The organism is Cronobacter sp. 153480017-3, from assembly GCF_053627815.1.
In genome coordinates this window covers 226,523-333,876 of sequence record NZ_JBSEYN010000006.1, presented here as the reverse complement: position 1 = coordinate 333,876, position 107,354 = coordinate 226,523, and the positions used below count along the sequence as shown (strand labels likewise).

90 protein-coding genes, 1 rRNA gene and 2 pseudogenes (1 of these 93 cut by a window edge) are annotated in these 107,354 nt (G+C 58.0%); 62 read left to right on the top strand and 31 right to left on the bottom strand.

What is annotated here, in order from left to right:
* Window positions 1-85, top strand: a 5S ribosomal RNA gene (gene rrf, locus ACUW6V_RS15515); the annotation flags it as partial.
* A 125-nt stretch (window positions 86-210) separates the two neighbouring features.
* Here the strand turns inward: rrf and ACUW6V_RS15510 are convergent.
* Window positions 211-432, bottom strand: a pseudogene (locus tag ACUW6V_RS15510) (molybdopterin-guanine dinucleotide biosynthesis protein MobB); the annotation flags it as partial.
* A 247-nt stretch (window positions 433-679) separates the two neighbouring features.
* Between ACUW6V_RS15510 and ACUW6V_RS15505 the strand changes: the two are divergent.
* Window positions 680-1,147 (top strand): helix-turn-helix domain-containing protein, encoded by a 468-nt coding sequence (locus ACUW6V_RS15505; protein WP_041460403.1) that lies wholly within the window; start codon window positions 680-682, stop codon window positions 1,145-1,147.
* Between the two features lie 41 nt (window positions 1,148-1,188).
* Here ACUW6V_RS15505 and ACUW6V_RS15500 read toward each other — a convergent pair whose 3' ends face one another.
* Window positions 1,189-2,982: a thiamine pyrophosphate-requiring protein gene (locus tag ACUW6V_RS15500; RefSeq protein WP_454038570.1), complete on the bottom strand. Its 1,794-nt coding sequence runs from the start codon at window positions 2,980-2,982 to the stop codon at window positions 1,189-1,191.
* A gap of 158 nt (window positions 2,983-3,140) precedes the next feature.
* On the opposite strand from ACUW6V_RS15500, the gene ACUW6V_RS15495 reads away from it, so the two are divergent.
* On the top strand, window positions 3,141-3,596 hold the full coding sequence (locus tag ACUW6V_RS15495; RefSeq protein ID WP_012124012.1) for a DUF4385 domain-containing protein: 456 nt from the start codon (window positions 3,141-3,143) through the stop codon (window positions 3,594-3,596).
* Window positions 3,597-3,713: 117 nt separating this feature from the next.
* Window positions 3,714-5,015: an MFS transporter gene (locus ACUW6V_RS15490; protein ID WP_007851789.1), complete on the top strand. Its 1,302-nt coding sequence runs from the start codon at window positions 3,714-3,716 to the stop codon at window positions 5,013-5,015.
* Here ACUW6V_RS15490 and ACUW6V_RS15485 read toward each other — a convergent pair.
* From ACUW6V_RS15485 to trxC, 5 genes are all read right to left on the bottom strand, one after another.
* A complete protein-coding gene (locus tag ACUW6V_RS15485; protein WP_014728264.1) occupies window positions 5,012-5,335 on the bottom strand; it encodes a YfiM family lipoprotein in 324 nt (107 codons plus the stop codon). The two genes, ACUW6V_RS15490 and ACUW6V_RS15485, sit on opposite strands and share 4 nt — an antisense overlap.
* A gap of 53 nt (window positions 5,336-5,388) precedes the next feature.
* Window positions 5,389-6,744: a CDP-diacylglycerol--serine O-phosphatidyltransferase gene (gene pssA, locus ACUW6V_RS15480; protein WP_004386364.1), complete on the bottom strand. Its 1,356-nt coding sequence runs from the start codon at window positions 6,742-6,744 to the stop codon at window positions 5,389-5,391.
* A 112-nt stretch (window positions 6,745-6,856) separates the two neighbouring features.
* Window positions 6,857-9,517 (bottom strand): bifunctional acetate--CoA ligase family protein/GNAT family N-acetyltransferase, encoded by a 2,661-nt coding sequence (locus ACUW6V_RS15475; RefSeq protein ID WP_063264182.1) that lies wholly within the window; start codon window positions 9,515-9,517, stop codon window positions 6,857-6,859.
* Window positions 9,518-9,550: 33 nt separating this feature from the next.
* Entirely contained in the window at window positions 9,551-10,252 is a 702-nt protein-coding gene (locus ACUW6V_RS15470) for a tRNA-uridine aminocarboxypropyltransferase (RefSeq protein ID WP_054625240.1), read from the bottom strand.
* 69 nt (window positions 10,253-10,321) lie between these two features.
* Entirely contained in the window at window positions 10,322-10,753 is a 432-nt protein-coding gene (gene trxC, locus ACUW6V_RS15465) for a thioredoxin TrxC (protein ID WP_007851786.1), read from the bottom strand.
* Between the two features lie 209 nt (window positions 10,754-10,962).
* Here trxC and ACUW6V_RS15460 point away from each other — a divergent pair, with 209 nt between their 5' ends.
* Window positions 10,963-12,018: a tRNA/rRNA methyltransferase gene (locus ACUW6V_RS15460; RefSeq protein ID WP_454038569.1), complete on the top strand. Its 1,056-nt coding sequence runs from the start codon at window positions 10,963-10,965 to the stop codon at window positions 12,016-12,018.
* A 57-nt stretch (window positions 12,019-12,075) separates the two neighbouring features.
* Here ACUW6V_RS15460 and ung read toward each other — a convergent pair whose 3' ends face one another.
* Window positions 12,076-12,765, bottom strand: coding sequence for a uracil-DNA glycosylase (ung, locus tag ACUW6V_RS15455; RefSeq protein WP_014728269.1), 690 nt, complete (start codon window positions 12,763-12,765; stop codon window positions 12,076-12,078).
* Window positions 12,766-13,071: 306 nt separating this feature from the next.
* Here ung and grcA point away from each other — a divergent pair, with 306 nt between their 5' ends.
* Window positions 13,072-13,455, top strand: coding sequence for an autonomous glycyl radical cofactor GrcA (gene grcA, locus ACUW6V_RS15450; protein ID WP_004387369.1), 384 nt, complete (start codon window positions 13,072-13,074; stop codon window positions 13,453-13,455).
* Window positions 13,456-13,530: 75 nt separating this feature from the next.
* Here grcA and srmB read toward each other — a convergent pair whose 3' ends face one another.
* A complete protein-coding gene (gene srmB / locus ACUW6V_RS15445; RefSeq protein ID WP_007870105.1) occupies window positions 13,531-14,865 on the bottom strand; it encodes an ATP-dependent RNA helicase SrmB in 1,335 nt (444 codons plus the stop codon).
* Window positions 14,866-14,993: 128 nt separating this feature from the next.
* On the opposite strand from srmB, the gene trmN reads away from it, so the two are divergent.
* A complete protein-coding gene (gene trmN / locus ACUW6V_RS15440; protein WP_097641684.1) occupies window positions 14,994-15,731 on the top strand; it encodes a tRNA(1)(Val) (adenine(37)-N(6))-methyltransferase TrmN in 738 nt (245 codons plus the stop codon).
* On the opposite strand, the gene nadB is transcribed toward trmN, so the two are convergent.
* On the bottom strand, window positions 15,716-17,335 hold the full coding sequence (gene nadB, locus ACUW6V_RS15435) for an L-aspartate oxidase (protein WP_454038568.1): 1,620 nt from the start codon (window positions 17,333-17,335) through the stop codon (window positions 15,716-15,718). The two genes, trmN and nadB, sit on opposite strands and share 16 nt — an antisense overlap.
* A gap of 422 nt (window positions 17,336-17,757) precedes the next feature.
* Between nadB and rpoE the strand changes: the two genes are divergently transcribed.
* The 11 genes from rpoE (at window position 17,758) to acpS (ending at window position 27,110) form a co-directional block, all read left to right on the top strand.
* The gene (rpoE, locus tag ACUW6V_RS15430; RefSeq protein ID WP_004387373.1) at window positions 17,758-18,333 is read left to right on the top strand and encodes an RNA polymerase sigma factor RpoE; all 576 of its coding nucleotides are present in this window, start codon (window positions 17,758-17,760) and stop codon (window positions 18,331-18,333) included.
* A 31-nt stretch (window positions 18,334-18,364) separates the two neighbouring features.
* Window positions 18,365-19,015 (top strand): anti-sigma-E factor RseA, encoded by a 651-nt coding sequence (gene rseA, locus ACUW6V_RS15425; protein WP_032974188.1) that lies wholly within the window; start codon window positions 18,365-18,367, stop codon window positions 19,013-19,015.
* The gene (gene rseB, locus ACUW6V_RS15420; protein WP_032968359.1) at window positions 19,015-19,968 is read left to right on the top strand and encodes a sigma-E factor regulatory protein RseB; all 954 of its coding nucleotides are present in this window, start codon (window positions 19,015-19,017) and stop codon (window positions 19,966-19,968) included. Before rseA ends, rseB begins: the two co-directional genes overlap by 1 nt.
* Window positions 19,965-20,444 (top strand): SoxR-reducing system protein RseC, encoded by a 480-nt coding sequence (rseC, locus tag ACUW6V_RS15415; protein WP_032974187.1) that lies wholly within the window; start codon window positions 19,965-19,967, stop codon window positions 20,442-20,444. The genes rseB and rseC overlap by 4 nt, the downstream gene beginning before the upstream one ends.
* 199 nt (window positions 20,445-20,643) lie before the next feature.
* Window positions 20,644-22,443 (top strand): translation elongation factor 4, encoded by a 1,800-nt coding sequence (lepA, locus tag ACUW6V_RS15410; RefSeq protein ID WP_004387377.1) that lies wholly within the window; start codon window positions 20,644-20,646, stop codon window positions 22,441-22,443.
* Window positions 22,444-22,457: 14 nt separating this feature from the next.
* Window positions 22,458-23,423 (top strand): signal peptidase I, encoded by a 966-nt coding sequence (gene lepB / locus ACUW6V_RS15405; RefSeq protein WP_032992448.1) that lies wholly within the window; start codon window positions 22,458-22,460, stop codon window positions 23,421-23,423.
* A gap of 171 nt (window positions 23,424-23,594) precedes the next feature.
* On the top strand, window positions 23,595-24,275 hold the full coding sequence (rnc, locus tag ACUW6V_RS15400) for a ribonuclease III (RefSeq protein ID WP_004387379.1): 681 nt from the start codon (window positions 23,595-23,597) through the stop codon (window positions 24,273-24,275).
* Window positions 24,272-25,177, top strand: coding sequence for a GTPase Era (era, locus tag ACUW6V_RS15395; protein ID WP_007777363.1), 906 nt, complete (start codon window positions 24,272-24,274; stop codon window positions 25,175-25,177). Before rnc ends, era begins: the two co-directional genes overlap by 4 nt.
* A 9-nt stretch (window positions 25,178-25,186) precedes the next feature.
* Window positions 25,187-25,924, top strand: coding sequence for a DNA repair protein RecO (gene recO, locus ACUW6V_RS15390; protein WP_004387382.1), 738 nt, complete (start codon window positions 25,187-25,189; stop codon window positions 25,922-25,924).
* A 74-nt stretch (window positions 25,925-25,998) separates the two neighbouring features.
* Complete coding sequence (pdxJ, locus tag ACUW6V_RS15385; protein WP_007700675.1) at window positions 25,999-26,730, top strand: pyridoxine 5'-phosphate synthase; 732 nt, start codon at window positions 25,999-26,001, stop codon at window positions 26,728-26,730.
* Complete coding sequence (gene acpS, locus ACUW6V_RS15380; RefSeq protein WP_004387384.1) at window positions 26,730-27,110, top strand: holo-ACP synthase; 381 nt, start codon at window positions 26,730-26,732, stop codon at window positions 27,108-27,110. Before pdxJ ends, acpS begins: the two co-directional genes overlap by 1 nt.
* On the opposite strand, the gene ACUW6V_RS15375 is transcribed toward acpS, so the two are convergent.
* Both ACUW6V_RS15375 and ACUW6V_RS15370 read right to left on the bottom strand, forming a co-directional pair.
* Window positions 27,107-27,367 carry a YfhL family 4Fe-4S dicluster ferredoxin gene (locus ACUW6V_RS15375; protein WP_097649176.1) on the bottom strand — a complete coding sequence of 87 codons (261 nt, stop codon included), beginning with the start codon at window positions 27,365-27,367 and terminating at the stop codon, window positions 27,107-27,109. The two genes, acpS and ACUW6V_RS15375, sit on opposite strands and share 4 nt — an antisense overlap.
* Before the next feature lie 56 nt (window positions 27,368-27,423).
* Window positions 27,424-28,272, bottom strand: a complete 849-nt coding sequence (locus ACUW6V_RS15370) for a MurR/RpiR family transcriptional regulator (RefSeq protein ID WP_097649177.1) — start codon at window positions 28,270-28,272, stop codon at window positions 27,424-27,426.
* A gap of 121 nt (window positions 28,273-28,393) precedes the next feature.
* Between ACUW6V_RS15370 and murQ the strand changes: the two genes are divergently transcribed.
* The 4 genes and pseudogenes from murQ to tadA form a co-directional block, all read left to right on the top strand.
* The gene (gene murQ / locus ACUW6V_RS15365; RefSeq protein ID WP_004387387.1) at window positions 28,394-29,287 is read left to right on the top strand and encodes an N-acetylmuramic acid 6-phosphate etherase; all 894 of its coding nucleotides are present in this window, start codon (window positions 28,394-28,396) and stop codon (window positions 29,285-29,287) included.
* A gap of 13 nt (window positions 29,288-29,300) precedes the next feature.
* On the top strand, window positions 29,301-30,668 hold the full coding sequence (locus ACUW6V_RS15360) for a PTS transporter subunit EIIC (protein ID WP_454038567.1): 1,368 nt from the start codon (window positions 29,301-29,303) through the stop codon (window positions 30,666-30,668).
* A 3-nt stretch (window positions 30,669-30,671) separates the two neighbouring features.
* Window positions 30,672-31,307 carry a phosphatidylglycerophosphatase C gene (gene yfhb, locus ACUW6V_RS15355; protein ID WP_004387389.1) on the top strand — a complete coding sequence of 212 codons (636 nt, stop codon included), beginning with the start codon at window positions 30,672-30,674 and terminating at the stop codon, window positions 31,305-31,307.
* A gap of 26 nt (window positions 31,308-31,333) precedes the next feature.
* Window positions 31,334-31,807: pseudogene (gene tadA / locus ACUW6V_RS15350) on the top strand (tRNA adenosine(34) deaminase TadA); the annotation flags it as partial.
* On the opposite strand, the gene mltF reads toward tadA, so the two are convergent.
* Complete coding sequence (gene mltF, locus ACUW6V_RS15345; RefSeq protein WP_032988769.1) at window positions 31,767-33,326, bottom strand: membrane-bound lytic murein transglycosylase MltF; 1,560 nt, start codon at window positions 33,324-33,326, stop codon at window positions 31,767-31,769. The pseudogene tadA and the gene mltF overlap by 41 nt on opposite strands.
* A 267-nt stretch (window positions 33,327-33,593) precedes the next feature.
* On the opposite strand from mltF, the gene purL reads away from it, so the two are divergent.
* The 5 genes from purL to glnB all read left to right on the top strand — a co-directional run bounded on the left by purL (window position 33,594) and on the right by glnB (window position 42,037).
* The gene (gene purL / locus ACUW6V_RS15340) at window positions 33,594-37,484 is read left to right on the top strand and encodes a phosphoribosylformylglycinamidine synthase (RefSeq protein ID WP_454038566.1); all 3,891 of its coding nucleotides are present in this window, start codon (window positions 33,594-33,596) and stop codon (window positions 37,482-37,484) included.
* Between the two features lie 575 nt (window positions 37,485-38,059).
* Entirely contained in the window at window positions 38,060-39,496 is a 1,437-nt protein-coding gene (locus ACUW6V_RS15335) for a sensor histidine kinase (RefSeq protein WP_007870066.1), read from the top strand.
* A complete protein-coding gene (gene qseG, locus ACUW6V_RS15330) occupies window positions 39,493-40,266 on the top strand; it encodes a two-component system QseEF-associated lipoprotein QseG (RefSeq protein WP_041460409.1) in 774 nt (257 codons plus the stop codon). Before ACUW6V_RS15335 ends, qseG begins: the two co-directional genes overlap by 4 nt.
* Window positions 40,263-41,600, top strand: coding sequence for a two-component system response regulator GlrR (gene glrR / locus ACUW6V_RS15325; protein ID WP_007851747.1), 1,338 nt, complete (start codon window positions 40,263-40,265; stop codon window positions 41,598-41,600). Before qseG ends, glrR begins: the two co-directional genes overlap by 4 nt.
* Before the next feature lie 98 nt (window positions 41,601-41,698).
* Window positions 41,699-42,037 carry a nitrogen regulatory protein P-II gene (glnB, locus tag ACUW6V_RS15320; RefSeq protein ID WP_002438074.1) on the top strand — a complete coding sequence of 113 codons (339 nt, stop codon included), beginning with the start codon at window positions 41,699-41,701 and terminating at the stop codon, window positions 42,035-42,037.
* A 285-nt stretch (window positions 42,038-42,322) separates the two neighbouring features.
* On the opposite strand, the gene hmpA is transcribed toward glnB, so the two are convergent.
* Window positions 42,323-43,513, bottom strand: coding sequence for an NO-inducible flavohemoprotein (hmpA, locus tag ACUW6V_RS15315; protein ID WP_454038565.1), 1,191 nt, complete (start codon window positions 43,511-43,513; stop codon window positions 42,323-42,325).
* Between the two features lie 322 nt (window positions 43,514-43,835).
* Between hmpA and glyA the strand changes: the two genes are divergently transcribed.
* The 4 genes from glyA (at window position 43,836) to ACUW6V_RS15295 (ending at window position 47,219) form a co-directional block, all read left to right on the top strand.
* Complete coding sequence (gene glyA / locus ACUW6V_RS15310; protein ID WP_007897240.1) at window positions 43,836-45,089, top strand: serine hydroxymethyltransferase; 1,254 nt, start codon at window positions 43,836-43,838, stop codon at window positions 45,087-45,089.
* A gap of 71 nt (window positions 45,090-45,160) precedes the next feature.
* The gene (locus ACUW6V_RS15305) at window positions 45,161-45,523 is read left to right on the top strand and encodes a MerR family transcriptional regulator (RefSeq protein WP_097641691.1); all 363 of its coding nucleotides are present in this window, start codon (window positions 45,161-45,163) and stop codon (window positions 45,521-45,523) included.
* 55 nt (window positions 45,524-45,578) lie between these two features.
* Complete coding sequence (locus ACUW6V_RS15300) at window positions 45,579-45,956, top strand: carboxymuconolactone decarboxylase family protein (protein ID WP_454038564.1); 378 nt, start codon at window positions 45,579-45,581, stop codon at window positions 45,954-45,956.
* 123 nt (window positions 45,957-46,079) lie between these two features.
* Window positions 46,080-47,219: a 3-phenylpropionate MFS transporter gene (locus ACUW6V_RS15295; protein ID WP_004385918.1), complete on the top strand. Its 1,140-nt coding sequence runs from the start codon at window positions 46,080-46,082 to the stop codon at window positions 47,217-47,219.
* Here the strand turns inward: ACUW6V_RS15295 and csiE are convergent.
* A complete protein-coding gene (csiE, locus tag ACUW6V_RS15290) occupies window positions 47,216-48,496 on the bottom strand; it encodes a stationary phase inducible protein CsiE (protein ID WP_454038563.1) in 1,281 nt (426 codons plus the stop codon). The two genes, ACUW6V_RS15295 and csiE, sit on opposite strands and share 4 nt — an antisense overlap.
* Window positions 48,497-48,621: 125 nt before the next feature.
* Between csiE and ACUW6V_RS15285 the strand changes: the two genes are divergently transcribed.
* Window positions 48,622-49,269 (top strand): DUF1007 family protein, encoded by a 648-nt coding sequence (locus ACUW6V_RS15285; RefSeq protein WP_105623066.1) that lies wholly within the window; start codon window positions 48,622-48,624, stop codon window positions 49,267-49,269.
* The gene (locus ACUW6V_RS15280; RefSeq protein ID WP_454038562.1) at window positions 49,260-50,237 is read left to right on the top strand and encodes a nickel/cobalt transporter; all 978 of its coding nucleotides are present in this window, start codon (window positions 49,260-49,262) and stop codon (window positions 50,235-50,237) included. Before ACUW6V_RS15285 ends, ACUW6V_RS15280 begins: the two co-directional genes overlap by 10 nt.
* A gap of 267 nt (window positions 50,238-50,504) precedes the next feature.
* On the opposite strand, the gene suhB is transcribed toward ACUW6V_RS15280, so the two are convergent.
* Window positions 50,505-51,308, bottom strand: a complete 804-nt coding sequence (gene suhB / locus ACUW6V_RS15275) for an inositol-1-monophosphatase (protein ID WP_004385922.1) — start codon at window positions 51,306-51,308, stop codon at window positions 50,505-50,507.
* 121 nt (window positions 51,309-51,429) lie between these two features.
* On the opposite strand from suhB, the gene trmJ reads away from it, so the two are divergent.
* From trmJ to ACUW6V_RS15210, 13 genes are all read left to right on the top strand, one after another.
* Window positions 51,430-52,167 (top strand): tRNA (cytosine(32)/uridine(32)-2'-O)-methyltransferase TrmJ, encoded by a 738-nt coding sequence (trmJ, locus tag ACUW6V_RS15270; RefSeq protein ID WP_004385923.1) that lies wholly within the window; start codon window positions 51,430-51,432, stop codon window positions 52,165-52,167.
* A 131-nt stretch (window positions 52,168-52,298) separates the two neighbouring features.
* Window positions 52,299-52,787, top strand: coding sequence for a Fe-S cluster assembly transcriptional regulator IscR (gene iscR / locus ACUW6V_RS15265; protein ID WP_004385924.1), 489 nt, complete (start codon window positions 52,299-52,301; stop codon window positions 52,785-52,787).
* A 116-nt stretch (window positions 52,788-52,903) separates the two neighbouring features.
* Entirely contained in the window at window positions 52,904-54,118 is a 1,215-nt protein-coding gene (gene iscS / locus ACUW6V_RS15260; RefSeq protein WP_007777299.1) for a cysteine desulfurase, read from the top strand.
* Window positions 54,119-54,146: 28 nt separating this feature from the next.
* Entirely contained in the window at window positions 54,147-54,533 is a 387-nt protein-coding gene (gene iscU, locus ACUW6V_RS15255) for a Fe-S cluster assembly scaffold IscU (protein ID WP_004385925.1), read from the top strand.
* Between the two features lie 24 nt (window positions 54,534-54,557).
* Complete coding sequence (gene iscA / locus ACUW6V_RS15250; RefSeq protein WP_004385926.1) at window positions 54,558-54,881, top strand: iron-sulfur cluster assembly protein IscA; 324 nt, start codon at window positions 54,558-54,560, stop codon at window positions 54,879-54,881.
* Window positions 54,882-54,962: 81 nt separating this feature from the next.
* Window positions 54,963-55,478, top strand: coding sequence for a co-chaperone HscB (hscB, locus tag ACUW6V_RS15245; RefSeq protein ID WP_076726078.1), 516 nt, complete (start codon window positions 54,963-54,965; stop codon window positions 55,476-55,478).
* Between the two features lie 15 nt (window positions 55,479-55,493).
* On the top strand, window positions 55,494-57,344 hold the full coding sequence (gene hscA / locus ACUW6V_RS15240; protein ID WP_454038561.1) for a Fe-S protein assembly chaperone HscA: 1,851 nt from the start codon (window positions 55,494-55,496) through the stop codon (window positions 57,342-57,344).
* Between the two features lie 2 nt (window positions 57,345-57,346).
* A complete protein-coding gene (fdx, locus tag ACUW6V_RS15235) occupies window positions 57,347-57,682 on the top strand; it encodes an ISC system 2Fe-2S type ferredoxin (RefSeq protein WP_004385928.1) in 336 nt (111 codons plus the stop codon).
* A 1-nt stretch (window position 57,683) separates the two neighbouring features.
* A complete protein-coding gene (iscX, locus tag ACUW6V_RS15230; RefSeq protein WP_004385929.1) occupies window positions 57,684-57,884 on the top strand; it encodes a Fe-S cluster assembly protein IscX in 201 nt (66 codons plus the stop codon).
* Window positions 57,885-57,947: 63 nt separating this feature from the next.
* A complete protein-coding gene (gene pepB / locus ACUW6V_RS15225; RefSeq protein WP_080321840.1) occupies window positions 57,948-59,234 on the top strand; it encodes an aminopeptidase PepB in 1,287 nt (428 codons plus the stop codon).
* Window positions 59,235-59,478: 244 nt separating this feature from the next.
* Window positions 59,479-60,276 carry an enhanced serine sensitivity protein SseB gene (sseB, locus tag ACUW6V_RS15220; RefSeq protein ID WP_012124041.1) on the top strand — a complete coding sequence of 266 codons (798 nt, stop codon included), beginning with the start codon at window positions 59,479-59,481 and terminating at the stop codon, window positions 60,274-60,276.
* A gap of 209 nt (window positions 60,277-60,485) precedes the next feature.
* Window positions 60,486-62,594: a M48 family metallopeptidase gene (locus ACUW6V_RS15215; protein WP_014728294.1), complete on the top strand. Its 2,109-nt coding sequence runs from the start codon at window positions 60,486-60,488 to the stop codon at window positions 62,592-62,594.
* A gap of 112 nt (window positions 62,595-62,706) precedes the next feature.
* Window positions 62,707-64,833, top strand: coding sequence for a M48 family metallopeptidase (locus ACUW6V_RS15210; RefSeq protein ID WP_454038560.1), 2,127 nt, complete (start codon window positions 62,707-62,709; stop codon window positions 64,831-64,833).
* A 29-nt stretch (window positions 64,834-64,862) separates the two neighbouring features.
* Here ACUW6V_RS15210 and ACUW6V_RS15205 read toward each other — a convergent pair whose 3' ends face one another.
* The 4 genes from ACUW6V_RS15205 to ACUW6V_RS15190 form a co-directional block, all read right to left on the bottom strand.
* Entirely contained in the window at window positions 64,863-65,636 is a 774-nt protein-coding gene (locus ACUW6V_RS15205; protein ID WP_104672300.1) for a MurR/RpiR family transcriptional regulator, read from the bottom strand.
* Entirely contained in the window at window positions 65,636-66,484 is an 849-nt protein-coding gene (gene sseA / locus ACUW6V_RS15200) for a 3-mercaptopyruvate sulfurtransferase (RefSeq protein ID WP_076726067.1), read from the bottom strand. Before sseA ends, ACUW6V_RS15205 begins: the two co-directional genes overlap by 1 nt.
* Before the next feature lie 92 nt (window positions 66,485-66,576).
* Entirely contained in the window at window positions 66,577-67,941 is a 1,365-nt protein-coding gene (locus ACUW6V_RS15195; protein WP_069683329.1) for a 6-phospho-alpha-glucosidase, read from the bottom strand.
* Between the two features lie 12 nt (window positions 67,942-67,953).
* Entirely contained in the window at window positions 67,954-69,498 is a 1,545-nt protein-coding gene (locus ACUW6V_RS15190) for a PTS transporter subunit EIIC (protein ID WP_454038559.1), read from the bottom strand.
* Between the two features lie 323 nt (window positions 69,499-69,821).
* On the opposite strand from ACUW6V_RS15190, the gene ACUW6V_RS15185 reads away from it, so the two are divergent.
* The 11 genes from ACUW6V_RS15185 to ACUW6V_RS15135 all read left to right on the top strand — a co-directional run bounded on the left by ACUW6V_RS15185 (window position 69,822) and on the right by ACUW6V_RS15135 (window position 86,749).
* The gene (locus tag ACUW6V_RS15185) at window positions 69,822-74,771 is read left to right on the top strand and encodes an alpha-2-macroglobulin family protein (RefSeq protein ID WP_454038558.1); all 4,950 of its coding nucleotides are present in this window, start codon (window positions 69,822-69,824) and stop codon (window positions 74,769-74,771) included.
* Window positions 74,772-74,781: 10 nt separating this feature from the next.
* A complete protein-coding gene (gene pbpC / locus ACUW6V_RS15180; RefSeq protein WP_454038557.1) occupies window positions 74,782-77,115 on the top strand; it encodes a peptidoglycan glycosyltransferase PbpC in 2,334 nt (777 codons plus the stop codon).
* 167 nt (window positions 77,116-77,282) lie between these two features.
* Window positions 77,283-77,714, top strand: a complete 432-nt coding sequence (ndk, locus tag ACUW6V_RS15175) for a nucleoside-diphosphate kinase (protein WP_004386973.1) — start codon at window positions 77,283-77,285, stop codon at window positions 77,712-77,714.
* 180 nt (window positions 77,715-77,894) lie between these two features.
* Complete coding sequence (locus ACUW6V_RS15170) at window positions 77,895-79,061, top strand: bifunctional tRNA (adenosine(37)-C2)-methyltransferase TrmG/ribosomal RNA large subunit methyltransferase RlmN (protein WP_004386974.1); 1,167 nt, start codon at window positions 77,895-77,897, stop codon at window positions 79,059-79,061.
* 418 nt (window positions 79,062-79,479) lie between these two features.
* Window positions 79,480-80,496, top strand: a complete 1,017-nt coding sequence (rodZ, locus tag ACUW6V_RS15165) for a cytoskeleton protein RodZ (protein ID WP_080321847.1) — start codon at window positions 79,480-79,482, stop codon at window positions 80,494-80,496.
* Window positions 80,497-80,522: 26 nt separating this feature from the next.
* Entirely contained in the window at window positions 80,523-81,641 is a 1,119-nt protein-coding gene (gene ispG, locus ACUW6V_RS15160) for a flavodoxin-dependent (E)-4-hydroxy-3-methylbut-2-enyl-diphosphate synthase (RefSeq protein ID WP_104676602.1), read from the top strand.
* A gap of 114 nt (window positions 81,642-81,755) precedes the next feature.
* Window positions 81,756-83,030 carry a histidine--tRNA ligase gene (gene hisS, locus ACUW6V_RS15155; RefSeq protein WP_007869985.1) on the top strand — a complete coding sequence of 425 codons (1,275 nt, stop codon included), beginning with the start codon at window positions 81,756-81,758 and terminating at the stop codon, window positions 83,028-83,030.
* Window positions 83,031-83,065: 35 nt separating this feature from the next.
* On the top strand, window positions 83,066-83,686 hold the full coding sequence (locus ACUW6V_RS15150; RefSeq protein ID WP_004386978.1) for a YfgM family protein: 621 nt from the start codon (window positions 83,066-83,068) through the stop codon (window positions 83,684-83,686).
* Window positions 83,687-83,696: 10 nt separating this feature from the next.
* Window positions 83,697-84,878 carry an outer membrane protein assembly factor BamB gene (gene bamB, locus ACUW6V_RS15145; protein WP_007869979.1) on the top strand — a complete coding sequence of 394 codons (1,182 nt, stop codon included), beginning with the start codon at window positions 83,697-83,699 and terminating at the stop codon, window positions 84,876-84,878.
* A gap of 120 nt (window positions 84,879-84,998) precedes the next feature.
* Complete coding sequence (gene der / locus ACUW6V_RS15140; RefSeq protein ID WP_004386980.1) at window positions 84,999-86,477, top strand: ribosome biogenesis GTPase Der; 1,479 nt, start codon at window positions 84,999-85,001, stop codon at window positions 86,475-86,477.
* A 17-nt stretch (window positions 86,478-86,494) separates the two neighbouring features.
* Window positions 86,495-86,749, top strand: coding sequence for a zinc ribbon domain-containing protein (locus tag ACUW6V_RS15135; RefSeq protein WP_012124053.1), 255 nt, complete (start codon window positions 86,495-86,497; stop codon window positions 86,747-86,749).
* On the opposite strand, the gene ACUW6V_RS15130 is transcribed toward ACUW6V_RS15135, so the two are convergent.
* The 3 genes from ACUW6V_RS15130 to xseA all read right to left on the bottom strand — a co-directional run bounded on the left by ACUW6V_RS15130 (window position 86,746) and on the right by xseA (window position 89,577).
* Window positions 86,746-87,096, bottom strand: a complete 351-nt coding sequence (locus ACUW6V_RS15130) for a protealysin inhibitor emfourin (protein ID WP_004386982.1) — start codon at window positions 87,094-87,096, stop codon at window positions 86,746-86,748. The two genes, ACUW6V_RS15135 and ACUW6V_RS15130, sit on opposite strands and share 4 nt — an antisense overlap.
* On the bottom strand, window positions 87,096-88,121 hold the full coding sequence (locus tag ACUW6V_RS15125) for a M4 family metallopeptidase (RefSeq protein ID WP_069683059.1): 1,026 nt from the start codon (window positions 88,119-88,121) through the stop codon (window positions 87,096-87,098). Before ACUW6V_RS15125 ends, ACUW6V_RS15130 begins: the two co-directional genes overlap by 1 nt.
* Window positions 88,122-88,203: 82 nt before the next feature.
* A complete protein-coding gene (gene xseA / locus ACUW6V_RS15120) occupies window positions 88,204-89,577 on the bottom strand; it encodes an exodeoxyribonuclease VII large subunit (RefSeq protein ID WP_454038556.1) in 1,374 nt (457 codons plus the stop codon).
* Between the two features lie 170 nt (window positions 89,578-89,747).
* On the opposite strand from xseA, the gene guaB reads away from it, so the two are divergent.
* The gene (guaB, locus tag ACUW6V_RS15115) at window positions 89,748-91,214 is read left to right on the top strand and encodes an IMP dehydrogenase (RefSeq protein WP_004386985.1); all 1,467 of its coding nucleotides are present in this window, start codon (window positions 89,748-89,750) and stop codon (window positions 91,212-91,214) included.
* Between the two features lie 66 nt (window positions 91,215-91,280).
* Window positions 91,281-92,858 (top strand): glutamine-hydrolyzing GMP synthase, encoded by a 1,578-nt coding sequence (guaA, locus tag ACUW6V_RS15110; RefSeq protein ID WP_007897290.1) that lies wholly within the window; start codon window positions 91,281-91,283, stop codon window positions 92,856-92,858.
* A 220-nt stretch (window positions 92,859-93,078) separates the two neighbouring features.
* Here the strand turns inward: guaA and ACUW6V_RS15105 are convergent, their stop codons facing one another.
* The 4 genes from ACUW6V_RS15105 to ACUW6V_RS15090 form a co-directional block, all read right to left on the bottom strand.
* Complete coding sequence (locus ACUW6V_RS15105; protein ID WP_063264207.1) at window positions 93,079-94,233, bottom strand: epoxide hydrolase family protein; 1,155 nt, start codon at window positions 94,231-94,233, stop codon at window positions 93,079-93,081.
* A gap of 751 nt (window positions 94,234-94,984) precedes the next feature.
* Entirely contained in the window at window positions 94,985-96,241 is a 1,257-nt protein-coding gene (locus tag ACUW6V_RS15100; RefSeq protein ID WP_069683061.1) for a hypothetical protein, read from the bottom strand.
* Between the two features lie 3 nt (window positions 96,242-96,244).
* Entirely contained in the window at window positions 96,245-96,544 is a 300-nt protein-coding gene (locus ACUW6V_RS15095) for a hypothetical protein (protein ID WP_014728310.1), read from the bottom strand.
* 752 nt (window positions 96,545-97,296) lie between these two features.
* Window positions 97,297-97,500: a YfgG family protein gene (locus ACUW6V_RS15090; protein ID WP_004386987.1), complete on the bottom strand. Its 204-nt coding sequence runs from the start codon at window positions 97,498-97,500 to the stop codon at window positions 97,297-97,299.
* A gap of 355 nt (window positions 97,501-97,855) precedes the next feature.
* Between ACUW6V_RS15090 and ACUW6V_RS15085 the strand changes: the two genes are divergently transcribed.
* On the top strand, window positions 97,856-100,093 hold the full coding sequence (locus ACUW6V_RS15085; RefSeq protein ID WP_454038555.1) for an EAL domain-containing protein: 2,238 nt from the start codon (window positions 97,856-97,858) through the stop codon (window positions 100,091-100,093).
* A gap of 34 nt (window positions 100,094-100,127) precedes the next feature.
* Here ACUW6V_RS15085 and ppx read toward each other — a convergent pair whose 3' ends face one another.
* The 4 genes from ppx to purM form a co-directional block, all read right to left on the bottom strand.
* Complete coding sequence (gene ppx / locus ACUW6V_RS15080; protein ID WP_007900051.1) at window positions 100,128-101,669, bottom strand: exopolyphosphatase; 1,542 nt, start codon at window positions 101,667-101,669, stop codon at window positions 100,128-100,130.
* Window positions 101,670-101,672: 3 nt separating this feature from the next.
* The gene (ppk1, locus tag ACUW6V_RS15075) at window positions 101,673-103,733 is read right to left on the bottom strand and encodes a polyphosphate kinase 1 (protein WP_007900053.1); all 2,061 of its coding nucleotides are present in this window, start codon (window positions 103,731-103,733) and stop codon (window positions 101,673-101,675) included.
* Window positions 103,734-103,971: 238 nt separating this feature from the next.
* Complete coding sequence (gene purN, locus ACUW6V_RS15070) at window positions 103,972-104,613, bottom strand: phosphoribosylglycinamide formyltransferase (RefSeq protein ID WP_454038554.1); 642 nt, start codon at window positions 104,611-104,613, stop codon at window positions 103,972-103,974.
* The gene (gene purM / locus ACUW6V_RS15065; RefSeq protein ID WP_007869947.1) at window positions 104,613-105,650 is read right to left on the bottom strand and encodes a phosphoribosylformylglycinamidine cyclo-ligase; all 1,038 of its coding nucleotides are present in this window, start codon (window positions 105,648-105,650) and stop codon (window positions 104,613-104,615) included. The genes purN and purM overlap by 1 nt, the downstream gene beginning before the upstream one ends.
* A 231-nt stretch (window positions 105,651-105,881) precedes the next feature.
* Here purM and upp point away from each other — a divergent pair, with 231 nt between their 5' ends.
* Both upp and uraA read left to right on the top strand, forming a co-directional pair.
* On the top strand, window positions 105,882-106,508 hold the full coding sequence (gene upp, locus ACUW6V_RS15060) for a uracil phosphoribosyltransferase (protein ID WP_007763150.1): 627 nt from the start codon (window positions 105,882-105,884) through the stop codon (window positions 106,506-106,508).
* Between the two features lie 81 nt (window positions 106,509-106,589).
* Window positions 106,590-107,354, top strand: partial view of a uracil permease gene (uraA, locus tag ACUW6V_RS15055; RefSeq protein WP_004386993.1) — the 5' portion only. It continues 525 nt past the right edge of the window; the window shows 765 of its 1,290 coding nt (coding positions 1-765); its start codon is at window positions 106,590-106,592; its stop codon lies beyond the right edge, outside the window.

Below are 107,354 nucleotides of genomic sequence, written 5' to 3'. Positions count from 1 at the left end.
ACCCCATGCCGAACTCAGAAGTGAAACGCCGTAGCGCCGATGGTAGTGTGGGGCCTCCCCATGCGAGAGTAGGGAACTGCCAGGCATCAAATAAAGAACCCCTCAGCACCGCTGAGGGGTTTTTGCTTTTGCGCGTGACAGAAAAACAGCGCCACCGGAAAAGTGTCCCCTCTTTTTTATACGCCTCATCCTCTGTCCGTACTGAATCCCTTACGAGCGCTGCGCCGCCAGCCAGTCAGCGATAAACGCCGCCACCTGCGCGGGCTCGTTGATATCCAGCACAGGTAATTCCGCCTCAGATAACGGTCTGTCACTGGCAATGGCGATAACATGATCATCCGGCGTCAGTTCTTCAACGTCCCGCCCGGCCCCCTCCCGGAACAGCATGATTTTCGCTACCGCCTCGTGTTTAAACCCTTTCACCAGAATCAAGCTTCGCAACAGAACACCGACGCTACGCACATCAGGGTTGCTACATTAAATTCATCCATACCCCGCTTACAAAAAGCCCCGATCTTGCTCAACCTGCGGTCACGTCATATTCTGATTTTCAGCCTATGAAGCTATGTCAGCAGCGTGTCGCCTTACTGTCGTGTCTCTGTCAGGCCCGTGTCGTGGCGGTTTTTACCAGCAGAGCGAAATACTGTCTGCCACATTTCTCATAAAGAAGGTCACAGTTATGCAAACCGAAAACCGCATCCGCGCGCTTCGCCTCGCTCGCGCCTGGTCTCAGGAACAACTGGCAGAACTCTCCTCGGTCAGCGTTCGCACTATTCAGCGCATAGAAAAAGGGGAGCCGCCCTCGCTCGAAACGTTAAGCGCGCTGGCCGCTGTTTTTGAAACGCGCGTAGAAGAATTAACGGGCGCGCCGCTACAGGCTGCGGGCCCGCTGGATGAAGCGGTGTCCACTGCCCGCAGACGTCTGGATGAGGAGCGGCACTTTTATCGCAGCCTATCCACTGCGGTGGTGGTTTGCGTTGGGCTTTTCCTGATTAACCGTTTTACATCGCCGGAAAGTCACTGGTCATTATGGGTGATGCTCATTTGGGGTGGATTACTGGTAGTGAAAGGCCTGCGTTTATTCTTACTACGGGGCTGGATTGAACAATGGCAGCAGCAGCGGCTGCAAAAATTACTGCGCAAGTAAGAGAAAAGGCTCCTCAGCTTGCCTGAGGAGCCGACGCGTTACTATTTTTTACCCGGCAGGACGGTATTCATCACCTGATGCGCGGTATCCGCAATCACCTTACCCGCCGATTTATCGCCTTTCGCCATGGATGATATAAACCCTTTCGCCTGGGCGAAGCTAATATGCGGTGGCAGCGGTGCCACTTCCGGATCGGTTTTCACTTCCAGTACGACCGGACGATCGGCCGCCAGCGCCTGCTGCCAGGCGGCCTGAAGTTCTTCCGGCGAATCTACATAAATCCCTTTCAGCCCGATTGATTCCGCAAACTGCGCATAGGGCACGTCCGGAACATCCTGCGTCGCGGTAAAGCGCGGGTTGCCTTCCATAATGCGCTGCTCCCACGTTACCTGATTCAGATCCTGGTTATTAAATACGCAGACGATCAACCGCGGATCGGACCAACGCTGCCAGTATTTCTGGATGGTAATCAGCTCCGCGAGGTTATTCATCTGCATCGCGCCATCGCCCACCAGCGCCACGACGGGTTTTTCCGGGAAAGCAAATTTCGCGGCAATGGCATATGGCACCGCCGCGCCCATACACGCCAGACCGCCCGAGAGAGACGCCCGCTGGCCCTGCTTCACTCTGTAATCCCGCGCAAACCAGTTGGCGCACGAGCCGGAATCTGAGGTGACAATCGCGTTATCCGGCAGCAATGGCGACATCTCCCACACCACGCGCTGCGGGTTGACCGGCGTCGCTTTCGCCATTGCACGTTCTTCGATTTTCTCCCACCACGCTTTGACGGAAACCGCGATTTTCTCCTGCCAGCTGCGGTCCTCTTTACGCTTGAGCAGAGGAAGCAGCGCCTGTAACGTGCTCACGGCATCGCCATGCAGATTCACTTCTGTCGGGTAACGCAGGCCGAGCATAGATGCGTCCAGATCTATTTGAACCGCCCGCGCCTGGCCTTCTTTCGGCAGGAATTTCGTCCACGGGAAGCCGGTGCCAATCATCAGGAGCGTATCGCAGCCCTGCATCAGATCCCACGACGGCTCGGTGCCAAGCAGGCCAATACAGCCCGTCACAAACGGCGCATCATCCGGCAATACATCTTTGCCAAGCAACGCTTTAGCAACACCCGCACCGAGCAGGTTTGCCGCCTGTACCACTTCCACCGCCGCTTCGCGCGCACCCGCGCCTATCAGGATCGCGACTTTTTTGCCGTCGTTAAGAATATCCGCGGCGCGCTGAAGATCGTACTGATGCGGGATCACGTGCGGGCGCTGATAGCCGGGCCCGGAATGCGTGAAGCCATGCGCGTGCTGCGGCTCCTGCCAGGGCTCATCCTGAAGATCTTTGGGCAGGATCAGCACCGTCACGCCATTATTCGCTTTCGCGATTCGCACGCCGCGATCCACCAGATGACGCAACTGCGCAGGCGTTGCCGCCTCCTGAACAAAGCTCGCCACATCGCTGAATACGCGATCGAGATTCAGTTCCTGCTGATAGGTCGCGCCCCGGGCGGTGGTTTCCGCCTGGCCTGCAATCGCGATAACCGGCATATGATCCATCTGCGCGTCATACAGGCCAGTCAGCAGATGCGTGGCACCCGGCCCGCCAGTTGAGAGGCAAACACCCGGCTCGCCCGTAAATTTCGCATGGCCACAGGCCATAAATGCCGCCATCTCTTCATGGCGCACCTGGATAAACTCAATGCCGTCGCCGGCTTTATCGGCGCGCTGCAACGCGCCCAGAACGCCGTTAATGCCGTCGCCGGGGTAGCCGTAAATCCGGGTTACGCCCCACGCTTTGAGTCGTTCTACAAAAAAATCGCTCGTTTTTTTGGTCATTATCGTGCCTCGCATCAGGTGAGTGTGCGCATAGATCCTGAGCTGCGCTCGAAAAGCTAACCTGTTGAAGGGTAGTCCACTTCATAGAGGTAAGCGAAAAGCGGGAGTTCTCTGAAGCCTGCTATGGTTATACGAAACGCATTACAGGAGGCATTATCGTGGCCACAAAGCCTTTTGATTATCAGCAGGACTTCGACAGCATCGACTTTCGCGCGCACCCGGAACGGTATCAGGTCGGGCGTGGCGAACAGGGCGTCTTATTGGTTGAGCCGTATAAAAGCGAAATCCTCCCGTACTGGCGCTATAAAGACGAAGAGAGCGCCAACGCCTCGGCGGAAAAGATTTATGAGTTATTCGAGGCATACCGTGAAAAGGACGATTTTGTCGGTATGGATATGGCGCGCAAGTTTATTCAGATGGGGTATACCCGCGCGCGTCGTTACGCCAACTATAAAGGCGGCAAAAAGTATGATGCCGATCGTAACCTGAATCCGCGCGGCAACGATCCGACTAAAGCGGCGGCGGCAAAAGTCTTTAAAGGGTGGTGGGATCGCATCCGGGCAGATGAAGATTATCTGCGGCGTAAAAAAGCCCATCAGGAAAAGTGGGGCTAACGACGCGTAAATTCCCCGCCTCCTCACGGAAATGCTATTAACATATAATTAACATGATATTTTATAGCCTGCTAATTGCCCCGGAGTACAAGCCGCGGATTTAAAAAGGAGAGAGACATGACCGAAGTTACCGCCCGGACAGATAAACCGTCACTGACTTCCAGCGATACCCGCCGACGTGTCTGGGCGATTGTCGGTGCCTCGTCTGGCAACCTCGTCGAGTGGTTTGATTTCTACGTCTACTCCTTTTGTTCGCTCTACTTCGCGCATATCTTTTTCCCCTCTGACAATAGCACCACACAGCTTCTGCAAACGGCAGGCATCTTCGCCGCAGGCTTTCTGATGCGCCCTATCGGCGGCTGGCTCTTTGGTTACATCGCCGATAAACATGGCCGTAAAACCTCCATGCTGATTTCTGTCTGTATGATGTGTTTCGGCTCGCTGGTCATTGCCTGTCTGCCGGGTTACGCAGTGATTGGCACCTGGGCACCGCTGCTGTTACTTGTGGCGCGCCTGTTCCAGGGGCTGTCGGTCGGGGGAGAATATGGCACCAGCGCGACTTACATGAGCGAAGTGGCTATCGAAGGGCGCAAAGGATTTTATGCGTCATTCCAGTACGTGACGCTTATCGGCGGGCAGTTAATGGCGCTGCTGGTTGTCGTCGTGCTGCAACAGATTTTGTCAGATGACGCTCTGCGCGCCTGGGGCTGGCGCATTCCCTTCGCGCTGGGCGCGGTGCTGGCGGTGGTGGCGCTGTGGCTGCGTCGCTCGCTTGATGAAACCTCGCAGCAGGAGACGCGCGCGCTGAAAGAGGCGGGCTCGCTGAAAGGTCTCTGGCGCAACCGTCGGGCGTTCATCATGGTCCTCGGGTTTACCGCCGCCGGTTCGCTGAGTTTTTATACGTTTACGACCTATATGCAGAAATATCTCGTCAACACGGCGGGAATGCATGCGAATACCGCGAGTATGGTGATGACCGCCGCGCTCTTCGCATTTATGGTGCTGCAGCCGTTCTTCGGGGCGCTGTCGGATAAAATTGGCCGTCGCAGTTCGATGCTCTGCTTCAGCGCGCTTGCCACGCTCTGTACCGTGCCGATCCTGATGGCGCTGCAAAATGTCAGTTCGCCGCTCGCGGCGTTCGGGCTGGTGATGCTGGCGCTGCTGATTGTCAGTTTCTATACCTCAATCAGCGGCATCGTGAAGGCGGAGATGTTTCCCGCGCAGGTGCGCGCGCTGGGCGTCGGGCTTTCTTACGCAGTTGCCAACGCGCTTTTTGGCGGCTCGGCGGAATATGTGGCGCTGTCGCTGAAATCGCTGGGCTCAGAAACGGCGTTTTTCTGGTATGTCTCGGCGATGGGTGCCGTCGCGTTTCTGGTTTCGCTGAAGCTCCACCGCAAAGGAAAAGGCATGCGGCTTTAGTGTTCTGCCATCTGCCAGACCGCGTAACCAGCGCTGGCGCCCGCCACGTCCCACGCCAGATCTTTCCAGCTCCAGCCGCTCCCCGCCGGGCGGCTGTCCCATAGCTCTTTCGTTGCGCCAAGAGAAACCGAAAACATCAACCCAAACGCGGCGGAACGATCCGGGGAATGCCCTTGCCGCTGGGCATATTCATTCCCGGCGGCGGCGAGCAGCGCTGAGCCTAAAAAGTGCTGGGCTTTATCCTGGCCTGCCCAGCTATCCTGCGCCATATGGCTACAGCCGGTAAGTGTGACAACTAACGAAAGCAGAAAGGCGCGCATAGCGTTCTCCATAAAAAAGCCCTGCGGTGCAGGGCTTCGTTAAGCGACAGGCGTCAGAGAATGCGGCTAATCAGCCGGTCGATACGGATACGGCGCAGGCGGCGGATAAGCTTGCGCACTTTTACCGGGTAATCGGCGATGCTTTGCAGGTCGCGATAGTGTTTTACCACCGTGGTATGGGTGCGGATTTCGGCAAGTTCACGCTGGCGCAGGGAAGCCAGTTGCTGCTTCGGATCGTGGATAAGAATCGCGTTTTCCAGATCGAGACGCCAGGCGCGCGGGTTAAGGTTGTTGCCGGTCAGCAGCATCCATTCATTGTCGACCCACATGCCTTTCAGGTGATAGCTGTTATCACCATCTTTCCACAGACGCACCACCAGTTGATCGGTGTTGACGTAATACTGCAGACGGCTTAAGAAACGGCGCAGGTTGATCTCATAGAGATAAGGCAGCGCGCCGATGATCTTAAACGGCTGATCTTCCGGAATATAAAAGTCATTGGCCGTTTTATCGCCGACGATGATTTCCACTTTTTTGCCGTCGCGCAGAAGCTGGATGATATTACGCACCAGCACCGCGGGCAGGTTAAAGTACGGCGTACAGATGACCAGCTTCTCTTCCGCGCAGGGCATCAGGTGAAAAATGGCTTTATTCAGCGGGCTCGATTTGCCAAGCCCCACCAGCGGCGTCACGGCCAGCTGATCGTTATCGGCATCGCCCTGAAAATGGTACGCGGCGTCGCGCAGCAGATGGCGGAACTGGCGGATGTCGTTTTTGATTTCCGGGCTTTTTGGACGGTTCGGATCGTCGAGACGATTCACCGCGTGGCCATTCATTAACTGCGTGCGCACCCAGTCAAACATCACGTCGGCAAGCTTCGCGTTACGGATGCAATGGTAGCGGTCATAGCGATATTTATCGTGCTGGTGCAGATACACGTCGTTCAGGCTCGCGCCGCTGTAGAGCACGCAATCATCGATGATAAAGCCTTTGAAATGCAGCACGCCCAGCGCCTCGCGGGTATTCACCGGCACGCCGTACACCGGCACGCTGACGTCCGGGTTTTCCTGCGCCATGCGGCAATACCAGTCGGCGTTAGTGTTCGAGGCTTCCACGCCGATGCGTCCGCGCTGCGCGCGATGCCAGTCCACCAGGACGCTGACGTCAAGCTCCGGGCGTTGACGCTTGGCTTCATAAAGTGCCGACAACACGCCTTTGCCGCCATCGTCCTGCTCTAGATAGAGCGCGATGATGCAGATACGCGTGGTCGCCGTCGCTATCTTTTCCAGGAGCTGTTTGCGGAAATCGGCGGGCGCGAAACAGAACGCGACATCATCAACTGACTGAGAAAGCTTCGGTAGTTGGGCAAGGTGTTGTTGATGTTTGTTGCGTTTAAATTTTGACAACATCACAGTGCATATCTTCTCTGAAGTGGATGGTCTTCTGTGCAATGCAGACGACGGAAGCGGACGATAATACCATTACTGTCCAAAAAAGTGGTCAACATTTCCAGTACCTTACTCACGAATCGGCAGGTTTTGCCAGCGCCAGGCTCAGGGCAACGATGCCTTCATCCAGCTGAATATCGACGCTAAACCCAAGCTTGCGGGCCAGCGCCACCATCCCCTGGTTATGCGGCATGGTAATGCCATTCAGCCGCGATAAACCATGATCGCGCGTGTAGGCTATCAATTTTTCCAGCAGCCGACGCCCGAGGCCGAGGCCTTTCAGATCGGATCTGACAAGGACCGCGAACTCGGCGTCGATATTATCCGGATCGGAAATGGCGCGGGTAACGCCGATAATTTCCTCACTGCCTGTCTGCTGACGTACCGCCACAAAAGCCATTTCTCGATCGTAGTCGATCTGGGTCATATTGGCTAAATCATCATGGGTAAATTCATTGATCTCGCTAAAGTAACGGTAATAAAGATCTTCTTTCGTCACCTGCGAGATAAAGCGTTGTAGCTGGGGTTCATCTTCGGGAAGAATAGGGCGGAACAGGCAGCGCTCGCCGTTTTTCAGCGTCACCCACTCCTCTAAACGGTGCGGATAGGGGCGAACCGCCAGCCGCGCGTCTGCATCACCGCTAAAGGGCGCAAGCTGCATCGTGACGTCCAGCGCCGTAAAATCGCTGCCCGAAGCAAGCAGCGGATGAATATCCAGCCGTGAAATTTCCGGGCAATCCACCACCAGGTTAGACACCTGCACCAGCAGCTCGCTTAAGCCTGCGATATCCAGGGGACGCAGCGCGCTACGCCCGCGAATTTTGCCGCTCTTGATTGCCTGAATCACCAGATAACGCGCCAGATTCATGTTCAGCGGCGGCAGCGCGACGGCGGCCTGCGCCTCAGGACGCCACTCGACGCCGCCTTCGCCCAGCATAATCAGCGGCCCGAAGACCGGGTCGTGCTCAACCACCACCCGCAGCTCCTGCGCGCCTGCGCGGTTCGCCATGCTCTGCACCAGCAGACCGTGAATGCGCGCCTGCGGCCAGGTCATTTTCACCCGGTCAAGCATCGCGTCCGCCGCGCGCTGCACTTCGTGGGCGGTGCGCAGATAAAGCATCACCCCCTGAACTTCAGATTTATGCGGAATATCCGGCGAGCGCAGCTTCAGCGCCACCGGGTAGCCAATCTCTCCCGCGATATGCACCGCCTCGGCGCTGTCGCCCGCTATCCATGTCGGCAGCGTGTGCAGGCCATAAGCTTCCAGAATCGGACGCACTTCATGAGTATCGAGCTGCGTCACGCCCTCGGCGCACGCCTGCTGCAACAGCTGGTGCGCCTGAGCGGTATCCGCCGGGAGCGTAGCGGGCAGCGCTGGGGTTTCCCGCAGCTGTTTCTGGTTGCGGCGATACTCCACCATATGCATAAAGGCGGTGACTGCGCCTTCCGGCGTGCGATAGGTGGGAATACCCGCTTCGCTGAACAGATGACGCGCCTCCTGGGAAGAAAACTCGCCGCCCCAGTTGGTAATCAGCGTCACATACTTGCCGCGCGGGTGGCGGTTAAAGAGATCGATCAGCGCGCGGGCGCTCTCGCTGCCTGGCGCGGCGGCGCTCGGCGAGTGGATAACCATCAGCGCGTCGAAATCGTGGCTGTCCAGCAGCGCTTCGATCGCTTTCAGATACCGCGCGGGCGTGGCGTCATCGCGCAGGTCGAGCGGGTTGTCGGCGTGGATGCCTTCCGGCAACTGCTGCTGCAGCCGCGTCAGCATGGCGTCATCGAGCGTGGCGAGTTTTCCCTGTCGCCGCCAGAGTTCGTCCAGCGCCAGCGCGGCAGGGGCGGCGCCGTTGCTGACAATCATCAGTCGCTCGCCGCGCAGCGGGCGCATATGGCTTAAGGTTTCCACCGCCGAGAACAGCTCATGGGTATCCTGCACGCGCAGCAGACCGGCGCGCTGAATTGCCGCATCCCAGGCTGTGTCCAGCCCGGCGTGGGTATTCAGCAGGCGACGCGCGCTGGGGCTGCGTCCGCTCTTGATGACCAGAATAGGTTTATTGCGCGAGGCGCTACGGGCGGCGGAGACAAAGCGCCGGGCGTCGCTCAGGTGCTCCAGGTAGAGCAGAATGGCGCTGGTTTTACTGTCGCGGGCCAGGTAATCGAGCAGTTCATCGACGTCGATATCCAGGCTGTCGCCCAGCGCGATAAACCAGGAGAAGCCGAGCTGGCGCTGCTGCGCCCAGTCGAGAATGGTGTTTGAAACGGCGGCGGACTGCGAAATAAACGCAAGCTTGCCTTTGCGGATCGGCACCGGCGAGAAACTGGCGTTAAGACCCTGCCACGGTGCCAGCAGCCCCAGACTGTTCGGGCCGAGCAGGCGCATCTGAAAGCGCGCCGCGCAGGCCAGTAGTTCGGCATGTTGTTCCGGGGGCGATGAGAGCACCAGGCAGGTTTTACAGCCTTTTTCGCCGAGCGCCTCCAGCAGCGCCAGGTTGCGCTTTGCGTGGGTACACAGCACCGCGAGATCGGGCGTAAACGGCAGACTTGCGACATCCGGCCAGGCCAGCACGCCGCAAACCGCTTTCCAGGCAGGCGTCACCGGCAAAACCGGCCCGCTAAAACCGCCCGCCAGCAGATTGCGCATCATCAGAAAACCGGCTCTGTCGGGTTTCATCGACGCGCCGATGACGGCGATGGATTTGGGACGTAACAGCGCTTCCAGGCCACGTTGGCTCATCATTTCCTCCGGCGTCGAAGTGACCTGATGATTTTAAACGCTTTCTGCCTGCGCTGCTGTGACGCTGCCCTGATGATGTGGTTTACCGGCCAGATAGCGCTCGCGAAACAGCGCAAAGTGATTGCTTAAGCCTTGCGCCGCCGCGGTATCGCCCGCGCCGTCCAGCAGCGCTATCGCCACTTCCGCCGTACAGTACTGCCCGTCGGCATGCGCTTCGCGCAATTGATAGGCCGATACCCGCGTTAAATCCACTGACATCACCGGCAGCGCGTCAAGGTAAGGGCTTTTGCGAAACATTTTGCGCGCTTCGGTCCAGGTGCCGTCGAGCATAATAAAAAGCGGCGGCTTGCCGGTACGCGGTGGGGCGGTCAGCACGTCGCGTCCGGCATCGGCGTAAGACGCCGGAAACACCACCACAGGCTGATAGTCAGGGTTTGCCACGAGTTCAAGAAGCGCGGCGGGCGGCTCGGTACGCGACCACTGAAACGCCTCCGTATCAGGCAGAATATCGGCGATAAGCCTGCCGGTATTGCTGGGCTTCATCGGCTCGGTATCAAACATCACCAGACAGAAACGGCTGCGGGCCGGTTGGGGTTGCAGCGTGTCGCATAAGCAGTGTCGTAACGGCAGCAGGCAACGCTGGCAGCGCTTAATACGGTTGCCGCGGGCGAGAAAAGGGCGGGTGGCGCGTGCCAGGCGCTCGGCGCGCAGGCGAAGGACGGCGTTTTCAGTCATGGGAAGTCGGCAAAAACGCCATTGTCGCAGAGGGAATCGCGGGGCACAAGACGCGCCCCGCGGCAGACGTTATACGGCTTCGTTCGTCGCTTCGTTCAGCCAGGTATCGAACGGCGCTTTTGGCACAGCGCCGTTGAGCATATCCACCAGCTGTCCGTTTTTGAACATCATGATGGTCGGGATGCTGCGAATGCGAAAACGCGCGCTCAGCTCCGGCTCGGCTTCGGTATTCACTTTTACAAAGCGTATTTTGCCGCTGCGCTCTTCGGCGACATCTTCAAAGATCGGCGCAAAGCTACGGCACGGGCCGCACCACGGCGCCCAGAAATCAATCACTACCGGCAGGTCATCTTTAAGCAGCTGATCCAGCGTTTCGCTGGTGGCGTTAATCACATCGCCGTCAAACAGCGCGTGGCCACAGCGGCCGCACTTCGCGCCGTCTTCAATACGCTCTTCATCCACGCGATTGACAGTCTGGCAAGCGGCACAAACGGTATTCATAGCTAACCTCTGGGTTGCAGGTGACAGAAACCGACGCGGAAACGTCGGCTATGTTTCGATAATGTTATCCAGTATCTGCAAGAATGTTTCGAGGCTCAAACCGTTTTATCCAATGAGTACAATAGTTATTAGCTTTTGCGCGAAAGAATGGCTAAGCGCGGACACATCGGGTAATCTGCGCGCTTCGCGCAGCGCAGGTGGAGAAAGACATGAACGACGAATTTAAAGGCAAGAGCGGCAAGGTCAAAGTGATGTATGTCCGCAGTGATGAAAATACGGACAAACGCAGCTCAAACCCGCGTACCGGAAAAGGCGGCGGTCGTCCCGCTGGCAACGGTAAACCGGAAGGCGGTCGTCGTGCTGCGCGCAGTGACAGACCGTCTGACCGTGAACGCAGCCGGGACCGCGACAGCGACCGTGAGGCGTCCCCATGGCGCACCGTTTCCCGCGCGCCGGGTGCTGAAGCGCCAGCGAAGCCGGATCACGGCGGCATCAGTGGCAAAAGTTTTATCGATCCGGAAGTGCTGCGCCGTCAGCGCGCCGAAGAGACCCGCGTCTATGGCGAAAACGCCTGTCAGGCGCTGTTCCAGAGCCGTCCGGAATCTATCGTTCGCGCCTGGTTTATCCAGAGCGTGACCCCGCGCTTTAAAGAAGCGCTGCGCTGGATGGCGGCGAACCGCAAAGCGTATCACGTGGTGGATGACGCGGAGCTCACCAAAGCCTCCGGCACCGAGCATCACGGCGGCGTCTGCTTCCTGATTAAAAAACGCAGCGGCGCGAGCGTTGACCATTGGCTGAGTAAAGCGGGCGATGAAGATTGCGTGCTGGCGCTGGAAGATGTGGGCAACCCGCATAACCTCGGCGCTATTGTGCGCAGCTGCGCGCACTTCGGCGTGAAAGGCGTGGTCGTGCAGGACGCCTCGCTGCTGGAATCCGGCGCGGCGGTGCGTACCGCAGAAGGCGGTGCCGAGCATGTCGAGCCGATTACTGGCGACAGTTTCAGCGACGCGCTGGCGCAGTTCCGCGCTGCCGGTTACGCCATCGTGACTACCTCCAGCCATAAAGGTACGCCGCTCTTTAAAGCGACGCTGCCGAAGAAAATGGTGCTGGTGCTGGGCCAGGAGAGCGAAGGTATTTCTGAAGCGACGCAGGCGAATGCCGATTTAAGCCTCTCCATCGACGGCACCGGCAATGTAGAAAGCCTGAACGTTTCTGTCGCGACCGGCGTTCTGCTCGCCGAGTGGTGGCGTCAGAATAAAGCGTAAAAAAACGCCAGCGTAAGGCTGGCGTGATAAACGTTAAAGCCTCCTGCGGGAGGTTTTTTATTGGGCGTTTTCCGGCAGAACGGGCATCCAGTCGATGGGGGCTTCGCCACGGCTTTCCAGATACTGATTCGTTTTGACGAAATGACCGCAGCCGAAGAAACCGCGATGCGCGGAGAGCGGCGACGGGTGCGGCGCCTGCAACACATGGTGGCGGTTGCGGTCGATAATCGCGCCTTTCTTCTGCGCATGTGAGCCCCAGAGCAGAAACACTACGCCTTCGCGATGTTCGTTAATCAGCGAGATCACTTTATCGGTAAAGGTCTCCCAGCCCAGATTGGCATGCGAATGCGCTTTGCCTGCCTGTACCGTCAGCACGGTATTAAGCAGCATAACGCCCTGGCGCGCCCAGCTTTCTAAATAACCGTGAGAAGGGCGGGTGAAGCCCGGCACCGACTGCTCCAGCTCTTTATACATGTTGACCAGCGATGGCGGCGGCGCGACGCCCGGACGTACCGAAAAGGCGAGGCCATGCGCTTGTCCCGGCCCGTGGTAAGGATCCTGTCCCAGGATCACCACTTTCACATCGCCAAGCTCGGTAAAGCGGAACGCGTTAAACACCTCTTTCTGCGGCGGATAGATGGTGACGCCTGCTTCACGCTCGGCGGCAACGGTGGTCAGGATCTTTTTGAAGTAAGGCTTTTCTTTTTCATCAGCCAGCACGTCGTGCCAGGTCAGTTTATCGGTCATCCCGCTCTCCTGCGATTTTCTGTTTCCTAAGCTTAACGCCTTATTTCCGAAGAACAAAACCGGGCCGTGCATGACGCAGATTTACAAAATTCCCGAAGGTTCAGGACAGCGCTAAGTTGATGTAAAGCAATTCCTTTATGTTATACCCGCATTCATAGAGTGGTTTATTTTGATTTAAATCAAAGAATGACCGCCCTTTGGTGGTATATAAAACAATAAGACAACATTGGTTTTACCAATTAGCCAGCCGCCTGTTCTGACGCCTGCTGGCTGAATGCATCAAACTCGCCCACAGGGAGGCAACTTATGATCACAGGTATCCAGATTACTAAAGCCGCAAACGATAGTCTGCTGAACTCTTTCTGGCTGCTCGATAACGAAAAAGGCGAAGCGCGCTGCGTCTGCGCCAAAGCCGGTTTCAATGAAGATGACATCGTGCCGGTGAGCCAGCTTGGCCAGTTCGAATACCGTGAAATTCCGATGGAAATCAAACCGGAAGTGCGTGTGGAAGGCGGTCAGCACCTTAACGTGAACGTACTGCGTCGTGAAACGCTGGAAGATGCCGTTAAGCACCCGGAAAAATATCCGCAGCTGACTATCCGTGTTTCCGGTTACGCCGTGCGTTTTAACTCGCTGACCCCGGAACAGCAGCGCGACGTGATTGCCCGTACCTTTACCGAAAGCCTGTAAGTTCAGACGTTCGTTCACCGGCGGCGCGCCGTCGGGTAAAACAAAAACCGCCAGCATCTGCTGGCGGTTTTTTTATCACTCGGCCTTATCGGATGACGCTGTCGCGTTACCGCTCGGCTTGCGGCGTTTGCCGATGTTTTTGGTGTCGCGGTGACGTTTTTTCACGCGCGGCTTCTCTTTTTCTTTCTCTTTTTTCTTCTCTTCGCGTTTCGCGAGCGCTTTTTTGGACGGCTTGCCAGTGAGCTTTTCACTCGGCGCACGCGTGGTCGGACGCAGTTCATCAATCACGCGGGCTTTCAGCGGTTCGTTAAGGTAGCGGCCCACTTTGCCCAGCAGCAGATGGTCGTGCGCTTCAACCAGCGAAATCGCAGTGCCTTTACGCCCGGCGCGACCGGTACGGCCAATGCGGTGCAGATAGGTGTCGGCGGTGCGCGGCATGTCATAGTTAAAGACATGGCTGACATCCGGAATATCAATCCCACGAGCGGCCACATCGGTGGCGATAAGCACATTAACGCGGCCATCGGTCAGACGTTTAATCGCCTCGTTACGCTTCACCTGCACCATTTCGCCTTCGAGATAGCAGTTATTGATGCCCGCTTCACGCAGCCAGTTCGCCAGCTCATGCACACGCTCGCGTTTACGCACAAATACGATGGAGCGGGTGGCTTCTGGCTGCTTAAGCAGATGCACCAGCAGCGCGGTTTTGTGTTCGATGTTATCGGCGCGGTAATACCACTGGTGGATCTTTTTGCGCTCGCGTGTGGAAGGCGTCGCAGAGACTTCCACCGGCTCTTCCAGCAGGCGTTCGGCGAAATCTTTAATCGCGTCGCCTTCAAGCGTGGCGGAGAACAGCAAAGTCTGTTTGCGCCAGCGGGTTTCACCCGCGATAGTTTCGATATCCTGCGCGAAGCCCATATCCAGCATGCGGTCGGCTTCATCAAGGATGAGGGTTTCCACCGCGCGGCAGTCGAAGTTTTCTTCTTTAATGTATTGCAGCAGACGACCCGTCGTGGCGACCACGATATCCTGGTTTTCGCTGAAGACTTCCGCGTGATTCATATAAGCCACACCGCCGGTGATCGTGGCGATATCCAGATGCGTATGCTTTGCCAGTTCGCGCGCATGCTCTGCAACCTGCATCGCCAGTTCGCGGGTCGGGGTCAGGATAAGAATGCGCGGCGGCCCCGATTTTTTGCGAGGGAAGTCGAGCAGATGCTGCAACGCCGGCAACAGATAAGCTGCCGTTTTACCGGTGCCTGTCGGCGCAGAACCGAGCACATCACGCCCGTCGAGCGCAGGCGGAATGGCGGCCGCCTGGATAGCGGTCGGGCGGGTGAAGCCTTTTTCCTGGAGCGCGTCCAGCAGGCTGTCATCTAGTTCAAGTTCGGAAAAAGTGGTTACAGTCATTTTCTACCTCAGTGTGGGGCGCAGATTATAGACGTTCAGCGCCCAATGTTCATCCCTTTCCCGGCTTCTCCTTTTCCCCGGCGGCGCTTTCGCCTATGCTACAGCGGTTTTGTTACCAGGTCTTAAAGATGTCGCAGCCAAAAACCCCGTTACGCCGCAATGGTTTTACCTTCAAACAATTTTTTGTCGCGCACGACCGCTGTGCGATGAAAGTCGGTACTGATGGCATTCTCCTCGGGGCGTGGGCGCCGGTTGCGAAAGCGCAGCGTGTGCTGGATATCGGGGCAGGCAGCGGTTTGCTGACGCTGATGCTGGCGCAGCGCACCGAGGATACCGTGACGCTGGATGCCGTCGAGCTTGACGCCCAGGCCGCAGAGCAGGCGCGTGAAAACATTGATGCCTCGCCGTGGGCGGCGCGGATTCAGGTGCACAGCGCTGACATTCAGACCTGGACGCAGCAGCAAACGCAGCGTTACGAGCTTATCGTCAGCAATCCGCCTTATTATGACAAAGGCGTCGCCTGCGCCACGCCCGCCCGTGAACAGGCGCGCTACACTACAACGCTCGATCACGGAACGCTGCTCGCCTGTGCGGCACAGTTAATTACGGAAGAGGGGTTCTTCTGCGTGGTGTTGCCGGAAAGCAGCAGCGAAGCGTTCAGCCGTCTGGCCGGTGAACAAGGCTGGCATTTGCGGCTACGCACCGATGTGGCCGAAAATGCAGGAAAACTGCCGCACCGGGTGCTGTTGGCGTTTTCCCCGTCGCCCGGCGAATGCTTCTGTGATGATTTGCTGATCCGCGGGCCGGATCAACACTACTCACCGGCCTATTGCGCGCTCACGGAAGCTTTCTACCTGTTTATGTGAACCAGCGGGGCGAGCACCGACGGCCCGGATTCCGGCAACGTTTCCGGGTAATCCAGCGTGTAGTGCAGCCCGCGGCTCTCTTTGCGCATCATGGCGCAGCGGACGATAAGCTCCGCCACCTGAACCAGATTACGCAACTCCAGCAGATTGTTGGAGACGCGGAAGTTGGCGTAATACTCTTCTATCTCCTGCTGTAACATCGTAATGCGCCGCAGCGCGCGCTCCAGACGTTTGGTGGTGCGCACGATGCCCACGTAATCCCACATAAACAGGCGCAGCTCATGCCAGTTATGCTGCAATACCACCAGTTCGTCCGGGTGCTCCACGCGGCTTTCGTCCCAGGCGGGCAGGGTTTTGACCTCGCGCGCATAGGGCAGGCGCAGCCGGATATCTTCCGCCGCCGACCAGCCGTAAACCAGACACTCCAGCAGCGAATTCGAGGCCATACGATTCGCGCCGTGCAACCCGGTGTAGGTCACCTCGCCGATAGCGTAAAGCCCGTCGACGTCGGTGCGTCCGTGCTCATCGACCATCACGCCGCCGCAGGTGTAGTGCGCCGCGGGCACCACCGGCACCGGTTCTCGGGTGAGATCGATGCCAAGCCCCAGCAGCTTTTCATAAATCGTCGGGAAGTGCTGACGGACAAACGCCTCCGGCTTGTGGCTGATGTCGAGATACATGCAGTCGGCGCCGAGACGTTTCATTTCATGGTCAATGGCGCGCGCTACGATATCGCGCGGCGCCAGTTCGGCGCGCTCGTCAAACTCCGGCATAAAGCGGGTGCCGTCAGGGCGTTTAAGATAAGCCCCTTCGCCACGCAGCGCTTCGGTCAGCAGGAAATTGCGCGCCTGCGGATGAAACAGGGCGGTTGGATGGAACTGATTGAATTCGAGATTCGCGACGCGACAACCGGCGCGCCAGGCCATCGCGATGCCGTCGCCCGAGGCGATATCCGGGTTGGTGGTGTACTGATAGACTTTTGACGCGCCGCCGGTGGCAAGCACTACGGCTTTCGCGCGACAGGTTTCCACTTCTTCTTTATTGCGGTTCCAGATCCAGGCACCTACCACGCGGCGCGTGCCCGGCAGACCGATTTTATCAGAGATAATCAAATCCACGGCGTTATGACGCTCAAGGATGCGGATATTCGGATGGCTTAGCGCTTTATCTATCAGCGTCGTGGCAACAGCCTTACCGGTGGCGTCCGCCGCATGCAGAATGCGGCGGTGGCTGTGGCCGCCTTCACGCGTGAGGTGGTAGCTCTCTTCGCCGTTCGACTGCACTTCAGTGTCAAACAGCACGCCCTGATCGATAAGCCACTGCACGCAGTGGCGGGCGTTGCTGGCGACAAACTCGACGGCGCTGCGCTCGCACAGGCCAGCGCCTGCAATCAGCGTGTCTTCTACGTGCGAGGCGATGCTGTCGGTTTCGTCAAAAACCGCGGCTATCCCGCCCTGGGCATAAAAGGTGGAGCCTTCGCTCAACGGACCTTTGCTCAATACTATCACCTGGCTATGTTCCGCCAGGCGCAGCGCCAGTGAAAGGCCGGCGGCACCGCTGCCGACAATCAGCACATCACAGTGAAGTTCAGGTGTCTTATTCATTGTCGTGTTTAATTTACTAAACAAGGTTTGGCCAGCATAGCACCGTAATGCGAAATCAAACACGCTTTTTTTAATCTGCGTTGTAAACGCTAAACACGAGAGAGATTCTGACTTAACGCATAGCCGCATACTCAAAACGCTGCGTACCGCCGCGCATCCTCAGGATTTAAAGGTGAAAAAATGGTGGTGTTGCGTTACCCTGCAAGCGGTCTGTGCAACAAAATACAGCCCTGGCAGGCCGTTATTCAGATTGTGAACATATAATGAGTAGAACTGGCGTTCGCCATTGCCGCACAAAAACAAAGGCGTAACGGAACTTTCCGGGCAACCGGCGCTCTAAGCTTCTGCTTGCTCACAGTGCAGAGTTCGGGTGGCATTTCGATTACGCGTGGAAATTCAGGTTTGGGGAGACATTACCTCGGATGAGCGAGCAGTTAACGGATCAGGTCCTTGTCGAACGGGTCCAGAAGGGAGATCAGAAAGCCTTTAACTTACTGGTCATTCGCTACCAGCATAAAGTGGCGAATCTGGTGTCCCGCTATGTCCCCTCAGGCGACGTCTCTGATGTTGTTCAGGAATCTTTTGTTAAAGCCTGGCGCGCGTTTGATTCTTTTCGCGGCGACAGCGCATTTTATACCTGGCTCTACCGTATCGCCGTGAATACGGCAAAAAACTATTTAGTGGCTCAGGGCCGCCGTCCGCCATCCAGTGATGTGGATGCCAACGAGGCGGAAAATTTCGAAAGTGGCGGCGCGTTGAAAGAAATTTCGAACCCAGAGAACTTAATGTTGTCTGAGGAACTGAGACAAATTGTATTCCGTACCATAGAGTCACTCCCGGAAGATTTACGCATGGCAATTACGTTGCGGGAGCTGGATGGCCTGAGCTATGAAGAGATAGCGGCTATTATGGATTGCCCGGTCGGTACGGTACGCTCCCGCATTTTCCGTGCGCGGGAAGCCATTGATAATAAAGTTCAACCGCTTATCAGGCGTTGACGATAGCGGGATACTGGAAAAGGTATTAAGCATGCAGAAAGAAAAACTTTCCGCTTTAATGGATGGGGAAGCACTGGACAGCGAATTGTTGAGCGCGGTCGAAAATGACAAAGCGTTACAGCAAACCTGGGAAAGCTATCACCTCATTCGCGATACCCTGCGTGGCGATACTGGCGAAACGCTTCATTTTGATATCTCCGCACGTGTCATGGCGGCGATTGAAAATGAGCCCGCCCGTCAGGTTGCGCCGCTCATCCCTGAATCACAGCCCGCGCCGCAACAGTGGAGCAAAATGCCCTTCTGGCACAAAGTGCGCCCCTGGGCGAGCCAGCTGACGCAGGTCGGCATGGCAGCGTGCGTATCGCTGGCGGTGATCGTCGGCGTTCAGCACTATAACGGTCAACCTGATGCTACCGCGCAGCCAGAAGCGCCGGTTTTCAATACGCTGCCGATGATGGGTAAAGCCAGCCCGGTCAGCCTTGGCGTGCCGACGGCGGATAACAACGCCGCAGGCGGTCAGCCGCAGGTACAGGAACAGCGTCGCCGCATTAACGCGATGTTGCAGGATTACGAACTGCAACGCCGCCTGCATGCCGAGCAGCTCCAGCTGGAGCAGTCGCAGACGCAGCAGGCCGCCTTACAAGTGCCTGGTAACCAGACTTTAGGAACTCAATCGCAGTAATGAAGCAACTTTGGTGCGCCGTCTCTCTTTTGACGGGCAGCCTGTTCGTTTCCTTCAACGCCTCGGCAGATGCATCGTCCGAGGCGTTGTTGCAGCAAATGAACCTGGCGAGCCAGTCACTCAACTACGAGCTCTCATTTGTCAGCATCAACAAGCAGGGTGTGGAATCTTTACGCTACCGCCACGCCAGGCTCGACAATAAGCCCCTCGCACAATTATTGCAGCTGGACGGCCCGCGTCGCGAAGTCGTGCAGCGCGGTTCGGAAATCAGCTATTTCGAGCCAGGGCTTGAGCCGTTTACCCTGAACGGCGATTTCATCGTCGATTCGCTGCCGTCGCTGGTTTATACCGATTTCCGCCGCCTCGCGCCGTATTACGACTTTATCTCCGTCGGGCGCACCCGCATTGCCGACCGGCTTTGCGAAGTGATCCGCGTGGTGGCGCGCGATGGCACCCGTTATGGTTATATCGCGTGGGTTGATAGCGAGACCCGCCTGCCAATGCGTGTCGATTTGCTGGATCGCGACGGCGAAACGCTGGAGCAGTTCCGCGTCGTCTCCTTTACGGTGAACGATAAGCCCGGCACGATGATGCAGAATCTGGCGAAAGCCTCGCTGCCGCCGCTTCTCTCCGTACCGGCGGGCGATGACGTTAAGTTTGGCTGGTCAGCATCGTGGTTGCCGCAGGGCTTTACTGAAATTTCCAGCAGTCGCCGGCCGCTGCCGGGCGTCGATTCGCCGGTAGAGTCGCGGCTCTATTCTGACGGGCTGTTTAGTTTCTCGATTAACGTGAGCCGCGCGAGCGCCAATAGCAGCGAACAGATGCTGCGCACCGGCAGACGCACCGTCAGCACCGAAGTGCGCAATAATGCCGAAATCACGGTGGTGGGTGAACTGCCGCCACCGACGGCGAAGCGCATCGCGAGCAGCATTACCTTCAGGGCATCTCAATGATTAAAGAGTGGGCCACGGTCGTATCGTGGCAAAACGGCGAAGCTGTACTTAGCTGTGACGTCAAAGCCTCCTGCAGCAGTTGCGCGTCCCGCGCCGGTTGCGGCACGCGCGTGCTGAACAAGCTGGGGCCGCAGAACACGCACTATATCAACGTGCCGAGCGAACAGCCGCTGGTAGCCGGGCAGAAAGTGGAACTGGGCATCGCCGAAGGCAGCCTGCTTGGCTCCGCGATGCTGGTCTATCTGTCGCCGCTGGTGGGCCTGTTTATCATGGCAGGCGTGTTCCAGGCGCTGTTTGGCTCTGATCTCGCCGCGATGTGCGGCGCGGCGCTGGGTGGCGTGGGCGGTTTTCTGCTGGCGCGCGGCTTGTCGCCGAAATTCGCGTCGCGTGACAGCTGGCAGCCGGTTATCCTCAGCGTGGGCCTTCCGCCCGATGCGCTGCGCGTTGAAACGTCTCCTTCCTCAGACAGCCGGTAACCACCTGCTGCGTGTTTTACGCCGCCTTTCCCTGTGATTTTCATTCGCCGTCTATGCTTACCTGAGACGCAGTTTCCCCGCTTTCTGGTTGTAGTGTAGAATGCAGCGTTTCAGGCATAAGACAGCCAGAGACATCATGCTCAGTACCGCGCGTTGCGCCGAGCCTCTCAGGATTTATAAGGCATAAAAATCTCGCTATATGAAGAACATACGCAACTTTTCGATCATCGCTCACATCGACCACGGTAAATCGACGCTGTCTGACCGTATTATTCAAATTTGCGGCGGCCTTTCCGATCGCGAAATGGAAGCGCAGGTGCTGGACTCCATGGATCTGGAGCGCGAGCGCGGCATTACCATTAAAGCCCAGAGCGTGACGCTGGACTACAAAGCCTCTGACGGCGAAACCTACCAGCTTAACTTTATCGACACCCCCGGCCACGTTGACTTCTCCTATGAAGTTTCCCGCTCCCTCGCCGCGTGCGAAGGCGCGCTGCTGGTGGTGGACGCAGGCCAGGGCGTGGAAGCGCAAACGCTCGCCAACTGCTATACCGCGATCGAAATGGATCTCGAAGTGGTGCCGGTACTGAACAAAATTGACCTGCCCGCCGCCGATCCTGAGCGCGTGGCGGAAGAGATCGAAGATATCGTCGGTATCGACGCTACCGACGCGGTGCGCTGCTCGGCGAAAACCGGCGTGGGCGTACAGGATGTGCTGGAACGTCTGGTGCGCGACATCCCGCCGCCGGAAGGCGACCCGGACGCGCCGTTACAGGCGCTGATTATCGACTCCTGGTTTGATAACTACCTGGGCGTCGTTTCACTTATTCGCGTTAAGAACGGCACCCTGCGCAAAGGCGACAAGGTGAAAGTCATGAGCACCGGCCAGACGTATAACGCTGACCGTCTCGGGATTTTCACGCCGAAGCAAATCGACCGCACCGAGCTGAAATGCGGCGAGGTGGGCTGGCTGGTGTGCGCGATTAAAGACATTCTCGGCGCGCCGGTGGGCGATACCCTGACGCTCGCCCGTAACCCGGCGGAAAAAGCGCTGCCTGGCTTTAAGAAAGTGAAGCCGCAGGTTTACGCGGGCCTCTTCCCGGTCAGCTCTGACGATTACGAGTCTTTCCGTGACGCGCTCGGCAAACTGAGCCTGAACGACGCCTCGCTGTTCTACGAGCCGGAAAGCTCGACGGCGCTGGGCTTCGGCTTCCGCTGCGGCTTCCTCGGCCTGCTGCATATGGAAATCATCCAGGAGCGTCTGGAGCGCGAATACGATCTCGACCTCATCACCACGGCACCAACCGTTGTGTATGAAGTGCAGATGACCAATAACGAAGTGGTCTATGTCGACAGCCCGTCCAAGCTGCCGCCGCTGAACAACATTCAGGAACTGCGCGAGCCTATCGCCGAGTGTCACATGCTGCTGCCGCAGGAATATCTCGGCAACGTCATCACGCTGTGCGTTGAAAAACGCGGCGTGCAGACCAACATGGTGTACCACGGCAACCAGGTTGCGCTGACCTATGAAATTCCGATGGCGGAAGTGGTGCTCGACTTCTTCGACCGTCTGAAGTCCACCTCCCGCGGTTACGCGTCGCTGGATTACAACTTCAAGCGCTTCCAGGCCTCGAACATGGTGCGTGTCGACGTGCTGATCAACGGCGAGCGTGTCGATGCGCTGGCGCTGATTACCCACAACGACAACGCGCCGTACCGCGGTCGCGAGCTGGTGGAGAAGATGAAAGATCTGATCCCGCGCCAGCAGTTCGATATCGCCATTCAGGCGGCTATCGGCAACCACATTATTGCCCGCTCCACAGTGAAACAGCTGCGTAAAAACGTGCTGGCAAAATGCTACGGCGGCGACGTCAGCCGTAAGAAAAAGCTGTTGCAGAAACAGAAAGAGGGTAAAAAACGCATGAAGCAGGTCGGTAACGTCGAGCTGCCGCAGGAAGCGTTCCTCGCCATTCTGCACGTTGGGAAAGACGGTAAATAACCTAAGGAGTTGGCATGGCGAATATGTTTGCCCTGATCCTGGTCATCGCAACGCTGGTGACGGGCATCTTGTGGTGCGTGGATAAATTTATCTTCGCGCCGAAGCGTCGCGAGCGCGCGGCGCTTGCCGCCGCGGATGCGCAGGATGCGGGCGCGTCGAAAAAGGCAGGCCCGAAACCGGGCTGGCTGGAAACCGGCGCGTCGGTTTTCCCGGTTCTGGCTGTGGTTCTGGTCGTTCGCTCGTTTATTTATGAGCCGTTCCAGATCCCGTCTGGCTCCATGATGCCGACGCTGCTTATCGGCGATTTTATCCTTGTGGAGAAATTCGCCTACGGCATCAAAGATCCGATCTACCAGAAGACGCTTATCGAAACCGGCCATCCGAAGCGCGGCGACATCGCCGTGTTTAAATATCCGGGCGATCCGCGCCTTGACTACATTAAGCGCGTGGTTGGTCTGCCGGGCGATAAAGTCAGCTACGATCCGGTCGCCAAAGAAGTGACCGTCCAGCCGAACTGCAGTTCTGGCCAGGCGTGCGCGAACGCGCTGCCGATTACCTATTCAAACGTCGAGCCGAGCGATTTCGTACAGACGTTTGGCCGTCAGAACGGCGGCGAGGCGAGTAGCGGCTTCTTCCAGGTGCCGAAAAACGAAAGCAAAGACGGCGGTATTCGCCTGACCGAGCGTAAGGAAACCTTAGGCGACATCACGCACCGCATTCTCACAGTGCCTATCGCGCAGGATCAGGTCGGTATTTACTACCGTCAGCAGGGCCAGCAGAACGGCACCTGGATTGTTCCGCCGGGCCACTACTTCATGATGGGCGACAACCGCGATAACAGCGCCGACAGCCGTTACTGGGGCTTCGTCCCGGAGGCGAATCTGGTGGGCAAAGCGACCGCTATCTGGATGAGTTTCGAGAAGCAGGAAGGTGAATGGCCGACAGGCGTGCGCCTGAATCGAATCGGCGGCATTCATTAACGAATTAAATCTGTTGGAACTAACGACATCCCCTGTCGTTGTGTATAGAATATTCCCCCGACGATTTCCGGCTGGCTCCCGCAAGGGAGCCACGGCACACGAAACAGCTTTGAACCCCATCAGCCCTGTTCCGTGTGCTGAATTTTTGACGCATTCATTAATTGGTATCGCATGAACCCCATCGTAATTAATCGGCTTCAGCGAAAGCTGGGCTACACTTTTCATCATCAGGATCTGTTGCAGCAGGCATTAACGCATCGCAGTGCCAGCAGCAAACATAATGAGCGTCTGGAGTTTCTGGGTGACTCCATTTTAAGTTTCGTGATTGCGAACGCGCTGTATCACCGTTTTCCGCGTGTCGATGAAGGCGACATGAGCCGTATGCGCGCAACGCTTGTGCGTGGTAATACGCTCGCCGAAATCGCGCGTGAATTTGAGCTGGGCGAGTGCCTGCGCCTTGGGCCGGGCGAGCTGAAAAGCGGCGGTTTTCGTCGCGAATCGATTCTTGCCGATACCGTTGAAGCCTTAATTGGCGGCGTGTTCCTCGACAGCGATATCCAGACCGTTGAGCGCTTAATTCTCACCTGGTATCAAACGCGTCTGGATGAAATTAGTCCGGGCGATAAACAAAAAGATCCGAAAACGCGTCTGCAGGAATATCTGCAGGGGCGCCATCTGCCGCTGCCGTCTTACCTGGTGGTACAGGTGCGTGGGGAAGCTCACGATCAGGAATTTACTATCCACTGCCAGGTAAGTGGCCTGAGCGAACCGGTGGTCGGCACGGGTTCCAGCCGCCGCAAAGCGGAGCAGGCAGCCGCTGAGCAGGCGCTGAAAAAACTGGAGCTGGAATGAGCGAAACCAAAACATACTGCGGGTTTATCGCCATCGTTGGCCGCCCGAACGTCGGGAAGTCAACGCTGCTGAACAAACTGCTCGGGCAGAAAATTTCTATTACTTCCCGTAAGGCACAAACCACGCGCCACCGTATCGTGGGCATTCATACCGAGGGCGAGTATCAGGCGATTTACGTCGATACCCCCGGCCTGCATATGGAAGAGAAACGCGCCATTAACCGCCTGATGAACAAGGCGGCCAGCAGCTCTATCGGCGACGTCGAGCTGGTGATTTTCGTGGTCGAAGGCACCCGCTGGACGCCGGACGACGAAATGGTGCTGAACAAACTGCGCGACGGTAAAGCGCCGGTCATTCTGGCTATCAACAAAGTCGACAACGTGCAGGACAAAGCGGAGCTGCTGCCGCATTTACAGTTCCTGGGCAGCCAGATGAATTTCCTCGATATTGTGCCGATCTCCGCAGAAACAGGCATGAATGTCGATACTATCGCGGCGATTGTGCGCAAGCACCTGCCGGAGGCGATTCATCATTTCCCGGAAGATTACATCACCGACCGCTCGCAGCGCTTTATGGCCTCTGAAATCATCCGTGAAAAACTGATGCGTTTCCTGGGTGCCGAGCTGCCGTATTCGGTGACGGTCGAAATCGAGCGTTTCGTGACGAACGAGCGCGGCGGTTACGACATCAACGGGCTGATCCTCGTTGAGCGCGAAGGGCAGAAGAAAATGGTGATTGGCAATAAAGGCGCCAAAATCAAAACCATCGGCATCGAAGCGCGTAAGGACATGCAGGACATGTTCGAAGCGCCGGTGCACCTTGAGCTGTGGGTTAAAGTGAAATCGGGCTGGGCCGACGATGAGCGCGCCCTGCGCAGTCTCGGTTACGTCGACGATCTCTAAGGCCGCCTGATGGAAGGCTGGCAGCGTGCCTTTGTGCTCCACGCGCGTCCGTGGAGCGAAACCAGCCTGATTATCGATCTGTTCAGCGAAGAATCCGGCCGCGTGCGCGTGGTCGCCAAAGGCGCGCGTCGCAAACGTTCTAATCTCAAAGGCGCGCTGCAGCCGTTTACCCCGCTGCTGGTGCGCTGGAGCGGGCGCGGCGACGTTAAAAACCTCACCAGCGCCGAAGCCGTTTCGCTCGCGCTTCCGCTTTCCGGCATCACGCTTTACAGCGGCCTGTACGTTAACGAACTGGTCGCGCGCGTGCTGGAGCCGGAAACCCGCTTTTCCGAACTTTTCTTCGATTACCTGCACTGCATTCAGGCGCTGGCGGGTGCCAGCGGATCGCCGGAGCCTGCGCTGCGTCGCTTTGAACTGGCGCTGCTCGGGCATCTCGGTTACGGCGTCGATTTTCTGCACTGCGCGGGCACCGGTGATGAAGTCGATGACGCCATGACGTACCGTTACCGCGAAGAGAAGGGCTTTATTGCAAGCCTCGTTATCGACAATACCTCCTTTACCGGCCGCCAGCTCAAAGCGCTCGCCACCCGCGAATTCCCCGATGTTGACACCCTGCGCGCCGCCAAGCGTTTCACGCGTATGGCGCTCAAACCGTATCTTGGCGGCAAACCGTTAAAGAGCCGCGAGCTGTTTCGCCAGTTTGTGCCTAAAAAACGTCCGCTTCCGCCGGAAGGCGAAACCGCCTGACCGCGCAACCATAGCCAGCCTTTCCCGACCAGGTGTAAACTGCCTGCACTTTTTGTCGATTTACGAGGATTGTCATGGCTGAATTGCTGTTAGGGGTTAACATCGACCACATCGCCACGCTGCGTAACGCCCGCGGCACGGCTTATCCGGACCCGGTACAGGCGGCGTTCATCGCCGAACAGGCAGGTGCGGATGGCATCACCGTTCACCTGCGTGAAGATCGCCGTCATATCACCGATCGCGATGTGCGTATCCTGCGCCAGACACTCCACACCCGTATGAACCTCGAGATGGCCGTCACCGAAGAGATGCTGACCATCGCCTGCGAGACAAAACCGCATTTCTGCTGCCTGGTGCCGGAGAAGCGTCAGGAAGTGACCACCGAAGGCGGGCTCGATGTCGCAGGCCAGCTCGATAAAATGCGCGACGCCTGCCAGCGTCTGGCGGCGGCGGGTATTCTGGTGTCGCTGTTTATCGACGCCGATAACGCGCAGATTGACGCAGCGGTCGCCGTCGGCGCGCCGTACATTGAAATCCACACCGGCTGCTATGCGGATGCCGAAGACGACGCCACCCGCGCGCGCGAGCTTGAGCGTATCGCGAAAGCCGCCACCTACGCCGCGAGCAAAGGCCTGAAAGTGAACGCCGGACACGGGCTGACGTATCACAACGTGCAGGCAATTGCTGCGCTGCCGGAAATGCATGAGCTGAATATCGGCCACGCGATTATCGGGCGCGCCGTGATGAGCGGCCTGAAAGAGGCGGTGTCTGAGATGAAACGCCTGATGCTGGAAGCGCGTCGCTAATGGCGATTCTGGGGCTCGGTACCGATATCGTGGAGATTGACCGCATCGAGGCGGTCATCTCCCGCTCAGGCGACCGGCTGGCGAAGCGGGTGCTGAGCGCGAACGAATGGGCGCAGTATCAGGCGCACCAGCAGCCGGTGCGCTTTCTGGCGAAGCGCTTCGCGGTAAAAGAGGCGGCGGCAAAAGCCTTCGGCACCGGCATCCGCAACGGGCTGGCGTTTAATCAGTTTGAAGTGTTTAACGACGAGCTGGGAAAACCAAAGCTGCGGCTGTGGGATGAGGCTGAACGGCTGGCGGCGCGTATGGGCGTGACGTCAGTACACGTCACGCTTGCTGACGAGCGGCACTACGCCTGCGCCACGGTAATTATCGAAAGCTAGATCTTATCGGCATGATGGAGCAGCACGAATTTATCCCACAGCTGCTCTTCATTCTCTGCATGCGCCGGATCCTTAATAATCGTGTTCGGGATCGGGCACACTTTCTGACAGGTGGGCGTCTCGTAATGCCCCACGCATTCTGTGCAACGGCGGGTGTCAATCTGGTAGATGTTGTCTCCCATTGAGATAGCCTCGTTCGGGCACTCCGGCTCGCACATGTCACAGTTGATACATTTTTTAGTGATTAGCAGCGCCATCAGGAAAATCTCAGAAACAACACAAACAGGGCGGGCATTATACGCCCATTTGTTACTCAGACCAGTTTTTTTACCAGCGCCTCGCTGTGACGAATGCGCCCCGGTGCTTTCTCCAGATCCTGCTGCACCAGCGCCATAAACAGCAGATCCGCGAGCATCATCTGGGCGGAAGTGGAGGAGATTGCCGCGCTGCGCGTCGCCTGCTCTTCGGCGATCGTATAGAGACACTGGGTCGCGCGCTGTTGCAGCGCGTTCGGCGTAAAACCGGTAATGGCGAGAATGCGTGCGCCCACGCGCAGCGCTTCGTCGGCAGCGAGATTGATTTCGCGCCGCTCGCCGGAGTAAGAAAGCGCCACCAGCAAATCTTCCGGCTCCATCGCCTGCACGGTGGCCAGCAGCGCGTGCATATCCTGTTCGGCAACGGCATTAAGGCCAATTTTCATCAGCTTCCAGGAGAAATTTTTCGCGACCAGCCCTGACGCGCCGATGCCGGTCAGCACTATGCGCCGCGCGTTGCGCAGCAGCCCGACGCTCGCCAGCAGTTTCTCTTCCGGGTTGATATCCAGCGACGCATGCATCGCCGCGACATTCTCTTTAATGAGCTTTTCACCAACCAGGCGCAGCGGGTCGTCGCCCAGGATCTCGTTATGTACCGCCACCGAGTGAATGTTGCTCTGGCTCGCGAGCGCTTCGCTGATAGCGAGTTTCAGCGCCGGGAAGCCTTTATAACCGAGCTTCTGTGAAAACTTCACCACGCTCGACTGGCTGACGCCCGCTTCCGCCGCCAGCTGCTGCGAGCTTAAATGGCGAGCGTAGTCGGGGAACTGAAGCAAAAAGTCGGCAAGTTTTCGGTCGCTTTGCGCCAGCGTCGGGTATCGCTGGCGGATAAGGATCAGGGTATTCATCAACGCCTCCGGCTGGATTAAGTGTGATCGGCTTTTCAATGCCGGGAAATTTACTCGCCACTTTGAATTTTATATTCCATTATAGCGTCATCATTATGAATTAAAAATTCAGAGGTGCAATATGAATCTTGGCTCGCTGGTCTCAGAAACCCGCAATCCCGATACCCTGGATCTAGACGCGCTCCCGACGCTTGAGATGCTGAGGCGTTTTAACGAAGAAGACAAGCGGGTAGCGCACGCCGTCAGTGAAACGCTGCCGGAGGTCGCGAAAGCGGTGGACGCGGCGGCCGCGGCGCTTACCTGCGGCGGGCGGCTCATCTATATGGGGGCAGGCACCAGCGGGCGTCTTGGCGTGCTGGACGCCTCGGAATGCCCGCCAACGTTCGGCGTGCCGCATGGCGTGGTGGTCGGGCTTATCGCAGGCGGCCCCGGCGCGCTGCTGAAAGCCGTCGAAGGCGCGGAAGATAACGCGCAGCTTGGCGAAGACGATCTTAAAGCCATTGGGCTTAACGCGCGCGATATGGTGGTGGGGCTGGCGGCATCAGGCCGCACGCCGTATGTCATCGGCGGCCTGAAGTACGCCCGCGCGCTGGGTTGCGCGACGGCGGCCATCTCCTGCAACCCCGGCTCGCCGATAGCCGAAGCGGCGGAAATCGCTATTTCGCCGGTGGTCGGCCCGGAGGCGCTTACCGGCTCCACGCGTCTGAAATCCGGTACGGCGCAGAAGCTCGTCCTTAATATGATCTCCACCGGCGCAATGGTGAAGTGCGGCAAGGTCTACCAGAACCTGATGGTGGATATGAAAGCGACCAACGTCAAACTGGTGGATCGCGCCTGCCGGATGGTGATGGAAGCGACCGGCGTGACGCGTGAAGAAGCCGAAGCGGTGCTCACGCAGACCGAGTACGAGGTGAAACCCGCCATTTTAATGGTGCTGACCGGGCTGGACGCGCAGGCCGCCCACGCGCGTCTCGCGGCGCATAACGGCTTTTTAAGAGCGGCGTTGCAGCCGTAAGGGGACGTAACGTATGGAAAAATCGGTGACGCTCGCCACGCAAATCCTCAACGGCGTGGGCGGTGAAGGCAACATTTTACGGCTGGAAAACTGCATGACGCGCGTGCGTGTGGAGCTGCGCGACGAGAGCCTGATGGATCTCCCGGCGCTAAAGGCGCTGCCCGGCATCAGCGGTTATGTGAAACAGGGTGAGCAGCATCAGCTGATTGCCGGCCCCGGACGCGCCGCGCAAATCGTCGATGCGATGCGCGCGCAGATGCAGGGCGCGACGTCCACCGAACCGGCGATTGACGACGCCGCACGCACGAAAGCTCAGGCGAAAGCGCGCTATAAAGCGCCGATGAGCGATGCGCTGCGTCAGCTTGCGAACGTGTTTATTCCGCTGATCCCGGCGTTTATCGCCTCGGGGCTGATTACCGGGATTATTAATATCCTCAAACGCCCGGATATCGTCGGCGGCTTCGCCACCAGCTATCCGAATCTGCTGGGGTTGCTCGGCATTTTCGGCAGCGCCGTGTTCGCCATTATGAACATTCTGGTCGGCGTTAACGCCGCGCGGGTGTTCGGCGGCTCGGTGGCGATGGGCGGCGTCATGGCGGGTATTCTCTCCAGCCCGCAGCTGGCACAGATTACGCTCTTCGGCGAGCCGTTACAGCCGGGACGCGGCGGCGTCATCGCCGTGCTGCTGGTGGTCATGCTGATGTGCTGGCTTGAGAAAAAGCTGCGTAATCTGCTGCCGGTGTCGGTCGAACTCATCCTCAATCCGTTACTGACGACGCTCATTACCGGCGCGGTCGCTATTGTGGCGCTGCAACCGCTCGGCGGCTGGATTTCGGAAACTATCGCGCATGGCGCGTCGCTCGCTATCGATAAAGGCGGGCTGCTGGTGGGCGCGGTGCTGGCGGGCACGTTTTTACCGCTGGTGCTCACCGGCCTGCATCAGGGGCTGGTGCCAATCCACGTCGAGCTGGTTCAGGCGCACGGCTATAACGCGCTGTTTCCCATCCTTGCGATGGCGGGTGTCGGGCAGATTGGCGCGTCGCTGGCGGTGCTGCTGAAAACCCGTAACGCGCGGCTGAAAAAGGTGATCAAAGGCGCGCTGCCGGTCGGTCTGCTCGGTATCGGCGAGCCGCTGATTTTCGGCGTGACGCTGCCGCTCGGCAAGCCGTTTATCGGCGCGTGTCTTGGCGGGGCGGCAGGCGGCGCGATTATCAGCTACTTTAAAGTGGCGACGGTCATCACTTTTGGCATCTCCGGGCTACCGCTGGCGCTTACCATCGTGACCGGAAAAGTGATGCTCTATCTGTTAGGCTATCTGGTAGCGGTGATCGCCGGTTTTCTGTGTACGTGGTTCCTGGGCTTTAACGATCCAGAGGAGTAAGGTTTGGCCAATAACGAGCGTCGGGTGGTGTTTTTCGATCTGGATGGCACATTGCATCAACAGGATATGTTCGGCACTTTTATGCGCTATCTGCTGCGGCGTCAGCCGCTTAACCTGCTGCTGGTTATTCCTCTGCTGCCCGTTATCCTGGGCGGGCTGTTAATCAAAGGGCGCGCCGCCCGCTGGCCGATGAGTCTGTTGCTCTGGGGTTGTACCTTCGGTCACAGCGAGGCGCGTCTGAAAACGCTGGAAAAAGCTTTCGCCGACTGGTTTCGCACCCATGTCGTCACCTTTCCGGTGGTGCATGAGCGCCTGACCGGTTACCTCACCAGCACCGATGCCGACGTCTGGCTCATCACCGGCTCCCCGCAGACGCTGGTAGAACAGGTTTATTACGATACCCCGTGGCTGCCGCGCGTGAATGTCATCGCCAGCCAAATGGAGCGCCGCTTTGGTGGCTGGGTACTGACGCTGCGCTGCCTCGGCCATGAAAAAGTAGCGCAGCTGGAGCGCCAGATTGGCACGCCGCTGCGTCTCTACAGCGGCTACAGCGACAGCAAGCAAGATAACCCGCTGCTTTACTTTTGCCAGCACCGCTGGCGCGTCACCCCGCAGGGGCAGCTCCAGCAGCTCGAATAAGGCGCGTTTCGCAACCCATAAACGGTGTGTATAATGCCGCCCGCCTTATACTCCCGGAGAAGCTTGTGTCACAGACTGAACTCACCCACGAATACTGGATTCGCCACGCGCTGACGCTCGCGCAGCGCGCCTGGGACGAGGGAGAAGTGCCGGTAGGCGCGGTGCTGGTACACAACAATCAGGTTATCGGCGAAGGCTGGAACCGCCCGATTGGCCGCCACGACCCGACCGCACACGCCGAGATCATGGCGCTGCGCCAGGGCGGGCTGGTGCTGCAAAATTATCGTCTGCTGGATACCACGCTGTATGTCACGCTTGAGCCGTGCGTCATGTGCGCAGGCGCGATGGTGCATGGGCGTATCGGCACGCTGGTGTTCGGCGCGCGTGATGCCAAAACCGGCGCGGTCGGGTCGCTGATGGACATCACCGGGCATCCCGGCATGAACCATCAGGTGCAGGTTATCGAGGGGATACTGGCGACAGAGTGTTCGGCAATGCTGAGTGCGTTTTTCCGCCAGCGCCGGCTTGAGAAAAAGGCCCTAAAGGAAGCGACGAAAAGGGCGACGGGAACAGACCCTGCGGCGTAATATTCGTCGGGTAACTCTGCACAAGCTTAGGCTGCGCTGCCGCGGCGGCCTGCTTTTCCTTCTCCAGCAGATAACCGACCAGGCTTATCTGATATTTACGGATATTTTCCACATAGGCGTAAGCCTCATGCCCGCGCGCGTAGCCATAGGTGAGCTTGCTGTAATAGGGGCGCTGGCTTAACAGCGGCAGCCGCTGTTTTACATCAGACCAGCTATCCGGGTTGCCTTTTTGTTTTGCCGTCAGCGCGCGGGCGTCCAGCATATGCGCGTAGCCCATGTTATACGCTGCCAGCGCAAACCAGATCCGCTCCTCTTCCGGAACGCTTTCCGGCACTTTGCTCATCATATCTTTCAGATAGCGCGCGCCGCCGCTGATGCTCTGCTCGGCATCAAGGCGATCGGTCAGCCCCAGGCTTTGCGCCGTATTGCGCGTCAGCATCATCAGACCGCGCACGCCGGTAGGCGAGGTGGCCTGGCTGTCCCAGTGGGATTCCTGATACGAGATGGCCGCCAGCAGTCGCCAGTCGATATCCGTCGCGTATTTCTCAAAGAGCGGCTGCAGCTCCGGCAGCACGCTGTCCACGGCGCGCAGGAAACTGCGGGTATCTACGTAATCGAAATCATTGCCGTGGCCCAGATACTTCTCTTCCAGGCGCGCCAGCGTACCGTCTTCGTTAATCTGATTGAAGAAATCGAGCAGCGCGGCCGAGAGCGAGTTATCGCTGCTGCGGCGGCTGAACCATGTCACGGGCTGCTCATCGCTGAGATCGAGCGCGACCGCAAGCTGCGGGTGAACGCGCTGGAACAGGCCGATGGCGACCGAATCGGCGATGGTGTAATCCAGCGTGCCCTGAGCCACCTGCAGCATCAGCTCGTTGCTGCTGAGTTTCGGGTCGACGCGCCAGGTTAAATCCGGGTATTTGCTTGCTTTGAGTTGTTCCAGCTCGCTTTGCGCCACGTGGCCCGGCGCAATGGTCAGTTGCCCCTCTTTAATACTGGCGAGGCTTCGCGGACGCAGGCTGCCGACGCGGTAAACCATCTGCTGCGAGACGGAATAATAGATAGGGCCAGCCTGATAGTGCTGGCTGCGCGCTTCGTTATAGACCAGGCCTGCGGCGAGAAGATCGGCGTCGTTATTGTCGAGATCGTCAAAGAGCTGACTGATGTTCTGGCGCACGGTGATTTTAAGCTTCACGCCGAGATAGTCGGCGAAGGCCTGGCTTAGCTCGTAATCAAGCCCGGACATCGTCTCGCCGGCGGAATACATCGTCAGCGGCGTGGCGATGGTACTGACGCGCAAAACCCCCCGCGCCTGGATCGCGGCGATACGGTTATCGGCTTTGCCGGACCAGGGAATGGCCGGCCACAAGGCCACTGCCAGCAGCAGGGTAACGACGCCGATGAGCAGATAATTAAGCTTTAATTTTTTCAATTAGTTAATTCTCTGCGTTGCCTCGGGGCTCAGCGAACAATCGTTAGTAAACCGTTTCGTTTGAATGGCATGGAGCGGCATTTTGCGTAACAAAGCGCCACTTGGCAACTAATTAGAGGAATCGGCCACACCAAACGTTAACGCGACGGCGGGATTTTATTTCTACGCAAACGGTTTCGTCAGCGCGCCGGATTCTTTATAATGACGCCCGTTTTCCCCCTTGCGCCCACTGAGGTGCCCTCCGGCGCTTCGAAGACGAGAGATTAGATGATGGAAATTCTGCGTGGTTCGCCCGCTCTGTCGGCATTTCGTATTAACAAACTGCTGGCTCGTTTCAAAGACGCTCACCTCCCGGTGAAAACCCTTTATGCCGAGTATGTCCATTTTGCTGACCTCGCCGCACCGCTGAATGCCGAAGAGCACGCGCGCCTTGAGCGCCTGCTGAAATATGGGCCGAGCCTTACTGGCCACGCGCCGTTGGGCCGTCTGCTGCTGGTAACGCCGCGCCCTGGCACTATCTCTCCCTGGTCCTCCAAAGCGACAGACATCGCCCATAACTGCGGGCTCGCCCAGGTCAAACGCCTGGAGCGCGGCGTGGCGTATTACCTCGATGTGGATCCCACCGCGGGCGACGACGCCTGGCGCCAGATTGCGGCAGAGCTGCATGACCGCATGATGGAGAGCGTGTTCGGCGCGTTGGAAGACGCCGCGCAGCTATTCGCGCACCACGAACCCGCGCCGGTACAGAGCGTGGATCTGCTGGGGCAGGGCCGTCAGGCGCTGGCGGACGCTAACGTGCGTCTGGGGCTGGCGCTGGCAGAAGATGAAATCGACTACCTGCATGACGCGTTCACCCGCCTGGGGCGCAACCCGAACGACATCGAACTCTACATGTTCGCGCAGGCCAACTCTGAGCACTGCCGTCACAAAATTTTTAACGCCGACTGGGTTATCGACGGCGAAAAACAGCCGAAGTCGCTGTTTAAAATGATTAAAAACACTTTCGAGAAGACCCCGAATTTCGTGCTCTCCGCGTATAAAGATAACGCGGCGGTTATGGAAGGCTCTTCCGTGGGCCGTTTCTACGCCGATCATGAAGCGGGCCGCTACGCGTTCCATCAGGAACCGGCGCACATTCTGATGAAAGTGGAAACGCACAACCATCCGACCGCCATTTCACCGTGGCCGGGTGCCGCGACAGGCTCCGGCGGCGAAATTCGTGACGAAGGCGCGACGGGCCGCGGTGCGAAGCCGAAAGCGGGTCTGGTGGGTTTTTCTGTTTCTAACCTGCGCATTCCGGGCTTTGAGCAGCCGTGGGAAGAAGATTTCGGCAAGCCGGATCGTATCGTTACCGCGCTCGATATCATGACCGAAGGCCCGCTTGGCGGCGCGGCGTTCAACAACGAATTTGGTCGTCCGGCGCTGAACGGCTATTTCCGTACCTATGAAGAGAAAGTGGCGAGCCACAACGGCGAAGAGCTGCGCGGCTACCATAAGCCGATCATGCTGGCAGGCGGCATCGGCAACATTCGCGCCGACCATGTGCAGAAGGGTGAAATTCCGCCAGGCGCGAAGCTGATCGTGCTCGGCGGCCCGGCGATGAATATCGGCCTCGGCGGCGGCGCGGCGTCCTCTATGGCGTCCGGCCAGTCCGACGCCGATCTCGATTTCGCCTCGGTACAGCGCGACAACCCGGAAATGGAGCGCCGCTGCCAGGAAGTGATCGACCGCTGCTGGCAGTTGGGCGAGGCCAACCCGATCCTCTTTATTCATGACGTTGGCGCGGGCGGCCTTTCCAACGCCATGCCGGAGCTGGTAAGCGACGGCGGGCGCGGCGGGCGTTTTGAACTGCGCGACATTTTAAGCGACGAGCCGGGCATGAGCCCGCTGGAAGTCTGGTGTAACGAATCCCAGGAGCGTTACGTGCTGGCCGTGGCGCCCGAACAGCTGGCGCTGTTTGACGAACTGTGCCGCCGCGAGCGCGCGCCGTACGCCGTGATTGGCGAGGCGACCGAAGCGCAGCACCTGACGCTTAACGACAGCCACTTCGACAACCAGCCGGTGGATATGCCGCTTGACGTTCTGCTCGGCAAAACACCGAAGATGACCCGCGACGTTACGCGCTTACAGGCCGAGGGCCAGCCGTTTGACCGTACGGGCATTACGCTTGCCGATGCGGTGAAGCGCGTGCTGCATCTGCCGACAGTCGCGGAGAAAACCTTCCTGGTGACCATTGGCGACCGCACCGTGACCGGCATGGTCGCGCGCGATCAGATGGTCGGTCCGTGGCAGGTGCCGGTGGCGAACTGCGCGGTCACGACCGCAAGCCTCGACAGCTACTACGGCGAAGCGATGGCGATGGGCGAGCGCGCGCCGGTGGCGCTGCTGGACTTCGCCGCTTCCGCCCGTCTGGCGGTGGGTGAAGCGCTCACTAACATTGCGGCGACCCAAATCGGCGATATCAAACGCCTGAAACTTTCCGCCAACTGGATGGCGGCGGCGGGGCACCCTGGCGAAGACGCCGGTCTCTATGCTGCCGTTAAAGCGGTGGGCGAGGAGCTCTGCCCGCAGCTCGGCCTGACCATTCCGGTCGGTAAAGATTCGATGTCGATGAAAACCCGCTGGCAGCAGGATGGCGAACAGCGCGAGATGACCTCGCCGCTGTCGCTGGTGATCTCCGCCTTCGCCCGCGTGGAAGATGTGCGTCGCACCGTGACGCCGGAACTCACTACCGAAGATAACGCCCTGCTGTTAATCGATCTCGGCAATGGCCAGAACGCGCTGGGCGCGACGGCGCTGGCGCAGGTTTATCGTCAGCTCGGCGACAAGCCTGCCGACGTGCGCGACGCCGGTCAGCTGAAATGCTTCTACGACGCCATCCAGGCGCTGGTGGCGCAGCGTAAACTGCTGGCCTACCACGACCGTTCCGACGGCGGCCTGCTGGTGACGCTCGCGGAGATGGCGTTTGCGGGTCACTGCGGCATTGAAGCGGATATCGCCGCTCTCGGCGACGACGCGCTAGCGGTGCTGTTTAATGAAGAGCTGGGCGCGGTGATTCAGATTGCCGCCGCCGAGCGCGAGCAGGTAGAGCGCGTACTGAAAGATCACGGTCTTGGCGAATGCACGCACTATCTCGGCAAGGCGGTCGCGGGCGATCGCTTCACGCTGACGGCGGGCGACAAGGTGGTGTACAGCGAAAGCCGCACCCAGCTTCGCATGTGGTGGGCGGAAACCACCTGGCAGATGCAGCGCCTGCGCGATAACCCGGAATGCGCGGATCAGGAACACCAGGCGAAAGCCAACGACAGCGATCCGGGCCTTAACGTGAAGCTGACGTTCGATATCAAAGAAGATATCGCCGCGCCGTTTATCGCCACCGGCGCGCGCCCGAAAGTCGCGGTACTGCGCGAGCAGGGCGTGAACTCTCATGTGGAGATGGCGGCCGCGTTCCACCGCGCGGGCTTTGACGCCATCGACGTGCATATGAGCGATCTGCTCGCCGGTCGTCGTGGCCTCGGCGATTTTCACACGCTCGTCGCCTGCGGCGGCTTCTCTTACGGCGACGTGCTGGGCGCGGGCGAGGGCTGGGCGAAGTCCATTCTCTTCAACGACCGCGTGCGTGACGAGTTCACCGAATTCTTCCACCGTCCGCAGACGCTGGCGCTCGGCGTCTGTAACGGCTGCCAGATGATGTCCAACCTGCGCGAGCTGATCCCGGGCAGCGAACTGTGGCCGCGCTTTGTGCGTAACCAGTCCGACCGCTTTGAAGCGCGCTTCAGCCTGGTGGAAGTGACGGCCAGCCCGTCGCTGCTGCTGGACGGCATGACCGGCTCCCATATGCCGATTGCGGTTTCCCACGGCGAAGGCCGCGTGGAGGTCCGCGACGACGCGCATCTGGCGGCGCTTGAAAGCAAAGGGCTGGTGGCGCTGCGCTATATTGATAACTTCGGCGCGGTAACGGAAACCTATCCGGCGAACCCGAACGGTTCACCGAACGGCATTACCGCCGTGACCAGCGAAGGCGGGCGCGTCACTATCATGATGCCGCACCCGGAGCGCGTCTTCCGCACGGTGGCGAACTCCTGGCACCCGGCGAACTGGGGCGAGGACAGCCCGTGGATGCGCATTTTCCGCAACGCGCGTAAGCAGCTTGGTTAATCCTGCTCGTTTTATCCTGATAAAGGCCTCGCAAGAGGCCTTTTTTCTTTTAATCGCTTTTTCTTTGAGTGCGAATCCGGCAGGTGTCGGTAAATTGCGACAGCGGCATGATCGTGGTGTCGCTGATTTGCGACATGTAAGCTATTGATTTATATAGCGCCTAAAAAGCATCAGGGGAAGTGTTGGGATTTAGCGACACTCTGGCGAAAAATAACGCAAAACTTTGAAGCGTCTCATATAATTAAAACTATTACATAACAGCAACTTATGATTTATGTGGTAAACCTGGCACGGTTACTGCATAATAACACGCAGTGGCTCATTCACCTTCTTATGTCAGCCCCATTGCGAGCGCTACATAAACTTCGAATGACGCACTCAAAGGTGCCTGCCGTCCAACTGCTGATCATAGCGCTGCTATTTCAGAACCCGGGCGACACGTTGAGTAAGGCACCGCCTGATTCCATCACAAAGGCAGGGTTAATCCCCTGCCTTTGTTGTTTTTTGCGTTTGGCTTTGCACCGGCGCGGCTGTCGGTTAGCATCAGGCTTTTGCAATCACTTCGGAATAACGCCGTGAAACGCTGGCCTGCTTTTCCCCGCTCGCTTCGCCAACTGGTGATGATGGCTTTCTTACTGGTGATGGTGCCGTTGCTGTTTCTCGCCTGGCAGGCCTGGCAGAGCCTGAATACGTTAAGCGCCCAGGCGGCGCAGTCCAACACGCTCACCCAGATGGATGCCCGGCGCAGCGAGGCGATGACCAATATCGCGCTCGAAATGGAGCGCAGCTACCGGCAGTACTGCGTGCTGGATGACGTGACGCTGGCGAAAGTCTATGAAAGCCAGCGTCAGCGCTATTCCCGAATGCTGGAGGCGCAGGCGAGCGTGCTGCCTGATGCGAGACTCTATAAAGCCCTGCGCCAAAGCCTGGTGGATCTGGCGCAACTGGAGTGTCATAACAGCGGCCCGAAGCCGGATGCCGCCGCACGTCTGGAAGCCTTCGCGGATACCAATACCCGGCTGGTGCAGGCCACCCGAGCGGTGATTTACGCCCGCGGCCAGCAGCTTCAGCAGGAAATCGCCTCGCGCGGGCGACTGTTTGGCTGGCAGGCGCTGGCGCTGTTTCTGGCAAGCCTCGCGCTGGTGCTGCTCTTCACGCGGATGATTATCGGCCCGGTAAAAGGCATCGAGCGGATGATCAACCGGCTGGGCGAAGGGAAATCGCTCGGCACTGCCATGATGTTTAAAGGCCCGCGCGAGCTGCGATCGGTAGGCCAGCGTATTATCTGGCTCAGCGAGCGCCTCGCCTGGCTTGAATCGCAGCGTCATCAATTCTTGCGCCATATCTCCCATGAATTAAAAACGCCGCTCGCCAGTATGCGCGAGGGCACCGAACTGCTCGCCGATCAGGTCGTCGGGCCGTTGACCGCGGAGCAGCGCGAGGTGGTGGAAATTCTCGATACCAGCAGCCGTAATCTGCAAACGCTCATTGAGCAACTCCTTGATTACAACCGTAAACTCGCAGGCGGCGCGGTGGAGCTTGAAAAAGTGGAGCTGGCACCGCTGGTGGAGATTGTCATCGCCTCACACAGTCTGCCAGCGCGGGCTAAAATGATGCATACCGAGGTGTCGCTTGCCGATGCGCCTTGCCTCGCGGAGCCGATGCTGCTGATGAGCGTGCTGGATAATCTCTACTCCAATGCGGTGCACTACGGGCGTGAATCCGGTACCATTTATCTGCGAAGCCGCCGCCTTGCCAGTACGTTATGTATTGAGGTGGCGAATACCGGCACGCCCATTCCTGAGGCGGAACGGCAAATGATTTTCGAGCCCTTTTATCAGGGAAGCCATCAACGTAAAGGGGCGGTGAAAGGCAGCGGCCTGGGCCTGAGCATTGCACAGGACTGCATCCGACGTATGCACGGCGAACTGCGTCTGGTTGAAGATGACACCGCCGACGTCTGTTTTCGTATCGAATTACCGCTCTTTGACCCGGAACGATTAAAAAAATGAATTCACGTCTGGTAAGCGCATGGCGCAGCCTGCGCTCGCGCGGCACACGGTTTTTCTCTCTTCGCACGCGGGCCTGTTCCGTGCTGTTGCCATGCCTTCTGGCAGGCTGCGTGCAAAGCCCGGTTTCCAGCCATATCAAACAAACGCACGACCCAAAACTGCCGGAACAGCAGCTGGCGGATTTTCTCTTTACCGACTGTTCCGGCATCTGGCAGCTCTCCGGCACCAGTGTCGAAAATAACCCGCTGTTCTGGCTGCGCGGCATGGACTGCGCGGAACGCCTTTCGCCCGCCGAGGCGCGCGCGCAGGCGCGTCGTTTCCCGGACGATACCTGGCAGCATGCCTTCCGACGCGGCATTTTGCTGGCTAACGCCCGCATAACGCCTGCCGAACGCCGCAGCTATCTCACCACGCTCAGCGCCACCTCCGGCGCGATACCGGCGCATGTGCGTCCGCTCTATGAAACCTGGCGCGACGGCCAGGCGGCGCAGCTTGCGCTTTCGGAAGAGCGTGGCCGCTACAGCAAGCTTCAGGAAAGCACCGACAGCGAACTGGATGCCCTGCGCGAGCAGCAGCGGCACCTGCGCACTGAGCTTGAGCTCACCACCCGCAAGCTGGAAAACCTGACCGATATTGAACGCCAGCTCTCCACGCGGAAAAGCGCGGGCGGCTATATTCAGGACAACAGCCACAGCCCGGATGCCGAGAAAGAGGGCGCCGCGCCGGCTGATAAGGACACCGCACCCGCGCAGGAGGAGACTAAACCATGACGCAGCATAAACCCGCGCGCCTGTTGCTGGTGGATGACGATCCGGGCCTGCTGAAACTGCTGGGCCTGCGGCTCACCAGCGAAGGATTTACCGTTGAGACCGCCGAAAGCGGCCATGAAGGGCTGCGCATTTTGGCGCGTGAGAAGATCGATCTGGTGATTAGCGATCTGCGGATGGATGAAATGGACGGCATGCAGCTTTTCGCCGAGATCCAGAAGCTCCAGCCGGGCATGCCGGTGATCATTCTGACCGCGCATGGCTCGATCCCTGATGCGGTGGCGGCAACCCAGCAGGGTGTCTTCAGTTTTCTCACCAAACCGGTGGATAAAGACGCGCTGTATAAAGCCATCGATGACGCGCTGGCCCATGCCGCGCCCGCAGGCGACGAGCAGTGGCGCGAGACGATTGTCACCCGCAGCCCCGTGATGCTGCGACTGCTTGAGCAGGCGCACATGGTGGCGCAGTCGGACGTTAGTGTGCTGATTAACGGCCAGAGCGGCACCGGCAAAGAAATTCTGGCCCAGGCCATCCATAACGCCAGCCCGCGCGCTAAAAACGCGTTTATCGCCATTAACTGCGGCGCGCTGCCGGAACAGTTGCTGGAATCTGAGCTGTTCGGCCATGCGCGCGGCGCGTTTACCGGCGCGGTCAGCAGCCGTGAAGGGCTTTTTCAGGCGGCTGAAGGCGGCACGCTGTTTCTCGATGAAATCGGCGATATGCCGGTGCCGTTACAGGTGAAGCTGCTGCGCGTTTTGCAGGAGCGCAAAGTGCGTCCGCTCGGCAGCAACCGCGATATCGATATCAACGTGCGGATTATCTCCGCCACCCACCGCGATCTGCCGAAGGCGATGGCGCGCGGCGAGTTCCGCGAAGATCTCTTTTATCGCCTGAACGTGGTGAATTTAAAGATCCCGGCGTTGCAGGAGCGCGCGGAAGATATTCCGCTGCTGGCGAACCATCTGCTGCGTCAGGCGGCGGATCGCCATAAGCCGTTCGTGCGCAGTTTCTCTACCGATGCGATGAAGCGTCTGATGGCGGCGAGCTGGCCGGGCAACGTGCGCCAGCTGGTGAACGTCATTGAGCAGTGCGTGGCGCTGACCTCCGCGCCGGTCATTAGCGAGGCGCTGGTGGAGCAGGCGCTGGAGGGCGAGAACACCGTGCTGCCGACGTTTGTCGAGGCGCGCAATCAGTTTGAGCTCAACTATCTGCGCAAGCTGTTGCAAATCACCAAAGGCAATGTGACGCACGCCGCGCGGATGGCGGGGCGTAACCGTACCGAATTCTATAAACTGCTGGCTCGCCACGAGCTTGAGGCGAATGATTTTAAAGAGTAGTTTTTGGTGCCCAAACCGCTGCAAGGTATGGTAATTTGAGCAACCGATTTCGCGAACTGAATCGCCGTGCAGGCGCTGGCAGGAATTAAGGATCCACCATGAAAAAGATTGATGCGATTATTAAACCCTTCAAACTCGATGACGTACGTGAAGCGCTGGCGGAAGTCGGGATCACCGGCATGACGGTGACCGAGGTGAAAGGGTTTGGTCGTCAGAAAGGCCATACCGAGCTGTATCGCGGCGCAGAGTATATGGTGGATTTCCTGCCGAAAGTGAAAATCGAGATCGTAGTGACCGACGATATCGTCGATACCTGCGTGGATACGATTATCCGTACCGCTCAGACCGGTAAAATCGGCGACGGCAAGATTTTCGTTTTCGACGTGGCGCGCGTGGTGCGTATCCGCACCGGCGAGGAAGACGACGCCGCGATTTAAGCGGGCGCGACGACAAAAAAAGCAGGCCAGTGGGCCTGCTTTTTTTATGCCCGACGCGCATGGGGCGTGCAGGGATATGAATTGTGGGTGCGCTTCGCTTACCCACCCTACAGGGGACGCTGGTGTTCGGCATGGTGGGTGCGCTGCGCTTACCCACCCTACGGGAGGTTGGGGTTGGACGTGGTGGGTGCGCTGCGCTGACCCACCCTACAGAATACGGTGTGATTTCGTAGTGCGGGTAAGCGAAGCGCACCCGCCGAACCGCCCCAAAAAAACGCCAGGCGCTTACAACACCTTATGCGGGCCGAAACATTCGTAATGAATGTTCTCTTTATTCACGCCCATGCTCACTAACTGCTCCGCGGCGAACTGCATAAATTTCACCGGGCCGCAGACATAAAACTGCATACCGGGCGTGGTTACATGCGCCTTGCGATCGTGAAGCGCCATCAACCCTTCGCTGTTATAACGGCCCGCGCTGCGATCGGCGTCGGTCGGCACGCGGTACCAGACGTGGCTGGTAAAGCGGGGCAGTTTCGCGCCGAGCTGCGCCACTTCATCGGTAAACGCATGCACATCGCCGCTTTCCGCCGCGTGATACCAGTTCACCTGCGCCGGATGCTGCGCGCTTGCCAGCGTATCGAGCATCGCCAGCATCGGCGTCTGACCCACACCCGCCGAGATAAGCGTCACCGGCGTCTGTGGTTCAACATCCATAAAGAAATCGCCCGCAGGCGCGGCAAGGCGAATCACATCGCCCGGCTGCGCATGCTGATGCAGCCAGTTCGACACCTGGCCTTCGCCTTCGCGTTTCACCGCGATGCGGTAGCTTTTGCCGTTCGGCTTGCGGGTGAGCGAATACTGGCGAATCTCCTGATGCGCAAACCCTTGAGGCTTGATCCAGACGGCGGTGTACTGGCCGGGCAGGTAATCGGCGACCGGGCCGCCATCCACCGGTTCCAGCTCAAAGCTTGTGACAATGGCGCTCTGTGGCGTTTTATTCGCGATGCGGAATTCGCGCGTGCCTTCCCAGCCGCCGGTTTTCTGCGCGTTACTCTGGTAAATCTCGGCTTCGCGGTTAATAAACACGCCCGCCAGCACGCCATAGGCTTTGCCCCAGGCGTCCAGCACTTCCTGGCCTGGGCTGAACATCTCATCGAGCGTCGCCAGCAGATGCTCGCCCACGATGTTGTACTGCGCCGGTTTGATATTAAAGCTGGTGTGCTTCTGGGCGATTTTCTCCACCGCCGGCAGCAGGGCCGCGAGGTTTTCAATGTTGGCGGCGTAGGCGCAGATGGCGTTGAACAGCGCTTCACGCTGATCGCCATTGCGCTGGTTGCTCATGTTGAAAATCTCTTTCAGCTCCGGGTTGTGTGTAAACATCCGGTCATAAAAGTGCGCGGTGAGTTTCGGGCCCGTCTGCGCCAGCAGCGGGATGGTGGATTTCACGACGGCGATGGTTTGACTATCCAGCATGGTTGCTTCCTTCCGTTTTTCTATAAAATGTATTTTAAATGCATCTTATAAAAAATACCTGCACGCTGTAAATGGTTTTATCAAGCCTTGGGAAAACACCACGGCGTATGAAAAAACGACAGGTTGAAAATGAAAATAAGTCGCGTAAACGGCACGTTTGCTTAATCGTTCAAACCCTTGCGCCACGCCATGCCAAACGTTTGCGTAAAAACCTCTGTCAAGCCCTATCTTCACGCTGCCAATCGGTTTACACTGTTGGCCGTCGCCCAAAAGGGCCCCTAATTGCAGTACATTTTATTGTCAGCTGAGTCAGGAGATGCGGATGTTAAAGCGTGAAATGAACATTGCCGATTATGATGCCGAACTGTGGCAGGCTATGGAGCAGGAAAAAGTACGTCAGGAAGAGCACATCGAACTGATCGCCTCCGAAAACTACACCAGCCCGCGCGTGATGCAGGCGCAGGGCTCTCAGCTGACCAACAAATATGCCGAAGGTTATCCGGGCAAGCGCTACTACGGCGGCTGCGAATATGTGGATATCGTTGAGCAACTGGCGATTGACCGCGCGAAAGAACTCTTCGGCGCTGACTACGCTAACGTGCAGCCGCACTCCGGTTCCCAGGCCAACTTCGCGGTCTATACCGCGCTGCTACAACCGGGCGATACCGTTCTTGGTATGAACCTGGCGCAGGGCGGCCACCTGACCCACGGCTCCCCGGTTAACTTCTCCGGTAAGCTCTACAACATCATTCCTTACGGTATCGACGAGTCCGGCAAAATCGATTACGAGGATATGGCGAAGCAGGCGAAAGAGCACAAACCGAAAATGATCATCGGTGGTTTCTCCGCGTACTCCGGCATCGTTGACTGGGCAAAAATGCGTGAAATCGCTGACAGCATCGGCGCATACCTGTTCGTCGATATGGCGCACGTGGCGGGCCTGATTGCCGCAGGCGTCTACCCGAACCCGGTTCCGCACGCGCACGTCGTCACCACCACCACCCACAAAACGCTCGCTGGCCCGCGCGGCGGTCTGATCCTCGCCAAAGGCGGCAGCGAAGAGCTGTACAAAAAACTGAACTCTGCCGTGTTCCCGAGCGCGCAGGGCGGCCCGCTGATGCACGTTATCGCGGCGAAAGCGGTCGCGCTGAAAGAAGCGATGGAGCCGGAGTTCAAAACCTACCAGCAGCAGGTGGCCAAAAACGCCAAAGCGATGGTGGAAGTGTTCCTGAACCGCGGCTACAAAGTGGTTTCCGGCGGTACGGAAAACCACCTGTTCCTGTTGGATCTGGTCGATAAAAACCTGACCGGTAAAGAAGCGGACGCCGCACTTGGCCGCGCCAACATCACCGTTAACAAAAACAGCGTGCCGAACGATCCGAAGAGCCCGTTCGTCACCTCCGGCATCCGTATCGGTTCTCCGGCGGTCACGCGTCGCGGCTTCAAAGAAGCGGAAGTGAAAGAGCTGGCAGGCTGGATGTGCGACATCCTGGACAACATCAATGACGAAGCGGTTATCGAGCGCGTCAAAGGTAAAGTGCTGGATATCTGCGCACGCTTCCCGGTTTACGCGTAAGCGTTCACTCACTGCTGAAGGCCGCCTCGCGCGGCCTTTTTTTATGGGGCAATGGTAGACAGGAGGCGGCCATGCGTATTCAGGCATTCGCGACGCTGACGGGGCTTGGCGTTCATACGCTGCGCTATTACGAAAAGCTGGGGTTGCTGGTACCGGCGCGTAATGCGAGCGGGCATCGCGACTATTCTCGTTCGGATCTCGACTGGGCGGCGTTTATCAAACGGCTAAAGGCGACCGATATGCCGCTGGAGGAGATCCAGCGCTACGCTCTCTTGCGCGCGCAGGGGGAATCGACCGCAGAGGCACGCCGTGAACTGCTGGCGCATCACGCGCAGCGGCTCGAAACCCGGCTCGCGGAGCAGGCTGACCATCTGGCGCGCCTGAAAGAGAAAATGGCGTACTACGATGAGACGCTTTTAAAAAACAGCGCTTGACCTGGAGTTAACTCGAAGGCTTACCGTTATCTCAACCACACAAAAGGAGAACGGTATGACTTTATCACGTTACGAGGCAGGCCTTGCGCGGCTGTCTGAAATCGACGGCACGGCAGGGGAAAATGTCATTAAAGCGCTGGCCGATATCGCGCCGGATCTGGGGCGCTACGTCATTGAATTCGGCTTTGGCGATATCTACAGCAGGCCGGGGCTGTCGCTGAAAAGCCGGGAGCTCGCGACCGTCGCGGCGCTTACCGCGCTTGGCCACGCGCAGCCGCAGCTGGCGGTGCATCTGCACGCGGCGCTGAATGTCGGCTGCACCCGCGAAGAGATTATTGAAGTGATCATCCAGATGGCGCTCTATGCCGGTTTCCCGGCGGCGCTGAATGCGATGTTTACCGCCAAAAAGGTCTTTGCCGAGGCGGGCATATAACAGGACAGGCCGCTGCGGCGGCCTCATTACGCAGTAAAAGCGAATTGTTATTAACGTGTTATGCATCGCTTGCAACCCCTGCGCTTTCCCGCCAGACTAACGCCTGCGAAACGGGAGGGAATCATGGTGTTGCAATCCACGCGCTGGCTGGCGCTCAGCTATTTCACCTATTTTTTCAGCTACGGTATTTTCCTGCCGTTCTGGAGCGTCTGGCTCGCAGGCGTCGGCGTCGCGCCGGAAACTATCGGCCTTTTGCTCGGCTCCGGCCTGATTGCACGTTTTCTTGGCAGCCTGCTGCTGGCACCGCGCGTCAAAGATCCTTCCCGTTTAGTGTTTGCGCTGCGCCTGCTTGCATTGCTGACGCTCGTTTTCGCGCTCGGCTTCTGGTTCGGGCATCAGACCGCCTGGCTGTTTGTCGTGCTGGTGGGCTTTAACCTCTTTTTCTCGCCGCTGGTGCCGCTCACCGACGCGCTCGCCGCCACCTGGCAGCGTCAAATAGCGATGGATTACGGGCGAGTGCGGCTGTGGGGATCGCTGGCGTTTGTGATTGGCTCGGCGCTCACCGGCAAGCTGGTAAGCGTCTACGATTACCGCGCTATTCTGGCGCTGCTGTCGCTCGGTGTGGCGTCAATGCTTATCGGGATGCTGCTGAAACCCTCCGTGATGCCGCAGGGCGAAGCGCGTCATAACGAGGCCGCAGGCTGGCCGGTATGGCGCAAGTTAATGGTTGAAAACTGGCGTTTTCTCGCCTGCGTAAGCCTGCTTCAGGGCGCGCACGCGGCCTACTACGGCTTCAGCGCCATTTACTGGCAGAGTAAAGGCTATTCCGCCTCGGTCGTGGGGTATCTGTGGTCGCTCGGCGTGGTGGCGGAAATTATCATCTTCGCGCTCAGTAAACGGCTTTTCAGCCGGTTTGGCGCGCGCGATCTGCTGCTGCTCTCCGGCGTGCTGGGGATTATCCGCTGGGGAATGATGGGCTGGACGACCGCGCTGCCGTGGCTCATCGTGGCGCAGATCCTGCACTGCGGGAGCTTCTCCATCTGCCATCTGGCGGCGATGCGCTATATCGCCGCCCGCGAAGGCTCGGAAGTCATCCGGCTACAGTCGGTCTACTCCGCCGTCGCGATGGGCGGCGGGATTGCGGTGATGACCGTCTTTGCAGGCTTCCTGTATCAGCACCTTGCAGGCGGCGTCTTCTGGGTGATGGCGCTGGTTGCGCTGCCCGCGCTCTTCCTGCGCCCGAAAGTCGTGGCGCGCGCTTAAGCCTCCAGAATCTCGCGTATCCGCTGCTGCTGGTGTTCACCGAGCGGCAGCGTCGCGTGAATGAGCGGCGGCGAGAAGAGCGGCAGCGAGGTGGTGTATGGCGTCACAATCAGCGCCACCTCTTTCGGCGCGCCTTCCTGCTGGAAGGTATGCAGCGTCAGATGTTTGATGTTGAGCGGCAGCAGGGTAAGTTCCCGTAGCTGCTGCTCGATTTCCGCCTCAAGCGCAGGGTCGTTGCCCGTCAGCAGCAGCACCTGTTTTTCATGCAGATCCGCCTCCTGCATCAGCCACGCGCCGAAAATCACCGCCACCAGCCCGACTTCTTCATCAGAAAACGTCACCCGGTACTCTTCCTCAAAGCTATCAAACGCTTTGCGGGTGGTGCGCATCAGGCGCGGGTAGAGACGGTTAATCTCTTCCGGAAGCGCGTTATCGATGCCGATGCCGAACAGGCTGCGATCAAGCGCCTGGCAGAGATGAATATAGAGCTGATCCGCAAGGCCCTGTTCATCGCTGAACGCCATGCCGGAAAGCTCGTGAAAGCGGGCAATCAGCGAAAGCACGGCGTGACGCAGCCGGTGATCTTCCGGGTGCGCGTCGCGCAGCGGATCGGGCGTGCGCAGCATCATAAAGAGCAGCGCCAGGAAGCAGTGTTCGTTCACGTGCGGCGACTGCGCGACGCGGCGCTGCCAGTGGCGGACTATCTCCTGCGCGGCGAGAAACTCGGCGCGAGCGCGCATCCAGAGCTGTTGCGGTTCGGTGAATTCCGGCGTCTGGCCGTAATGATGCTGCACCAGGCAGTATTGCAGGTAGAGACGCAGGAACTGCACGTCGCGCGGCTCGAACTGGCGGTTCAGGCGACGCGCGCAAAGGTTGACCAGCGCGTGTAAATTCGTATCGTCATACAGCGCTGTCGCGATGCCGTGCTGGCGAAGCTCGTTTTTCAGCGCGGGCGTGAAATGCTGCTGGATAAACTCGGGGCACAGGCGCAGCGCCCGGCGCAGCCAGTGCAGCAGGCAGAGGCGTCTGTCTAACGCCGTGCCTTCAATCCGGTAGCTGCCGTCCTGCTGGGTGATAATACTCAGGCGGTGATACCGCTTAATTTCGTCGCCGGTTTCGGCAATGTCCTGACGGGCGATGGCGCCGTCAACGCCATTCAGCCGGCCTAACATTTCCGGCGTGATGGTTTGCCCCGGCAGATAGAGCATTAAAAGTACCTGGCAGCGGCGCTGCGGACTGGAGAGCACAGATGGTGGAGGGCAGAGCAGAGTCATCATCCGTTTTGTCCAGTGAGTGAGAATATTGCTAAGAATAGCTAAAGGATTATTGAATGCCGTTCAGGGTGCCCAGTTTGATCGCGGAATTCTGGCTGGCTCACAGAATTTTTCGCCAGAGGAAGATAATGAGCGCTCGTCTTTACCGGTTAATGTGTGCTGCGGCTGTAGTATCGCTGTTTCCGGCGCAGGAGGCGCTGGCGCATCCGCACAGTTTTATCTCGTTGAAAACCGACATCGTCAGCGAAGCGGGACAGATAACGGCTCTGAAAATGCGCTGGAAAATGGATGAAATCACTTCAGCAGATCTACTGTATGACGCGGGCGACGCCGCGCCCGGTTCGCCGGTGTGGAAAAAGCTGGCGGCGGAAGTGATGGCCAATGTTATCGGGCAGCACTATTTCACCGAGTTCTGGCACAACGGGCAGAAGGTGAAATTCGCCGCCACGCCGCTGGCGTATGGTCTGGCACGCGAAGGGCATCAGGCGGTGCTGACCTTTACGTTGCCGCTCGCGCATCCGCAAAAAGCCTCGGGCGCGCGCTATACGTTCGCCACGTTCGATCCTACCTATTATGTGTCGATGAGTTATGACGCACCGGGCGATGTGACGCTCAATGATGAGCTGCGCGAGCGTTGCAAGGTGGCGGTGAAAACGCCGCAGCCGGATGCGGCCGTGCAGGATTTCGCGCTGTCGCTCGATAAATCTGACGCGCCGCCGGAAGATATGGATTTAGGCAAACAATTTGCTCAGGAGGTGACGTTGCAATGTCAGTGATTTCAACGCCGCTCGCAACCCGCCGCTGGCTGCACTTCTGGCCGCTGGCGCTGTTTGTTGTGCTGGCGCTCGGCGCGGGCGTCTGGCTGTGGCTTGAGTGGCCGCAGGTGCTGATGAAAAGCACTGTCTGGCAGCGCGATATTAACCGTGAGATGAGCGGGCTGCTTCAGCAGGTAGCGGAAAACCCGACGCGCGCGGGCAGTTCGCTGCTGCTGTTTAGCCTGGTTTATGGCGTGCTGCACGCGCTGGGGCCGGGTCATGGCAAAGTGGTGATCGCCACCTGGCTTGCCACACATCCGTCGCGCCTGAAAACCAGCCTGCAACTGACGTTCGCGTCGTCATTACTGCAGGGGCTGGTGGCGATTGCGCTGGTGACGGTAGTGCTGACGGTGCTGGCGCTGCCCGCGCGGCAACTGCATTTGAGCGGGTACTGGCTGGAGAAGGGGAGCTATCTGCTGGTCGGCGCGCTGGGGTTGCTGCTTTGCTGGCGTGCGGTGAAAACGCTGCGCGGGCTGGTGCGGCGTCCGGTTTTTACCGCGTTTACGCCACATCATACGCACAGCGACACCTGCGGTTGCGGGCATCAGCATGTGCCGTCGCAGGCACAGCTTGAGCGCGGCGAAGACTGGCGCGCGAGGCTGATGGTGGTGCTCTCGATGGGGATGCGGCCGTGCTCCGGCGCGTTGATGGTGCTGTTGTTCAGCAAAGTGATCGGCGTGTTTGGCTGGGGTGTGGCGTCAGCGCTGGCGATGGCGGCGGGAACGTCGCTGACCATCTCAGCCATCGCGCTGTTTGTGCACAGTTTCCGGCATCTGGCGGCGCGGCTCGGCGGGCAGAAAACGCCCCCGTTGTGGCGGCGAACGGGCGGGGCGACGCTGGCGCTTGCAGGCGGCGTGGTGTTGGTCGCCGCCGCGCTGGTGATGTGGTCCGGCGCAGCGCTCATCGCGCAGGGGTTGAGACCGTTTTAGACGCGGCACGGCGGGTGCGCATTCGCTTACCCGCCCTACGAGATTGGCGGGTTTAATGCAAGGTGGGTAAGCGCACCCGCCGGGTCGGTTGAGATTTTTGCATGTAGGGTGGGTAAGCGCAGCGCACCCACCGGGTCAGTCGGGATTTTTGCATGTAGGGTGGGTAAGCGCAGCGCACCCGCCATGTCACAAAATCTCACGCGCCAAAAAACCAATAAAAAAGGCAGGCCGCTTGCGCGTACCTGCCTTTTTCGTGCCGGGAAGCGATTAACGCTTCAGCGCTTCGCTCAGCTCATCACGCATATTGCTAAGCATCGCTTTCACGACGCGCGGGTTACCGGCCACGATGTTGCCGGTCGTCAGATAGTTATGACCACCGACGAAATCGCATACCAGACCGCCAGCTTCACGCACCAGCAGTTCGCCCGCGGCGAAATCCCACGGCTTCAGGCCGATTTCAAAGTAACCATCCACACGACCTGCAGCCACATAAGACAGATCCAGCGCGGCGGAACCGGTGCGGCGGAAATCGGCGCACTGGGTAAACAGTTTGGTCACGATATTCATATACGGCGTGGCGTGCTGTTTGGCTTTGAACGGGAAGCCGGTCGCCAGAATGGTGCCGTCCAGATCGCGAGCGGTGCTGCCGCGCAGACGGTAGCCGTTAAGCTGCGCGCCCTGGCCGCGAACGGCGGTGAAGAGTTCGTTACGCATCGGATCGTAAACCACGGCGACTTCCGCGCGGCCTTTAATGCGTACAGCGATAGAAACCGCGAAGTGCGGGAGACGTTTAACGAAGTTGGTGGTGCCATCCAGCGGATCGATAACCCATTGAATATCCTGCTCGGTGCCGGCGTGTTCACCGCTTTCTTCGGTGATGATGGTGTGTTGCGGGTAGGACTGGCGAATGGTGTCGATAATAATGCGCTCTGCGCCTTTATCCACGTTCGTCACAAAGTCGTTGCTGCCTTTCTGGCTGGTCTCTACGGCGTCCGGGGTTTCGTAGTTTTTGGCGATAAAATTTCCGGCCTTGCGCGCAGCACGCACGGCGATGTTGAGCATCGGATGCATCAGGTTTCTCTCACTGGATGTTAAAGAACGGGAAAACGGCGCGGATTATAGCAGAGGGTTCGGAATATGTCTCAGGTTTATGATAAGATGCGCTGATATTCTTTTCGGATACTGAGTCGCTATGCTGCAAAACATTCGTATCGTGCTGGTTGAAACCTCACACACCGGCAACATGGGTTCTGTTGCCCGCGCCATGAAAACCATGGGCCTCACTAACCTGTGGCTGGTTAATCCGCTGGTGAAACCGGATTCCCAGGCCATCGCGCTTGCCGCCGGTGCCAGCGATGTGATTGGCAACGCCAGCATCGTCGATACGCTGGATGAAGCGCTGGCGGGGTGCAGCCTGGTCGTTGGTACGAGCGCGCGTTCGCGCACGCTGCCCTGGCCGATGCTCGATCCGCGCGAATGCGGGCTCAAAAGCGTTTCTGAAGCGGCGCACGCGCCGGTGGCGATTGTATTTGGCCGCGAGCGTGTGGGGCTGACCAACGACGAACTGCAAAAGTGCCACTATCACGTGGCTATCGCGGCGAACCCGGAGTACAGCTCGCTTAATCTCGCGATGGCGGTACAGGTCATAGCCTACGAAGTTCGCATGGCGTGGCTTGCCACGCAGGACGCCCAGACGCCTGCGCATACTGAAGAAGAAACCCCGTATCCGCTGGTGGACGATCTGGAGCGTTTTTACGGTCATCTTGAGCAAGTTTTGCTCTCGACCGGCTTCATTCGCCCGAATCATCCCGGCCAGGTGATGAACAAATTGCGTCGTCTTTTTACCCGCGCACGCCCGGAAAGTCAGGAACTTAACATCCTGCGCGGCATGCTGGCGTCGATAGAAAGCAGCCGTAATGAGAAGCCGTAATACTTGAGTAAAATACTCGGGTAAATAGTTGACCATTTTACTCGGGAATGTCAGACTTGCGCCTGCTATGCAATACCCCCATTTTCATAAAAACCCCCGCGTCGAGGGGCGAGCTTGAGGTTAAGTAAGACATGAGACTGACATCTAAAGGGCGCTATGCCGTGACCGCAATGCTGGACGTTGCGCTCAACTCCGAATCCGGTCCGGTACCGTTGGCAGATATTTCTGAACGTCAGGGTATCTCCCTTTCTTATCTGGAGCAGCTGTTCTCTCGTCTGCGTAAAAATGGCCTTGTGGCCAGCGTGCGTGGTCCGGGCGGCGGCTATCTGCTGGGTAAAGACGCGGGCCAGATTGCGGTCGGTGAAGTAATTAGCGCCGTTGATGAGTCTGTCGATGCGACCCGTTGTCAGGGCAAAGGCGGCTGCCAGGGCGGCGATAAATGCCTGACCCACGCGCTGTGGCGCGATCTGAGCGACCGCCTGACCGGTTTTCTGAACAACATTACCTTAGGTGAACTGGTGAATAACCAGGAAGTGCTGGATGTCTCTGACCGTCAGCATAATGAAGCCCATCGCCCGACCCGCGCTCAGGACGCTATCGACGTTAAACTGCGCGCTTAAAAAAATAATACGCTTTTCCCGAATCAGGCCAGGAAGCTCCGGCATCCTGTAGACTGCGGCGTACATCCAGCCGGCTGCCTGATTCACCGCTTTGAGATGTACGGAGCTTAAGAGCAATGAAATTACCGATTTACCTCGATTACTCCGCGACCACGCCGGTGGACCCGCGCGTCGCCGAGAAAATGATGCAGTTTTTAACGATGGACGGAACCTTCGGTAACCCGGCCTCCCGCTCCCACCGTTTCGGCTGGCAGGCGGAAGAGGCAGTGGATATCGCCCGTAACCAGGTGGCCGATCTGATTGGCGCCGACCCGCGCGAAATCGTCTTTACCTCTGGCGCGACCGAATCCGATAACCTCGCTATCAAAGGTGCGGCCAATTTCTACCAGAAAAAAGGCAAGCACATCATCACCAGCAAAACCGAGCATAAAGCGGTGCTGGACACCTGCCGTCAGCTGGAGCGCGAAGGCTTTGAGGTGACTTACCTCGCCCCGCAGAGCAACGGCATTATCGATCTTAAAGAACTCGAAGCCGCGATGCGTGACGACACCATCCTGGTGTCCATCATGCACGTGAACAACGAAATCGGCGTGGTGCAGGATATCGCGACCATCGGCGAAATGTGCCGCGCGCGCGGCATCATCTATCACGTTGACGCCACCCAGAGCGTGGGCAAACTGCCTATCGACCTGACCCAGCTGAAAGTGGACCTGATGTCCTTCACCGGCCACAAAATCTATGGTCCGAAAGGCATCGGCGCGCTCTACGTGCGTCGTAAACCGCGTATCCGCATCGAAGCGCAGATGCACGGCGGTGGTCATGAGCGCGGCATGCGTTCTGGTACGCTGCCGGTTCACCAGATTGTCGGCATGGGCGAAGCCTATCGTATCGCGAAAGAAGAGATGGCGAGCGAAATGGAACGTCTGCGCGGTCTGCGTAACCGTCTGTGGAACGGCATTAAAGATATCGAAGAAGTTTACCTGAACGGCGATCTTGAGCAGGGCGTTCCGACCATTCTGAACGTGAGCTTCAACTATGTTGAAGGCGAGTCGCTGATCATGGCGCTGAAAGACCTGGCGGTATCGTCGGGCTCCGCCTGTACCTCTGCGAGCCTTGAGCCGTCTTACGTGCTGCGCGCGCTGGGTATGAATGACGAGCTGGCGCACAGCTCTATCCGTTTCTCTCTGGGCCGTTTCACGACTGAAGAAGAGATCGACTACACCATCGAACTGGTTCGCAAATCCATCGGCCGCCTGCGCGACCTCTCTCCGCTGTGGGAGATGTTTAAGCAGGGCGTGGATTTAACCACCATCGAATGGGCTCATCATTAATCGGTATCGGATTCAGGAGAAATAACACATGGCATACAGCGAAAAAGTCATCGATCATTACGAAAACCCGCGCAACGTCGGCTCTTTTGACAACAACGACGACAACGTCGGCAGCGGCATGGTCGGCGCGCCGGCGTGCGGCGACGTGATGAAGTTGCAGATCAAAGTCAACAATGAAGGTATCATTGAAGACGCACGCTTCAAAACCTACGGTTGCGGCTCCGCTATCGCGTCCAGCTCGCTGGTCACCGAGTGGGTCAAAGGCAAATCCCTGGACGAAGCGCAGGCAATTAAAAATACCGACATCGCAGACGAACTCGAACTGCCGCCGGTAAAAATTCACTGCTCTATCCTGGCGGAAGACGCCATCAAAGCCGCTATTGCGGACTATAAAAGCAAACGTGAAGCAAAATAATCATTGATGAGTTGAGGTTGTAGTATGTCGATTACCCTTAGCGACACCGCCGCCGCGCGCGTCAACGCTTTCCTGGCCAACCGCGGTAAAGGTTTTGGCCTGCGTCTTGGCGTTCGTACGTCCGGCTGTTCCGGCATGGCCTATGTGCTGGAATTTGTTGACGCACCGCAGCCAGAGGATACGGTGTTCGAAGACAAGGGCGTGAAGGTGGTGGTCGATGGTAAAAGCCTGCAATTCCTTAATGGCACTCAGCTGGACTTCGTCAAAGAAGGCCTGAACGAAGGGTTTAAATTCACCAACCCGAACGTTAAAGATGAGTGCGGCTGCGGCGAAAGCTTTAACGTCTGATAATCTTTCCCGCCTCTCCCCGTCTGCGCCAGCCGCAGGCGGGGTATTTGCTTTATCACGTTGACTGACCCCGAGACTGTTATGGATTACTTCACCCTCTTTGGGCTGCAGGCCCGTTATGCGCTGGACAGTGCCCAACTGGCGGCTCGTTACCAGGATCTGCAACGTCAGTATCATCCCGATAAATACGCAAGCCATTCCCAGGCCGAACAACTGGCGGCGCTCTCGCAATCCGCCACTATCAATCAGGCATGGCAAACGCTGCGCCATCCGCTGACGCGCGCGGAATATCTGCTCTCTCTGCACGGCTTTGATCTGGCGAATGAACAGCACACCGTGCGCGATACCGCGTTTCTGATGGAGCAACTGGAGCTTCGCGAAGCGCTGGATGAGATTGAGCAGGCCAAAGACGCCGACCGCCTCGAAGCCTTCATCCGTAACGTCAAAGCAATGTATCAGGAACGCCACCAGCATATGGTCACGGAGCTGGACGACGGCGCGTGGGCGCAGGCGGCCGATACGGTACGCAAGCTGCGTTTTCTCGACAAGCTGTTAAGCCAGTCAGAACAACTCGAAGAAAAGTGGCTCGATTTTTAATTCTGGAAGCTCAACATGGCCTTATTACAAATCAGTGAGCCCGGCATGAGTAGCGCGCCGCACCAGCGCAGACTGGCGGCGGGCATCGATCTTGGCACTACGCATTCGCTGGTCGCGACGGTTCGCAGCGGCCAGCCGGAAACGCTGGCAGACCATCAGGGGCGTCATCTGCTGCCGTCCGTGGTGCACTACCAGGCACAGGGCTACAACGTCGGGTACGACGCCCGCGCCCAGGCGGCGGACGATCCGGTAAACACCATCAGCTCCGTGAAGCGCCTGATGGGCCGCTCCCTTGCCGACATTCAGGCGCGCTACCCGCATCTGCCGTATCAGCTGCGCACGAGCGAAAACGGTCTGCCGATGATCGACACGCCGGCAGGGCTGTTGAACCCGGTACGCGTCTCCGCCGATATTCTCAAAGCCCTCGCCGAACGCGCGCGTGAAGCGCTGGCAGGCGATCTCGACGGCGTGGTCATCACCGTTCCGGCCTACTTTGACGATGCGCAGCGCCAGGGCACCAAAGACGCCGCGCGTCTTGCCGGGCTGCATGTGTTGCGCCTGCTGAATGAGCCGACCGCGGCGGCGATCGCCTACGGCCTCGATTCCGGTCAGGAAGGCGTTATCGCCGTCTACGATTTAGGCGGCGGCACGTTTGATATCTCCGTGCTGCGCTTAAGCCGCGGCGTGTTTGAAGTGCTGGCGACGGGCGGCGATTCCGCGCTCGGCGGCGACGACTTCGACCATCTGCTGGCGGATTATATTCGCGAGCAGGCGGGTATCGCCGATCGCAGCGACAACCGCATTCAGCGCCAGCTGCTCGATGCCGCCACAGCGGCGAAAATCGCGCTCAGCGACGCCGATGTCGCGCAGGTGAATGTGGCAGGCTGGCAGGGCAGCATCACCCGCGAGCAGTTCAATGAACTTATCGCGCCGCTGGTCAAGCGCACGCTGCTCTCATGCCGTCGCGCGCTGAAAGACGCGGGCGTGGAAGCAAGCGACGTGCTGGAAGTGGTGATGGTCGGCGGTTCGACCCGCGTGCCGCTGGTGCGCGAGCGCGTCGGCGAGTTTTTTGGCCGCACGCCGCTCACCTCCATCGACCCGGATCGCGTGGTCGCCATTGGCGCGGCTATCCAGGCCGATATTCTGGTGGGCAACAAGCCGGACAGCGAAATGCTGCTGCTGGACGTTATCCCGCTGTCGCTCGGTCTTGAAACCATGGGCGGCCTGGTAGAAAAAGTCATTCCGCGCAATACCACGATCCCGGTGGCGCGCGCGCAGGAGTTCACCACCTTTAAAGATGGCCAGACTGCGATGGCGATTCACGTCATGCAGGGCGAGCGTGAACTGGTGCAGGATTGCCGATCGCTCGCGCGCTTTACGCTGCGCGGCATCCCGGCGATGCCGGCAGGCGGCGCGCATATCCGCGTCACCTTCCAGGTGGATGCCGATGGCCTGCTGAGCGTGACGGCGATGGAGAAATCCACCGGCGTTGAAGCGTCTATTCAGGTGAAACCGTCCTACGGGCTGACCGACGGCGAAATCGCCAGCATGATTCAGGACTCCATGAGCTTTGCCGAGCAGGACGTGCAGGCACGCATGCTCGCCGAGCAAAAAGTGGAAGCCGCGCGGGTGCTGGAAAGCCTCGACGGCGCGCTGAAAAGCGACGGTGCGCTGCTTAGCGCGGCCGAGCGCGCCGCCATTGATGACGCGATGGCGCAACTGCGCGCTGCCGCGGAAGGCAATGACGCCAGCGCCATTGAAGATGCCATAAAAAATACAGATAAACAGACCCAGGAGTTTGCCGCTCGCCGCATGGATGAATCCATCCGTCAGGCGCTGAAAGGCCACTCCGTTGACGAGGTTTAATAATGCCTAAGATTGTTTTTTTGCCTCATCAGGATCTTTGCCCTGATGGCGCAGTACTGGAAGCGCAAAGCGGTGAAACCATTCTTGACGTTGCGCTGCGCAACGGCATTGAAATTGAACACGCCTGTGAGAAGTCGTGCGCCTGCACCACCTGCCACTGCATCGTGCGTGAAGGTTTCGATTCGCTGCCGGAAAGCACCGAAGATGAAGACGACATGCTGGATAAAGCGTGGGGTCTGGAGCCGGAAAGCCGTCTGAGCTGCCAGGCGCGCGTCACTGACGAAGATCTGGTGGTGGAGATGCCGCGTTACACCATCAACCACGCCAGGGAGCATTGATATGGGACTGAAATGGACCGACAGCCGCGAAATCGGCGAGGCGCTGTATGACAGCCGCCCGGACGTGGACCCAAAAACCGTGCGTTTTACCGATATGCACCAATGGATCTGCGACCTCGAAGAGTTCGATGACGATCCACAGGCCTCTAATGAAAAGATTTTAGAGGCTATACTGCTGGTCTGGTTAGACGAAGCAGAATAACGTAACGGGCTGCCAGAAGGCGGCCCGTTTTCGTTGCGCATCAGGCAATATAAGGAAAATAAAATGACCGAAGCCATGAAGATTACCCTTTCCCACGAGCCTGCCGATGCTCGCTGGGGTGAAAAAGCACTGTACAGTTTTACGCAAGACGGTATCGCGCTGCACCTGACGGGCAAAGACGATCTCGGTTTGATTCAACGCGCCGGGCGCAAAATCGACGGCCAGGGGCTCAAACACGTTGAGCTTGCCGGCGATGGCTGGGATGTGGAGAAAAGCTGGGCGTTCTGGATGGGCTATCGCGGCCCGAAAGGCAAACGCACCGTTACCTGGGCGCCGCTTGACGACGCGCAGCAGAAAGAGCTGAACAACCGCCTGAAAGTCATCGACTGGGTGCGCGATGTCATCAACGCCCCGGCGGAAGAGATGGGCCCGGAGCATCTGGCGCAGCGCGCCGTGGATCTGCTGGCGGATGTCGGCGGCGAGCGCGTGAGCTACCGCATCACCAAAGGCGAAGATCTGCGCGAGCAGAACTATATGGGGCTGCATACCGTAGGCCGCGGCTCTGAACGTCCGCCGGTGCTGCTGGCGCTCGATTTCAACCCGACGGGCGATGCGAACGCGCCGGTGTATGCCTGCCTCGTCGGCAAAGGCATTACGTTTGACTCTGGTGGTTACAGCATCAAGCAGACCGCGTTTATGGATTCGATGAAATCCGATATGGGCGGCGCGGCGCTGGTGACCGGCTCGCTGGCGTTCGCCATAACGCGCGGTCTGAACAAGCGCGTGAAGCTTATCCTCTGCTGCGCGGATAACATGATTAGCGGCAACGCCTTCCGTCTGGGCGATATCATTCGCTACCGCAACGGCAAAACCGTGGAAGTGATGAACACCGACGCGGAAGGGCGTCTGGTGCTGGCGGACGGACTGATCGACGCCAGCGCCCAGAAGCCGGCGCTGATTATCGATGCCGCGACGCTGACCGGCGCGGCCAAAACGGCGCTTGGCAACGATTACCATGCGCTGTTCAGCTTTGACGACGCGCTGGCGAACCGTCTGCTGCAAAGCGCGCAGGCGGAAAACGAAGCCTTCTGGCGTCTGCCGCTGGCGGAATTCCACCGTAACCAGTTGCCGTCGAACTTCGCCGAGCTCAACAACACGGCGGGCGGCGCGTATCCGGCGGGGGCCAGTACGGCCGCCGGTTTCCTGTCGCACTTTGTGGAAAATTATCAGCAGGGCTGGCTGCATATCGACTGTTCTGCCACGTATCGTAAAGCGGCGGTGGAGCAGTGGGCGGCGGGCGCGACCGGCATCGGCGTGCGCACGCTGGCGAATCTGCTGACCGCCGAGTAACGGCGGGGCGTGTCAGGGGCGTGGCGGGTGCGCTTCGCTTACCCACCCTGGAAACAAAGTTTTATTCCTGTAGGGTGGGTAAGCGAAGCGCACCCACCAACGCGATAATAATGTGAAGCGATGATTGCGCTGCCTTTATCTGCCTTACATCCCTATTAGCGCGATGCCCAGGTTCCCCCTCTCCGGCAGGCGAGGGCCGGGGCGAGAGGCTTTTCTCTCGCTCATCATTGACAAATTAAAAGCTATGTCCGAAACGAAAAACGAAAACAACGCAGAAAAAAACGAACTCGAAACCCTGCTGGAAAAGGCCGCGGCGGAGCCTGCGTTCCGTCCGGCGTTTTTCCGCACGCTGCTGGAATCCACCGTCTGGGTGCCAGGCGAAGCGGCGGATGGCGAAGCGGTCGTCGCTGAAAGCGCGGTGGATCTTCAGCACTGGGAAAAGGACGACGGCACGTCGGTGATCCCTTTCTTTAGTTCTCCTGCGGCGCTGGAACAGGCAGTCGAAGGTGAGCAGGCGTTCGTGGCGATGCCGGTGCGCACACTCTTTGAAATGACGCTCGGCGAAACGCTGTTCCTTAACGCCAAACTGCCGACCGGCAAAGAGTTTACCCCCAATGAGATTCGCCACCTGATAAGCCCGGAAGGCTCGGCGCTCAGCCAGCAGGAAGTGCTGGAAGGCGGCGCGTCGCTGCTGCTTTCCGAAGTCGCTGAACCGCCTGCGCAAATGATCGAATCATTGACCGTGCTGTTCAAAGAGATGAAAACGGTAAAACGCGCGTATCTGTGCCTTTTAAAAGAACATGCCGACGAGCCCGCGAACTATCTGATCGGCATTGAGGCGGACGGCGACATCGAGCCGGTGATTAACGCCGCTGGCAGCGTAGCGACTGACACCTTGCCGGGCGACGAGCCGGTGGATATCTGCCAGGTGGTGGAAGGCGAGAAGGGCATCAGCCACTTTATGATGGCGCACCTGACGCCGTTCTACGAGCGCCGCTGGGGCAGCTTCCTTCGCGATTTCAAACAAAACCGCATTATCTGACATACCCTTCACGCGGCACGCAATGCCGCGTTTTTCTTTCTCGTTAACACCTTGTTTTTAGTAGCAAGCCAAATTCTGGTAGGCCCGCCTGCGGGCTCGCTTTGTTAAGCTTTCGGCCTTCTGCGCCCCTCATTACGTTTATCCACGCTTTCGCTGCCTGAATTCATGGGCGGGCGCCGTTTCTGTTTTCATCGCACAAGGGCCATACCATGCATAAAAAGAGCGTCGTTTACCTCTTTTTAATTCCACTGATCCTGTTTTGCTATGCCACCTGGCAATACTGGCGTGTCAGCCATGTGCTGGAGCGCGCGCAGTATGAAACGCAAATCGTTGAAACCGCGAGCAAGTCGCCGCGCGCGACGCTGACGTATCGTCACGATGGTCAGGAGACGGAAATGCCCGCCATCGACGCGCAGGAGCGGGCGCAGGCATATCTTGCGGAGAATCGTGACTGGATTGATGCGGCGGATGTTGAGCTGTTTCTGGCGCGCGGGGGGATGCTCTTCGCCTTTATCAGCCTGATGATTAACGCCGCGACCGTAGCGCTTTGCCGCTTTTGCGTGGCGCAGGGGCAGCGTTCGCAGGGCGCGTTACTGCGCGCCTTCTGGCTGTGCCGACTCCTGCTGCCTTTTATTATGGCCGCGCAGCTGGTGGTCGGCGCGGTTTATCAGTTCAGTATTATTTTTTACGAAGTCGTCTGGGCTGCGGTTACTTTTAAGCCGAACATCAACGCTTTTACGATAGGCCTTTACCTTCTGATGATGGCAGGCGTCGTGTTCTGGGTGTTCTGGCACATATTGAAAGTCATGGTGAAATGCTTCGCGCTTTTCCGCCCAATGGCGAAGCCGATAATGGGACACCGACTCAGTCGTCACGACGCGCCTGCGCTCTGGCAGGCAGTAGAAGCACTGGCCAGCGGCCCTGGCGCTGTGGTGCCGGATAATATCGTCGTGGGGCTGACGGACAATTTCTACGTCACCGCAAACCCGCTTCTGCTTGATAATGGCGAAACGGTTACCGGACAGACGCTCTATTTTCCGCTTACCTGGGCGGCGTTGCTAAGCCCGGAGGAGATGACAGCGGTCATCGGCCATGAACTGGGCCACTTTTCGGGTAAAGATACTGAATTCAGCCAGCGGTTTTTGCCAGTTTATGACGGCTTTAGCCGCAGCCTTGACGTGCTCGATCCTGATGACGGGAAAAAACCGTACGTGGGTCTGGTTGAGTTACGTACGGCACTGTACAGCGCGCATTACTTTCTTGAGCAGTTCCACAGGCTGGTCATGATGTGGCGTCAGCGACGCGAACATGCTGCTGACGAGGCGGGCGCGCAGGCCAGCTCGCCAGAGGCGCTTGCCTCAGCGCTGTTGCGTATTGTGGCGCTAAGCGGCCCGGTGAATGCGTATCTGGAGGCCGTTTATCAGGCGCAGGTGCAAACCGATAATGTGGCGGCAACGCTGCTGACGCATCTTAGCGGACATCCCGTGCCGGACCCGCGCGAGTATCTGGAAAACGAAATATCGCACCCTTATGACTCCCACCCGTCGTGCCGTGCGCGCATTGAAGCGCTGGGCTGCTCGGTCGAGCTGGCGGCGATTCAGGCTTCACGTCCGGTAAACCTGCAGAATTACGAACATTTGCACGCATTGTTCACCAACACCGATGAGCTGGCGCGTTCGCTGACCGCCACACTGACTGGCCGGGTTGCTGAGCAACGCAATGCCTGGCGCGACGAATTACAAACCGTGGTGCAGGCCGTCTCTGGCGAGAAGGTCATTTATTCCCGCCGCCGTATTTCGCGCGGCGGCGTGCTGACCATCGTGACGTTTGTGTCGATGCTCGTGGCGTTTCATGCCGATCGCGAGTGGCAGTTTCCGCCCGGTAAGCGGGAATGGGCGGGGCTTATCATTACGCTGATATTTGCGTATTTCATCTGGCTTGGCGTCAGGAGCGTGCTGCGTTTCTGGCGCGAAAGCAAAGCGCCATTGCTGGTGTTAACCCCACAACATTTGATTTTCCGTGAATTAAAAGAACCTGTGCCATTTTCAGCGCTGACCAGTTATCTGTTCATGGCAGCAAAAAAGGAAATGATGATAGGCCTTGAATATAAAGAGGGCTATCAGCCACCTGCACTGGCTGGCGCGCGCTTTCGGCCTTACCGCTACGTGAATAAAAAAGAGCGTCTGATGCTGCTGGATGCAGATGGCAAGCTGTATGACGCCGACAACAACCCGGTTTCTCAGGAGGCGCTGATGGAGATGATCGAAATGTATTTCCATGCCCCTGATGTAAAGGCGCAGCTCGATACGATGCAGTAACCCATCGGCCCCGTCAGAGGGCTGTGGGAGGAGGCGTCTGTTATCAGACAGACGCGTTTAACCGCGGGGCGTGTCCCCGCCGTCTATGGATTAACAAGGAAACGACGTAACGATGAACAGGAAGCATCTCGCTTATCTTTTTCTGGTGCCGCTGCTGGTGGCCTGCTATGCCGTCTGGCAGCACTGGCGCGTCAGCGACATTCTGGAGAGCGTCGACAGCTCAAACAGCCTGATTCAGACGGCGAGCGACGCGCTGAAACAGGATCCGAAAGCAATCATTGAATTCACCAGCGACGGGAAAAACTATCGCGTTCCCGCGACAGAAGTGATTGAGAGCGAACGGAGCGTTCAGAACGAATACGCGGGCCAAATCATGCTGGCGCGCACCCAGAGCGGGCTGGCCTCTTTCGCCGTCGGGCTGGCGCTGCTGTGCATGATGCTGAACGCCGGAGCGATCGCGCTGTGTCGGCGCAGCGTGACCATCGCAAAGCAGTCGCAGGATGCGCTGGTACAGGCATTTGATAAGTGCCGCAAACTGCTGCCGTGGCTGATGGTGTCGCAGATTGTCTGCTGCGGCCTGGCGCTGTTCGCGGTCGTCGGGTATGAGACGCTCTGGTTCGCCACGCATTACAAAATGAACGCCGGCGGCATCAAAGTGATGCTGTTCGCGCTGGTGATCCTGTTCGGTATTCTCTGGGTGCTTTACAAAAGCCTCGGCAGCATCCGCCGCTGCTTCGCGCTGTTCCAGCCGGAGCCAAATGAAGTGGTGGGCTATAACCTGACCCGCGAACAGGCGCCCGCGCTCTGGAGCATGGTGGAAGCGCTGTCGCAGAAAACCGGTGCGATGATGCCGGATAACATCGTGGTCGGTATGCTGGAAGGCTTTTACGTCACCGCCAACAGCGTGCAGCTGGAAGACGGCCCGCTGTTAACCGGTCAGACGCTCTATTTCCCGCTCACCTGGGCGGCGCTGCTCGATAAAGACGAAACCTGCGCGGTTATCGGTCACGAACTGGGCCACTTCGCAGGCCAGGATACACAGTACAGCCTGCGGTTTGCGCCGCTGTACGCGGGCATTACCAACAGCATCAATACCATGGCGCAAAACCAGCAGAGCGCGCCGTTTATCGATCACGTGGTGCTTTACCCGTCGCTTTATATGGGCGTCTATTTTATCGAGCAACTGCATGAAACGGTGAGCCACTGGAGCCGCATCCGCGAGCACGCCGCCGATGAGATGGGCGCGCGCGCCAGCTCCCCGCAGGCGCTGGCGTCATCGCTGCTGCGTATTTCCGCCGTCAGTGAGCCGCTGAACAACACGCTCGACGATTTCTTTAACGGCAAACCGGGCTTTGAGGATCTGGTGGCCGCGCTGGTGACTCGCTTGCGCGAAGAGGGCTTTGGCGATATCCAGGCTTATCTGGAGCACAAAGCCGCGCACCCGACCGACAGCCACCCGCCGTCACGCGCGCGTATCGAAGCGCTCGGTTGCGCCATCGACGACACGCTGATTCAGCATGCCACCCGCGCGGTGCCGCAGGATCAGTGGGAAAACCTGCGCCTGTGGTTCGCACAGCCTGAGGCGCTTTCCGGCAAAATGACCGGCGAGCTGGCCGGCAAAGCCGCTGAGCATCGCGAAGAGTTTCGCCGCGAGCTGGAAGAGGTGGTGCAGCAGTCTGGCGAGACCGTCACGCTCTACTCCGGTAAAAAAGTCTTTTTCGTCGGCGGTATTCTGGCGGTGGTGCTGTTTGTCGCGACGGTCGCCATGCTGAAAGTCGTTGATCCGTTTAATATTCAGGGCATTGCTGACGGTAAAATCGTCGCCATCGCGATTGGCACGGGGTTGCTGGGCTTACTGACCTGTTACGTGCTCTGGCAGCAGTGGCAGAAGCGTGAGATCCCGTTCCTGACGATGACGCCCGATTCGCTGCACTGCCGTCAGTTCACGGCGGGTATTCCGCTGAGCGCCATTGAAGATTTCTCGGTGCAAACCGCCAACGATACCACCACCGTGACGCTGATTTATCGCGAAGGGTTTGAGCCGCCGCGCGCCGTCGGCGGCCGCTGGAAAAACTTCACCCGCGTGAAGCGCGGTAAACGTAAGCTGGCGTTCGTGTTTATCGGCGGGCTTCGCGAAGGAGAGAGCCGTAAGGCGTACTCCGCCGACATGCTGGTGGAGTTGCTGGTGCGTAACCTTAACGCTATCCACGCGCGCGACGCGCTGTCGCGTTTCTCGTAAGGAAGCGGCGCGGCCTGCTGGCCGCGCCGTTACGCCTGCGCCTGTAACAGCAGCAGGTCGATAAGCATCACCAGATTGGATTCAAACGAGGTGATCCCCGCCGCTTCGGCGGCGAAATGGATTGCCTCGTCATAGAGTGGAAAATGCAGCCCGGACAGCGCCGCCAGCGGATTTGGCGACGCGCGGGTAAATGCCACCACCTCCATGCCGACATTACGGGCGATGCGCGCTTTGTCGAGCACCTGTTCCGTTTCGCCGCTGCGCGAGACGGCAATAAACACTTCATACCGCGTCGCGTTGCTGAGAAAAATATTACGGCTGTCACCAGGGCCGGAGATAAAGGCCGTCTTGCCGAGCACCTGTAGCTTTTTGGTCAGATATTCCGCGAAGAGATACGAAAACCCCGCGCCGTAGAGAAAAAACCGCTCTTTTTCCCGCAGCAGCTCGCTGAAGGCGGCGATCTTTTCGGGCGTTACCCAGCGAAAGGTCTGCTGATAATTTTCGACAAAGCGGTTAAACAGGGCGGGCAGAACATCGGGCGCGGCGTCGGGTTCAATGGCGAGATGGGGCGTGTCAGTGAGCAGTTGCTTACAGTGCCAGATAAGTTCGCTGTAACCGCTGAAGCCAAGCTTATGGCACAGCCGCATAATCGTGGCGGTGGAGACAAACGTCTCCTGCGCCAGTTCGCGTACCGTGATATTCCCCACCCGCAGCGGATGCGCCGTCAGGTGGGAAAGCACGCGATACTCGGCGCGGGTCAGCGACTCGCCGCGCAGCAGCAATGGCGTCAGGCGGTTATCCATTATGACGCCGGTTCGATGGGCAGATCGTCGCGCGCGCCCCATTCACTCCAGGAGCCGTCATAGAGTTTCACATCGCTGGCCTCAAGAGTGGCGAGGGCGAGCATCACGACCGCCGCCGTCACGCCGGAGCCGCAGCTGGCGATAATCGGGCGATGCAGATCCACGCCCTGGTCCGCGAATATCTCGCGCAGTTCGTCGGTGGTTTTCAGCTGGCCTTTAACGACCAGATCGGTCCACGGCACGTTCAGCGCGCCGGGAATATGGCCGCGCCGCAGGCCCGGTCGTGGTTCATCGGCTTCGGCGTTAAAGCGCGCCGCCGGGCGGGCATCAACGAGCTGTGCGGTTTTCTCGTGGCTTGCCAGTAAGACATCGGTCAGGCGTTTGACCAGCCCGTCGTCAAATTTGGCTTCAAACTCACCTTCCGGCGCGTCGACCATACCTTCTTCCAGCGGAAAACCGTCGCGCTGCCATTCGGCAAGGCCGCCCGCCAGAATCGACACATTCTGTACGCCGAAGGCGCGCAGCATCCACCAGGCGCGCGGCGCCGAGAAGAGGTTGCCTTCGTCATAAACAATCAGATGTTTGTCGTGGCTGACGCCCAGTTCACGCATCGCGACCGCGAACGCTTCCGGGCGCGGCATCATATGGGGCAGGGGGGTAGAGTGATCGGACAGCGCTTCGATATCGAAAAAGCGCGCGCCGGGAAGATGGCCCGCGCGATACTCTTGCGCCATATTGCGCAGGTGCTCCTGGCCCGCAGGGGCCATACGGGCGTCGAGGATCTGAATTTCCGGATCGTCGATATGCTCTGCAAGCCAGTGGCTCGCGACAAAAAAGGATGTGGACATGGCGTTCTCCGTGTCATCGCTGAGAAACGGATTGTCAGCGCTTTTTCACCTCGCCACAAGCCATCATTATTGATGTCGCGAGCAGGCTCCGGTTATGACGCCGCTTCTCCGTTCACCCAGGCTTTTTGCAGCGCCGGCCAGTAGTCGCGGTTCGCCTCGATCATGTCATCAAGGATCGCTTTAGCGTGCTGCATCGTGGGGACAGTACGGTTAAGTGTAAACGCCTGCAGCGCTTTTTCGTAACTGCCTTCAAGCGTGGCTTCTACCAGCAGTTGCTCGGAGGCAAGCTGCTGCATCAGCAGCGTCTGGTGGAAGAGCGGCACCGCGCCCATACGCACCGGCTCCGGCCCGGCGGCGGTGATATACGCCGGCACTTCCACCATCGCGTCGTAAGGCAGATTGGCGATAGCACCTTTGTTTTCGACAATCACCAGATGCCGCTGGCGTAAATCGAACGCCAGCGAGCAGGCGACATCCACAATAAACGCGCCGTGAACGCCTACGTGGAACGCATCCGGCAGAATACCGGTGCGCTTGTACTCCTCCGCCGCCGCGAACAGTTTTTTCTCGCGCCCGTCCATCACTTCATTGGCGCGGGTGTAATCCGGGTTCTGATGCTCGACGATGTCGTTTGGCATCAGGTAATACTGTAAATACGGGTTCGGCAGATAATCCGGGAAGTGATCCATGATCGGCTTAATATTGCGCCAGGTTTTCACCCATGACGGATCGGAGTGCTGCGGATCGGTCTGCGCCGCGTCTTCGGTCAGCAGGCCGAATTTCGCGATATGACGGCGCAGCGCGGGCAGTTGATCTTCGCCATCCACCAGCACGCGAGTGAACCAGCCGAAGTGGTTCAGGCCGAAGTAATCCACTTCAAGCTTATGGCGGTCGACCCCGAGAATCGCGCCCATGTTGCGCATCGCCGCCACCGGCATATCGCAGATATTGAGCACGCGAGCGGTGGGGCGCAGGCGTCGCACGCCTTCCGCCACAATCGCCGCCGGGTTGGAGTAATTCACAATCCAGGCTTTTTCATCGGCGTAACGCTCGACCATATCGATAAGTTCGACCATCGGCAGAATAGTGCGCAGGCCGTAAGCGAGGCCGCCAGGCCCGCAGGTTTCCTGGCCCACCACGCCGTGACGCAGCGGGATTTTTTCATCCTGCTCGCGCATTTTGTACTGGCCGACGCGCATCTGGGCGAAGACAAAATGCGCGCCGCTGAACGCCACTTCCGGGTCGCTGGTGGTAGTGAATTTAATGGTCTGGCTGTGATCGCGGATCACTTTCTCCACCACCGGCGCGATCGTCTCCTGACGCGCGCTGTCGATGTCATAGAGACGAATTTCGGCGAGCGGAAAATCGCTTAAGCGCACCATCAGGCTTTTTACAATACCTGGCGTATAGGTGCTGCCGCCGCCGGCGATAGCAAGAATAAAGGGAGGTTTCAACATCATCAGCTCCTGTCAGAGAAACATTTCAACGGCTTCACGCATTTTTTTTACATGCAGCCCATAGACCACCTGAACGTTATTGCCTTGTTTAATCACCGCTTTTGCGCCGGTTGATTTCAGGCGCGGCTCATCGATAGTGGCCACGTCGCGCACCGTGACGCGCAGCCGGGTGTAGCAGTTATCAACCACTTCGATGTTGGCCCGACCGCCCAGGCCTTCGATAATCGCCTCGCCCAGACCGTCGTTTGTGCCTTTCGCCTGATATTCCTGCTTGCTGTAGAGGCGCGTCTCCTGGTCGTCATCCTCGCGCCCCGGCGTTTTCATGTTGAAGCGCAGAATCAGGAAGCGGAACACAGTGAAATAGAGCACCGCCATCATCAGCCCCACCAGCAGATACATCGGCCAGTTTGATTTCGTGGTGCCAAGCGGCAGGTTGTAGAGAATGAAATCGATAATGCCGTTAGCGCCGATGGCGTGAACGTCCAGCAGATAAAACAGCATCATGCCGATGCCGGTCAGCACCGCGTGCACCACAAACAGCAGCGGGGCGATAAACAGGAATGAAAATTCGATAGGCTCGGTGACGCCTACCAGAAGCGACGTCAGCGCCGCCGGGATCAGAATCGCTTTGGCGGCGGCCCTGCGCTCTGGTTTGGCCGTCATATACATCGCCAGCGCCGCCGCGGGCAGGCCGAACATTTTGCTGATGCCGCGCGCGTCCCAGACCACGGTCGGACTTAACTGCGTGACGGAAGGGCAGGCCATCTCGGCAAAATAGATATTGCGCGCGCCCTGGTAGACCGTACCGCAGACGTCCTGAGTGCCGCCGAGTTCGGTATAGAGAAACGGCGTATAGACCAGATGATGAAGGCCTGTCGGCACCAGAATGCGCTCCAGGAAGCCATACACCGCCACGCCAAACGGGCCTGCGCCTTTAATCGCCAGCGCCATCGCGCTGATGCCGTGCTGGGCGAAGGGCCAGATCTCACTCATCACTACGCCCAATATCATCGAGACGGGCAGCATAATGATGGCGACAAAGCAGTGGCCGGAGTAAATCGCCATCGCACCCGAGAACTGGACACCGGAGTAGCGGTTATAGAGCCAGCCGGAGAGAGCGCCGGTCAGAATGCCCGCAAATACGCCCATCTCCAGCACCTGCACGCCAAGCACCATGCTTTGCCCTGCCGCGCGCATCTGATCGGCCGGTGCCAGTTCGCCCTGTAGCTGTAACGTCACATTCATGGCGTTGATAAAAACAACAAACGTCACCAGCCCTGTCAGCGCCGCGTAGCCTTTGTCGCGCGCCGCAAGACCGATGGGAATGCCGACGGCGAAGACCAGCGCCAGATTCGCCAGCACCGAGACCGCCGATTTAGCGATAAGCTGACCGGTGTGCTGCAGCGCCGGATGGCCGAGAAACGGCAGGTAACCCGCCAGGCTGCCGTTGCCGAGTACGTTGCCGAAGGCGATAAACAGGCCGACAATCGGCAGGATTAATACCGGTCCATAAAGGGACTTGCCAAAGTTTTGTAGGGCGTTTACGGCGTATCTCATTTAGCTCTCTCTTTTTTATCGTCTGGCTAAACCACCTGATGTGCAGAGGCACCGCTCAAAGGTAGCAACCCGCTGCCTTCAAAATCCAGTTATCTAATTGTTTTAAAAACAAATAACTCTAAAGGTAACATGTAACGTTATGCACTGTGATCGCGGTAACATCCGGCGGGAAGTGGAGAGAAAGTTAGCGTTTTGCAGGCCGTTGCAAGGAATTTGCAAAGCATCTTCCGCTATTTATTTTTGGTGGTTTTTTTTTGTCACAGCTTTTAAGCATAATAGCCGCCGTTACCGGCAACCGACGGCCACTACGGCCAGGGAAAACTATGAAATCATTGCGTCTGGCTGTCATCGCGACAGCGTTACTGGCGTCTTTCACTCTCGGCGGGTGCGACGACAAGGAGAGTGCTTCCGCCGATTCCACCGCGCCTGCGGCCCAGAGTAGCGCTCCGGCGCCCCAGGCAAAGCTCCAGGCGGCTGACCTGCAAAAACTGGCGCAGCAAAGCGCCGGAAAACCACTCAAATTACTGGACGCCTCCGAGGTTCAGCTTGATGGTGCCAGTACGCTGGTGCTCACCTTCTCGGTGCCGCTCGATCCCAACCAGGATTTCGGCCGCGTGGTGCATCTTGTCGATAAGAAAGACGGCAAGGTGGACGGCGCGTGGGAGCTTGCACCGAACTTAAAAGAGCTGCGTCTGCGCCATCTGGAGCCGAACCGTGAACTGGTGCTGAGCGTCGATCGCGAACTGCTGGCGCTAAATAAGGCCACTTTCGGCATAGCGTATGAGAAAACCCTGACCACGCGCGATATCGCGCCAAGCGTCGGGTTCGCCAGCCGCGGCTCGCTGCTGCCGACCAAAGTCGTGCAGGGTCTGCCGGTGATGGCGCTCAATATCTCAAGCGTCGACGTTAACTTTTACCGGGTGAAACCGGAATCGCTGGCGGCGATGGTGAGCCAGTGGGAGTACCGTAATTCACTCAGTAACTGGGAATCAGACCAGCTGCTGAAAATGGCGGATTTGGTCTATACCGGGCGTTTTGATCTCAACCCGGCCCGCAATACGCGCGAAAAACTGCTGCTGCCGTTAAGCGACATCAAGCCGCTGCAACAGCCGGGCGTCTATCTGGCGGTAATGAACCAGGCGGGGCACTACAACTACAGCAACGCCGCGACGCTCTTTACGCTGAGCGATGTCGGTCTTTCGCTGCACCGCTACCACGACCGCATGGACATCTTCACCCAGAGCTTGGAGAACGGCGCGGCGCAAAGCGGCGTCGAAGTCCGTCTGCTGAATGACAAAGGGCAGACACTGTCGCAAGCGACCAGCGACAGCACCGGTCACGTGCGTCTGGAAAACCCGAAAGAGGCGGCGCTGGTGCTGGCCCGTATGGGCGAGCAGACCACGATGCTCGATCTCAACCTGCCGGCGCTGGATCTCGCCGAGTTTGATATCGATGGCGATCGCGGCTACAGCAAACAGTTCTTTATGTTTGGCCCGCGCGATCTTTACCGCCCGGGTGAGACGGTGATCGTTAATGGCCTGCTGCGCGACAGCGACGGCAAGCCGCTGACGGCGCAGCCGGTAAAATTTGAAGTGGTGCGCCCGGATGGCCAGGTGGCGCGCACGCAGGTGGTGGAGCCGAATAACGGGCTTTATCAACTGACCTGGAAACTGGATGCTCAGGCCGCCACCGGCCAATGGGTGATCCGCGCCAATACCGGCGACAACCAGAACCGTAACTGGCTCTTCCATGTGGAAGACTTTATGCCGGAGCGGATGGCGCTCAATCTCAACGTGCAGAAAACGCCTCTGGCACCTGCTGATACCGTCAATTTTGGTATCGAAGGTCATTACCTCTACGGCGCGCCTGCAGCGGGCAACAGTCTGCAGGGCCAGCTCTATCTGCGTCCGCTGCGCGACGCGGTGGCGCAACTGCCGGGCTTCCAGTTCGGCAATATCGCGGAAGAAAACCTCTCCCGCAGCCTGGATGAAGTGCAGCTTAATCTTGACGACGCGGGTGTCGCGCAGGTCGCTGCTGAAAGCCAGTGGCAGGATGTGCGCTCGCCGCTGCGTCTGATTTTGCAGGCGAGCCTGCTGGAATCCGGCGGTCGCCCGGTGACGCGCCGCGTTGAACAGGCCATCTGGCCTGCCGACGCGCTGGTGGGTATTCGCCCGCAGTTTGGTGAGAAAGCGGTTTACGACTACCGTACCGACGATACCGTCAGTCAGCCGATGGTCGATGAAAACGGCAATGCCGGTTTCGATATCGTCTATGCCAACGCGCAGGGTGAAAAAGTCGCGGTCAAAGGCCTCAAAGTGCGCCTGGTGCGCGAGCGCCGCGACTATTACTGGAACTGGTCAGATTCTGAAGGCTGGCTGTCGCAGTTCGATCAGAAAGATCTGGTGGAAGCCGAGCAGACTATCGATCTGGCGGCGGGTGAAACCGGCAAAGTCAGCTTCCCGGTGGAGTGGGGTTCCTATCGCCTGGAGGTCGTCTCGCCTGACGATCTCGTCAGCAGTGTGCGCTTCTGGGCGGGTTACAGCTGGCAGGATAACAACGACGGTGCCAGCGCGCCGCGCCCGGACCGTGTGACGCTGAAAATTGATAAGCCGTTCTATCAGCCAGGCGACACCATCAAGCTGCATATCGCCGCGCCAGCCGCAGGCAAAGGCTATGCAATGGTGGAATCCTCTGAAGGCCCGCTGTGGTGGCAGGAGATCGACGTGCCGGAGAAAGGCCTCGATCTGGACATTCCGGTGGATAAAGCCTGGAAGCGTCACGATCTCTATCTCAGCACGCTGGTGGTGCGCCCTGGCGATAAATCCCGCTCCGCGACGCAAAAACGCGCGGTCGGCCTGCTGCATCTGCCGATGGGCGATGAAAACCGTCGCCTGAATTTATCGCTGGAAACCCCCGCGAAGATGCGCCCGGACAGCACGCTGTCGGTGAAAGTGAAAGCCAGCGTGAAAAACGGCGAGCTGCCGAAGCAGATCAACGTGTTGGTTTCCGCCGTGGACAGCGGCGTGCTTAACATCACCGACTACGTCACGCCGGATCCGTGGCGCGGCTTCTTTGGTAAGAAACGCTATGGCGCGGATATCTATGATATCTACGGCCAGGTCATTGAAGGACAGGGCCGTCTGGCGGCGCTGCGCTTTGGTGGCGACGGCGACGAGCTGAACCGCGGCGGCAAACCGCCGGTCAACCATGTGACTATCATCGCTGAACAGGCGGTGCCGGTGCAGTTAAACGACCAGGGTGAAGGCACAATTACGCTGCCTGTCGGCGACTTTAACGGTGAACTGCGCGTGATGGCGCAGGCCTGGAGCGACGACCGCTTCGGCAGCGGCGAAAGCAAAGTGATTGTGGCAGCACCGGTGATTGCCGAGATGAGTACGCCGCGCTTCCTCGCGGGTGGTGATACCTCGCGCCTGGCGCTGGATGTCACGAACCTGACCGAACAGCCGCAGCAGCTTAACGTCACCTTTAGCGCCAGCGGGCTCGTGCGCCTTGATGCGCAGTCGAGCCAGCAGGTGAACCTGAAAGCGGGCGGGCGCACAACGCTGTACGTGCCGGTCGCTGCCAGCAACGGGTTTGGCGATGGCGCGGTACAGGCGCAGATCACCGGGCTTTCACTGCCGGGCGAGCGTTTCGCGCCCATCAACCGCGAGTGGAAAATCGGCGTGCGTCCGGCGTATCCGGCACAGACTATCAACAGCGGCGCGATGCTGCGCGCAGGCGAAATCTGGACCGTACCGGCCACGCATCTGCAGGGGCTTAACGCCTCCACGCTGGAAGGCCGATTGCTGTTAAGCGGTCGTCCGCCGCTGAACATCGCCCGCTACATTGAAGAGTTGCGCGCGTATCCGTATGGCTGCCTTGAGCAGACTACCAGCGGCCTCTTCCCGTCGCTCTACACCAACGCCGCGCAGCTTAAAGCGCTCGGCATCAAAGGCGACACCGATGAACAGCGCCGCGCGGCGGTGGATATCGGCATTGCCCGCCTGCTGGAGATGCAGCGTGAAGAGGGCGGTTTTGGGCTGTGGGATAAAGAAAGCCCGGAAGAGTACTGGGCGACGGCCTATGTGACCGATTTCCTGGTACGCGCGGGCGAACAGGGCTACAGCGTGCCGGCTGATGCTTTAAATAAAGCTAACGCGCGCCTGCTGCGTTATCTCCAGGATCCGGCCACCATCGCGCTGCGCTACAGCGAAAATAACGCGGCCTCGCGCTTTGCGGTGCAGGCCTATGCGGGCCTGGTGTTGGCTCGTCAGCAGAAAGCGCCGCTCGGCGCGCTGCGCGACCTCTGGGAGCATCGCGCGCAAGCGGGCGGCGGTCTGCCGCTGGTGCAGCTTGGCGTGGCGCTGAAACTGATGGGCGATGCGCCGCGCAGTAAAGCCGCGCTGGATCTCGGGCTCAAAACCGAGCGGCCGCATAATGATGTCTGGCTTGGCGACTACGGCAGCGATCTGCGTGACGATGCGCTGAAGCTGAGCCTGTTGCAGGAATATAACCTGCAGGCCGACACGCAAAGTACGCTGCTTAACGCGCTGTCTGATGAAGCGTATGGTCAGCGCTGGCTCTCCACCCAGGAAAGCAATGCGCTGTTCCTGGCGGGCCGCAATCTGGTAAACCAGCCGGGGAACTGGCAGGCGCAAACCACGCTGGCAGGCCAGTTCATGAGTGGTGACAAAGCGCAGAGCGTCGCGCTTAACGCCGATCAGCTTGGCGCGTTGCAGGTCACCAACACGGCACAGACCCCGCTCTGGCTGCGTCTTGACAGCCAGGGTTACCCGGATGTCGCGCCGCAGCCGTCAAGTAACGTGTTGCATATTGAGCGTCACTACCTCAACAGCAAAGGCGAGTCGATTTCGCTCTCCAACCTGAAGAGCGGCGAGCTGGTGCTGGTGTGGCTTGAAGTTTCAGCCAGCAAAACGGTGCCTGACGCGCTGGTGGTCGATCTTCTCCCGGCCGGGCTGGAGCTTGAGAACCAGAACCTGGCGAACGCCAGCGCCAGTCTGAGTAGCGCGGGTGAGGCGAGCGATCTCATCAACCGGATGCAGCAGATGGATATTCAGCATATGGAGTTTCGTGACGACCGCTTCGTCGCGGCGCTGCCGGTGAACGAAGGCGTTAACGCCACGCTGGTCTACATGGCGCGCGCCGTGACGCCGGGCACCTATAAAGTGCCCGCGCCGCAGGTGGAGTCGATGTATGTGCCACAATGGCGTTCGACCGGTGCGACCATCCCTGCGCTGACCATTAACCCCTGACAGGTGAGCTGTGATTAAAAGCCTGTGTAAAAGGCGCCGCCGCTGGATAATTCTGGCGGCGGCGCCGCTTTTATTGTGCGCTGCGCTATGGCTTGCCGATAAGTGCTGGCCGCTGCCGTTATATGAAGTGCAGCCCGCGCGCGTGGTCGTGGCCCAGGACGGCACGCCGCTGTGGCGCTTCGCCGACAAAAACGGCATCTGGCGCTACCCGGTCACCATTAACGATGTCTCGCCGCGTTACCTTGAGGCGCTGCTGAACTACGAAGATCGCTGGTTCTGGCGTCACCCCGGTATTAACCCGCTCGCGATCGCACGCGCGGCCTGGCAGGATCTGCGCTCCGGCTCGGTTGTCTCCGGTGGCAGTACGCTTACCATGCAGGTGGCGCGCCTGCTGGATCCGCATCCGCGTACCTTTGGCGGTAAGCTGCGCCAGGTATGGCGGGCGATGCAGCTTGAATGGCATCTCTCCAAAGCCGAGATACTCACGCTCTATCTGAACCGCGCGCCGTTTGGCGGCACGCTACAGGGCATCGGGGCCGCCAGCTGGGTATATCTCGGCAAACCGCCTTCGCAACTTAGCTATTCCGATGCCGCGCTGCTGGCGGTGCTTCCACAGGCCCCAAGCAGGCTCCGGCCTGACCGCTGGCCTGACCGCGCGCAGGCGGCGCGCGATAAGGTGTTGCGCCGCATGGCGACGCAGGGCGTCTGGAGTGAAAAACAGGTACGCGAGTCGCTGGAAGAACCGGTCTGGCTGGCTCCGCGTCAGATGCCGCAACTGGCACCCCTGCTCTCGCGGCGGCTGGTGACGCAACGTCGCGACACCAAAATCACCACTACGCTTGACGCCGCTTTACAGCGCCAGCTTGAAGATCTCGCGCTGAACTGGAAAGGCCGCCTCCCGGCGCGGACGTCGCTGGCTATCCTGGTGGTCGATCACACCACCATGGAAGTGCGCGGCTGGGTCGGTTCGGCGGATATCAACGATGATGCCCGCTTTGGTCATGTCGATATGGTCACCGCGATTCGTTCACCCGGTTCGGTGTTAAAACCGTTTGTCTACGGGCTGGCGCTGGATGAGGGGCTTATTCATCCGGCGTCGCTGTTACAGGATGTGCCGCGTCGCTTCGGGGATTACCGGCCCGGCAATTTCGACAGCGGTTTTAACGGACCGGTGAGCATGAGCGAGGCGCTGGTGCGTTCGCTGAACCTGCCCGCCGTTCAGGTGCTGGAAGCCTACGGGCCGAAGCGTTTTACGGCGAAGCTGCGTAATGTCGGGTTGGCGTTGCGTTTTCCGCCGACGGCGCAGCCAAGCCTCGCGGTGATCCTGGGCGGCGCGGGCGCAAGACTTGATGAGATTGTGGCGGCCTACAGCGCTTTCGCTCGTCACGGGCAGGCGGCGCGCCTGCGCGTGGTGAAGGGCGATCCGCTGGTAGAGCGTCCGCTGATGTCACCGGGCGCGGCATGGATTATCCGCCGCATTCTTGCGAACGAGGCGCAGCCGCTGCCGGACGGTTCACTGCCGCAGGTGGTGCCGCTCGCCTGGAAAACCGGCACCAGTTACGGTTATCGCGATGCCTGGGCTGTCGGCGTGACGTCGCGCTATCTGATTGGCATCTGGACCGGACGCCCGGATGCGACACCGGTCGCCGGACAGTTTGGTTTCGCAAGCGCCGTGCCGGTGCTGAATCAGGTCAATAACCTGTTACAGGCGGGGGCCGCCTCGGCGGTGCAGCAGGCGAGACAACCCGTCGATCCGCGCCCGGCTTCGGTGTCGGCAGGTACCATCTGCTGGCCGGGCGGGCAGCACTTACCGGCGGGAGACAGCAACTGCCGCCGCCGGTTATCGACGTGGCTTCTTGATAACAGCGAACCGCCAACGCTGCTTGCCGAAGGGCAGGAAGGAAGCCGGGGCATTCAGTTCCCGCTGTGGCTAAATGCGAAGGGCGAGCGGGTGGCAGCGGATTGCCCGCATGTTTCCGAAAGCCGCCTGTTGCTCTGGCCGCTGCCGCTTGAACCGTGGCTGCCGCCCGCCGAGCGGCGGGCCGCCCGCCTGCCGCCGGTTTCAGCGCAGTGTCCGCCAGTTCATCAGCAGGATCAGGTGCCGCTGCTGCTCACCGGCGTAAGCGAAGGGGCTGTGCTGAAACGACTACCAGGGCAAGCCGCGTTGTCGCTGCCGCTGCGCAGTCAGGGCGGTGGCGGACGCCACTGGTGGTTTTTAAACGGCGAACCGCTTGATAAAGAAGGCGACAGCGTGACGCTGACCTTTGATAAAAGCGGGGATTATCAGGTTTTGCTGATGGATGAAGCAGGGCAGATTGCGGCTGCACAGTTCCGGGTGGAATAAGGAAAGACGCCTGAAAAGCACGCTTATGGCATGAAGTGTTGCCGAAGCTCATATTATTTTAAAAAAATGTTATCCCCGAAGGTAGGCAAGGCTTTCGATGCTCATTATAATCGCCGCCAATTCTAAACTTGCCTGTCGGGCAAACAGAACAACTTACAGAGGTAATCATGGCAATCGAGCGTACTTTTTCCATCATCAAACCGAACGCAGTCGCTAAAAACGTTATCGGCAGCATTTTCGCGCGTTTTGAATCCGCAGGCTTCAAAATCATCGGTACCAAAATGCTGCACCTGACCGTTGAGCAGGCGCGCGGTTTCTATGCCGAGCACGAAGGCAAGCCGTTCTTTGACGGTCTGGTGGAATTCATGACCTCTGGCCCGATCGTAGTTTCCGTACTGGAAAGCGAAAACGCGGTACAGCGTCACCGTGACCTGCTGGGCGCGACCAACCCGGCAAACGCGCTGGCAGGTACTCTGCGCGCTGATTACGCAGACAGCTTCACCGAAAACGGCACCCACGGTTCCGATTCCGTTGAGTCTGCTAACCGCGAAATCGCCTACTTCTTCGGCGAAGGCGAAATCTGCCCGCGCACTCGCTAATAAGCGAAACGGCAAAGAGACATTTACATTTTATTTTCATGATGTCGCTTTAAGCCGTGGCGTCACTGCCATAGAATTTGTACAATGCTGCGCCCCGGATGAGCCTGCTCTGACCGGGGCGTTTCTTTTTTATCAACCCTCCAGAGGCCGTAACGTGTAACAACGAGGCCAGGATCGAATATGTCTGAACACATTGTCACGCCTGAGGATGCCTCAGCGGCGCCTGCTATTAAATCTGAAAAAATTAACCTCCTCGATCTGAACCGCCAGGCGATGCGCGAGTTCTTCAAAACGCTGGGTGAAAAGCCGTTTCGCGCCGATCAGGTGATGAAATGGATGTATCACTACTGCTGTGATGATTTCGATGAGATGACCGACATCAACAAAGTGCTGCGCGGTAAGCTCAAGGAAGTGGCGGAAATCCGGGCGCCGGAAGTGGTCGAAGAGCAGCGCTCTTCTGACGGCACCATTAAGTGGGCGATTGCGGTCGGCGATCAGCGCGTCGAGACGGTTTATATTCCTGAAGATGACCGCGCCACGCTGTGCGTTTCCTCCCAGGTGGGCTGCGCGCTGGAGTGCAAATTCTGTTCAACGGCGCAGCAGGGCTTTAACCGTAACCTGCGCGTGTCTGAAATTATCGGCCAGGTGTGGCGCGCGGCTAAAATCATTGGCGCGGCGAAAGTGACCGGCCAGCGCCCTATCACCAACGTGGTGATGATGGGCATGGGCGAGCCGCTGCTGAACCTGACCAACGTCGTTCCGGCGATGGAAATCATGCTCGATGATTTTGGCTTTGGGCTGTCTAAACGCCGCGTCACGCTCTCAACCTCCGGCGTTGTGCCGGCGCTGGATAAGCTTGGCGATATGATTGACGTTGCGCTGGCTATCTCCCTGCATGCGCCGAACGATGAAATTCGCGATGAAATTGTGCCTATCAACAAAAAGTACAATATCGAGACGTTCCTCGCTGCCGTGCGTCGTTATATCGGCAAATCCAACGCCAATCAGGGCCGCGTGACCATCGAATATGTGATGCTGGATCACGTGAACGACGGCACCGAGCATGCGCATCAGCTGGCGGAACTGCTAAAAGATACGCCGTGCAAAATCAACCTGATTCCGTGGAACCCCTTCCCGGGCGCGCCGTATGGCCGCAGCTCTAACAGCCGTATCGATCGCTTCTCTAAAGTGCTGATGAGCTACGGTTTCACCACAATCGTGCGTAAAACACGCGGTGACGATATCGACGCGGCCTGTGGGCAGCTGGCGGGCGATGTTATCGATCGTACCAAACGCACTATGCGCAAGCGTATGCAGGGTGAGCCGATTGCCGTTAAGGCGGTCTGACAGCGAGCCAAAAGCCGGTAAGGTCACGCGGGGAGGCTATCGCGTGACCACTTTCCGCACAGGCGCAGCGATTGCTGCGTAAAGAAGCGTGCAGGGTAAATAATTACGGTGCGTTTCTCTGTGCTTTGAGGCAGTATGTAGCGTCGCAACAACATGTTAGCTGGGGCTTTCTGGCTTATCTGGCGTTACTTAACAGACACCGGATAAAAAGCTGGCTATGGTTAACTAACGTTTCTGCTTATCGCCTGCGGCGTTATGCCGTCTGAGGCGTTAAAATACGGAAACGGGTAACGGATACGCGTTATGTGCGTGTTCGATGAGAATGATTTCGCGGTATGGGCAGACAGGGCAGCGAAACGTTGTCTTATTCCTGCCGGTGCCAGGTTCCTAATGAAAACAGTACCAGCAGTTGTAGCTAATGAATACTGAAGCCACTCACGAAGAAAATGCACCACACACCACGGGTGAGCGTCTGCGCCTGGCCCGTGAACAACTGGGACTCAGCCAACAGGTTGTGGCGGAACGTTTATGCCTGAAGGTATCGACGGTTCGCGACATCGAAGAGGACAAAGCGCCTGCCGATTTGGCTTCCACGTTCCTGCGCGGTTATATCCGTTCTTATGCGCGTCTGGTGCACGTTCCGGAAGAAGAACTGCTGCCGATGCTCGCCAAACAGGCGCCGGTGAGAACCGCTCAGGTCGCGCCGATGCAAACCTACGCGCTTGGCAAAAGCCGTAAAAAACGTGACGGCTGGCTGATGAGTTTCACCTGGCTTGTGCTTTTTGTGGTGGTCGGCCTGACAGGCGCGTGGTGGTGGCAAAACCACAAAGCGCAGCAGGAAGAAATCAGCACCATGGCGGATCAGTCCAGCGCTGAGCTGAGCCAGAACGCGGCCAACAGCCCGCAATCCGTTCCTCTGAATACCGATAACACCGCTGACGCGTCGCAGGATCAGGCGACGCCGCCTGCCGATTTGCCGTCTGGCGATACGCAGAACACCGCGTCTAACAACCCGCAGCCGACGCCGATGCCGTCGCCAAATACGGCGAGCCAGCAGCCAGTGGTGGTGCCGCCGAGCCAGGCGAACACCGACACCGCGGCGCAGCAGAATACGACGCAGCCGGCACAAAGTCAGCTGCCGGTAGGCCAGGCTTCCACTGCGCCTGCGGCGGACGCCAACGCGCTGGTGATGAATTTCACCGCCGATTGCTGGCTTGAAGTCACTGACGCGACCGGTAAGAAATTATTCAGCGGTCTGCAACGTAAAGATACTAATCTGAATCTGTCCGGTCAGGCGCCGTACCGCCTTAAAATCGGCGCGCCGTCGGCAGTGCAGATTCAGTACCAGGGCAAACCGGTGGATTTGAGCCGTTTTATCAGAACTAACCAGGTTGCACGTCTGACCCTCAATGCCGAACAATCAGTAGCGCAGTAACAGACGGGCAATGAGGGAGATTTGTCATGCATAATGAAGCGCCCATTCAGCGTAGAAAATCGAAACGGATATACGTCGGTAACGTCCCCATCGGCGATGGCGCACCCATCGCCGTGCAGTCGATGACCAATACCCGCACGACGGATGTCGAGGCGACGGTAAACCAAATCAAAGCGCTGGAGCGCGTGGGCGCGGATATCGTTCGCGTCTCGGTGCCAACGATGGATGCCGCCGAGGCGTTTCGTCTCATCAAGCAGCAGGTCAGTGTGCCGCTGGTCGCGGATATTCACTTCGACTACCGCATCGCGCTTAAAGTGGCGGAATACGGTGTCGACTGCCTGCGCATCAACCCCGGCAATATCGGCAATGAAGAGCGCATTCGTACCGTCGTGGATTGCGCGCGCGATAAAAACATTCCGATCCGCATCGGCGTGAACGCCGGATCGCTTGAGAAAGATCTTCAGGAAAAGTATGGCGAGCCGACGCCGCAGGCGCTGCTGGAATCCGCCATGCGCCATGTCGATCATCTCGACAGGCTGAACTTCGATCAGTTTAAAGTGAGCGTGAAAGCCTCTGACGTTTTCCTGGCGGTCGAGTCTTATCGCCTGCTGGCGAAACAGATCGATCAGCCGCTGCATCTTGGGATCACCGAGGCGGGCGGTGCCCGTGCTGGCGCGGTGAAATCCGCGATCGGTCTTGGGCTGCTGCTCTCTGAAGGGATCGGCGATACATTGCGTGTTTCGCTCGCGGCCGATCCAGTGGAGGAGATCAAAGTCGGTTTCGACATTCTGAAATCCCTGCGTATTCGCTCGCGCGGCATTAACTTTATCGCCTGCCCGACCTGTTCCCGCCAGGAGTTCGATGTTATCGGCACGGTGAACGCGCTGGAGCAGCGCCTGGAAGATATCATCACGCCGATGGATGTTTCTATCATCGGCTGCGTGGTGAATGGTCCGGGTGAAGCGCTGATCTCCACACTTGGCGTCACCGGCGGCAACAAGAAAAGCGGCTTCTATGAAGAAGGCGTGCGCAAAGACCGCCTCGATAACGACGACATGATTACGCAACTCGAAGCGCGCATTCGCGCCAAGGCGTCAATGCTCGACGAGAGCCGTCGTATCAGCGTGCAGCAGCTGGAAAAATAACGCAAACGTGGGAAGCGGCGTGCTTCCCGTGTATGATTGAACCCGCGAACCGCCCCAGCCACACCGGAGCGGTCTGTTTCGGGTTCATTTTTTGTATAGAAAAAGAGAATAAACGTGGCAAAAAACATTCAAGCCATCCGCGGCATGAACGATTACCTGCCGGGCGATACCGCCATCTGGCAGCGCATTGAAGGCACACTCAAGCAGGTGCTCGGCAGCTACGGTTACAGCGAAATCCGTTTGCCGATTGTAGAGCAGACCCCGTTGTTCAAACGCGCTATCGGTGAAGTGACCGACGTGGTTGAAAAAGAGATGTATACCTTTGAGGACCGCAACGGCGACAGCCTGACCCTGCGTCCTGAAGGCACCGCGGGCTGCGTGCGCGCCGGCATCGAACATGGTCTGCTGTACAATCAGGAACAGCGCTTGTGGTACATCGGCCCGATGTTCCGTCACGAACGTCCGCAGAAAGGCCGCTATCGTCAGTTCCATCAGTTAGGTGCAGAAGTGTTTGGCCTGCAGGGCCCGGATATCGACGCCGAACTCATTATGCTGACGGCCCGCTGGTGGCGAGCGCTGGGCATCGCTGAGCACGTGTCGCTGGAGCTGAACTCCATCGGTTCGCTGGAAGCGCGCGCTAACTACCGCGACGCCCTGATTGCCTTCCTTGAGCAGCACGTCGATAAGCTCGATGAAGACTGCAAACGCCGCATGTATTCGAACCCGCTGCGCGTGCTCGATTCCAAAAACCCGGATGTACAGGCGCTGTTAAACGACGCGCCGATGCTGGGCGATTATCTGGATGAAGAGTCCCGCGAACATTTCGCGGGCCTGTGCGCGTTCCTTGACGATGCCGGTATCGCTTACACCGTTAACCAGCGCCTCGTGCGCGGCCTCGACTACTATAACCGCACCGTGTTTGAGTGGGTGACCACGAGCCTCGGCTCGCAGGGTACGGTGTGCGCGGGCGGTCGTTACGACGGTCTGGTTGAGCAGTTAGGAGGCCGCGCGACCCCGGCGGTGGGCTTCGCGATGGGCCTTGAGCGCCTCGTTTTACTCGTTCAGGCGGTTAATCCGGAATTTACGGCGGATCCTGTTGTCGATATATACCTGATTGCGTCCGGCAACGGCGCGCAGTCGGCGGCAATGCAACTGGCCGAGCGGGTTCGTGACGCGCTGCCAGGCTGCAAGCTGATGACCAACTATGGCGGCGGCAACTTTAAGAAACAGTTCGCGCGCGCAGACAAATGGGGCGCGCGCATCGCGCTGGTTCTGGGCGAGGACGAAGTCGCCAACCGTCAGGTTGTGGTGAAAGATTTGCGCTCAGGTGAGCAGCAGGCGCTTGCGCAAAGCGAGCTGGCCGCGCATCTGCAGACGCTGCTGGGCTGATTTCCCGGCGACATATCGTTAAGGAGAAGGACTGCGTGGAAATTTACGAGAACGAAAACGAGCAGCTCGACGCGGTAAAGCGTTTCTTTGCTGAAAATGGCAAAGCGCTGGCGGTGGGTGTGGTATTAGGGATTGGCGCGCTCGTCGGCTGGCGTTTCTGGAACGGGTCGCAGGTCGATTCCGCCCGCGAAGCCTCGCTGCATTATCAGAATGTAATGACCGATGTGCGCGCTGACGATCCGAAAACCCTGAGCGCGGCGCAGCAGTTCGTCGCTCAGAATCAAAACACCTACGGTGCGCTGGCCGCGCTGGAACTGGCGCAGCGTTATGTGGATAAAAACGATCTCACCAACGCCGCGCAGCAGTTACAGAAGGGCCTTGAGAACACGAAGGACGAGAATCTGCGCTCGCTGATTAATCTGCGCCTGGCGCGCATTCAGATCCAGCAGAAACAGGCGGATGCCGCGCTGAAAACCCTGGAAAGCGTCAAAGGCGAAAACTGGTCGGCGATGGTGGCCGATCTGCGTGGCGATGCGCTGCTGAGCAAAGGCGATAAACAGGGCGCGCGCGATGCCTGGAGCAAAGGGGCGGATGATAAAAATTCTCCGGCGCTTGGCGATATGATGCAGATGAAAATCAATAACTTGTCCATCTGAGAGGGACCCGATGCAATTGCGTAAATTAGTTTTGCCAGCGATGCTTTCCGTCACGCTGTTAAGCGGTTGCTCACTGTTTAGCGGTGAAGAAGACGTAGTGAAAATGTCGCCGCTGCCAACCGTTGAAAACCAGTTCTCGCCGCAAGTCGCGTGGGACACCTCCGTGGGCAGCGGAATTGGCGATTTTTATTCCAACCTGCATCCGGCGTTTCTTGATGGCAACGTCTACGCGGCTGATCGTCGCGGCACGGTGAAAGCCGTTAACTCGCAGGATGGCAAAGAAATCTGGAGCATCGATCTCTCTGAGAAAACCGGCTTCTTCTCCCGTAACCGTCCGGCGCTGCTCTCAGGCGGCCTGACTGCCGTCGGCGCGCACGTTTACGTGGGCAGCGAAAAAGCGCAGGTGTATGCGCTGAACACGTCTGACGGCTCCATCGCCTGGCAGACCAAAGTGGCGGGCGAAGCGCTTTCCCGTCCGGTAGTCAGCGACGGCCTGGTGCTTATCCATACCAGCAACGGTATGCTGCAGGCGCTGAACGAAAGCGACGGCGCGATTAAGTGGACCGTCAATCTGGATATGCCGTCGCTCTCGCTGCGCGGCGAATCCGCACCGGCGTCCGCCTTTGGCGCAGCCATTGTGGGCGGCGATAACGGCCGCGTCAGCGCGGTGCTGATGCAGCGCGGCCAGATGATCTGGCAGCAGCGTATTTCGCAGGCGACAGGTGCGACCGAGATCGATCGTCTGAGCGACGTCGACACAACGCCGGTTGTTGTTAATGGCGTGGTGTATGCGTTGGCGTACAACGGCAACCTGACCGCGCTGGATCTGCGCTCCGGTCAGATTATGTGGAAACGCGAGCTGGGCTCGGTGAATGATTTCATCGTCGATGGCGGGCGTATCTACCTGGTGGACCAGAACGATAACGTGCTGGCGCTGAACGTGGAAGGCGGCGTAACGCTCTGGACACAGACGCAACTGCTGCACCGTAATCTGACCGCGCCGGTGCTCTATAATGGATCGCTGGTGGTCGGCGACAGCGAAGGTTACCTGCACTGGATGGATACCGATAACGGCCGTTTTGTGGCTCAGCAAAAAGTGGACAGCTCTGGCTTCCAGACTGAGCCGGTCGTGGCGGATAATAAAATCCTGATCCAGGCCAAAGACGGTACGCTCTACGCGATTTCGCGTTAACAGACAGGCGTAGCACAGCTAAAACGGCTCCTGATTAGCGCAGGGGCCGTTTCCTGTTTTCTGAAGCCCGTGGATTTTCTACGGGTTTAACAATGATTTATCAGTAATGAGGCTTTAAGAATGATACCTGTGGTCGCGCTGGTCGGGCGCCCTAACGTCGGAAAATCCACGTTGTTCAACCGTTTAACCCGCACCCGGGATGCGCTGGTAGCGGATTTCCCGGGGCTGACGCGTGACCGCAAATATGGTCGTGCCGAAGTAGAAGGACGTGAATTTATCTGTATCGATACCGGCGGTATCGACGGCTCGGAAGAGGGCGTGGAGACCCGCATGGCGGAACAGTCGCTGCTGGCGATTGAAGAAGCCGACGTGGTGCTTTTCATGGTGGATGCCCGCGCTGGCCTGATGCCGGCGGATGAGGCGATCGCCAAACATCTGCGCAGCCGCCAGAAACCAACTTTCCTGGTCGCCAACAAAACCGACGGTCTCGATCCGGATCAGGCCGTCTCGGATTTCTATTCGCTCGGCCTCGGTGAAATTCATCCGATTGCAGCTTCTCATGGCCGCGGCGTGACCTCGCTGCTGGAACACGTGCTGGTGCCGTGGATGGACGATGTCGATCCGCCGGAAGAAGTGGATGAAGAAGCCGAATACTGGGCGCAGTTTGAAGCCGAGCAGAACGGTGAACTTGTCGAAGAAGAAGAGGACGATTTCAACCCGCAGGATCTGCCGATTAAACTGGCTATCGTTGGTCGTCCGAACGTAGGTAAGTCCACACTTACCAACCGTATTCTGGGCGAAGACCGCGTTGTGGTCTTTGACATGCCGGGCACCACGCGCGACAGCATCTACATTCCGATGGAGCGCGATGGACGCGAATTCGTCCTCATCGATACCGCGGGCGTGCGTAAACGCGGCAAAATCACCGATGTGGTGGAGAAGTTCTCGGTTATCAAAACGCTGCAGGCGATTGAAGACGCCAACGTGGTGCTGCTGGTTATTGATGCGCGTGAAGGCATTTCCGATCAGGATCTCTCGCTGCTGGGCTTTATTCTCAACAGCGGTCGTTCGCTGGTTATCGTCGTCAACAAGTGGGACGGCCTGAGCCAGGAAGTGAAAGAAGAAGTGAAAGAGACGCTGGATTACCGTCTCGGCTTTATCGACTTCGCCCGCGTACACTTCATCTCCGCGCTGCACGGCAGCGGCGTTGGTAACCTGTTTGAATCGGTACGCGAAGCCTATGACAGCTCTACGCGTCGCGTCAGCACGGCGCTGCTGACACGCATTATGAAAATGGCGGAAGAAGACCATCAGCCGCCGATGGTGCGTGGCCGCCGCGTGAAGCTGAAGTATGCGCATGCGGGCGGTTATAACCCGCCGATTGTGGTGATTCACGGCACTCAGGTGAAAGACCTGCCGGATTCCTACAAACGCTATCTGATGAACTACTTCCGCAAATCGCTGGATGTGATGGGTACGCCGATTCGCATTCAGTTTAAGGAAGGCGCGAACCCGTTCGCCAACAAGCGCAACACGCTGACGCCAAACCAGTTGCGTAAGCGTAAGCGCCTGATTAAGCACATCAAGAAAAGTAAATAACCGAAGCGGGAGTCATCATGACTCCCGCTGTGTTTTCAAGGAGGTCTCACGTGGAATTACGTTGTCCGAACTGTCAGCACGAGCTTGAACAAAGCGAGCGCGGCGCGCATTGCTCTGCATGTCATCAGGATTACCAGGTCGAGGCGCGCTGCCCGGAGTGCCATCAGCCCCTGGAAGTGCTGAAAGCGTGTGGTGCGGTGGACTATTTCTGCCGTAACGGCCACGGTCTCATTTCCCGTAAACGCGTGGAATTTACGCTGCACGCGCACTAGTCGCAGATGCAGTCTTCGCCACGCTTCCAGAGTTCACGCAGCCCTTCCGGCGCGGCGTTTTCCGGCACCAGCAGAACGATGTCGGCGTAGCCCGCCTGATCATGCTGCGTCCAGAGGATCTGGATGCGGAAGTAGCGCTGATCGCCGCGCCCTGGCGAATCGGACTGTCCGGGCGGGAACGCCTGTGGCAGAGCCTGATGCAGAATATCGATAAGCCGTTGACGCTGCTGGGCGTTTAACTCAGCGACGGCGATACGCCGCTGACCGGCCAGGCGTGGCATATACGCCACGCCGCCTTCACGCGCCAGCTCCACGACGGCATCATCCGTCAGATCTGGCAAATCCATCACAACACCCCTGTGGTTTTCCACGCCTGTTCAATCGCCTTCGCCACGCTGTCGCCGGAGCGTTTACGCCCATGCTCGATAGTCAGCTTCGCGAAGCTGGCGAAATCCGCATTTTGCGAAAGTGAGCGGTCACAAACCGTGTCATACCACGCATAACCGGCTTTTTCCCAGGCGTAGCCGCCGATGGCTGTCGCTGCGAGATAAAACGCGCGGTTCGGTATGCCGGAGTTAATATGCACGCCGCCGTTATCCTCGCGGGTTTTCACATAGTCCTTCATGTGGCCGGGCTGTGGATCTTTGCCGAGCAGCGGGTCGTCATACGCGGTGCCTGGCTCTGACATCGAGCGCAGCCCTTTGCCGTTGATGCCTTCCGCCAGCAGCCCTTCGCCGATGATCCAGTCCGCCTGGTCTGCCGTCTGCTGGCGCTGATACTGTTTCACCAGCGAGCCGAAGACATCAGAAAGCGATTCATTAAGCGCGCCGGCCTGTTCAAAATAGATAAGCCCGGCTTCGGTTTCCGTCACGCCGTGGCTGAGCTCATGGCCTACCACGTCAATGGCGATAGTAAAGCGATTGAAGATTTCGCCATCGCCGTCGCCAAAGACCATCTGCTGGCCGTTCCAGAAGGCGTTCTGGTATTCCTGCCCGTAATGTACCGTACCGCTGAGCACAAGGCCTTTGTTGTCGAGCGAATCGCGCTTATACGCTTTCCAGAAAAAATCGTGCGTCACGCCCAGATAGTCGTAGGCTTCGTCCACGGCGACGTCGCCGTTGGATGGCGCGCCTTCGCGGCGCACAAGCTCGCCTGGCAGCGTTTCGCGGTTCTGCGCGTCATAGATATCGCGCTCCAGCTTGCCTTTGGCGGAGACATGCGCGGCAGCGGTCTCTTTGGGCTGATGCGCCATCAGGGTCTGGACGTGGGTGAGGGTCTGGCGCGCTTTCTGCTGCTGGGGCTCTGAGCCATGATCGATAATGCGGCGCAGAATATACGGGGGAATAACGGTTGGATAACGTGACTGGTTCATTAGGGTCTCCTTACACGGCAAGTGCCGTTGAAAAAACCAACACTTGCAGTATAGTTCGCGACCAGTCCGGTGCTGCTGAGGTTTATCCGGTTTTCTTTTTGCGCGTTTTTTTGGCGGGTGTAATTTGACGCACTTCGCTTTCCACCCAGCCGTCGGCAAGCCGCGTAGTCAGCATATCGCCGGGCCGCACCTGCTTCGTCGCCTTCAGCACGTTGCCATCCTGCGCCGTGGTAACGCTGTAGCCGCGCGCCAGTGTTGCAAGCGGGCTGACAGCCTCCAGATGCGTAATAGCGTTGCCGAAACGCTCACGCGTGTGGCTCAGGCGGGCCGCGACAATCTGCCCGAGGCGATACTCCAGCTGCTGAACGCGCGCCGAGGCGCGATGCAGGCGCGGCAGCGGCTGCTGCTGGTTCAGACGTTGCATCAGGCGGGTCTGACGCTGCGTTGCGTGGCGCATCCGGCTGTCCAGCGCGTTATCCATACGCTGGCGCAGGCGCATCAGCAGCGTTTGCTGGCGGGCGAGGCGCAACTGCGGGTGCTGCTGTTCAAGACGGTGATGCAGGCGCGTAAAGCGCTGCTGGCGGTTAGCCAGCGAGTAGTCCATCGCCATTTCCAGACGCTGCTGCAAGGCCTGCACCTGACGCAGCAGTTCAAGCTGGTTGCGGCTGACGATCTCGGCGGCGGCCGACGGCGTCGGCGCGCGCAGATCCGCGACGAAATCGGCGATAGTGACGTCGGTTTCATGGCCGACGGCGCTGACGACCGGAATGCGGCTTGCGAAAATCGCCCGCGCGACGCGTTCGTCGTTAAAGCTCCACAAATCTTCCAGCGAGCCGCCACCACGCCCGACGATTAACACGTCGCATTCATCACGCAGGTTGGCAAGCTCAATGGCGCGCACAATCTGCGCGGGCGCGTCGTCGCCCTGTACGGCGGTCGGGTAGATAACCACCGGCAACGACGGATCGCGGCGGCGTAAGACATTCAGCACATCGTGCAGCGCCGCGCCGGTTTTCGACGTAATCACGCCTACCTGGCGCGCCGGGGAGGGCAGCGGCTTTTTCAGCGCCGGATCGAACAACCCTTCGGCGGCGAGCTGCTGCTTAAGCTGTTCATAGCGCTGTTGCAGCAAGCCTTCACCGGCAGGCTGCATGCTTTCGACGATGATTTGATAGTCGCCGCGCGGCTCGTAGAGCGTGATATTGGCGCGCACCAGCACCTGCTGGCCATGCTGCGGGCGGAACGTCACGCGACGATTGCTGTTGCGGAACATCGCACAGCGCACCTGGGCGGTGTCGTCTTTGAGCGTAAAGTACCAGTGACCGGACGCGGGCTGAGTGAAGTTGGAGATTTCGCCGCTGATCCAGACCTGGCCCATCTCCTGCTCAAGCAGCAGACGCACGCTCTGGTTAAGGCGGCTGACGGTAAAAATTGAGGGTGTCTGAGTAAGCGGCATGTGAGCTGGATCAAATTTTAAATCAGCGGGTTATTCAATCGATAGTAACCTGCGCGCAGACCAGCGCAACCTTTTTTCGCAAAAAAATGTAGAAGCAATCGGTTACGCTCTGTATAATGCCGCGGCAATATTTTATCTGTTCTCATTCACCCCAGGTTGAGATATTGCCCATGCTACGTATCGCTAAAGAAGCACTGACGTTTGACGACGTCCTCCTCGTTCCCGCTCACTCTACCGTTCTGCCGAACACCGCAGATCTCAGCACGCAACTGACCAAAACCATTCGCCTGAACATCCCGATGCTTTCAGCGGCGATGGATACCGTCACGGAAGCGCGTCTGGCGATTGCCCTGGCGCAGGAAGGCGGCATCGGCTTTATCCACAAAAACATGTCTATTGAGCGCCAGGCGGAAGAAGTTCGCCGCGTGAAAAAACATGAATCCGGCGTCGTGACTGACCCGCAGACCGTCCTGCCGACCACCACTCTGCGTGAAGTGAAAGAACTGACCGAGCGCAACGGCTTCGCAGGCTACCCGGTTGTGACCGAAGAGAACGAACTGGTTGGTATCATCACCGGGCGCGACGTGCGCTTTGTGACCGATCTGAACCAGCCGGTCAGTGTTTACATGACGCCGAAAGCGCGCCTGGTGACCGTTCGCGAAGGCGAATCCCGCGACGTCGTGCTGGCGAAAATGCACGAAAAACGCGTTGAGAAAGCGCTGGTCGTGGATGAGAGCTTCCACCTGCGCGGCATGATCACCGTAAAAGATTTCCAGAAAGCCGAACGTAAACCGAACGCCTGTAAAGACGAGCAGGGCCGTCTGCGCGTCGGTGCGGCGGTGGGCGCGGGTGCCGGTAACGAAGAGCGTGTTGACGCGCTGGTTGCCGCAGGCGTTGACGTGCTGCTGATTGACTCTTCTCACGGCCACTCCGAAGGCGTGCTGCAACGCATTCGCGAAACCCGCGCGAAATACCCGGATCTGCAAATCATCGGCGGTAACGTCGCAACGGCCGCAGGCGCGAAAGCCCTGGCGGACGCGGGTGTCAGCGCGGTGAAAGTGGGCATCGGTCCTGGTTCTATCTGTACCACCCGTATCGTAACCGGCGTGGGCGTACCGCAGATCACCGCCGTGGCGGACGCGGTAGAAGCGCTGGAAGGCACCGGTATTCCGGTTATCGCGGACGGCGGCATTCGTTTCTCCGGTGATATCGCCAAAGCGATCGCGGCGGGCGCAAGCGTCGTGATGGTCGGCTCTATGCTGGCCGGCACGGATGAATCCCCGGGCGAAATCGAACTCTACCAGGGCCGCGCGTATAAATCCTATCGCGGCATGGGCTCGCTCGGCGCGATGTCCAAAGGCTCTTCCGACCGCTATTTCCAGACCGATAACGCCGCTGACAAGCTGGTGCCGGAAGGCATCGAAGGCCGCGTGGCGTATAAAGGCCGTCTGAAAGAAATCATCCACCAGCAGATGGGCGGCCTGCGCTCCTGCATGGGGCTGACCGGTTGCGCTACGATCGACGAACTGCGCACCAAAGCGGAATTCGTACGCATCAGCGGCGCGGGCATTCAGGAAAGCCACGTTCACGATGTGACCATCACCAAAGAGTCTCCGAACTACCGTATGGGTTCTTAATTTTCTTCGCCCGGCGTTCGCGCCGGGCGTTTACTTTGTATCAGCTACTTTCTGGAAAACGCGTCAATGACGGACAACATTCATAAGCATCGTATCCTTATCCTCGACTTCGGTTCTCAGTACACCCAACTGGTGGCCCGCCGCGTGCGTGAGCTGGGCGTTTACTGTGAACTGTGGGCCTGGGACGTGACGGAAGAGCAAATCCGCGGCTTTAATCCGAACGGGATTATCCTTTCCGGCGGCCCGGAGAGCACCACTGAAGAAAACAGCCCGCGCGCGCCGGAATATGTCTTTAACGCCGGTGTGCCGGTGCTTGGCGTTTGCTACGGTATGCAGACCATGGCGATGCAGTTGGGCGGCCATGTGGAAGGTTCTAACGAGCGCGAATTCGGTTATGCACAGGTAGAAGTCAAAACCGACAGCGCGCTGGTGCGCGGTATTGAAGATGCGCTGAGCGCCGACGGCAACCCGCTGCTGGATGTCTGGATGAGCCACGGCGATAAAGTGACCGCCATTCCGTCTGATTTCGTGACCGTCGCCAGCACCGAAACCTGTCCGTTCGCGATCATGGCGAACGAAGAGAAGCGTTTCTACGGCGTGCAGTTCCACCCGGAAGTGACTCACACCCGTCAGGGCCTGCGTATGCTGGAGCGCTTCGTGCGCGACATCTGTGAGTGTGAAGCGCTGTGGACGCCGGCGAAAATCATCGACGACGCGGTTGAGCGCATTCGTCAGCAGGTGGGTAACGATCGCGTGATCCTGGGCCTCTCCGGCGGCGTGGACTCCTCCGTCACCGCCATGCTGCTGCACCGCGCGATTGGCGACCGTCTGACCTGTGTATTCGTTGATAACGGCCTGCTGCGCCTGAACGAAGCCGAGCAGGTGATGGATATGTTCGGTGACCATTTCGGGCTTAACATCGTTCACGTTCCGGCGGAAGCGCGCTTCCTCGACGCGCTGGCGGGCATCGACGAGCCGGAAGCCAAACGTAAAACCATCGGCCGTGTATTTGTGGAAGTGTTCGACGAAGAAGCGCTGAAGCTGGAAGATGTGAAATGGCTGGCGCAGGGCACTATCTACCCGGATGTGATTGAATCTGCGGCGTCTGCCACCGGCAAAGCGCACGTGATCAAATCTCACCACAACGTGGGCGGCCTGCCGAAAGAGATGAAAATGGGCCTCGTCGAGCCGCTCAAAGAGCTGTTTAAAGACGAAGTGCGCAAAATTGGTCTGGAGCTGGGCCTGCCGTATGACATGCTCTATCGCCACCCGTTCCCGGGGCCGGGTCTCGGTGTGCGCGTGCTGGGCGAAGTGAAAAAAGAGTACTGCGACCTGCTGCGCCGCGCCGACGCTATCTTTATCGAAGAGCTGCGCCGTGCGGATCTGTACGACAAAGTGAGCCAGGCATTCGCGGTGTTCCTGCCGGTGCGCTCTGTCGGCGTCATGGGCGATGGCCGTAAGTATGACTGGGTCGTCTCACTGCGTGCGGTCGAAACCATCGACTTTATGACCGCTCACTGGGCGCATCTGCCATATGATTTCCTGGGCCGCGTTTCCAACCGTATTATCAATGAAATCAACGGCATTTCCCGTGTGGTTTATGATATCAGCGGTAAACCGCCCGCGACGATTGAGTGGGAATAAGTCTCATTTGAAACCATGCTGTACCACTATGTAAAGCCCGCATAATGCGGGCTTTTTTTCGCGTGCGCTGATGACTCCGGGAGAAATGTTAATACCGTGCCGGTTTGTCAGTGAGTACGCCATCATGAAAAGACGGTGTTGCTCCGGCGCAACGATTGGCCTGTGAATGGCATCGTAACGGCTTAATGATACGCGCGGCTGCATTCCATCTCAGAGCCCGTCAACGCAGCACCCGGAAAGTCTCACGTATATGCCCGGCGAGAGTAGTCGGGTTTTCCATCGCGGCGAAGTGACCGCCACGTTCAGCTTCTGCGAAAAATTGCAGGTCGGCGAAACGCGCCTGTGCCCAGCGCCGGGAGAGGCGTAGTAATTCGCCGGGAAACATGCTCACACCTGCCGGAACAGGCATGACCGGGGCAGGGCCTTGCCGTTGCATCTCGTTTCTTCCTTCCCAATAGAAACGAACGGAGCTTGGTCCGGCATTCGGCAACCAATAGAGCATAACGTCATCAATCAGGGCGTTGATGTCGATGACCTGCTCAGGTTCTCCTGCGCTGTCGGACGCGTCCTGAAAGAGGGCGTATATCCATGCGGCCAGGCCAACGGGGGAGTCTGACAGGGCAAAGCCTATCGACTGGGGACGGGTACTTTGCACCTTCATATAGCCCGAAAGCTCACGCTCGTAGCGTTGAGCATCAGCCAACATGCGCTGCTCTTCAGGTGTGGCCTGTGCGATTTCATCCTGGGTTGGCTGGTACATCACCATATTCAGATGAATACCCACAAGACCCGGCGGACGCATATGCCCAAGTGCAGTGGTGACGGCTGCGCCCCAGTCCCCCCCCTGGGCGGCCCAACGCTGACCGTATCCCAAACGTTCCATGAGCTGTGCCCAGGCTCTGGCTGTTTTAGCTACGCCCCAGCCAGGTGAAGAGGGTTTATCACTAAAACCAAAACCCGGAAGCGAAGGGATAACTAAATGAAACGCATCGCAGGCTTGTCCGCCATAGGCTGTCGGGTTGGTAAGCGGTCCTGTCATCGCCCTGAATTCAAGAATGGAGCCCGGCCAGCCATGCGTCATCAACAAGGGAAGGGCGTCGGGGTGCGGGGAGCGAATATGCAGAAAGTGTATGCCGAGGCCGTCGATTTCGGTTCGGCTGCTGTTCCACTCATTCAGTTGGGTTTCAGTGATGCGCCAGTCATACGCGTTTTGCCAGTGTTCAACCAGAGCGCGAAGCCGTTGGAGTTGTGGCCCCTGGCTATGGTCGGATACGGTTTGCGGATCAGGCCACCGGGTTTGCGCCAGACGTTCAGCCAGGTCATCAAGCTGTGCCTGCGGAACGTGAATAGGGAAGGACTCGACAGAATGGGGCATCGTTTAATTCCTTGCGTAAGTATGGGCCAACGTGTCGTTGAAATGCCGCGCCAGGCTGCGCAACAGGCGCATCGCCTTCAGGTAACGCCAGAAATCCGCCATTCAGAATAGTAGTGACAGCAATGTCGACCGTATTAAGCCTGGCGGCAACAGCGCGGCTCAAAGCCTGCGGATCGTCCTGTAAAACAGCTTTAATCGTAATGCGTCTGTATGTCTGACTTGTGAACCTGGAGGGCTCTGTATGCGCGTAAGCGGCAGAGATCCCGATCCCTTTTCGCGCCCGCGATAGCGATGTGTAACGCAGTTGAACGACCCACCAACTTCCTGATGTAACGGGTGAAATGCCAGTTCTCATAGTGAGAAAACGGGACACCGAGCTCGGTTAACGAATAAACAACACCCGGTAAGTTGTAGACCATGATGGTGGCTGCGTCCAAAACCCAAAGTGATAATCAACAAGGCGCAAGTGGTGGATAGATCGTACGGCACATAGGCCAGATGCGAGAAATATCGTCTGGACGCTCGCTCTCTATTGTTGTCAGAAGCAGAGACTAACGCGAGGAGAACGCGCAATGGCACCAGTCAATCCCGACAAAATATTTCCATAGTAAACGTTAATGATATTATTTTGATGCCGTGTATTAAGCCTGTAAAAGAGCGCGGACGACGTTTATTCAGTTAAATAATCGCTCTTTTACGCAGTCACTGCTTATATCTCAAAGGCGAACCTTCCACATCCCGGAAAAGGTCATTATGGAAGCCAACCCGTAAAAATCAGAATAATTTTCTTTAATTCATCATCAGTGGGTAATGGTGTGGACGTTGATTGTGAATCTTGCAACCCGGCCTGTAGCCTCGCCATTGTTTCCCTGCCCAGTTCCGGGAGCGTGTCATTACGTCGTAAGCTATCACACAGCCGTATTGCGCTGTCATATATCACATCGTAGTGACGTTTCTGATCTTCCATGAGTTGAATTTCAAAAGCACGAATGCTGTCGGCAACGAGGTTATCATCAAGCTGCTGTTTGACACGTAACTCCGTCTGGTAGAGGAATATCAGGTGTGCACGCAGGCAGTGGCTGCGCAGTTGAATGTGCGGCATTTTGTCAGTCAGCCAGTCCGTCGAATCATTCGTAAGAGATGGAAATCGGCGTAAATATTCAAGCGCTTGTAAGTGGTAGAGTCCAACATAAATTGCGCGTAGTACTTTTATGAGATCATCACCGTCATTGAGGCCTTCCATCAGTACAAAATCTGAGGCGAAGACGTCACAAAACACTTCTTCTTCAGTTTGGGGCTGAGCTAATGAGGACAGCTGTGCTTGTCTGTAATACCGCCCTTCCTCAGATTCATATTCAAGCCTGAGATCGCGAATAGCAGCTTTGAGATTCTGGTGATGCCGCGCTGCAGAAGGCGCTTTGCGCATCGACCGAAGGATCGTCTTAAGCGGTCTTCGCGTTACCTGAGCCTGATGCTGAATAAGGAATTGCACATGCTCGCGTATAACCGGCATGAGCGCAGGATTTGAAAAAATACGATGCCCGAACTCGTGATAAAGCAAGAATCGCTCGTGGGTTTTCGTTAACACGTTGCGCCAGGTGTAGTCTGAAGATCTGGAACGTAATACTTCACGCGAGGAGTGATACGCCGCAGCACAATGTAACGCATTAGCTAACTGTCCAGCATCAACAAGTCGCTCTGCCAATACTTTGTGAAAGTAGACAAGCGATGGATGGGCATCCTCCGCCTCAATGAAAAGCCTGTTCAGCATATTCATCGTTTGACCCAGATACTGATCGTAAATCAACCAGACCATGCCGGATATGGTGATGTGTTCAACCCTGCGTGACGATGAATACACGACCTTGACATCAAGAGGCAACCCCAATTGCTCTGCTATAGACTTCAGGCGCAGTATTGTTGTTTCATATAATTCGGGGTTAGCCCTTACTGTGTCGTTGAGACGCGTAGCTGAGATGAGACGGTCAATCGGCGACGTTTTATTCATCGGCTATTTGCGGGGCTGGTTGTCAACTTTACTGTTGAGGATATCCATAAGCGTTTTTTCGCTCACCCCGCTGATCTCAGTACCATCCACAATGACGCGTACATGTTTCCTGGCGGCAATCTGTGCCAGGACAATTTTGACGATACCGTTGATCACCAATGGGCCCAGCGTCATCACCGCCGTAAAAAGTTGAACACCATCAATACCCTGGTGCTCTGAAGAAAAACCATCAGCATCTTTGCTAAGTGTTTCTAATTCTTCCAAAACCTGCACATCGGACACCTCAATCGCAATTTCAGCCATTCTCTTCCTCATGAAAAATGTTATGCAAGTTAAAAGTCAGCCATGGGGTTAATTACACGCTGAGTCATGGCATGGAGGTGCGCGAAGGAGTGCGCAGTAGCAGATAAGTCTATAGGGTTTATCTTATAGACTGCAATCTACATAGATCAGGAGGGGGGAGTACATTGCAATACGCCGACTCTTGTGCATAGAAAGGTAGATTAACTTTTATCTGGTATAATTTTCTCATGTTATCAAAAACTATTTTGTGCAAGGCAAAGTTAATGACGGATTATTTCGTGGTGGATAATCGCAAATAATACCTCGCCCCTGCCATAGAGCGGATAGACGATATTGAGTTGAGGCTGATTCAGAATTTATGAGACCGTTTTAAGACGTTTGTTTGAAGAAATAACCAATGTTATCAGGCGAGTACATCTAAATTTCAACGAGCATGCTTCTGATTTTATACGAGCATATTTTCATTATCTTCCTCGTCATGCATTTCCCGCAGAGACTCAGACATTCTTATCGGGAGATAATCCCGGCATGAGCGAATATCAGGATAAATATCGGCGGATTGCCACGACTGCAATACCATCCGTCTTCGGCTCTGCACTGCATGTGCGATTAAACGTTATTGCCGGGGTTATTACCCGTCACTACTCATCCGTTCATCAGCGCTTATTACGCCGCGGTTTTCAGAATATCCGAAACGCCCGTAAATCATCGATTGCGGGCGTTTTCTGGCGTCGCAAGGGAAGCTTAAGACACTAGCGCTGCTGCTGTTGCTGCGAGGAGGCGTCGAGAGGCATGCTGATTTGCTGGGCCTGGACTTTATCCTGGTGGTGATACCACGCGCCGATGGCGGAGTAGATAAAGCGACCAAAGAAGAAAAGAAAACTGATAAGCAGTACAATACGGGTCATTCGACCGTTGAATCTGTCCCGTCTTCGTATGCTGGTGGCCTGTGACACGCCTTTACCCTTCAGGTTTACCCGTCAACTGCGGGCGACGTAAATATTAAGGCACAGCGAGCCGAAGAGGTCAATTATTCATCATGTAAATTTCCGTACGAATCTGCCGGGGCTGATTTTTATCAATGGATTTAAGCATTTGATGCATAACGCGATAAGAGTCTTTTTCTGCAAATGCCGGTTCGCGTATGGTGCAGTTGCATTACTTGATGTATATCAAAAGAAAGCGGTTTCCTGTGGCTAAGATTGGCTAACCGCGCCGCGTCCGGCTCAGGTCTGTCGCGCTTCTCAACAGCCAGGTCGGATGCCTGCCTGAAATTCTTGCCCGGGAACGGGACCCTGGTATCGAGCATCTATGTTATCGGTTGAAACACTCAAGAAAAATAAAGATCAGTGGTGGGCTCTGCCGCTGGTGTTACCGCTGTTGTTATTACCACTCGCCCGCGCAGGCAATACTTACGTGCATATCGAAGGCGGTCTGGTGGTGCTTTATTACCTGCCGCTGTCGCTGTTTAGCGCCTTTCTGATGATTTATGGCCGTCGCGCGCTGCCCGGCATCGGCCTTGGCATCGTTGTCTATTATCACCGCAATGTGGGGGGGTTAGATCTCTCTGTCACGCTGCTGAATTTCTTTATCCCGATAACGCTGAGCTGGGCAGGCTACCGTATTTTCGCGCCGGGCCAGCACGCGGTTTCGTGGTGGCATTCACGCAGCGGCGCGCAGCGTATGTTCTGGCTGGTGTTCTTTAACGCCTCGGTCTTTATGCTGTTTTACCAGATAGCCGCGTTTCTCGGGCTCTATGAACGTCCAACGTCACTGACGGGCGATAATCCTTTTACCGTATTGACGCTTATCAGCTATCAGGCCGTACTGGTCGGCTGCCTTACGGGGATGCCTTTTTTCTATCTGCTGATTCGCGTGCTGCGCCACCCGCGCTATCTGAAGAGTTTTCTCTCGCAGGCGCGTGCCCAGCGCGATAAGAAAGTCAGCAAAATCGAAGTGGTTGTCTGGCTCGGCGTGATTCTGTTCCTGCTTGGCTGTCTGGTGCAGCCGACGGGCGACAGCAGTTCGCTGTTCAGTACCACCTATACGCTTTCATTACTGTTGCCCGTGATGCTCTGGGGCGCGATGCGGTTTGGCTATTTCTTCATCACCACCGTCTGGACGCCGGTGCTGGCTGTGTTATGTCATTTCTATTATCTCTACTTCCCGTCGGTACCCGGCTACGAAACCCAGATGGTGGTCAATACCTCCAGCTATGGCGTCTTTTCGCTGGTGATTGTCTTTATGGCGCTGACTGCCACCCGCCAGCGCACGATGCATCTGCGCGGCCGTCGTCTGGCGTTAATCGATCCGTTAAGCCATATGCCGAATCTGCGAGCGCTGAACCGGGATCTTGGCAAAGCCCCCTGGTCGGTGCTGTGTTTTATGCGTATTCCCGAGCTTGAGCTGCTCGGGCGAAACTATGGCGTCATGCTGCGCATTCTCTATAAACAGCAGATGGCGGCGTGGTTGCGCCAGATCCTGCTGCCGGATGAGCTGGCGTACCAACTTTCCGGGCACGATTTAGTGCTGCGTATTCACACGGAATCGTATCTTGAGCGCATTGACGCGCTGGATAAACGCGTGCGACAGTTCCGCTTTATGTGGGATGGCATGCCGTTACAGCCGCAGGTGGGTATCAGTTACAGCTTTGTGCGCTCGCCGGTCACGCATCTGCATTTGTTGCTTGGTGAAATGAGCACCATGGCGGATCTGTCGCTTGCCACCAATCAGCCCGAAAGCTTGCAGTGTCGTGGCGCAAACCACGTGCAGAAAGCTGTGAAGCTGAAAGTGGATATGCTCAACCGCCTCCAGCAGGCGCTGGATAATCATCATTTCCGATTGATGGCGCAGCGTATCGAAGGGATGCGCGGCGACAGCTACTACGAAATTCTGCTGCGTATGCGCGGTGATGACGGCGAACTGATTGCCCCGGAGAATTTCCTGCCCGTGGCGCATGAGTTCGGCCTCTCGTCGCGCATTGATCTGATGGTGCTGGAAAGCACGCTGCAATTTATGGATGAGTGGCGCGAACAGCTGCCAGGCAGCCGTTTCTCTATCAACCTGACGCCTGCCACAGTCTGTCGCGTGCCGTTTCCGGGCGAGGTCCAGCGGCTGCTGGCGCGTTATCACATTGAGCCCTGGCAACTGATTTTTGAAATCACTGAAAGCCAGTCGTTCACGAATGTGGAACAGACGCAAATGACGCTTTCGCGGCTGCGAGCAATGGGGTGTCGCATTGCAATTGACGATTTCGGCACCGGTTACGCCAGCTACGCGCGGCTGAAAAACATCAATGCCGATATTTTAAAAATCGACGGTAGTTTTATTCGCAACATCGTGACCAGCAGCCTGGATTACCAGATTGTCGAATCGATGTGCCATCTGGCGCGGATGAAAAATATGCAGGTGGTGGCGGAGTATGTGGAAAGCGAAGAGATCAAAAACGTCGCTTGTTCGCTCGGTATCGACTATCTGCAGGGCTATGTGATTGGTAAGCCGCAACCGCTGGAGTCGCTTATCGCGGCGAAGCCCCAAGCGCAGGCATAAAAAAAACGGTGAGCCAGGCTCACCGTTTCGTGTTTCAGGCGGCCACTTCCGGGCTCGCTTCTTCTTCAATATTCAGCTTCCAGCCGGTAACGCCTTCCCAGTACTGCTGCTCACGTTCGAGATCCAGCAGCACCAGCGCGTTCTGGCTGAACCAGTCGTGCGGGAAACGCAGCGTCCAGTGATTCTCATCGGTATTCAGCACCAGCGTCGGCGGTGTGGTGGTCGCCTGACGCTGATTGTTCAGCAGCACGCCAAGGCGCAGCAGCTGGATGAGCGGCAGGAACTGCTTTTTCTTGTACAGCGTAAAGCGCGGCAGCTCGTCGAGCTTAATCGCCTTACGGTGATAGCGCACCAGCGTCGCCATCATCATTTGCTGCTCCTGATTAAAGCCCGGCAGATCGCTGTTCTGAAGGATATACGCCGAATGGCGGTGCAGGCCGCTGTGGTTAATGCCAAGCCCGACCTCATGCAGCATCGCCGCCCATTTCAGGAGCGCCGCCAGCGACGGGTTCGCAAGCTTAGGGTTTTGCTGCTCCCACTGCTCATACATCAGCATGGTGGTATCCAGTACCCGGTGTGCCTGTTCCCTGTCGATATGGTACTGATTGGCGAGGCTCTGCGCGGTGCGAATGCGGATATCCTGATGGCGGAAACGGCCTTCCATCTCATACAGCACGCCTTCGCGCAGCGCGCCGTCTGAGAGACGCAGCTCGCGGATCGCCAGCGCGTCAAACACGCCGCAGAGAATAGCCAGCCCCGGCACGAAGACGACTTTGCGCTCTTCCGACAGGCCCGGCAGGGTAAGCGCGGAGAAGTGGCCGAATTTCAGCACTTCATCGCGCAGCATATCGAGGCGATCCGGCGTGATAAAACCGTCTTTTTCGCCCATCTCTACCAGCACTTCATGCGCGGCTTTGATGGTGCCGGAAGCGCCCAGCGCCACGGTCCAGCCTTTAAGGCGATACTGCCAGGCGAGGCTTTCAAGCTTTTGCACGGCGGCGAGACGCGCGCGGCGGAAATTATCCGGCGTTATCTCACCGTTCGGGAAGAAATGCTGCCCGAAACTGACGCAGCCCATGCGGCGGCTTTCCACCAGTTGCGGCTCGAAATCTTCGCCGATCACCAGCTCCGTCGAGCCGCCGCCGATATCGATAACCAGCTTACGCCCGCGCTCTGGCTGCGTATGTTCCACGCCCATAAAAATCAGGCGCGCTTCTTCATTGCCGGAGATAATTTCAATCGGGTAGGGGATAACCTTTTCCGCGCGACGCAGGAAATCCGTCGCGTTAGCGGCCTGGCGCAGCGTGTGGGTGCCCACGATGCAGACTTTCGCCGCGGAAAACCCCTGCAGGCGCTCGGCGAACAGGGAGAGGCAGGCGAGGCCGCGCTCCATGGCCTCTTCGCTCAGCATATTATTTTCGTCCAGCCCATCGGCCAGGTGTACGCGCTGTTTCAGACGACCAATGATTTGCATGGCGCCATCCACCACACGGGCAATCACCATATGGAAGCTGTTAGAGCCGAGATCGACCGCAGCAAATTCCTCCGGTCGTGGAGCATCAGAAGTTATCGGCATAGATTATTCAGGCTGTTCCAGAGATTTTATGTAATCGTAAATCGCCAATTGTGCGCGAACTTTGCGGCGATTACCACGCGGCACATAGCGATTACTCAGTTCTTTGTCCACATAACGGGCCTTCACCGTATCACTGAACAGGATATCAATGATATCCAGAATGCGCTGTTTCAGGCGCGGGTCCAGCAGCGGCGCGGCGACTTCAATGCGGTAGTCGATATTACGCGTCATCCAGTCGGCAGACGACAGATAAACGCGCTTATCGCCGCCATTTTCGAAAATATAAACCCGGTCATGTTCGAGATAGCGGTCAACGATACTGATGACCTGAATATTGTCGCTCAGGCCTTCCAGCTGCGGGATAAGCGAGCACATGCCGCGAATCAGCAGATTCACTTTTACGCCGGAGCCGGACGCCGCGTAGAGCCTGTCCACCAGCCCTTTATCGACGAGATTATTAAGCTTAAGCGTAATCCCCGACGGCAACCCTTGCTGCGCGTTGGCTATCTCCTGATCGACCATTTCATAAAGCAGGCGGCGCGAGTTTTGCGGCGACACCAGCAGGTAATCGAAACTCACCGGGCGGTAAGGGTTCTCGATAAAGTTAAATACCCGGCGCACTTCGTTGGTGATGCGCGCATCGGCGGTCAGCAGCGAGTAGTCGGTATAAAGACGCGCGGTTTTCTCGTTAAAGTTGCCGGTGCCGATATGCGCGTAGCGCACCACGTCGTCACCCTCTTTACGCGAGATGAGAAACAGTTTGGCGTGGATCTTAAGGCCCGGCGCTGAGAAGATCACATGTACGCCCGCTTCGGTCAGGCGTTTCGCCCAGTGAATATTCGCCTCTTCATCAAATCGCGCCTGCAATTCCACCACGACGGTCACTTTTTTGCCGTTGTGGGCGGCGTGGATCATTGAGTCGATAATGCGCGAGTCTTTCGCCACGCGATAAATATTGATTTTGATGGCCAGCACGCTCGGGTCAAACGAGGCCTGGCGCAGCAGTTCCAGCACATGCTCGAACGTGTGATACGGGTAGTAGAGCAGCACGTCGCGCTCGCGAATGGCGTCAAAGCCGTTGCGGAATTGATCGAACCAGATGTGGCGCAGGCGCGGCAGCGGTTTGTTGATCAAATTCGCTTTGCCGACATTGGGGAAACTAATGAAATCTTTAAAGTTATGGTAACGCCCCCCCGGCACGATGGAGTCATAGCGGGAGATAGAGAGCTTCTCGCGCAGCATCTGCACCATCGCGTCCGGCATGTCGCGCTGGTAAACGAAACGCACCGGCTCGGCGGTGAGGCGCTGCTTGAGGCTTGAAGACATCAGCTCCAGCAGGCTCGATTCCATCTCATGCACCAGATCGTATTCCGCGTCGCGCGTCATTTTCATGGAATAGGCGTTCAGCGCGTCGTAATCGAAAAAGCCTTTAAAGATATCATCCAGGCAGAAGCGCAGAATGTTATCCAGCAGGATCATCGGCTTGCGGCGGCGCGGGGTTTCGGGCGGAAGATTCACGAAGCGCGGCACTTTATCCGCCGGGATCTCCAGCAGCGCGTAGCGAATAGATTCGCCGCGAATGATTTCGACCGCCAGATAGGTGTAATCGTCTTTCAGAAACTGCACCAGATCGGTGTCGCGATTAATCAGCGTCGGGGTGACGTGCTGGCGCAGATAGTGTTTGAAGTAGTGGCGCAGCCACACCTGTTGATTTTCAGAAAGCTGGCGTTCGTTAATCAGAAAGATTTGGTTGCGCGCCATCTCCAGCAGCAGATCGTTATACAGGCCGTCGAACTCCTGATCTGCCTTCAGCACCCGCGACTGGATCTTGCCCAGCAGGTGGCGCGAATGGGAGTTAGAACCCTGCTCTTCGCTGATGATAATGCGCCGCTTAAGCTCGGCAAACCGGACCTTATAAAACTCATCAAGGTTGTTAGAGTAGATGCCCAGAAAGCGCATGCGCTCAATCAGCGGGTTAGATTTATCCGCCGCTTCCTGCAATACGCGTTCGTTGAACGATAACCAGCTCAGTTCTTTTTCGATATAAAGCTTTTCCTGACCCATTACTACTCACACTCCGGTTGATTAACTCGGGACGTGGCAAATCCGTCTCGGGGTTATTATGGCGAGCTTTGTCATGCTCTGTCCAACTGTGCCAGAAAAGTATGACAGTTATCCGCAGGCTTACGAGAAAGCGGCAAAAAAGCCTGTGAAACCGTGATGTTGGCGGGCAAGTTTTCCGTGCCGATGACGGAATTAACGCCAGACGAAAGAAAAAATAAAGGGCCTCGCGGCCCTTTAATCATTCGTCAGAAGCGTAACCCTGCGGCGGGAGCGGCTGCCCGTCCAGCCAGGCGCGGCCTTCGCGCATCGCGAGACGGTCCTCGACAAACCAGCTTACCACCAGCGGGTAGATGGCGTGCTCTTGCGCCTGAACGCGCGCGGTGACGTCCTCTTCGCTGTCGCCGGGAAAGACCGGAACGCGGGCCTGTAAAATCACCGGGCCGCCATCCAGCTCGTCCGTCACAAAATGCACCGATGTGCCGTGCTCTTCATCGCCGTTGGCGAGCGCCTGGCGGTGCGTATGCAGCCCCGGATATTTCGGCAGCAGGGAAGGGTGAATATTCAGCAGCCGTCCTTCATAGTGCGCCACAAAGGCCGGGCTCAGAATACGCATATAGCCCGCCAGCACCACCAGATCCGGCGCGTAGGCGTCTATCTCCTGCATCAGCTCGCGGTCAAACGCCTCGCGGCTGGCAAAATCAGATGCGCTTAACGCATGCGCGGGAATGGCGGCCTCGCGCGCGCGTTCAAGGCCGAACGCGTCGGCCTTGTTGCTGAAGACGGCGCTAATCACGCCGTTGATTTTCTTCTGCGCGCAGGCGTCGATAATCGCCTGCAAATTACTGCCGCTGCCGGAAATCAGCACTACGATGCGCTTCATTACGCAATAACCACGCGTTCCTGGGCATCGGAGGCTTTGATCGCGCCGATTTTCCATGCGGTTTCGCCGAGGCTATTGAGCAGCGCTACCGCGTTATCCGCTTCTGCGGCTGGCAGGGCGATGACCATACCAACGCCGCAGTTAAAGGTGCGGTACATTTCATGACGGCTGACGTTGCCCGCCTGCTGTAGCCAGTTGAAGACCGCCGGCCACTGCCAGGAGGCTTCATCAATCACGGCCTGGGTGTTGTCCGGCAGCACGCGCGGAATGTTTTCCCAGAAGCCGCCGCCGGTCAGGTGGGCGATGGCATGGACTTCAAGCTTCTCAATCAGCTCCAGCACCGGTTTTACATAGATGCGGGTAGGGGCCAGCAGGTGATCGGCGAGCGGTTTGCCGTCAAGCTCGGTGGTTTGCGGGTCCGCGCCGCTCACTTCAAGAATTTTACGCACCAGCGAGTAGCCGTTGGAGTGCGGACCGCTGGAGGCTAGCGCGACCAGTACGTCGCCATCGGCGACTTTCGAGCCGTCGATAATCTCTGATTTTTCCACCACGCCGACGCAGAAACCGGCCACGTCGTAATCGTCGCCGTGATACATGCCAGGCATTTCCGCCGTTTCGCCGCCCACCAGCGCGCAGCCGGATTGCAGGCAGCCTTCGGCGATGCCGTTAATCACGCTTGCCGCGGTATCCACATCCAGCTTGCCGGTCGCGTAGTAATCGAGGAAGAACAGCGGCTCAGCGCCCTGTACCACCAGATCGTTAACGCACATCGCCACCAGATCGATGCCAATCGTGTCGTGACGCTTCAGATCCATCGCCAGACGCAGCTTGGTGCCGACGCCGTCCGTCCCGGAGACCAGCACTGGCTCGCGGTATTTCTGCGGCAGCGCGCAGAGGGCGCCGAAGCCGCCCAGGCCACCCATCACTTCCGGGCGACGGGTTTTTTTCACGACGCCTTTGATTCGGTCGACCAGAGCGTTACCAGCATCAATATCAACACCGGCATCTTTATAGCTGAGAGAGGTTTTGTCGGTCACTGCTAAAGTCCCCACGCGGTTGCGGTTGGTGGTAGTAGAGAAAACGCGGCAATTCTAACAGTCCAGGCAAACGTTTGCGAGCCCTTGTTGCGTTGAATAAAACACACTAATAAGATGACTGACTTCTGTTCGGTTGATCCCGATCAAGCCCATTACGTATGGCGCGGCCCGCAAAAAGCGGTATAATCCGGCGATTTTTTTGTGGCTGCCATCTTGCTGGGGAGAAAGAGAATGAAGATCGTTGAAGTGAAACACCCGCTGGTTAAACACAAGCTGGGCCTGATGCGCGAGCATGACATCAGCACCAAGCGTTTTCGTGAACTCGCCTCTGAAGTGGGCAGCCTGCTGACCTATGAAGCCACAGCCGATCTGCTGACGGAAAAAGTGACTATCGAAGGCTGGAACGGCCCGGTGGAAATCGAGCAGATCAAAGGCAAGAAAATTACCGTAGTGCCTATTCTGCGCGCCGGTCTTGGCATGATGGAAGGGGTGCTGGAGAACGTACCGAGCGCGCGTATCAGCGTGGTCGGCGTTTACCGTGATGAAGAAACCCTGGAGCCGGTGCCGTATTTCCAGAAGCTGGTTTCTAATATCGACGAGCGCATGGCGCTGGTTGTCGACCCGATGCTGGCGACAGGCGGTTCGATGATCGCCACCATCGACCTGCTGAAGAAAGCGGGCTGCACCAGCATCAAAGTGCTGGTTCTGGTTGCCGCGCCGGAAGGCATCAAGGCGCTGGAGAAAGCGCACCCGGATATCGAGCTTTATACCGCGTCTATCGACAAGGGGCTGAACGAGCACGGGTACATCATCCCGGGCCTCGGCGATGCGGGCGATAAAATATTTGGTACGAAATAAACGTTAAGCCGACTTATTAGTCGGCTTTTTTTTGGTCCCACACTTAACACATCACACATCAACACTCTTGAGGAAAACGCTATGACGCGCCGTGCTATCGGGGTAAGTGAACGTCCGCCGCTCTTACAGACTATCCCGCTTAGTTTGCAGCACCTGTTCGCCATGTTTGGCGCAACCGTGCTGGTGCCCATCCTGTTTCATATTAACCCGGCCACCGTACTGCTGTTTAACGGCATCGGCACGCTGCTGTATCTCTTTATCTGTAAAGGCAAAATCCCGGCGTATCTGGGCTCAAGCTTTGCCTTTATCTCGCCCGTGTTGCTGTTGCTGCCGCTTGGCTATGAGATGGCGCTCGGCGGGTTTATCGTCTGCGGCGCGCTGTTTTGCATCGTGGCGCTGATTGTCAAAAAAGCGGGCACCGGCTGGCTCGACGTGATGTTCCCGCCTGCGGCGATGGGTGCCATCGTCGCGGTTATCGGCCTGGAACTGGCGGGCGTTGCGGCCAATATGGCGGGCCTGCTGCCTGCGGAAGGCCAGACGGCGGATTCCACCACAATCACTATTTCGCTGGTAACGCTGGCGGTCACGGTGTTTGGCTCGGTGCTGTTCCGCGGTTTTCTCGCGATCATCCCGATTCTCATCGGCGTGCTGGCGGGCTATGCGCTCTCCTTCGCGATGGGCGTTGTGGATACCACGCCGATTGCCAATGCCCACTGGTTTGCGCTGCCGACGTTCTACACGCCGCGCTTTGAGTGGTTTGCCATCTTCACCATTCTGCCCGCAGCGCTGGTGGTCATAGCCGAGCACGTCGGGCACCTGGTGGTGACGGCGAACATCGTGAAAAAA

What these genes read in the sequence shown, in the direction of transcription:
- ACUW6V_RS15505 (WP_041460403.1), top strand. Translation starts at nt 680, where the DNA reads ATGCAAACCGAAAACCGCATCCGCGCGCTTCGCCTCGCTCGCGCCTGG.
- ACUW6V_RS15500 (WP_454038570.1), bottom strand. Translation starts at nt 2,982, where the DNA reads ATGACCAAAAAAACGAGCGATTTTTTTGTAGAACGACTCAAAGCGTGG.
- ACUW6V_RS15490 (WP_007851789.1), top strand. Translation starts at nt 3,714, where the DNA reads ATGACCGAAGTTACCGCCCGGACAGATAAACCGTCACTGACTTCCAGC.
- ACUW6V_RS15485 (WP_014728264.1), bottom strand. Translation starts at nt 5,335, where the DNA reads ATGCGCGCCTTTCTGCTTTCGTTAGTTGTCACACTTACCGGCTGTAGC.
- pssA (WP_004386364.1), bottom strand. Translation starts at nt 6,744, where the DNA reads ATGTTGTCAAAATTTAAACGCAACAAACATCAACAACACCTTGCCCAA.
- ACUW6V_RS15475 (WP_063264182.1), bottom strand. Translation starts at nt 9,517, where the DNA reads ATGAGCCAACGTGGCCTGGAAGCGCTGTTACGTCCCAAATCCATCGCC.
- ACUW6V_RS15470 (WP_054625240.1), bottom strand. Translation starts at nt 10,252, where the DNA reads ATGACTGAAAACGCCGTCCTTCGCCTGCGCGCCGAGCGCCTGGCACGC.
- trxC (WP_007851786.1), bottom strand. Translation starts at nt 10,753, where the DNA reads ATGAATACCGTTTGTGCCGCTTGCCAGACTGTCAATCGCGTGGATGAA.
- ACUW6V_RS15460 (WP_454038569.1), top strand. Translation starts at nt 10,963, where the DNA reads ATGAACGACGAATTTAAAGGCAAGAGCGGCAAGGTCAAAGTGATGTAT.
- ung (WP_014728269.1), bottom strand. Translation starts at nt 12,765, where the DNA reads ATGACCGATAAACTGACCTGGCACGACGTGCTGGCTGATGAAAAAGAA.
- grcA (WP_004387369.1), top strand. Translation starts at nt 13,072, where the DNA reads ATGATCACAGGTATCCAGATTACTAAAGCCGCAAACGATAGTCTGCTG.
- srmB (WP_007870105.1), bottom strand. Translation starts at nt 14,865, where the DNA reads ATGACTGTAACCACTTTTTCCGAACTTGAACTAGATGACAGCCTGCTG.
- trmN (WP_097641684.1), top strand. Translation starts at nt 14,994, where the DNA reads ATGTCGCAGCCAAAAACCCCGTTACGCCGCAATGGTTTTACCTTCAAA.
- nadB (WP_454038568.1), bottom strand. Translation starts at nt 17,335, where the DNA reads ATGAATAAGACACCTGAACTTCACTGTGATGTGCTGATTGTCGGCAGC.
- rpoE (WP_004387373.1), top strand. Translation starts at nt 17,758, where the DNA reads ATGAGCGAGCAGTTAACGGATCAGGTCCTTGTCGAACGGGTCCAGAAG.
- rseA (WP_032974188.1), top strand. Translation starts at nt 18,365, where the DNA reads ATGCAGAAAGAAAAACTTTCCGCTTTAATGGATGGGGAAGCACTGGAC.
- rseB (WP_032968359.1), top strand. Translation starts at nt 19,015, where the DNA reads ATGAAGCAACTTTGGTGCGCCGTCTCTCTTTTGACGGGCAGCCTGTTC.
- rseC (WP_032974187.1), top strand. Translation starts at nt 19,965, where the DNA reads ATGATTAAAGAGTGGGCCACGGTCGTATCGTGGCAAAACGGCGAAGCT.
- lepA (WP_004387377.1), top strand. Translation starts at nt 20,644, where the DNA reads ATGAAGAACATACGCAACTTTTCGATCATCGCTCACATCGACCACGGT.
- lepB (WP_032992448.1), top strand. Translation starts at nt 22,458, where the DNA reads ATGGCGAATATGTTTGCCCTGATCCTGGTCATCGCAACGCTGGTGACG.
- rnc (WP_004387379.1), top strand. Translation starts at nt 23,595, where the DNA reads ATGAACCCCATCGTAATTAATCGGCTTCAGCGAAAGCTGGGCTACACT.
- era (WP_007777363.1), top strand. Translation starts at nt 24,272, where the DNA reads ATGAGCGAAACCAAAACATACTGCGGGTTTATCGCCATCGTTGGCCGC.
- recO (WP_004387382.1), top strand. Translation starts at nt 25,187, where the DNA reads ATGGAAGGCTGGCAGCGTGCCTTTGTGCTCCACGCGCGTCCGTGGAGC.
- pdxJ (WP_007700675.1), top strand. Translation starts at nt 25,999, where the DNA reads ATGGCTGAATTGCTGTTAGGGGTTAACATCGACCACATCGCCACGCTG.
- acpS (WP_004387384.1), top strand. Translation starts at nt 26,730, where the DNA reads ATGGCGATTCTGGGGCTCGGTACCGATATCGTGGAGATTGACCGCATC.
- ACUW6V_RS15375 (WP_097649176.1), bottom strand. Translation starts at nt 27,367, where the DNA reads ATGGCGCTGCTAATCACTAAAAAATGTATCAACTGTGACATGTGCGAG.
- ACUW6V_RS15370 (WP_097649177.1), bottom strand. Translation starts at nt 28,272, where the DNA reads ATGAATACCCTGATCCTTATCCGCCAGCGATACCCGACGCTGGCGCAA.
- murQ (WP_004387387.1), top strand. Translation starts at nt 28,394, where the DNA reads ATGAATCTTGGCTCGCTGGTCTCAGAAACCCGCAATCCCGATACCCTG.
- ACUW6V_RS15360 (WP_454038567.1), top strand. Translation starts at nt 29,301, where the DNA reads ATGGAAAAATCGGTGACGCTCGCCACGCAAATCCTCAACGGCGTGGGC.
- purL (WP_454038566.1), top strand. Translation starts at nt 33,594, where the DNA reads ATGATGGAAATTCTGCGTGGTTCGCCCGCTCTGTCGGCATTTCGTATT.
- qseG (WP_041460409.1), top strand. Translation starts at nt 39,493, where the DNA reads ATGAATTCACGTCTGGTAAGCGCATGGCGCAGCCTGCGCTCGCGCGGC.
- glrR (WP_007851747.1), top strand. Translation starts at nt 40,263, where the DNA reads ATGACGCAGCATAAACCCGCGCGCCTGTTGCTGGTGGATGACGATCCG.
- glnB (WP_002438074.1), top strand. Translation starts at nt 41,699, where the DNA reads ATGAAAAAGATTGATGCGATTATTAAACCCTTCAAACTCGATGACGTA.
- hmpA (WP_454038565.1), bottom strand. Translation starts at nt 43,513, where the DNA reads ATGCTGGATAGTCAAACCATCGCCGTCGTGAAATCCACCATCCCGCTG.
- glyA (WP_007897240.1), top strand. Translation starts at nt 43,836, where the DNA reads ATGTTAAAGCGTGAAATGAACATTGCCGATTATGATGCCGAACTGTGG.
- ACUW6V_RS15305 (WP_097641691.1), top strand. Translation starts at nt 45,161, where the DNA reads ATGCGTATTCAGGCATTCGCGACGCTGACGGGGCTTGGCGTTCATACG.
- ACUW6V_RS15300 (WP_454038564.1), top strand. Translation starts at nt 45,579, where the DNA reads ATGACTTTATCACGTTACGAGGCAGGCCTTGCGCGGCTGTCTGAAATC.
- ACUW6V_RS15295 (WP_004385918.1), top strand. Translation starts at nt 46,080, where the DNA reads ATGGTGTTGCAATCCACGCGCTGGCTGGCGCTCAGCTATTTCACCTAT.
- csiE (WP_454038563.1), bottom strand. Translation starts at nt 48,496, where the DNA reads ATGATGACTCTGCTCTGCCCTCCACCATCTGTGCTCTCCAGTCCGCAG.
- ACUW6V_RS15285 (WP_105623066.1), top strand. Translation starts at nt 48,622, where the DNA reads ATGAGCGCTCGTCTTTACCGGTTAATGTGTGCTGCGGCTGTAGTATCG.
- ACUW6V_RS15280 (WP_454038562.1), top strand. Translation starts at nt 49,260, where the DNA reads ATGTCAGTGATTTCAACGCCGCTCGCAACCCGCCGCTGGCTGCACTTC.
- suhB (WP_004385922.1), bottom strand. Translation starts at nt 51,308, where the DNA reads ATGCATCCGATGCTCAACATCGCCGTGCGTGCTGCGCGCAAGGCCGGA.
- trmJ (WP_004385923.1), top strand. Translation starts at nt 51,430, where the DNA reads ATGCTGCAAAACATTCGTATCGTGCTGGTTGAAACCTCACACACCGGC.
- iscR (WP_004385924.1), top strand. Translation starts at nt 52,299, where the DNA reads ATGAGACTGACATCTAAAGGGCGCTATGCCGTGACCGCAATGCTGGAC.
- iscS (WP_007777299.1), top strand. Translation starts at nt 52,904, where the DNA reads ATGAAATTACCGATTTACCTCGATTACTCCGCGACCACGCCGGTGGAC.
- iscU (WP_004385925.1), top strand. Translation starts at nt 54,147, where the DNA reads ATGGCATACAGCGAAAAAGTCATCGATCATTACGAAAACCCGCGCAAC.
- iscA (WP_004385926.1), top strand. Translation starts at nt 54,558, where the DNA reads ATGTCGATTACCCTTAGCGACACCGCCGCCGCGCGCGTCAACGCTTTC.
- hscB (WP_076726078.1), top strand. Translation starts at nt 54,963, where the DNA reads ATGGATTACTTCACCCTCTTTGGGCTGCAGGCCCGTTATGCGCTGGAC.
- hscA (WP_454038561.1), top strand. Translation starts at nt 55,494, where the DNA reads ATGGCCTTATTACAAATCAGTGAGCCCGGCATGAGTAGCGCGCCGCAC.
- fdx (WP_004385928.1), top strand. Translation starts at nt 57,347, where the DNA reads ATGCCTAAGATTGTTTTTTTGCCTCATCAGGATCTTTGCCCTGATGGC.
- iscX (WP_004385929.1), top strand. Translation starts at nt 57,684, where the DNA reads ATGGGACTGAAATGGACCGACAGCCGCGAAATCGGCGAGGCGCTGTAT.
- pepB (WP_080321840.1), top strand. Translation starts at nt 57,948, where the DNA reads ATGACCGAAGCCATGAAGATTACCCTTTCCCACGAGCCTGCCGATGCT.
- sseB (WP_012124041.1), top strand. Translation starts at nt 59,479, where the DNA reads ATGTCCGAAACGAAAAACGAAAACAACGCAGAAAAAAACGAACTCGAA.
- ACUW6V_RS15215 (WP_014728294.1), top strand. Translation starts at nt 60,486, where the DNA reads ATGCATAAAAAGAGCGTCGTTTACCTCTTTTTAATTCCACTGATCCTG.
- ACUW6V_RS15210 (WP_454038560.1), top strand. Translation starts at nt 62,707, where the DNA reads ATGAACAGGAAGCATCTCGCTTATCTTTTTCTGGTGCCGCTGCTGGTG.
- ACUW6V_RS15205 (WP_104672300.1), bottom strand. Translation starts at nt 65,636, where the DNA reads ATGGATAACCGCCTGACGCCATTGCTGCTGCGCGGCGAGTCGCTGACC.
- sseA (WP_076726067.1), bottom strand. Translation starts at nt 66,484, where the DNA reads ATGTCCACATCCTTTTTTGTCGCGAGCCACTGGCTTGCAGAGCATATC.
- ACUW6V_RS15195 (WP_069683329.1), bottom strand. Translation starts at nt 67,941, where the DNA reads ATGTTGAAACCTCCCTTTATTCTTGCTATCGCCGGCGGCGGCAGCACC.
- ACUW6V_RS15190 (WP_454038559.1), bottom strand. Translation starts at nt 69,498, where the DNA reads ATGAGATACGCCGTAAACGCCCTACAAAACTTTGGCAAGTCCCTTTAT.
- ACUW6V_RS15185 (WP_454038558.1), top strand. Translation starts at nt 69,822, where the DNA reads ATGAAATCATTGCGTCTGGCTGTCATCGCGACAGCGTTACTGGCGTCT.
- ndk (WP_004386973.1), top strand. Translation starts at nt 77,283, where the DNA reads ATGGCAATCGAGCGTACTTTTTCCATCATCAAACCGAACGCAGTCGCT.
- ACUW6V_RS15170 (WP_004386974.1), top strand. Translation starts at nt 77,895, where the DNA reads ATGTCTGAACACATTGTCACGCCTGAGGATGCCTCAGCGGCGCCTGCT.
- rodZ (WP_080321847.1), top strand. Translation starts at nt 79,480, where the DNA reads ATGAATACTGAAGCCACTCACGAAGAAAATGCACCACACACCACGGGT.
- ispG (WP_104676602.1), top strand. Translation starts at nt 80,523, where the DNA reads ATGCATAATGAAGCGCCCATTCAGCGTAGAAAATCGAAACGGATATAC.
- bamB (WP_007869979.1), top strand. Translation starts at nt 83,697, where the DNA reads ATGCAATTGCGTAAATTAGTTTTGCCAGCGATGCTTTCCGTCACGCTG.
- der (WP_004386980.1), top strand. Translation starts at nt 84,999, where the DNA reads ATGATACCTGTGGTCGCGCTGGTCGGGCGCCCTAACGTCGGAAAATCC.
- ACUW6V_RS15135 (WP_012124053.1), top strand. Translation starts at nt 86,495, where the DNA reads ATGACTCCCGCTGTGTTTTCAAGGAGGTCTCACGTGGAATTACGTTGT.
- ACUW6V_RS15130 (WP_004386982.1), bottom strand. Translation starts at nt 87,096, where the DNA reads ATGGATTTGCCAGATCTGACGGATGATGCCGTCGTGGAGCTGGCGCGT.
- ACUW6V_RS15125 (WP_069683059.1), bottom strand. Translation starts at nt 88,121, where the DNA reads ATGAACCAGTCACGTTATCCAACCGTTATTCCCCCGTATATTCTGCGC.
- xseA (WP_454038556.1), bottom strand. Translation starts at nt 89,577, where the DNA reads ATGCCGCTTACTCAGACACCCTCAATTTTTACCGTCAGCCGCCTTAAC.
- guaB (WP_004386985.1), top strand. Translation starts at nt 89,748, where the DNA reads ATGCTACGTATCGCTAAAGAAGCACTGACGTTTGACGACGTCCTCCTC.
- guaA (WP_007897290.1), top strand. Translation starts at nt 91,281, where the DNA reads ATGACGGACAACATTCATAAGCATCGTATCCTTATCCTCGACTTCGGT.
- ACUW6V_RS15105 (WP_063264207.1), bottom strand. Translation starts at nt 94,233, where the DNA reads ATGCCCCATTCTGTCGAGTCCTTCCCTATTCACGTTCCGCAGGCACAG.
- ACUW6V_RS15100 (WP_069683061.1), bottom strand. Translation starts at nt 96,241, where the DNA reads ATGAATAAAACGTCGCCGATTGACCGTCTCATCTCAGCTACGCGTCTC.
- ACUW6V_RS15095 (WP_014728310.1), bottom strand. Translation starts at nt 96,544, where the DNA reads ATGGCTGAAATTGCGATTGAGGTGTCCGATGTGCAGGTTTTGGAAGAA.
- ACUW6V_RS15085 (WP_454038555.1), top strand. Translation starts at nt 97,856, where the DNA reads ATGTTATCGGTTGAAACACTCAAGAAAAATAAAGATCAGTGGTGGGCT.
- ppx (WP_007900051.1), bottom strand. Translation starts at nt 101,669, where the DNA reads ATGCCGATAACTTCTGATGCTCCACGACCGGAGGAATTTGCTGCGGTC.
- ppk1 (WP_007900053.1), bottom strand. Translation starts at nt 103,733, where the DNA reads ATGGGTCAGGAAAAGCTTTATATCGAAAAAGAACTGAGCTGGTTATCG.
- purN (WP_454038554.1), bottom strand. Translation starts at nt 104,613, where the DNA reads ATGAAGCGCATCGTAGTGCTGATTTCCGGCAGCGGCAGTAATTTGCAG.
- upp (WP_007763150.1), top strand. Translation starts at nt 105,882, where the DNA reads ATGAAGATCGTTGAAGTGAAACACCCGCTGGTTAAACACAAGCTGGGC.